Below are 115,343 nucleotides of genomic sequence, written 5' to 3'. Positions count from 1 at the left end.
CTTCGACAGCCTCTTCACCAACCATGCTGGTGAGCTCACCCGAGCGGGGATCGATCCCGCTCCCACCTATGCGCGCCTAGCCGGCCATCCGTTGTGGTGGGCGTGCCGGGAATACGAGAAGGGCAATCCCCACGCGACCGCCGTGGACGAGTGCGTGGCGTTTGCGACCGAAACGTACCCCGGCGTCGGATCACTGCGGCCGTACCGGGCGCTCCGCAGGCGACAGAGATTGGGTGCCGCGTTCTGCCACCGCACCCAGATATTCGTGGGAACGGCCATCGTCCGGCGGCTGCTGAACAGGTACTGGTGGTTCCGATGGAAGAGATTCGGCGGTTGAGACATGGAGGTTGGGACATGACGAATTCATCGGCATCCGCATCGGCACTCGGATCGGCACTGACGCGCAGGACGCGCCATATCGGATCACGCGTCGCCAGGGCTGTCGGCATCCTTCGTCAGGATGGTCCTCGTGGCCTCGCCCAGCGACTCGCGCGCATCGCCTATAACCGGCTGGGCGCCGCGAGCCTCGAGGAGCTGCTGCTCGACGGCGACGTCGTCGATTCGACCGAGCTGAGCCTGACATTCCCGGATCGCCGTCCATCGCCGGCGGAGCCACTCACCATCGGGTGGGTGATGTCGCCGCCGAGCGCGGGCTCAGGCGGTCACACGACTTTGCTCCGGATGGTCCGCGCCCTGGAGGAGGCGGGTCACCGGTGTGTTCTGTTCCTCTACGACCGCCACGGCGGCGACATTCGGGCACACGAGCGCGTGATCCGCGAGTGGTGGCCCGACCTTGATGCCGAGGTCCGCGATGCCACCCGGGGGATCGACGGGGTAGATGCCTGCGTTGCCTCGTCGTGGAACACGGCTCACGTTTTGGCTCGCCGTGGCTCCCCCATGCGGCGGCTCTACTTTATTCAGGATTACGAGCCGTACTTCTACGCGCGCGGCGCGATGTATGTGTTGGCCGAGGACTCCTACCGCTTCGGGTTCCGGTGCATCGCCCTGGGCGAGATGGTGGCCGAGCTGCTGCGTAGCGAGGTCGGCGTTGTGCCGGACGTCGTCGAGTTCGGCTGCGACACCACGGTCTACCGCCAGCTTCCCGGCCGTGAACGCACCGGAGTCGTGTTCTTCGCCCGTCCAGATGTCCCGCGACGCGGCTACTGGCTGGCACGCCTCGCCCTGCACCGATTCCACGAGCTCCACCCCGAGGTCCCGATCCACTTCTACGGTTCGACGGTACGCGGGCTCCCGTTCCCGGCGACGCAGCACGGACGGCTGAGCCCGGTCCAGCTCAACGAGCTGTACAACTCCTGCATCGCCGGGCTCGCCCTCTCGTTCACGAACATCTCCCTGGTGCCGGAAGAGATGCTCGCGGCGGGCACGATTCCCGTCATGAATGACTCAGCGCACTCACGGGTCGTGCTGCAGAACGAACACGCCGTGTGGGCGGGCGCGACTCCCGACGCGCTCGCGGCAGCGCTCAGCGAGACGGTGGTTCGTGCCGGCGTCGCGGAACGTGCGCACGCGGCATCCGAATCGGTGCGCGGCGTCGGCTGGGCCGGAGCGCAGGCGCAGATCGTGCGGATCATCGAGGACGAGGTGTACGCGACCGAAACGTCGGTGCGCGAGAGCAGCGTGCGCAGTGACTAAGCAACCACAGCCGGTACCCGTGCAGGATCCTCCGTCCATCGGACGACAGGCGGCGGCGGGAGTGATGTGGCTCACCATCCAAAAGTGGGCGGTTCGGATCACCGGGTTCGTCACGATCGCGGTTCTCACCCGATTCCTCAGCCCGGAGGATTTCGGCACCGTGGCCGCCGCATCCACCGTGCTCCCGTTCTTCTACCTGCTCGCCGATCTCGGGTTTGCCGCGTACATCGTGCAAGCGGACAAACCAGATCGCCGGATGCTCAGCACCGGGTTCTGGTTCTCACTGGTCGCCGGCATCCTGCTGACCGTTGTCCTCGTGCTGAGCGCTCCGCTCGTTGGACTGGTGTTCCGTTCCGACCAGATCGTTCCGGTGATGCAAGTGCTCGCGCTCGCCGTGGTGTTCACGGCGACGGCATCCGTTCCGATGGCGTTGCTGCGCCGGGAGATGCGGTTCCGGGTAATCGCGGTGCAAGCGAGCATCGCTGCCGTTGCCGCCCAGGTAGTAGCCATCGCGATGACCGTCACCGGTTTCGGCGTCTGGGCGCTGGTCGGTCAGACACTGACCGCGCTCCTATTGACCGCCGTGCTCGCCTGGGTCGCCGCCAGATGGCGCCCATCATTCGTCTTCTCGGGCAGCGAGTTCGTCATGATGGCCCGCTTCGGCAGTAAGGTGCTCGCCGTCGAGTTCGTCGCCATGGTCCGAGCGTGGGCGGAGGCTGCCATCATCTCGGGCACGCTCGGCTTGGCCGCGCTCGGCTACCTCAATATCGCGCAACGGCTGGTGCAAATCGTGCAGGACCTCACCGGCGCTGCCCTCGTGCCGGTCTCCACCGTCGCATTCGCCAAAATCCGCGATTCCGCCGATCGCCTGCGCAGCGCCTATGTCCGCGCCCTTCGGATGACGTACGCGGCGCTGTCGCCGGTGCTGGTCGTAGTTGCCGTGGCCGCGCCACTGATCATCCCGATCATCTTCGGTGACGGCTGGGAGCAGAGCGCGCAGGTCGCCCAGGTTCTGGCGCTCGCCGGACTGATGGTGGTGAGCGCGGCCCTCGACCACGGCCTGTTCTACGGACTCGGCAAGCCCGGCCAGTGGCTCGTCTACGCGGTCATCATCGACCTGTGCACGGTCGCCGCCACCGCGATCACCGTGCAGTGGGGGTTGCACGCCGTCGCCTACGGCTTCCTCGTCGTCGCAATCTTCGCCACGGCCGGTCGGTGGTTCCTGGTCGCGAAACTGCTGCGAGCATCCCCGAGGACACTGGCCGGGCCGTTCGGCTTCCTCGCCGCCGCGGTCCTGGCCAGCGGTGGAGCCGGCTGGCTGGCACTGGTCCTGTCGCCCGGTCTGCCGCCCATCCTGAGGATTGCACTCATGGGCATCGCCGTGCTCGTGGTGCATCTCGCCGTAGTGCGCCTGCTTGCCCGGCAGGTCCTCGACGAACTGACCGGCTACCTGCCGCGATTCCGCCGGGCGACCCGGCACCGCATCCCGTCACCGTCGAAGGAGCGCTCATGAGCCGCAAGAAGACCTCCCCGCACGTGCTGATCATCGTGCAGAACCTGCCGGTTCCGCTTGACCGCCGGGTCTGGTTGGAGTGCCAGGCCCTGATCGCGCGCGGCTACCGCGTGAGCGTGATCTGCCCGAAGGGGCCAGGTGACCCCGCTCGCCAGCACATTGACGGGGTAGATATCTACAAGTACCCGCCGGCGCCGGAGGCGAAGGGGCTGCTCGGCTTCGTCTGGGAGTTCGCGTATAGCTGGATCCGCACCGCGCTGCTGTCGCTGACGGTGCGGCGCAACCGGCGGTTCGACATCATCCAGGCGTGCAACCCGCCAGACACGTACTGGCTGCTCGCGCTGCTGTGGCGGGCGTCTGGAGTGAAGTTCGTCTTCGACCACCATGACCTCAACCCTGAACTGTTCATCTCCCGGTTCGGTGAACCGCGCGGCGGGTTGAAGGCGCTGGAGTACCGCGGCCTGCTCTGGCTGGAACGGCGCACCTTCCGCGCCGCGCACCGGGTCATCTCGACGAATGAGTCGTACAAGGCCGTCGCGCTGCGGCGCGGACGGCGCAGCCCCGACGAGGTGACGGTGGTGCGCAGCGGACCCGACACCCGGCGGATGCGCCCGATCTACCCCGACAACCCGCGCCCGGCCGACAGCATCAACCTGGTCTACCTCGGGATCATGGGCCCCCAGGACGGGGTCGACCAGGTGCTGCTGGTCGTCGACGAACTCGTGCACCGCCGCGGGCGCGACAACGTGACCGCGACCCTGCTCGGCTTCGGCGACTGCTTCGAGGACCTCACCCGGCAAGCCACCGCCCTCGGTCTCGACGAGCACGTGACCTTCACTGGCCGGGTAGACAAAGTGGCCATTGCCGAGCACCTCAGCCGAGCCGATATCGGCCTGTGCCCCGACCTGAAGACACCGCTCAACGACGTGTCGACGATGAACAAGACGATGGAGTACATGGCGTACGGACTGCCCGCCGTGTCGTTCGATCTGGTCGAGACCCGCGTCTCGGGAGGAGACACCCTGCTGTACGTGCCCTCCGGCGACATCGCGGCGTTCGCCGATGCCGTGGAAACGCTGATTGACGACCCGGCGCTTCGCGCAGAGCTCGGGCGGAAGGCGCGCACCCGGGTGGCCACCCTGATGGACTGGCGCCCACAGGCCGAGGCGTACATCTCGGTGTTCGACGAGCTGTCCGGGTACTCGACGCCGGGACATCCGGTTCCCCCGACCGCTGCCGACACGGCCGACACGGACCCAGAAGGTCGACGCTATGTCGACCTCGACGACACTGACGAGTTCGATCGCTATCTCACCGAGCGCAGCGCCGGAGCCGAGCGGAGCACACGATGACCCCGACCAGGACGAACTTCCATCACCTGCTCAGTCAGGCGGCCACTGAGACTCCGGATGCCCCGGCGCTCAGCTACCGCAATTCGACGCTCAGCTACGCCGAGACCTGGCGGATGGTGTGCGCCGCCACGGCGCAGCTGCTCAGCGTGGGGCTTGAGCGCGGCGACCGGGTCGCGATCTATCTCGAGAAACGGTTCGAGACCGTCGCGTCGTTCTTCGCTGTCTCCGCAGCAGGCGGCGTCTTCGTGCCGATCAACCACGTGCTCAAGGCGACCCAGGTCGGTCACATCCTGGGCGACAGCGGCGCCACGGTGCTGATCACCTCGGCCGACCGGCTCGCTCAGCTGTCCCTGGTGCTGCCGGACACCGTGGTCGCGCACGTCATCGTCGTCGGCGACCCGGTGCCGGATCCCGCCGCATCGTGGCGGGTGCACCGCTGGCCGGACGGCGAAGCGACCGCTGGCGACATCGCCCAGTCGCTCGCCATCGACCTGGACCCCGCCGCGATCCTGTACACCTCCGGCAGCACCGGCAAACCGAAGGGTGTCGTGCTCAGCCACCGCAACCTGATCGTCGGCGCCGAGAGCGTGAGCACGTACCTGCAGAACAGCAGCCATGACGTCATCCTGAGCGTGCTGCCACTCAGCTTCGACGCCGGCCTCAGTCAGGTGACCACGGCCTTCTCGGTCGGTGCCCACTGCGTGCTGATGAACTACCTGCTGCCGCGGGAGGTGCCGAAGCTGTGCGAGCAGTATGGCGTCACCGGCCTCACCTGCGTGCCACCGCTCTGGCTACAACTGGCCGACCTGGACTGGCCGGAGGCCACCGCGCGTCGGCTGCGTTACTGGGCCAATACGGGGGGACGGATGCCGCGGACCACCCTCGATCGACTGCGCAGTGTTTTCGGCGAGGCCGACCCGTACCTGATGTACGGGCTCACCGAGGCGTTCCGCTCCACCTACCTCGATCCGTCCGAGGTCGATCGGCGTCCGGACTCGATCGGCAAGGCCATCCCGAACGCGGAGGTCCTGGTGCTGCGCCCGGACGGCACGGCGTGCGAGCCCGGTGAGTCGGGTGAGCTGGTGCACCGTGGCGCGCTCGTCGCACTCGGCTACTGGAACGACCCGATCCGCACCGCCGAACGGTACCGGCTGGTGCGCCATCCCGACCAGGAGTGGCGGTCGCCGGAGAGAGCCGTCTGGTCGGGCGACACGGTGGTGGCCGACGACGAGGGCTTCCTGTACTTCGTGGGCCGCACGGACGAGATGATCAAGACATCCGGATACCGGGTGAGCCCGAGCGAGATCGAGGAAGCCGCCTCCAGCACCGGCCTCGTGCGGGACGCCGTCGCCATCGGCGTCGATGACGCGGCGCTCGGCCAACGGATCGTGCTGATCGTCACGCCGACCGCCGCCGAACTCGACACCGCGCTCACCGCCGCGCTGACGAGCGCGCTCACCGCGGCGCTCAAGCAAATCCTGCCGCTGTACCAGGTCCCCTCACACATCCACGTGCGCGACGAACTGCACCGGTCGCCGAACGGCAAGTACGACCGCACCCGTCTGATGGCCGAGGTCACCGGATGAAGCCGCACGAGCACATCGCCGGATTCGGCACGACCGATGGCGAACTCCAGATCGGCGGCATGTCGCTGACGAGGCTCGCCGTCCGGGTCGGGTCGACGCCGTTCTTCGCGTACGATCGCGGTCTGCTGGATGCGCGGGTGGACCGGCTGCGCGCGGCGCTGCCGAGCAGAGTGGAACTCAGTTTCGCGATGAAGGCGAACCCGATGCCCGCCGTTGTGCAGCACCTGGCGGCCCGGGTAGACCGGATCGACGTCGCGTCGGGTCTGGAAATGCAGACCGCGCTCGACACCACGATGCCCGCTGGCAAGGTCAGTTTTGCGGGCCCGGGCAAGTCGCCGGCGGAGATCCGGCAGGCAGTGGCCGCCGGGATCATCGTCGAGGTCGAGTCCACCACCGAATTCGGCCGGGTGATCAGCGCCGGCAATGAACTCGGGCTCACCCCGAACGTCGCGGTCCGCGTGAATCCCGACTTCGCGGTGAAGGGATCCGGCATGCGGATGGGCGGCGGACCGCAGCAGTTCGGTATCGACGCGGAACTGGTGCCCGACGTGCTGCGCGACTACGCCACCGCCGGCGCGAACGTGCTCGGCTTCCACGTGTTCGCCGGCTCCCAAAACCTGAACGCGTCGGTCATCGCCGAGGCGCAACGGCGCACCGTTGATTTGGTGAGCGCGCTCGCCGAACACCTGCCCACCCCGGTGCGCTATCTCAACCTGGGCGGAGGGTTCGGCATCCCGTATGTCGACAAGGACCAGCCGCTGGACCTGGACGAGGTTGCCGCCACCCTGCACGAGCTGGTGGACGGGCCGATCGCGCGGCGGATGCCTGAGGCCAGCCCGGTGATCGAACTCGGCCGGTACCTCGTCGGGGAGTGCGGTGTCTACGTCACTCGAGTGCTCGACCGTAAGGTCTCGCGCGGCAAGACGTTTCTGGTGGTCGACGGGGGAATGCATCACCAGCTTGCCGCCTCCGGCAACTTCGGCCAGGCCATCCGCCGCAACTATCCGGTCGTGGTCGGCAACCGCGCCGCGCTCGCTTCCGGCGAGAGGGCCACCGTCGTGGGATGTCTGTGCACCCCGCTCGACCTGCTCGCGGATGACGTGGAGCTGCCCCCTGCGGAGATCGACGACCTCATCGTGATCTTCCAGGCCGGGGCGTACGGCCTGACCGCGAGCCCCACCGCATTCCTCGGGCATCCGCCGCCGGCGGAGGTGCTCGTATGACCAGCACTCGTGTGAACGGTCCTCATCTCAGCAGTCCTCGTCCCATCAGTTCTCATCGAAACCAGGAGCCAGCATGACCGACACCCTGAACGCCGTCCGCACTGTTCTGATTGACACCCTCGAGCTGCACCAACGCCCGGAAGACCTGCAGGAGGACACTGCCCTGTTCGGCTCCCTGCCCGAACTCGACTCGTTCGGTGTCGTGCACCTCGTGGCATCCCTTGAGCAGCACTTCGATATCACGGTCGACGACGACGAGTTCGGTGCCGAGATCTTTGAGACGGTGGGCACGCTCGCCGGATTCGTCGATGCCAAGCTCGCCGCAGCCTGACCGGAGCGGCCCGCAGGGCGCCCTGCCGGGTTTCATCGCGACGGGCCGCGACGCCACACCGCTCGACGGGATCCTGGGAACTCACGACAGCGTCACCGCCATTGTGTGCGGCCCGGCGATACTGCATTCGTGGCAGCTGGCCTCGCTCACCCCGTCGACTCCGACCCTCGCGCTCTCGCGCGTCACCAGGACCGATCGTGGAGCCGTGTCGACCGCAACGATCGCCGACGGCATGCGTGATGATCCTGCGGCGCTGACGCGCCTGCTTCCGCCGTTCGCCGCGGTACGTGGCGACGAACACGGGGTGAGGATGGTTGCCGACTCTATGGGGTTCCGGCAGCTCTATCACAGCGTCCCGGATCACGCAGACGCTGCGGTGCTCTCGACATCAGCCCTGTTTGCCGGCTGGGCCCGGTCTGCCGAACTCGACCCGGCCGCGGTCGCGGTGCAGTCGTTGCTCGGCTGGCAACTTGGCCAGCGCACGCTGTTTCGCGGCGTCGACAAGCTCGCCCCCGGGGCGATCGCCACCCTCGACGCGGACGGAGTGCACGTGAGCGCCACAGAACGCGCCCCCGAGGCCGCGATCTCGCTCGACGAGGCTGTGTCCCTGGCCGCCGCGCTGCTGCGCACTTCACTTGAGGCGGTACTCGACGACCACCCTGATGCCGTGCTGCAGCTCACCGGCGGACAGGATTCCCGCATCCTCCTCAGCGCCATCCCAGTCACTCGTCGGCGCGGGCTGCGGGCGATGACGCTGGGTGCAGCCGGAAGCGGGGATGTCACCGTCGCCGCGCGGCTCGCCGAGCGATACGGGTTGCGGCACGACGTCCACGGCCTCCGGGCTCTCGACGGGCTGAGCGCCGTAGACGCGTGGGAGCTGTCGTGCGAGGCGGCAATGCGGCTGGACGGCATGGCTGATCCCATCGCGCTTGCCGCGCTCACCGTCGCCGAGGGTAGCTTCGACCAGGGTGTGCGAATTTCGGGGCTCGGCGGTGAGGTCGCGCGCGGGTTCTACTACGTCGGAGCGGTGCACGATCGGCCGTTCACACGTAAGGATGCGGAGCAACTCGCTGCCTGGCGCATGTTCGTCAATGAAGCCGTCGAACCGGGCATGCTCGACCCGGAATTCTCGCCATGGGCCCGCGCGACAGCCAACGACGAGGTGGCCTCCGCCCTGTTCGCAGCAGGGAACGAGTGGTACCAGGCCACGGATGACCTGTACCTGCGGCACCGAATGCAGCGTTGGGCGGGGGTCACCGACACGGCCGTGGGGTCGAAACGGGTCGTCATCAACCCGATGCTTGCCCCGGAATTCCTCAGCATCGCCGCGCGGCTGGCGCCGGAGGACAAGGCACACTCACGCTTCCTCGCCCGGCTGCAGATGGAGCTCGACCCCGAGCTAGGTCGGATTCCCCTCGAGGGCCGCCCGGCCCCGATCGCGGCCGCCTACCCGAACCCGTGGTACTCGATGATCGGCACCATGACAACCGGCCGCCGCCTGGCGGGCAAGGTGCTTCAACGAGTTCGACGAGGCAATCGGCCTCCGGCCGGGGGGTCAGTTCTCGCCGGAAAGGTCGTCGAGCACTGGCGGGAGCATTCCGACGTGGTGTCGTCGGCACCGCTCGCGGCGTTTATCCGAGCCGACTGGATCGATGGCGTGATAGACGGACGGATCGAGCCGAGACCCAGTTCGGTGGCCTTCATGACAAACCTGATCGTGGCGAGCGGGGCGTTGGTTCCGCGCGACGATCGAGCGGAACGGCTATAACGCAATCCCCGCGTGGTCCCTTGACGTGCTGGAATACGTCAGTTGTAATTGCTGTGTGCCTCGAACGGGGGGCAGAGTTTTCGCACTGCGGTCAGTCGCCCGGTATCACCCGGCCGGGCGGAAAATCTTTGAGTTCCAGGACGAGACAGGATATTCATGCGCCCCGCCCGACTTCACCCGCGCCCGACAAATCTTCGCCGCGTTGCGGCCATATTCGCTGTTGTTCTTGCCATGAGCGTCGCGACCGGTTCCTGGACGCTGAGTCCTGCCATCGCGGCAACCGACGGCACGATCCTCGGTAGCTCCGCGCCGCTTCGCCTTGTGCAGCACGCGGATGCCAGCGGGGTCGAGGTCGGCACGCGTTTCAGCGTTCGCGTGAACGGCACCGCCACCGCAATGCGCTTCTGGAAGCCCAGCGACGCGGTCGGAGCCCACACTGGAACGCTGTGGACCGCGCAGGGTAAGCGGCTCGCCACCGCGACATTCCCGGGCAAGACCGGGTTCGGTTGGCAGACCGCTCGATTTGACCGGACAATCGACCTGAAAGCCGACCAGACGTATGTCGTCTCATACTTTGCCCCGAAGGGTCGGTATGCGGCCACGCACAACTACACCAGCAAATCGCTCTCGTCCGATCTGACGATCAGGGCGGGAGCGGGCGTGTTCGCGTACTCGTCGACGACCCGGTTCCCAACCGATACCTACCGCAACAGCGTGTACTGGGTGGATGTGGCATTCACGGCCAACTCCACACCGCGCCCCGGTGACCCGCCGACCACGCCACCTGCACCCACACCGACCCCGTCACCGACGGCGACGCTCACACCGACGCCGCCACCTGCGACGAAGCCCGCTCCGACGCCGCCACCCGTGACCACGCCGACTCCAGCGCCGCCGGTGACGCCCGCTCCGACGCCGCCACCCACGTCCGCTCCCGCACCCCCTGCGCCCAACCCCGCCGTGGGATTCCCCTCGGCGACCACGACAGGAGTGCCCGCAGGGACAGCGCTCACCACCTACACCGGGCCATGCCGGATCACGACGCCGGGCACCGTGATCGACGCCAAGGTGGTGTCCTGCGGGCCGCTGCGGATCGACGCACAGGGAGTCGTGATCACGCGCTCGCAGATCAACGGCTTCGTCTACACCGACGACAGCGGCACCGGATCCTTCGCCATCAGCGATAGCCAGGTTGACGTGGGGGCCCGGATGGGCACCGGCATCGGCGACGCCCACTTCACGGCCACCCGCGTGCACGTGACCGGCGGCAATCGATCCGTGAATTGCTTCCTCGACTGCACCGTCGCCGACTCCTACGTGCACGGCCAATTCCGCGACGACACCGGGCGCGCACATGAATCGGGAATCCGGATGGGATCGAACTCGGTGATCCGCGGCAACACGATCTCCTGCGATGCCCCCGATGTGGAACCGGAGGCCGGATGCTCGGCAGCCCTGACCGGTTACGGTGATTTCGCCGCTGTGCGGAACAACACCATCGACGGCAACCTGTTCATCGCCGGATCCGGCGGCTACTGCGCCTATGGCGGTTCGTCGTCGGGAAAGCCGTTCTCCAGCGGGACCAGGGACATCCGGTTCACCAACAACGTCTGGCAGCGCGGCCAATCCGGCAAGTGCGGCTTCTGGGGGCCGATCACCTCGTTCGACTCCAACGCGCCAGGCAACCTGTGGAGCAACAACCGCTGGGAGGACGGAACCCCCATCCGAGCCGCGAACTGACGAACTGCCAGTGAACTACCACTGCAGCAGGGTCAGCTCGCTGTACAGATAGTCCACGCTCGCGGCAGGCAGATCCCGACTGCGAAACATCTTCGCGCGGGGTGTGCGAAGGTCAACGCCGAGCGAGGGGACGAAACCGAGCACGCGATGCTCGGCCAAGGTCGCAAGCATCCCCTGCTTGACCAGCAGGTGCGAGCCCACCTCGCGCCATGCTGAGCGGAGCACGTCACGGCTGCCCCCGACGTAGAGCGGGGAGGCGAAAACCGGAAGCCGCTTGCGCCGGTCCTTCCGCACGATGAGGTACCCATATTGGTCTCCTGTCATCGCCACAACGTGGCGAGCGGCGGGGGCATCTCGGTGGTCGCGGTACACGCCGGCGTCTCGCCCGGTCAGGGTTCTCGCGATGATCGTGGGGTCATCCGACACGGTGATCCCGCGTCGGGAGATGCCCGGCAGGTTCAGCGTCACGCGGGTGGCGGTGTCGAGCGCGGCGAAACCGAGTCGCCGGTTCAGGGCCACGACGTTCCCGCTCGGCGACAGGTCGGTGAACTCGAACCCGCGCTGCGCGAGCATCGCGCGGATCAGCCGGACGCTGTGGGCTCGGTGCCCCTCGAGTACGCAGAACGCCGCGAGGTTGCAGAACCTGCGCTGCTCACCGTCGATGTCGCGTTCGGAGTAGACCGCGACGTACGCTCCCACGATTGCCCCGCCCGCGATGAGCTGGAACCCGTGGTTCGGTGCATCGACATCCCACGGAGGAGCGAGGAGCGCACCCCACGCCTTGAGTGAGACCCGCGGGTTCAAGTGATCATGCAGGAACACCGCGACCGCATCGGCATCCTCGTCGGTGATTGGTCGAACGTCGATTCTCTCGCGCTCCATGAGCCGAATAGTACGGCACGACCGGTCGCGTGACCGCTATCCTTCGACCAAGGAACTCCCGCTCACGGTCGTGTTCGACGTGCCGCCGAAAGGAACCCCCATGCCGAGCGTCGTGATTGCAGCGCACAACGAGGAGCACGTGATCGGGCCGAGCCTCGACGCGGTGCTCGACCATCAGCTGTCGGAGCGGATCGAGGTTGTCGTCAGCGCCAATGGGTGTGCTGACAGAACGGTGGCCGCAGCGACGCGACCGGGCGTCACCGTGATCGATCGCCCGGAACCGGGCAAGGCAGGAGCCCTCAATGCGGGCGACGCGGTGGCGACCGGCTTCCCGAGGATCTACCTCGACGCCGACATCCGGGTTCCTTCCGGCGGCCTAGCGGCCTTGCTCGGCCGCTTCGGGGAGACACCGGCGCCCCTCGCGGTTGTGCCTCGCCGTCGGCTGAACACGGCGGGACGGCCCTGGCCGGTGCGAGCCTACTTCTCGGTCAACGAGCGGCTGCCGGCGTTCCGGAACGGATTGTTCGGACGGGGCATGATCGCCCTGTCCGAGCAGGGCCGCGCCCGGTTCGACGCGTTCCCGGCGATGATCGCTGACGACCTGTTCCTCGACTCTCTGTTCTCGGACGCCGAGAAGGCGGAGGCGAGCAGCGTCGAGGTCGTGGTGGAAGCGCCGTTCACGACACGTGACCTGGTGCGTCGACTGGTGCGCGTGCGTCGCGGAAACGCTGAGATGCGGGCGGCGGCGGCCGCGGGGCGGGTCGCTGTGCAAGTTCGGTCGGCCGCCCGCTGGGCCTGGCTGCGCGACGTCGTGCTGCCGAACCCGCGCTTGGTGCCGGCCGCTGTTCCCTACGTGGCGATCACGGTGATCGCGGCCCTTCTCGCGCGACGCAAGGCTGGCGACGGGTGGGGTCGCGATGAGAGCACCCGTGGGGGACACCCCTCGGCGACGAACGGAGTATCGGCGTGATCATCAACCTCTGTTTCCACGGCATTGGAACCATCGTCACCGAGCGGGAGCCGGGGGAGTCCCGGTACTGGGTGACCGAGCGGTCCTTCCTCGACATCCTCGATGAAGTGCGAGGCAACCCGCAGGTCAGGCTCAGCTTCGACGACGGCAACCGGTCAGACGTTGCCATTGCGCTCCCGGCTCTGCACGAACGCGAGTTGCGCGCCTCGTTCTTCGCGCTCGCCGGGCGCTTGGATGACGCGGCGAGTCTTTCGCCGTCTGATCTCCAGGAGCTGCGTCGTGCCGGGATGGCGATCGGCAGCCACGGCTGGGACCATGTGCCGTGGCGCGGGTTGAGCGACGATGAGGCACGCCGGGAGCTGGTGGATGCCCGCGCCGCTCTCGCCGACGCCAGCGGCGGAGCGATCGAGGATGCCGCCTTCCCGCTCGGGCGCTACGACCGTCGGCTGCTCGGCCGGCTCAAGCGAGTCGGCTATCGAACGGTGTACACCAGTGACCGGTTCCCCGCGAGCCCCTCGGCGTGGCTGCAGGCGCGCTATAGCGTGACCGCGAGCGACACCGTGGGATCAATCCGAGCCGTGATCACGCGTCGTCCCGGCGCACGGGATGTCCGCAACGTCGTGGCGAGCGCGGTCAAACGGATGCGGTGAGCGGGCGCCTGCTCATCGGGGTAGCAGCGCGGTGCTGGCGCCGAGCTGCGGGGGCCGCAGCGGGGGCCGCAGCAGGGCGCGCAACGTGGTCCACGACTTGCGGCTACCCAGCAGCGCCCGCCGAAGTTCGACGAGTACGATCATGCCGAAGTACAACCACACCCACCGCTCGCCGGCGCGACGTCGGTAGATGCGCACCCGGTTCAACATCTGCATCGTGTGCGTGGTGGCGTTCTCGCCCGAGCCTCCGCCGACATGCATCGCCCCGGCTCGGGGCGTGTACACGGTGGCCCAGCCGGCATCCCGAGCCCTGAGGCTGAAGTCGGTCTCCTCCGAGTACAGGAAGTAGGACTCGTCGAGGCCGTGAAGGGCGTCGAAACACGGACGGTCGACGAGCAGGATTGCGCCGACCGCCCAGTCGACCTCGTGCTCGGTGTCGTACTCGCCGGGAATCTCGATCCGTTCGGTGAACACCGGGAGCCCGGTGAAGCTCAGCCCGCCAACTCGGCCGAGCGTCGGTCCGCGTCGGAGTGTCGGGGAGAGCCTGCCATCCTCCTCGCGCACGCGCGGCGCAACGATTCCCGCGCCTGGCCGTCGTCGGAGTACTTCGAGCATCCGTGGCACCGCGTCCGGATCCAGCGTGGCGTCGGGGTTGAGAATGAGAATCGCCGCGGCATCCGGGGAGGCGAGCACCGCTCGATTGATCCCGGCAGCGTAGCCCTCGTTCGTCGAGCGCACGACGTGGCAGTCCGACCTCGTCGACAGCAGCTGAACCGTGTCATCGGTCGAGCCGTTATCGACGACGACGACCGAGTACGCGAGGTCGCCGAACGCGTCGGGCAGGCTGTCGAGCAGCGCGGCGATGTGGCCTGCGCTGTTGTACGTGACCACGACCGCGGCAACCTCAAGGGGCACGGAACCCATGTTATGACCCACCTAACCCGGCGGACGCCCCCCGTTCGGGGGCGGAGGCCGTTGCCAGCGCGCTTCCGCAGAGCCCAGCGAGCATGAAGAGCATGCCGCCCGCGAGGGGGAACGAGAGCCCGTCGAAGAACGCGAACAACACCGCGACATTGAACATCGATGCGGCGAGCGCGTGACCCAGCATCCGCACTTCGGATTCACGGGAGCGCTTCGCTCGCAGAGCGCTCCAGATTGCCGCACCGAAGAATCCGAAGAACGCGACGAAGCCGAGTACGCCCACCTCAACCGCGAGCAGCACCCACTCGTTGTCGAAGATGTAGTACCTGGGCAGGAAGATCCCGAACCCGGAACCGATCAACGGCGAGGTCGACATGAACTCGGGAACGCGTTCGAGCCCGTTCGTCCGGGACTGGGTGCTCGGGTCACTCGCCGCCCCGGCGAACAGCCTGACGGTCGTTGCCAGCAGGCCGGGCACCGCGGTGAGTACTGCGACGCCCAGTACGGTGCCCATCCCGACGACCGCTGCCCGGTAGCCACGCGGGAGCGCCGGGATCATCGTGATGACGGCGACGGCGAAGCCGATGATCGCGGACCGTGAAACCCCCACCATCGACGAAATCGAGATGAGGACGACGGGGAGCCACCACCAGAGCCCCCCGCGGGATTGTCGCGTTCCGAATCCGCGTGAAATCGCGGCAGCGATGACGAGCGGGAGGGCGGCGTTCAACGCGGTGGCGTACTCGAGGGGGTGGATCGCCGTACCCGAGGCACGGATCACCCCAGCGCGCTCCTGGATGCCTCCCGCCATGCTCAAGCCCGGAATGGTGCCGAAGAAGTCGACCAGCGCCTGCCCGGTGAGGAACTGCAGCAGGCCGAGTGTGGCCAGCAATCCCGCGCCGATCCCAATCCGGCGTACCATGCTCGCGAGTTCGGATGGCGTCCGGATGCCGTCGACAGCGACGAGCAGCACGCCGGCCCAGGACAGCAATCGCACGAGGGCAGTGAACGCCGGGCTCACCTGATCGGAGGGCTGGCCGCGCAGCATGGCGGCGGCGAAACTCAGCAGCACGATCACGACGAATGCCGAGAAGGCGAACCGTACCGGCTGTGCGATCGGTCGCAAGTCGAACGCTCGCGTCTGCAGGCGGGAGATCGTCCACCAGCCGAGCAGCACCAGCCCCCACATCAGCGACGGGCTACCGAGCGAGCCGAGCGCGGTGACGACGACGCCTGAGGGAATCGCGAGCAGCAGCACGAGATACACCGTGAGCATCGTCACCGCGTCGGTGCCGCGGCGCGTCTTGGTGCCGCGATGGGCGGCTACGGCTCGTGACAAGGAACGCTCGGCCGTCACGTCGGCTCACCGCGCATTGTTGAGCTGTTCCGCTGCCGCCTGCTCGTCCTCGTAGCGTGACTGGTCAAACAGCGCGGGCGGCGGCTGGGAGGCCACTGGCGGTCTGGGCCTCCGCGGATGATGTCGTGCAGCGGACGTGGGATCGGTGGCCTTCGGCGCATCAGCTGTCGGTACACCAGCAGTTGGTGCAACAGCAGTTGGTGCAACAGGCGTCAATTCATCACGATTGGTCGCGACATCCGCCGGTGCGATATCCGTGGGCGTAACATCGGTCGGTTCATCACGCGGCGGCGTGGCGTGCCGCCTTCGGTGCGTGCTCAACCCGTCGACGAGCCCGGCGAGAAGCAGCGTGAGCACGACGCCGCCGAGTCCGGCGCCTGCAGTGGCGAGCATACGAGTGCGCTGTTGAGGCACGCTCTGTGTGTCCACGGTGAGAGGCAGCACCGTGACGCGATTCTCGACCGCGATGCTCTCCACCTTCTGCAGCTGTTCGAGCGTCGTCTCGGTGCGTTCGACCAGCAGCCCGAGCACTTCCTCCGCGGCCGCGTCGCTGCCCGCGGTCACCACGATGAGGATGACGGGGCCCGCGGTCGTGATGTCGCGCGTGATCTCGATCTCGACGCCGGGGTGTTCCTCGACCACTTCGTTGAGCACATTCTCCGAGCCGATCGCGCGCACGAGAACGTCGGCCGCGGGCACCAACCCGCCGAGGAACAGGTAAGGGTTTGCCCCCTCCGGGAGGCTGTCGGCACCGGGAAGGAGAAGCTGGGTCGCGGACCGTTCGTATCCTGGCGAAATCACGTACCACGCACCTGCCGCGGCCGCCGCGGCGAGGAGGATGCCGGGAAAGACGATGTACCACCGCCGCAAGAGCCCGCGGAGCGTATCGGAGAACTTCACGATGGGGATCCTTCCTGCACGCGCCCCGGCGTCCGTGCTGCCGCTCGGCTGAGACGAAGTCGTCGTTGTGCGACCAGGCGGTCGACGGTGACCGAACACCAGGTGCCAACGATCAGCGCCGCGGCGAACATCGCGGCGCCGGCTGCCGCCTGGCTGGTTCGCGAGGCCGAGACGTACTCGATCTTCATGGTCAGGGGGACGACGGATGCCGAGATCCGGTCACCGGGTGGCGCCGCGACCGCGGCCTGCAGGGCATCCGAGAGGTGCAGCACCCGGTCGACGAGTTCCAACTGCGTCGACTCGACCGAGTCGAACGAGCGTCCGACGACCTGGATCTTGACCTCGGCGGTCATGAAGGCCGACACCCATTGGTTGCCTGAATTCGCCAGTTGGACGAGCACGCCCTCCCGAATGCCGGCGCCGTAGTACGGAGCCTCCTCCGAATACCGCGCGGGGGGCCGACCATTGTTGATCTCCTGGACGACCGCTCCGGCGAACGCAATGACGCTGAAGTCATTCGTCCCATTCGCCGGCGACAAGCTCGTGGTCGCCGGGCGCATGAATGACACGACGGTCGTCGTGGTGTAAATGCCCCCGTCGCGCGCGAGCATGACCGTGACGAGAGCGGCACAGCCCACAAGGCTGACCGCGATGTACCACCGCCGGAGCAGGGCAGAGAGGACCTCGCGAATGATCATGCGCAGCCGCTCCGAACGAGGGTGTACGCAGGCACGCTGCCGGCAGCAGGCTTGTCCATGACGTCCTTCCTCGGGTGAGAAGGGCCCTTCGTGAGAAGAGAATGCGCCGCCACTCGGGCCGGGCGGCGCCATGACGGCCAGACTAGTGGCGTGGTCCCATTCTGGCTATAGCCAAGTGGCGCGGGGCCAGCGACGCAGCATCACCCCCCGACCTTGTGAACAACGGCCGGTGACCACGCATGTTCGATGAACACGGCGGGCGCGGCGGAGCCGTCAACGGCAACAGCCCACACGTCGCTGTCACCGATGGAGTCAGTGCGCGCCAGCCCGAACAGGAGTGTCGCGTCATCGAGCCACTCGACCTGGTCGTCGACGTTCTGGTCGATCGGAAGGGTCGTCTCCTGTCCGGTCGACAGCTCATAGACCGCTATGGTCCAGCGCACCTGCCCATCCGAGCCAACGTTCTTCTTGTAGGCCAGTCGGCTGCCATCCGGCGACAGAGACGGGCATTCGGCCCCGTCCCGAATCGCAGTCAGGGTACGCCGATCAAGGTCGCCCTCCACCAGCCAGGTGCGGCCGGCAGAAGCGGCCGTGGCGTAGAAGGTTCGGCCATCGTCCGTGAAGGTCACCCCCCAGATGTTCCTGTCAGCGGCGAGCACCGGCTGGCCGTCGACGAGGAGTTCGAACTCCTCCAGGTTCCCGAGACTGTTGCCGGCGACATCCGTCACCACCGTCTCGGTTGAGAACCCAACTGTCGCGTACGAATGCCCGGTGACAAACGCGGTAGTGGCGACGAGTTCTGAGTCGCCCGAGAGGCGCGTGCGGCTGGGAATGCCCGCAAGCGGCCAGGCCTGCTCGAGCCGGTTCTCGGCGTCATAGAGCTGCGCCTCGTAGGTTGTCAGCACTCCGCGCAGCACCCGCAGGCAGGCGGTGATGACGGATGTCGCGTCCACGCGGTCGCAGACCAGAGGGCTGATCGCGCGCTCGCCGCCGGGATTCTCGAGGGGGACGGATGCCACGTGGCCGTAGCCCTCGCCCGATGCCGTGTTGCGAAAGACGATGCGCGGCCCGGTGACCGTTGCCTCGGCGGCGACTTCCACCGCGCTCGGAGCGGAGCGCGCCTGCTCGGTGAGTTGCCACTGGGTGACCCCATAGAACGTCGCGGCCGCCAGCACCACGACGCTGACGCCGGCGAGCCAGGCGATCCGCTGCCGCTGGTTCACTCGGCGACCGACCGCGGCCGACGCGGTGTGGCGAGCAGCAGCGCCGCGGCAGGAATCACGAGGGCAAGCGCAACGGCGATCCCGGTGATCGCCGATTCGCGGCCCCAGACCACCCAGAGCAGCCCGAACCCGGTGGATGCGACCAGCCGAGACATCGCCACCACCGTCTGCGCCGACGCGATGCCGGTCGCCCTGGCCGCGGCGGGCGTGAACTGCGAGGCCAGCGCGGCGAGAATTCCATCGGTGGCCGCGTAGAACGCGCCGAGCAGCAGCAGGCAGAGCACCGTGATAGCGACCCCGTTGACCGGGATCGCCGCGACGACGTATGCGCCGAGAAGGGCGAGGTGGCCGATGACGAAGAGGCGCGCCCGGCCGATGCGGTCGGCCAGTCGGCCGAGCGGGACCGCCAGCGCGAGAAAGGCGACGTTGGTGCCGACGTAGAGCAGCGGGAAGAACTCCGCGGCGAACGCGCCGCGGCTCTGCAGCAGCAGGTAGATGAACCCGTCGCCGACGGTGAGTAGGCCGAGCAGACCCGCCGCGATCAGCAGACGGCGAAGCCGCGGGTCTCGCAGTTGTGCCCAGCGGAAACGCGGGCGAAGTTCGGCAGCGGTCTCGGCATGGGCTGCGCCCTCGGCAGAGGCCACAGCTCCGCCCGCCGCCACCTGGGCTGCGGCCGCTCGGCGGCTGCCCGGCACCATCAACCCCAACACGGCAAGACCGAGCACCGCGAACGCCAGCGACACCACGAACACGGTGCTGTACCCGTCGGGAATGAGCAGCAGGATGACGAAGGCGAGGAGCGGACCGAGCGCGGCGCCGACCGTGTCAAGCATGCGGTGCACCCCGAACGAGCGGCCCAGGTCGTCCGGTGCGGATGCGGCGCTGATCATCGCATCCCGAGGCGCGGTGCGCACGCCCTTACCGATCCGGTCGGCCGTGATCACCGCGGTCAGTGCGCCGAACCCGGTGGCGATCAGCAGACCGACCCTGGCGATAGCGGACAGCCCGTAGCCGAAGAACGCTACCCATTTCGGTTGATCGCCGCGGTCCGACACCCAGCCGGCGCCGATTCGCACCACCGCGCTGACCCCCTGATACAGGCCGTCGAGGAAGCCATACGCCACCATCGACAGACCGATCACGCCGGTGATGTAGAGCGGCAGGATCGCCGAGACCGATTCAGATGAGACATCCGTCAGCATGCTGACAATGCCCAGGGTGATCACCACCGACGAGACGCGGGCGCCGGTGCGGCGCGTTTTCGGCGCCGGGGAAGTGTCGCGCAGTGAGATGTACATCGATCAGCCCGCCGTGAAGGTGCCGAATACGGTGTACGCGCTGCCGGTATCGAGCTGGTAGACGGACACGGTGACCGCGTTCTCTCCCCGGGTGAACACCCACGCCGTCGTGCCGGACACGGCATCGGCCGGCCGACTGGCGAAACCGAGCGGACCGTACACGGACTGGTAGTGGTCAAGCACGGCGGCGGCGGCGGTTCCGGATGTCGCGGTGAGCCCCACCTGCAGCCGGGTTCCCTCCGACGCAAGCGAGCTGCTGACCACCCGCGAATCGGGTGCGAGGGGCACGACCTGGCTGGGGAACCCGGTGGTCAGCTCGCCTTCGGCCGATGCTGTCGCGGGCAACGGCGCCACGAAGAGGGGGGCCGGCGCTGGGCCCACCGGCGGGGTGGGGTCGGCCGGGGTGGTGCCTGGGGCGCCGCTGCCCGGCGCGCTGCCGGGTGCGCCGTCGCTGCCGCTGCCCGGTGCGCCGTCCGCGTTCGTGCCGCCTGGTTCCTCGCCGTCATCCGGCCCCGGAGTGGCCGTCGGCGGCGCGTCGCTCCGGGCTTCGGTACCGCTGGTGGCGGTCGGCGTGGGGCTGGGGCTCGCGATCAGGGCGGAGTCGGTCGGCTGACGCCCGGTGAGTGCCACCGCTCCAACCACGATGAGGCCGAGCGCGACCAAGACGGCGATGACCGTAATCGTGACCTGGCGCCGGTTCATCGTTCACTCCTCGGTCAGAACGCCGTCGAGTTCGCGGTAGCGCTCGCCGGTGACGGGGCAGCGGTACGCGGCATCCGCTTCTTCAACCAGTGCAATGCCCGCCGGTCCCACCCAGCCGACCCGCCGGGCCGGGACCCCGGCGACGATGGCGAACGCCGGCACGTCGCGGGTCACGACGGAGCCGGCCGCCACGAGCGCCCAGCGTCCGATGGTGACCGGGGCGATGCACACGGCGCGGGCGCCGATGGCCGCTCCATGCTGCACGAGAACGCCGACGGACGACCAGTCATCGGCGGACTTCAGCGACCCGTCGGGGTTGATCGCCCGCGGGTAGACGTCGTTGGTGAACACGACGGAGGGGCCGACGAACACTCCGTCCTCAAGCACCGCCGGTTCGTAGATCAGCGCGTAGTTCTGAACCTTGCAGTTCTCGCCGAGGGAGACACCCGGGCCGACGTACGCGCCGCGGCCGAGACTCGATCCGGCGCCGATGCGCGCGTGTTCCCGCACCTGCGCCAGATGCCACACCTTCACGCCCTCGCCCAGCATGGCGCGGTCGTCGACATCGGCGGTGTCGGCGACGAACGGACTGACGAGATTCGGGTTCCCGGTCATGGTAATTCCACAGACTAGGGAGTCCCGGTCCCGTGGCGCTACCCCGAGGTTGCGCTCAGCCGGCGTTTTTCGCGGCGGCTTTCATCGCCCGCTTGTGTTCTCGCACCTGCTTCAGCGAGTCGCCATCGACGATGTCGGCCACCGAGCGGAACGATCCGTCTTCGCCGTAGGGGGCGGATGTCGCGCGCCAGCCCTCTGCGTCGAGCCCGAAGCGCTTGCCGAGCAGTGCGAGGAAGATCTTCGCCTTCTGCTCGCCGAAGCCCGGCAGTGCCTGCAAGCGGCGCAGGATCTCGGCGCCGTCCGGGTCGCCGGAGGTCCAGATCGCGGCGGCATCCCCGGCCCAGTCGTTCGCGACCACCCCGGCGAGGGTTTGGATGCGGGCCGCCATCGAGCCCGGGAAGCGGTGCACGGCAGGCGGGGTGCGGCACACCTCGACAAAGGCGTCGGGGTCGTATGCCGCAATGGCTGCCGGGTCGAGCGTGCCCAGCCGATCCCGCAGCTTCGCGGGCCCGGCGAACGCGGTCTCCATGGGGATCTGCTGATCAAGCAACATCCCCAGCAGCAGCGCGAACGGGTCGGAGCTAAGCAGGGCGTCTGCGGCGTCATCGCCGGTGAGGTGCAGCGTCATCCGCCTATCCTCGCACTCGGATGGAGGCGGTGGCAGCCCGGGATTGCGCCTCGTCGAGCGCCGTTACCGCCGCACCGTCGCGGTCTGGCCGGATGTCGCGGCCACGGGCGTCAGCGATTGGTACGAGCCGGTGACCCGCACCGAGAGCGTCCTGCCGACATCCGCCGTCCGCGGCACGTAGATTCGGGCGGTCGCGCCCGCGATCGTCTGCCCGGCGCTCAGCCACTGGTACGTGAACGTGGTGCCACTCGGTGTCCAGGTGCCGGCGTTGGCGGTGAGGGTGCGCCCGACCCTGGCTTGCCCGCTGATCGTCGGCGTACCGGCGGTGATGGTCGTCGTGCCGGGCGGCGGCGGCGTGCTGGTGCCGGGGGCGCCGACGCTGTCGTACAGGGCGTAATCATCGGTGGTCAGCTGCCCGTTCTGGAACAGGTTCAGGCCGAAGCTGATCCCGGTGGCACCCGCCGGGATGACCGGGGTCTGCCACACCGCTTGCGCGTATGTGGAACTCGCGGCGAACCACGGGCTGGATGTCCAGTACGTCCAAGTGCCGATTCCGCTGCGCAGGTAGACGGCGAACTGGGTGACGGTGGATGAGGTGTACCAGCCCCGCAGCGAGTATGTGTGGCCAGGGGTGACGGTGGGGGCGCACTCGCCGAGGTCGATGATCGGCATCAGGCGGGCGTCACCGTCGGTGTAAGCCGTCATGGTCAGGCGCTCGGCGCTGTTGCCGCTGCGGCCAGGGCTGACCCGGGTGAAACTGGGGGTGTTCAGGCCGTAGCCGTAGTTCTGCCAGCACTGCGGCATCCCGGTGGTGCCCTGCGTCTCGAGGCTGGGGTTGATGATGCCGTTGACGCCCGGCCCCGCCGCCGGAGTGGTCAGGCTGTCCACGTTCACCGCGGGCTTCACCGCGCCGCCGATCACCTGGCCCACGGTGCGCACGATGGTGTTCTCGGTCTCGGAACGCGGGTCCAGCCACGCCACGAACTGCGACAGCAGGGTCGGCGAGATCGCGAGCGTGTCGGTGGGGCAGGAGCACACGCCGTGGAGGGTCAGCTGCAGCCAGCCGCCGGGGCCGCGTTCCTCAGCGTTCACCACCGCGTTCTGCAGGTCCTGCAGCGTCCACGTCGAATTGAATTGGTCTGGCGCCCTGGTGTAGTACGGGTTGGCAGGGGGAACCGCCTCCGAGAAGCCGCAGCCGGAGCATCCGAAGCGTGTCTCGATGTCGCCAAGCCCTCTGGCGCTGTTGTAGCCGCAGTCGCGTGCCGTGGCTTCGGCGGTGGCGTTCACGCTCGCGAACGGGTACGCGAAGCTGGTCACCGCGAATCCCCAGCCGAGCAGCGTCGACCGGTCGATGCACACCTGGCGCTTGGCCTCCGCCGGCGACGCGGCCGTGAGGTCGGCGTGGGTGACGGTGTGCCCGCCGATCTCATGGCCGGCTGCTGCCATCGCGGTGAGCTGGGTGCGGGTCAGGTAACCGGGCGCTCCCACGTAGCCGGAGACCGTGAAGAAGGTGGCATCCATGTCACGGGCGCTGAGGATGTCCGCCGCGCTGGCCTGCCCCGCGGTGGAGTCGTCAAAGGTCAGGCTGACGATCGTCTGCGGATCGGTGATCGCCGCGTTCGCGGGGGCCGCGGCCTGCACCGCGGATACCGCGAGCAGGAACCCACCGAGGATCGCGACTGCACGCCGCAGAGACGGGCGGCGTGTGGAGGATTCAGCGCTGGTCACTGACGTGGTGCTCGATGACATGGTGCTCGCCTGTCGTTGGGAGCCGACCGTGCGAGTCGGTGGCGCGGAGGCCATGCTCGGGAGGGGTGTTTCGGGTGCCCTGGGGGTTAGCGAAGGGGGCCGGCTGGGATGTTCGGGTTGTCGGGTTGTCGGGTTGTTCGGGTTGTTCGGGTCGGTCGGGTTGTTCGCATTGTCGGGTTTGTCGAGCGGATGTCGCCGCCTGTGTGCTCCCGCTGATGGGAACTCTCGGCAATTGTGAGCCGCGAACGGTGCCAGCGGCAGGGGCGGCCCAGAACGATGTGGCTTTGCGCAGCGGGATGTGGCTACCCGCAGCCGCTACCAGTTGACGCCGCTGGTGGTCACGATCCGCAGCCACGGCCCCTCCGGGACGTCTTCGAACTCGACGAACTGCCAGTTCACCCGATCGCTCTCGCCGTTCAGATCCTTGAACCGCAGGCAGCCGTTCAGGGCGGGCGACACATCCATGCCAGCGTTGTTGTATCGCTGGTTAGCGGGCCGGGCGTCGTCGGTCCCGAACACGTACTGGGCGTCGTGGTACTCGCCGGGTCCGGCATCCTGAATCTGGCCGTAGCAGGTGCGCCCGTTGGCGCGGATGCGCACCCAGCGGTTCTTCATCAGGCTGAAGTCGCGGTCCTCGATCCGGTCGCGGTATGGCGCGTCGCCGGCCCACGGGATCACACTGCCGCGCATGGCGAAGCCTTCCGGGTCGTTCACGTCGTCGTATGGAAGGTCGAGGTAGAACGGGTTCTCCTGCGGGATGATGTGGTGCGGAAAGTAGCCGTTGTCTGCGGTGCGCGGTTCGGTCTCGCAGACGCCACCGGTGATGACGCCGTCGCAGCCGCCGTAGTTCGCGTACCAGCCACCGTCATAGGTGGAGATCACCTGGCTGCCGTCATCGGCGTTCGGGTCGAAGACCTCACCCACCCAGAACGTGGTCGCCACGATGTTCGTGTGCCAGGGATACTGCCGCGGAGAGTTCATCATGATCACCACCAGGGTCACGATCACGCCGATCAGCAGCACCGCGGCCCCGGCGATCAGCAGGGCGGATGCCAGCGGCACGCGGCTGTGGCCGATGACGACGGGTGCGTCGTCATCGGCCACAGCCTGGTCCGGGGATCGGATCATTTACCGTTTCCTTGGAGGGCGGATCCGCACGGTCACGGAGTCGCCTGGGCGAGGTTGTTGTACTCCGCAGAGCCGGCAAGGGCAGCAGCGAGGACAAGATCGCCGAAGTCGCGAACGAAGGGTGACCAGTTCGGGATCGCTCCCGCCTCAGGTGGCCGGCTCAGCAGCGTTTGGTAGAGCGCTGTGATCCTGACGCCGAGGGTCTCCGGTGCTTGGTAGAACCCGAAGGCAAGCTGATCGCGGCCCATGCCGGCCTGGAGGGCGGTAACCCAGCCCTGCAGTCCTGCTGCGTCCGGCGCCCTCAGCAGCAGCTTCTGATACAGGTCGCTGACCCACGTCCCAAAGTTGTTCTGACCGACGGTTCCGAAGTACTCCGGGGAAGCGTAGAACCCTGCCGCGATCTGAGCCACCGGCATTCCCGCCTTGGCCGCTTGAACCCATCCCGCCAGTCCTGCGGGATCCGGTTCGCGCCCCAGGGTGTCCCGGTAGAACTTCGTCACGACTGTGCTGATCCACTCATCCGAGCGCGACAACTCCGTCGAGACGGAGTAGTGCGTTTGCGGCCCGGCCGCCAGCACGATCGACCAACGGTCGACCTCTGCCGCCGTGGCTGCCCGGCCGAGGAAGTCCCGATAGAGCTTCTGCACGAACGGTCCGGCCCCGGTCGCCGGGGGTGGCGGCGTTCCGGTCACCGGCGGCGCACCCACCGTGTCGTACAGAGCGTAGTCGTCGGTCGTGAGCGTGCCGGTCGAGATCAGGTTCATGCCGAAGCTGATTCCGGTCGATCCCGCGGGAATCGCGGGGGAGGTCCACTCGGCCTGGGTATACGCCGTAGCCGCGACAAGGAGCGGACTGGACGTCCAGTACTGCCACGTGCCGATGCCACTGCGGAGGTAGACGGCGAACTGCGTCGGCGCCGTGGAGGTGTACCAGGCGCGCAGCGAATACGTCTTGCCGGGCGTTACCGTCGGAGCACACTCACCGAGGTCGAGCACGGGCATGAGCCGCGCGTCACCGTCCGTGTAGGCCGACATCGTCATCCGCTCAGCGACGTTGCCAGTTCGACCGGGATTCACCGCAGCGAACGCGGGTGTGTTGGTGCCGAAGCCATACGACTGCCAGCACTGCGGTGCTCCGCCGGCGCCCGCGGTCTCCAGACTGGGGTTGAGTAGACCGTTCACGCCGGGTCCCGGAGCAGGAGGGGTGATCCCCGCAACGCTGACGGCCGGCTTCACCGCTCCGCCGACGACCTCACCGACGGTTCGCACGTGTGTGTTCTCCGTCGTTGCCCGCTCGGCGAGCCAGTCGGTGAACTGCCCGAAGACCGTTGACGATATCGCCAAGGCATCGCACGCGTTGTCGCACAGGTGGTGGAACGTCAGAACGATCCAGCCGGTTGCCGTGGTGCGACGTTCTTCGGCATTGATCACGGTGGTCTGCAGGTCCTGCAGAGTCCAGGTCGAGTCCTGCTGATCCGGTGCCTTGAGCACGAAGGGATCGCCAGGCGGGATCTCTTCCGCGAAACCGCAGCCGGCGCATCCGAACCGCGTCTCCACGTCGCCGAGTCCTCGAGCGTTGTTGTAGCCACAGTCAGACACGATCGCCCTGGCCGCGTCATTCACCGACGCGAACGGATACGCGAAACTGCGCACCTGGAAGCCCCAGTCGAGCAGCGTCGCGCGGTCGTTGCAGACCTGCCGCCTCGCCTCGGTTGCCGATGACGTGGTGAGGTCGGCGTGAGTCACCGTGTGACCGCCGATCTCATGCCCGTTCGCCTGCATGGCCGTCAACTGTGCCCGGGTGAGGTAGTTGGGCGCGTCGACGAATCCGGACACCGTGTAGAAGGTGCCCTTCATCCCGTGCGAGTCGAGGATGTTGACCGCCGCCTGCTGGTCGGCGTTGGAGTCATCGAAGGTGATGCTGATGGTAGTTTCCGGGTCGGTCGGTAGTGCGTTCGCCGACACCGCCTGGATCCCGGTGATTGCCATGGCGAGTCCGGCGATCACCGCCACTCGGCGCAGCACCGGGCTGCGATGTTCACGGGTTGGAGTATTCATTTCGGGGCTTCTCCTCATCGGGTTGGGAGTTAGTCGACTGTGACGGACTTGGCGAGGTTGCGTGGCTTGTCGACATCGAACCCGAGGTCGGCGGCCAAGTTGAGGGCGAGCAATTGCAGGGGAACCACGGCTTCGAGCGGGCCGCAGGGACTGTGTTTGGAGAGCGGCACTTCGATGCGGCTGCCGGGCTGACCGATGGTCAGGATGCGGCCGCCTCGTGCGCTCACCTCGGCGATATTGCCGACCAGGCGAGGGTCGGCGTCATCCACCACCACGACGGGGGTGCCGTCTTCAACCAGGGCGAGCGGGCCGTGCTTCAGCTCGCCGGCTGGGTATGCCTCGGCCCAGCGGTAGGTGAGCTCCTTCAGCTTGAGCGCGCCCTCCGCGGCGTATGGCACGGCGGCGCCGCGTCCGAGGAAGATGAAGCCGTTCGCGTTCCGCACGTCCTCGATCACTCCGGGGAGCGCCAGTCGCGCGGAGTCTGCCGCGGCGGCGAGCCGTTCCGGGGTCTGCGCGAGATCATCCACCAGCGCGCGGGCTGTGGTCTGCGACATCCGACCGGAGGCGACCAAGGCCGAGATGACGAGGCCCGCGCCCATCAGCACCTGACAGACGAAGGTCTTGGTTGCGGCCACCCCGACTTCGGGGCCGGCAGGACACACGAGCACCGAGCCCACCTTGCGGGCGAGCGTGGAATGGGCGTTGTTCACCAGGGCGAGCACCGGGGTGCCTATCGGGCTCTCGTCGATTGCGCGCAGCACGTCGGCGGTTTCTCCCGATTGGCTGATCGCGAGCGTCAGCGTGCCGGGCTCGATAACCGAGCCGGCCGCCTCGCTGGCAACCACCACGCTGTGCGCGAGGCCCCCCAGCCTGCTGAGCCCCGCTCCGATCACCTGACCCGCGTTCAGCGAGGTGCCGCACGCGACGACCCTCAGGCGATCGAAACGGGGTAGTCCAAGTCCGCGCCATAGGGCGCCGTTGGCGATGAGGCTGCCGATGTCATTCAGCACCCGGGCGGCGGCTTCCGGCTGCTCGTCGATCTCGCTGGCCATGTGGTCGCCGGCGTCGAGTCGTCGCCCTGAGGCCTGGGTGGGGGACGCGATTGGGTCGGGCGCATCCACGGCCACCCCGTCCCGCAGCCAGACCAGCTCGTCGCTGACCTCGACCACGTCACCGTCGTCGAGGATGTGGAACTCGTCCACCCAGTCGGCGATCGCCGAGACGTCGCTGGCGAGAAACATTCCGCGGTCGGAGTGCGCGACCAGCAGCGGGGACCGGTGCGCCGCGGCCACCATCCGCCGCGTCTCGCCGTCCAGTACCACGATTGCCCATGAACCGGTCAGCTGCTGCACGGTACGGTTCACCGCCTCCAGCAGGTCACCGGTTGTCGCGAGGGCGTCTTCGACGAGGTGGCAGATCACCTCACTGTCGACATCCGACTGGAACACGTGGCCGAGCTGCTGCAACTCAGCGCGCAGGTGCGGGGCATTGTCGATGATGCCGTTGTGCACCACACTCAGCCGGCGCAGGCAATCCTGATGCGGGTGCGCATTCGCGACGCGCACCCCGCCATGAGTAGCCCAGCGCGTGTGCCCGATTCCAATGCCGCCCAAGCTCGGGCCACCCCAGGCCTTCGCCAGGTCATGCAATGCATTCACGCGCTGGGTGGTGCGGAAAACGGCAGTGGAGCCATCGGCGGCCGACACCGCGAGTCCCGCGGAGTCGTACCCGCGATACTCGAGCATGGTCAGGCCTGCCACCAGGTAGTCGGCCGCTCCCGCCGTCGTGCGGCAGGCCATGATCCCGCACATCATGCCACCGCAGCATCGGATGTCGCGGCGAGCGGCATCGGTTCGTTGCCGTTCCCGTCGGCGTTGGCGCCGGCAACCTGACGAATGATCTCGTCGAGGGGCGTGCTCGGCTCGAAGCCGACGAGCTCGCGGGCGAGCGCATTGTTCGGAACCCGCCGGCGCATGTCTTCGTAGCCGTCGGCGTACGCCTCCGAGTACGGCACCAGCCGCACCTCGCTGTCGCTGCCCAACACCTGGATGATGCGGTTCGCGAGGGTGAGGATGGAGACCTCTTCCGCTCCTCCGAGGTTGACCGCCCGCCCGTACGCGGCCGGGGTCTCGGCGAGCCGCACCATCGCAGGCACCACGTCGCCCACATAGGAGAAGCATCGGGTCTGCAGCCCGTCGCCGAACACGGTGAGCGGTTCGCCGCGTTGCGCCTGGCCGACCAGATTCGGCACCACCATGCCGTACCGCCCGGTCTGCCGTGGCCCGACCGTGTTGAACAGTCGCACGATGGCGACATCCAATCCGTACTCGGTCCCGTAGGCGTGCGCGAACGCCTCATCGATGCCTTTGGCGGCCGCGTAGGTCCAGCGCGACAGCAGGGGGGACCCCAGAATGCGGTCGGCGTCCTCGCTCAGCCCGTCTGCGGTGTTCTTGCCGTAGATCTCGCTGGTGGACGCGAGCAGCAGTGTCGCGCCCTCGGCAACGCAGGCGTCGAGCACGTTCTCGGTGCCGTGGATGTTGGTGCGCAGGCTGGTCAGCGGCTCCTCGACGATGAGTTTGACCCCGACCGCGGCTGCCAGGTGGAACACCCGGTCGGCACCGGCCACGGTAGTCGACACCAATGCCTGATCGAGCACCGACCCGTGGACCATGGCGAGCCTCGGGTTGGTCGCGACCGTGACGAGGTTCTGCTGGCGCCCGGTTGACAGGTCGTCGAGGACAACGACCTCGTCGCCGCGGTCCAGCAGGTATTCGGTGAGATGGCTGCCGATGAAGCCGGCTCCGCCGGTGATTACGCTCTTCACGATGCTCCTCAAGTCGCGTGTCGGCTACAGCAGCACGCGCTGAGGCAGGTCGGATCGGCGGTAGGTGGTGTCGAGCACGACATCGTCTGGGCCAAGCCACGACCAGTCGGTTCCGGCATGGTCGGTGTGCAGCACCACCAGGTCCGGGTGGAACAGTCCAGGCTCGCTCGTTCCGAGAATCTCCGTGCCGTCCTTCAACCGCAGCGACTTGAAGAACGGGTCGTAGTAGCCGATCTCCGTTCCGTGGGCGGCGAGCATGCTCAGAATTTCGAGCGCCGGCGACTCACGCAGGTCGGCAACGTCGGGCTTGTACGAGACGCCGACCACCAGCACGCGAGCGCCGTCGAGGGGCTTTCCTCGATCGGCGAGGGTCTCCAGAATGCGCTCGACGACGCGTCGCGGGCGTCGAGCGATCTCGGACATCGCTTGCTCGATCACGGGCACCTGGATGTGCTCCTTGCGCAACTGCCAAAGCAGGTAGTGGGGGTCACACGGGATGCAGTGTCCGCCGACGCCGGCGCCGGGATAGAACGGCATGAACCCGTACGGCTTGGTTGCGGCCGCCCCGATCACATCCATGACGGGGATGCCGAGGGCCAGGCATGCCTCAGCGAACTCGTTCGCGAGCGCGATGTTGACCGCCCGGAATGTGTTCTCCAGCAGCTTGGTCATCTCAGCGGCTTCAAGAGAACTGACCCCGTGCATCGTGCGTGCGTATCGGCCGAGCAGCGCCTCGGCGGCAGCCAGGCAGCCTTCAGTGGCGCCACCCACCACGCGCGGAACGTCCTCGTGCGCGAACCGATCGTTTCCGGGGTCGATGCGTTCCGGGCTGAAGGCGACGTTGATGTCCCGACCGACGACCAGGCCGCCCTCCTCGAGCGGGGTCACCAGAAGATCGCGCGTGCAGCCGGAGTATGTGGTGGATGTCAGGATGAGCAGCTGGCCCGGAACCGCCGCATTCACGACCATCGCGCAGGCGCTTCGCAGAATGCTCAGGTCGGGTGTCTGGTACGGGTCGATCGGCGTGGGCACGCAGACGATCACGGCCGCGGCGGTGCTCAGTTGGAGGGAGTCGCCGCTGATGGTGAAGTCGTCCGCCTGCAGCGCCTGGGCGAGGCGCTCCTGGTCGGAGCGCAGCAGGTCGGCCTCGCCGTTTCGAATCGTGGCTAGCCGGAGTTCCGAAACATCGATTCCCAGCACGCTCGCGCCGGCCGCGTGCAAGGAGAGCGCTGTCGGCAAGCCGACATAGCCGAGACCCACGATTGCCACGTCGTAGTCGAACTGGTGGTCGCGTGCGACCAGATTGGGCCGGAACTCGAGGTCAGGTTGATCGGTCGTTCGCGCCTCGTGCCGCGGGGTAGCCACGACTGAGGGCGTCGCAATGTTCGTGGACATGCTGGATCCTCTGGGTGCGGGTCATCAGTCCTCGATCGTCATCACCGCTGGGCGCATCCTCGGAGAATTTGTCCAAGGCGTGAACGGTACGAACCGTGACGAACCGCTTCGGGTTGAGTTCGGGTATTCGGGGTTAGAGGGTGGAGCGAACGGCAGTCCGGCGAGGGTTGCGCTGGACTCTTCGCCAGTGTGAAGGCCAACAGGGGAGCTGGGGCAGGCTCTGGGCTGAGAATGTGGTTTCCCGCACAATTACCGCAGCGGGCTGCGGTTAACCACCGGGGCCTTGTGTGGCGCGGGTGTCGAGCGCACTGTCAAAGGGTCGGCACTGCGGCTTACCCCCGTGTGTCTGGTGCTCCACTACCCGATAACCCGATCCGCTGGAGTGCACCCGGATGCTCACCTTCATCATCGTTCTTGTGCTCGTACTCGGCGTGAATACGGTGCTATGGACCGTTGTCGGCGGATTGCGCGTTGCACGCAGCAAGATAGTGGGGCGTCCGCCGCGAGCACCGGGCAGGATACGCACCGAGAACGTGTCGGTGCTGATCGCCGCGCACAACGAAGAACAGGTACTCGACGGCACAATCCGGTCGGCCCAGGAGCTGGTGCCGCCGGGCAATGTCTATGTCGTATCGGATGCCTCGACCGATCACACCGCGCAGATCGCTCGCGAGCGAGGTGCGAACGTGCTCGAGTTGGCGATCAACCGAGGCAAGGCCGGTGCGCTGGCCGCCGCGATCTCCCACTTCGACCTGACCGAGCGCAGCGATGTGGTCATGGTGCTGGATGCCGACACCCGACTGTCCGCCGACTACATGACGACGGGGCTGCCGCTGTTCGACGACCCAGACGTCGTCGCCGTCGCGGGTCGCGCCACCACGGTCGTTGATCCGCTGCCGGCAACGCGGTTCGGCCGGTTCCTGATCGCCTACCGGGAACGCTTCTACGTTGCCGTGCAATTCCTGCTCAAGTACGGGCAGGCGGCGCGGCGCGTGAACGTCGTCTCGATCGTTCCCGGCTTCGCCAGCATGTACCGGGCACACGCCCTCAAATCCATCGAGATCAGCGCGCCGGGGCTGGCGATCGAAGATTTCAACATGACGTTCGAAGTGCACGCCAAGAAGCTGGGTCGGATCGAGTTCCACCCCGGGGCTGCGATCGCTCACACCCAGGACCCGGATACCTTCCACGACTACCGCAGGCAGTACCGCCGCTGGGCGCTCGGGTTCTGGCAGACGGTTCGCCGTCACGGCTTCCGGTTGGGTCGCTTCGGCGGAGCGCTCGCGTTGTTCGTGGCTGAACTCATCACCAGCAGCGTCATGCTGCTGCTGGCGCTCCCGATCATCCTCGTGTCCACCGGGGCGTGGGTGTGGGTCATGGTGACCGCCGAAACGACCGGCCCGGCCTGGCTGATCTCGCAGTATGTCCCTGCCTGGGCGGTGCTCCTGGGGGTGTTCATCCCGGACTATCTGCTCACCATTCTCGCGGCGAGCGTGACCCGGCGTCCGAAGTACCTGCTGTTGGGTTTCGGATTCCTCGGCATTCGGGTAGTCGACGCAGCGATCTGCCTGTGTGCGTTGCCCGCGGCCTTCAGAGCGACATCCACCGGCATGTGGAAGAGCCCGGCACGACGCACCACACACACCGCTCCGCAGCGGAGCTGAGCAAGCACCAATGCAGCCGGCCCGTCAGCGTTGGATGCCGCCTTCGTCCGTCGCTTCCAGATGGAACGGTGACGTGTCGCTCCAGTCGGGCACGCCGCGCGCTGGCCCGCCGTCGCCGTTGGACAGCATGGCGGTCAGGTGGGCTCGCGACCTGGCGCCGAGCTTGTGATAGACGCGGGTGAGTCGAACCTCAACCGTGCGCAGCGAGACGAACAGCCGCGCCGCAATCTCCTTGTTGTGCAGGCCCTGACGCACCATGTCGACGACGAGCCGCTCGTCGGGAGCGAGCGCCTGCAGCAGCGGATGTTCTGCGGTCTGGCCTGCTGCCTCGGCGCGCAAACCGTCCGTGCGTCGCAGCCACGGTTTCGCGCCGAGCTGCGCGAAGACCATCTGGGCGGCGAGATACTGTTCCCTGCTCTCCTGGGCTCGACCGAGCGCGGCCAAACGGTCGGCATAGCTCAGCAGGGTGCGCCCCAACTCGAACGGCGAGTCCCCCGGATGCCAGAGGCGTACCGCCTGCTGAAACGACTTGATCGACGCGTCGCCGGGGGTGACCAACGCGTTCGCCCGCGCGATCGCGAGCATCGTCCACCGGGTGCGGTACGGCATCGACCTGGCGTGAAAGTCGCGAAACTCGGTGACGGCTTCATCCAGCCGGCCCGCAAGCACGCAGGCTTCGATCAGGTCGGCGTCGCACCGCAGCAGGTTGGGGTTCGCCCACTCGTGACCGGTCGCGCCGACACTGCGCAGGATGGCGATGGCATCCTCATACCGACCCTGGGTGATCGCGAAGCTGCCCTGCAGTGTGGCGAGCCTGGCCGCGAGCGCGGGGTTCGCGCCGCTGGCGAAGCTCTTGCGGCATTCCGCCGCGGCGGCTTCTGCCGCCTCCGGATTGCCGAGGGCCTGCCAATACCAGACCATGAGCAGCTTGTGCCGGGCGCGGTGCACCTGCGTTTCGGGCTGGGCGTCCTGCAGCTCGGCGATGATCGACACGGCCTCGAACTGATTGCCCGCAAGTACCTCGTTTTCGGCGTGGAAGTAGCGAGCCGTCTCCAGCCAGATCGGGGCCGGAGCCGGTTCGAGCCCCAGCACGGTGCGGAAGATTCGCCGCGCGGCGGTGTGCAGGTCGAGCAGGGTCAGGCATCGGCCGAGCACGAGGAGTTTCATCGGCGGAATCTGCGCGAAGCCCGAGTGTGAGACGTGCCGGAACATGGTGTCGGTCGGCTCGCGGTTGCCCTCGACGGCCGCCAGCAGCATCGCCGCGAGGGTGTACATCTCGTTGGTATCGGCGGATGCCTCGGGCAGCAGCACCGCGGCGCGCTCCAGTGACTCCCGTGCCGCGTCCACCTCCCAGCGCTCGGCGTGGTGCAACGCGATGACCGAGAGCATCTGGGCCGCGTCATCCGCAGACCGGGAGTCGTCGATGTTCACCCAGTCGTCGGCATCAGCGGTGCGCAGCTCATGGCTCGACATGAACTCGATCCGGGTGCGCAGGGTCGCGAGCCTGGACGCGATCCCGTCATTGCCGGCCACCCGCTGCGCGAGGCGCGCGTACCGGTCCGCGTAGGCCAGCTCGCCCTGCAGGAACATCGCGTATGAGAGGTCGTACAGGGCGCTTGCCGCGTGGGCGGGATCCCGCCCGATCGCAAGCCCGCGTTCCGCGAGTTCCACCGCCTGCCAGACTCGTCCGATCTCGGTGAACTGGGTCGCGGCCTCGAGCAGCTCGGTCGCGGGCGGCGGCGTCGCGGCCACCCAACTGGCGTGCCAGGACGCTAGGCCCGGCTCATACTCTCGTTCTTCCTGGGCCGCCGCGGTGTGGAGGTCGAGGCGCGTGGCGGCGTCGAGCGACCAGTACAGCTCGGAGCGGAGGAGCGGATCGCTCAACTGCACGTATCGGCCGTCCGAGACGGCGATGCCAGAGGAGAGCAGCTCATCGAGCGCGGTGACGTCGGGCGACTCCTGGATCGACGCCCGGCTGCTGAGCGACGCGCTGGCCAGGCGCTCCATCAGCCGGCGACGATCCGGGGAGCGCTCGGCGGCATCGGCCAAAACGGCGGCGGCACCGTGCGGCGCCGCACGGAACGGAAGCGACAGCGGGGCCATGCCGGCCAGCTGTTCTGCGGTGAGGGCGCGGGCTGCCCCGGTGAGCGCGCGGGGGTTGCCACCCACCGCCGAGACCAGCAGCCGGCGAACCGCCTCGGTGGAGCGCCCGGTCGTGACCTCGGACACGAGAGCGAGGGATTCCGCGAAGGACAGCGGCGCGATCTTCACCCGCGGGAGTGCGGCCAGTGGCCCGTCGCTCGGTGCAGACGAGGCGGTGGCGGCCAGGCGCAGTCCGGTGCCGCCGAGCCGCGCCGCGGTCATGCCGAGAACGGTCTGGCTGGCCGTATCCATCCGGTCGATGTCGTCGATCAGGAGCAGGCTAGCGGGGTGGGAAAGCGACCTCACGAATGACAGCAGCTCGGCGGCGCGGCTGGTGAGCGCACCGTGCTGCTCGGGCGCGGCGAGGAGCGTACTCGATCGCCCCGCGGCTGCGGGGTCATGGAACGACGCGAGCACGGCGGAGAGCCCGGACAGCGGAAGGTCCACTTCGGCCGGGTTGACCCGCACCCGATAGGTCGGCAAGCCTGCGGCATCCTCTACCGCCTTGAGTAGGCGGGTCTTACCGGATCCGGGCGCGCCGACAATCAACAGCGAGGCCTCATGCGCCGTGGTGGCGAACGAATGCACGGCGCTCAGTTCCCGAACCCGGATGGTGGACTGTTCGGGCGGGAGTGTGCCACGCGGCAGGTCGCCGGCGTGCTCATCGAACGGACCGAGGCGCGACGTCATTCCGGCCGTCCCCCCGGCCATGGGGCAGCTCTGGTTCGGGACATTGCACGTCGCGTTTTCGGGTAGGCGAGCGTTTCGGGTGCGGCGACCGATCAGGGAAGCGCTACGGCGACTCTTCTCGGCGACCGCTGACCCTCAAACGGGGGTCACTCAACACGGTAAGCGCGACACGAGCCAATGGCCACCCCCCTTTTGGGGTCATCGCATCCGTATCCGATACGGCTCAGTGGCCGCACACCGACGGGAAAAAGAAAAACCCCCGACGAGGCGGGGGTTTTACGTGGTGGCTCCGACCGGCATCGATCCGGTGACCTTTCGATTTTCAGTCGAACGCTCTACCAACTGAGCTACAGAGCCAGAAGCGACACAGGTCGCTTCTGTGGAAAAGAGCCCCTCGAGAGGGGCTCTTCGCCATGGCGACCCTGACCGGACTTGAACCGGCGACCTCCGCCGTGACAGGGCGGCGCGCTAACCAACTGCGCTACAGGGCCTAGCTATTTAGTTCTAAACAAATTTTTCGTTCTGATCAAACTCATTGTAATGGTTTGGTGACCCCAACGGGATTCGAACCCGTGCTGCCGCCGTGAAAGGGCGGTGTCCTAGGCCACTAAACGATGGGGCCTCGAAGTTCAGAACCTCTTAGCTTTACCGAGGGACAAGCATACGGAACCATTTGGAAAATGCAAAACCGAGACACGAGGGCCCCAGAAATCGCGAATGAACCGGGGCTAGCGGCATCAGGCGATTAGGTTCAAGTCAGTGTTGAAACTTTGGTGTTCGTTGTTACTGTTGACAGCGTTACTGATGTGACTGGCGTTATAAACGGTCGGAGCGCACGCTCGCGGCAAACGGATTCGGGGATTCATGAGCAGCATGCGCACCACCGGGGGGACACGCGGCCTGCGGAGCCTGCGTCGGAGCCGGATGATCGCGCTCGCCATCACGCTCGGTGTCCTGACCACCGGCACCATTAGCCTCGGCGCGACGCAGCCGGCCTACGCGGTTGACTACCCGAGCTGGGAAGACGTCAAGAACGCCCGCGCCAATACCGCCGAGAAAGAAGCGCAGATCACGCGCATCCAGACTCTGCTGGCGCAATTGCAGGCGGATGTCGCGGGCAAAGACGCCGCAGCGCAGGAGGCAGGCCGCCTGTACGGCGAGGCCGACGAGGCGTTCCAGGAGGCCGCGTTCCGCGCCAGTGAACTTCAAGCGCAGGCGGATGCCGCCCACGTCACCGCCGAATCGTCGCGTCAGCAGGCCGGCCAGATGGCCGCGCAACTGGCCAGGCAGGGCGGCGACCTGAGTGCCACTCTGTTCGTCAACGCCGGTGAGGCCGATCAGCTGCTTTCCAAGCTGGGCTACGCCAGCAAGCTGACCGAGCAGTCCGAGGGTCTCTACACGAAGGCGCTGCAGGAGCAGAACACGGCACAGTCGCTCACCGACCAGGCGGACGTGGCCACCGCGATCCGGGAAGAGCTCAAGGCCGAAGCCGAAGCCGCGCAGATCGCCGCCCAGGCTGCGTTCGATGCCGCCCAGGTGGCGCTCGCCGAGCAACAGGAGCACCAGGCCGAGCTTGAAGCGCAGCTCGCCGTCCTGCAGAGCGCGGAGGAAGTCACCGAGGCGCAGTACGCCGAGGGCGAGCGGGTGCGCGAGGAAGCCCGCAAGGAGAAAGAGCGGTTGGAGCGCGAGGCCGCGGCGGCCCGTGCTGCAGCAGCTGCGGCTGCCCACAGCGGGTCGGGCGGCTCCGGCGGCTCGAGCAGCTCAGGAGGATGGATTTCCTCCGGTTCCGTCAGCTCACAGGGCTGGGCATGGCCGGCCGCCGGCGAACTCCGGAGCGGCTTTGGCGGCAGAATCCACCCGGTGCACGGCGACTGGCGGTTCCACTGGGGTCAGGATGTCGCAGCCGGTGGCGGAACTCCGATCTACGCGGCATCCGCTGGTCGGGTCACGTACGCCGGCTACAACGGCGGCTTCGGCTACTTCGTCAAGATCCAGCACGCCAACGGCATGGCCACCAGCTACGCCCACCAGAGCCAGATCCTGGTGAGCTACGGCGAAGAGGTCGCCGCGGGCCAGGTGATCGGACGCGTCGGTACGACCGGAACGTCCACCGGCAACCACCTGCACTTCGAGGTGTACGAGCACGGTCGGGCCATCGACCCGCTGCTGTACCTGCGCGGCAGGGGAGTCTCCGTTGGCTAACCACTCTCCGGATCGCTAGGCGGCGGGGATCGTGTCTCGTCGTCGCGCACTGGGAGCCGTTGCCCTCTTCGTCGCGGGGACCCTCGGGCTCACCCTCGGCACTACCGGCACGGCCTATGCCGAACCGGACTTCCCGAGCTGGGAAGAGGTCGAGGCGGCACTGTCCACCGAGGCGACCGCCCGGCAGAAGGTCGCCGAGATCGAGGCGCTGCTCGCTGACCTCGGATCCGAGTCTGCCGAGCTCGGCAAGACCGCGCTGCAGCGCGGAGAGGCATTCAATGCCGCGAAGCAGGCGCTGACCGAAGCGGCCGCGGAAGCGGATCGGCTGCAGGGCCAGGCGGATGTCGCGGCCAGCCGAGCCACCGAGTCAGGCCGAGGCGTGGGCCAGCTGGTCGCGCAGATGTCGCGCACCGGCGGAGGCGATGTCACGCTCGCGCTGCTCGCCGGCGGGGCGGGCGGTGACGACCTGTTGCGCCGACTCGGCACGATGACCAAGCTCGGGCAGCAGTCCGTGAGCGTGTACAACACGGCAATCGCCGAACGGAACGCCGCGGAGTCGCTGCAGCAGCAGGCGGATGCCGCGCGCGCCGCACACGATGAGCTCACGGCATCCGCGCAGGCCGTCTTCGACGAGGCACAGGCGGTGGCCGATTCGTCTGTCGCGCTGGTATCGGAGCAGACCACGGTCCGCGACCAGCTCTATGCACAACTCGCGCGGTTGCGCGGGTCAAGCGTGGAGACCGAGCGGGCGTACTACGAGGGACTCGAGTGGGAACGTCGGCAGAGCGCGGGCTCGCCACCCGCGGTGCCGCCGGTGATCCAGCAGCCGGCTCCCGCTCCTGCTCCGGCGCCCGTGCCAGCGCCTGCTCCGGCTCCCGCACCGGTTCCCTCTCCTGCGCCCGAACCGTCCCCGAGTGACCCGCAACCGGCTCCCGCTCCCGCTCCCGCTCCGGCCCCCGCCCCCGCTCCGGCGCCACAACCCCCGGCCGTGCCGCAGCCCCAGCCGGGCGTCGTGCAGACCGCGATCAACTTCGCCAAGGCGCAACTCGGTGAGCCGTACCTCTACGGCGGAGCCGGCCCGAACTCCTGGGACTGCTCGGGGCTCACCAAGGCTGCTTACGCCTCGGCGGGGCTCAACATCGGCGGCCACGGCGCGACCTACCAGTACAACACCATGGCGGCGCGTGGCCTGCTGATCCCGTACAACCAGATGCAGCCGGGCGACCTGCTGTTCTACTCAAACGGCGGATCGACCGGCGCGACGAAGTATCACGTGACTATTTACCTCGGCGACGGCAAGATGATCGAGGCGCCGAGGCCCGGCACCACGGTGCGCATCGCCTCGCTGCGGTATGGCGACCTGGTGCCATACATCGGCCGACCAACCGGCTAACACCGGCCTCGTTCCGGTAGCCCCGTCGACCGCGTCGCCCGGGCGGCCGACTAGTTAACGACCGATGGCCGGGTCACCTTCCGGCGAACCCGACCATCGTCTGAACCTGCGTGCCTTAGTGGCCTTCGGCCGCGAGCTTCTCGATGCCGTCGCGTACGATCTGGTCGGCCTCCGCGGCGTCGCCCCAGCCCTCGGTCTTGACCCACTTGCCGGGCTCGAGGTCCTTGTAGTGCTCGAAGAAGTGCTCGATCTCCTTGCGGGTGTACTCAGGAATGTCGCCGACATCCTGAATGTGGTCCCAGCGGGGGTCGCCGGCGGGCACCGCGATGACCTTGGCGTCTGAGCCGCCGTCATCCGTCATGTTGAAGACGCCGACGGGGCGTACCGAGACGCCGACGCCGGGGAACAGCGGGTGCTGGAGCAGCACCAGCACGTCGACGGGGTCGCCGTCGAGGCCGAGGGTGTTCTCGAAATAGCCGTAGTCGGTGGGGTAGACGAACCCGGTGTAGAGCACGCGGTCGAGGTACACCCGGCCGGTCTCGTGGTCGACCTCGTACTTGTTGTGGCTCCCTCGCGGGATCTCGATGACGGCGTCGTAGGCGGCCATATGCACATGCTCCTTGGCTGGTGGATTGCTGCAATAACCTCGTGGATTGCTGCAATAACGTTATCGGATGCACCCCGTGCCCCCTGAGCCCGCCGAACGACGCCCCCGGCTGACCCCGGCAATGGCCGACGTGCGCCGGGCGGTGCGCCACAGCCTCGCCGAGCGCCTGTCCTCTGAGCCGGGCGTGCGGCCGCAGGACGGCGCCGCCGGTGCGCCCCGGGTGCTGGTCGCGCTCAGCGGGGGAGCCGACTCTCTGGCGCTCGCGGCGGCGACCGCGTTCGAGGCCCGCCGCGCCGGAATCCGCGCCGGCGCGGTGATCGTGGACCACGCATTGCAGGAGCGGTCAGCGGATGTCGCAGCCCAGGCCGCCCGGCAGGCAACCGAGTTGGGCCTTGACCCGGTGATTGTCACCCGGGTGTTCGTGGATGGCCAGGGCGGCCCCGAGGCTGCCGCCCGCGACGCGCGCTACCGAGCGATCGGCGAGGCGGCCGCGCGCAGCGGTGCGATGGCCGTGCTGCTCGGCCACACCCTCGACGACCAGGCCGAAACCGTGCTGCTCGGGCTCGCCAGAGGCAGCGGGGCGGCGAGCCTGCAGGGAATGGCGGCATCCGCGACCCACCCCATCCAAGCCGCGACCCTCCCCACCCTTCCCATCCCGGCTGAGGTCTGGCAATCGGTCGTTCCGGATGCCGCGGAAGGACCAAACGCCAGACTTCACCCGAGCGGCGCCACCCCGCAGCCCACCGAAGTCCACCTGCTGCGGCCGCTGCTCGGTATCCGCCGCGCCACCACCCGGCAGTTCTGCGCCGACTCGAGCCTGACCCCCTGGGACGACCCGCACAACGATGACCCCACCTACACCAGGGTGCGAGTGCGCACCCGGGTGCTTCCGCTGCTCGAAGCCGAGCTCGGCCCCGGCGTTGCCGAGGCCCTCGCCCGCACCGCCGACCAGTTGCGTGAAGACAACGAGGCGCTTGACCGGTTCGCCGACGAGGTGGCCGAAGAGCTCGCCGAGATCGCCGAGGGCGGCATCTCCCTGCCGGCCGGCGCACTCGCCGCGAACCCCCCGGCGCTCCGCCACCGGCTGATCCGGCTGGCGGTGCTGAGCGAGTTCCACGTGTCGCTCAGTCGGCAGCACACGCTCGAGATCGCTCGCCTGGTCACCGACTGGCACGGGCAGGGTCCCCTTGACCTGCCCGGCATTAGAGTGGAACGCGCAGACGGCCTGATCGTCTTCACGGCCGCAGGCCCAGCCCTCGACCACGGATAGGACTCATGGAACTCACGGACGTCGCGGGCGATCTCAGCACGGTGCTCATCTCCGAAGAACAGATCCAGGCGAAGATCGCCGAACTGTCGCGCCAGATCGAGGCAGACTACGAGGGCCGCCGGCCGCTGCTCGTCGGGGTGCTGAAGGGCGCCGTCATGGTCATGGCCGACCTGGCGCGGGAACTCAAGCTGCACATCGACATGGACTGGATGGCGGTCTCCTCATACGGGGCAGGCACCCAGTCAAGCGGTGTGGTGCGCATCCTGAAGGACCTCGACTCCGACCTCACCGGCCGTGACGTGCTCATCGTCGAAGACATCATCGACTCCGGGCTCACCCTGTCGTGGCTGCGCGCCAACCTCGAAACCCGGGGCGCGGCATCCGTCGAAATCTGCGCGCTGCTGCGCAAACCGGATGCCGCCAAGGTGCAGGTCGACGTGAAATACATCGGCTTCGAGATCCCCAACGAGTTCGTGGTCGGCTACGGCCTCGATTACGCCGAGAAGTACCGCAACCTGCGGGGGATTGGCGTGCTCGCCCCACACGTGTATTCGTAGGAAACGGCGCGCCGTTCCCCTCACGGCGAACATCCAGACCTCGCACAGCGACTGGGCGGTAGCCTTGCACAATCATGGATTTTAAGCGCATTTTCCGCGGGCCCTTCGTCTACGTTCTGGTAGGCGCAATCGCTGTGTGGATCGGGTTTAGCCTTATCGGTGGCACCGGTTTTCGTGAGGTGACCACGCAGCAGGGGCTGGAGCTGCTGGACGGCAGCACCGTGGAGAAGGCCGTCATCGTCGACGGTGAACAGCGCGTCGACCTGACCCTGTCGAAGGCAGACGGCGACAACGGCAAGCAGGTGCAGTTCTACTACGTGGCGCCGCGTGGTGGCGAGGTGATTGAGGCGGTCAACGGGGCATCCGGTGCGTCCTTCGACGACGAGGTGCCGCAGACCAACTGGCTGCTCAGCCTGATGGGCATCCTGCTGCCGTTCCTGATCATCGGCGTGATCTTCTGGTTCCTGCTTTCCAGCATGCAGGGCGGCGGAAACAAGGTCATGCAGTTCGGCAAGTCGCGCGCGAAGCTCGTGTCAAAAGAGAGCCCGACGGTCACATTTGCGGATGTCGCGGGCTCGGACGAGGCGATCGAAGAGCTCAGCGAGATCAAGGACTTCCTCAAGGAACCCGCCAAGTTCCAGGCGGTAGGCGCCCGCATCCCCAAGGGCGTGCTGCTGTACGGCCCTCCCGGAACAGGTAAGACCCTGCTCGCCCGCGCCGTCGCGGGAGAGGCCGGCGTACCGTTCTATTCCATCTCCGGCTCCGACTTCGTCGAGATGTTCGTCGGCGTCGGCGCCAGCCGCGTGCGCGACCTGTTCACCCAGGCCAAGGAGAACGCGCCAGCCATCATCTTCGTCGACGAGATCGACGCCGTCGGCCGTCACCGCGGCGCCGGCATCGGCGGCGGCAACGACGAGCGCGAGCAGACCCTTAACCAGCTGCTGGTCGAGATGGACGGCTTCGACCCCAAGACCAACGTCATCCTGATCGCCGCCACCAACCGGCCAGACGTGCTCGACCCCGCGCTGCTGCGCCCCGGCAGGTTCGACCGGCAGATCGGCGTCGACGCGCCAGACCTGAACGGCCGCGCGCAGATCCTCGACGTGCACGCCAAGGGCAAGCCGATGGCGGATGACGTCGACCTGCGGGTGCTCGCCCGCAAGACGCCCGGCTTCACCGGTGCCGACCTCGCCAACGTGCTGAACGAGGCTGCGCTGCTCACCGCGCGCAGCAACGCCCAGTTGATCGACAACCGCGCCCTCGACGAGGCCGTCGACCGGGTAATGGCCGGCCCGCAGCGCCGCACCCGCGTGATGAACGACAAAGAGAAGCTGATCACCGCGTACCACGAGGGTGGTCACGCGCTCGCCGCGACGGCGATGCGGTACACCGACCCTGTAACCAAGATCACCATCCTGCCGCGCGGCCGTGCCCTCGGTTACACCATGGTGCTTCCGCTGGAAGACAAGTACTCGGTCACCCGCAATGAACTGCTCGACCAGCTCGCCTACGCGATGGGCGGCCGGGTCGCCGAGGAGATCGTCTTCCACGACCCCACCACCGGCGCCTCGAACGACATCGAGAAGGCCACCTCGATCGCCCGCAAGATGGTGACCGAATACGGCATGAGCGCCAAGGTTGGCTCGATCAAGCTCGGCCACGGCGCCGGCGAGCCGTTCCTCGGCCGCGACATGCAGCAGCCGCGGGACTACTCCGAGACCATCGCCGAGACCGTGGACGCCGAGATGCGCGTGCTGATCGATCAGGCGCACGACGAGGCCTGGCAGGTGCTCAACGACAACCGCGACATCCTGGACCGGCTCGCCACGGAGCTGATCGAGAAGGAGACCCTCGACCACAACCAGCTGGCCGAGATCTTCAAGGACGTGCGCAAGCTGCCCGAGCGGCCTCAGTGGCTCTCCAGCGACAAGCGCCCGGTCTCCGACCTGCCCCCGATCAAGATCGCCGCGCAGGCGCCGATCGACGGGGACGCGGTCGACGGCGGCGTCGACTCCGAGCCCGCCAAGCCGAAGCGTGCCCCTCGGCCCCGCAAGTCGCCCGGCATCGCGACCGCGTAGCGATCGTGGGCAATTCCGCTTCGATCGACATCGCGCGAATTGAGGCGGCCGTCCGGGAACTGCTGGCCGCGATCGGGGAAGACCCCGCTCGCGCCGGACTGTCCGAGACGCCGCAGCGTTTCGCGCAGGCGTACGCCGAGTTCTTCGCCGGCCTCGCCGTCGACCCGCAGGTGCACCTAACCGAGACCGTCGGCGTCGACGCCGACACCAGCGAGCTGGTGCTCGTGCGCGACATCCAGTTCCGCTCGATCTGTGAGCACCACCTGCTCCCGTTCATCGGGGTGGCCCACCTGGCCTACCTGCCCGGCGACCGCATCGTCGGACTCGGCAGGCTGCCCCGCGTGGTCGACACGCTGAGCTCCCGGCCACAACTGCAGGAGCGGCTGACCGAGGAGATCGCCGACGCCCTGCAGACCGGTCTCGCCCCGCGCGGTGTGCTGGTCGTCCTCGACGCCGTGCACAGCTGCGTCTCGGCCCGCGGCACCCGCCAAACCGGAAGCTCGACCGTGACCATGGCGAGCCGCGGCGAGCTGCGCGAGCCGGCCGCCCGCGCCGAGATCATGGCGCTGATCGGGGCAGCCGGTGAGTGAGAAGCGGCACCGCCCGGCGCGGCCCCGGCCGCATCGCACGCTGATCATGGGCATCGTCAACGTCACACCGAACTCGTTCAGCGACGGCGGCCAGTTCTTCGACACGGATGCCGCGATCACCCACGCCCTGGAACTGGCGGAGCAGGGCGCCGACATCATCGACGTCGGAGGCGAATCCACCCGGCCCGGCGCCGACCGGGTGCCGGTTCGCGACGAGCTCGCCCGGGTGATGCCGGTGGTCACCGAGCTCGTGCACCACGGCATCCGGGTCAGCGTCGACACCATGAACTCCGAGACCGCGGCCGAAACGGTCGCGGCCGGGGCCGAGTTCGTCAACGACGTCTCGGGCGGCCTCGCCGATCCCGACATGTACCGGGTGATGGCCGCCAACAAGGCCACCTACATCGCCATGCACTGGCGCGGGCTGCTCGGTCAGGGTGACTCCACCGCGCGCGACACGCTCGCCCAGTACGCCGACGTCGTCACCGAGGTGCGCGCCGAACTGAGCCAGCGGCTGGCCGAGATGATCGTCTGGGGCATAGACCCGCAGCGGGTGATCCTGGATCCGGGGCTCGGCTTCTCGAAGAAGACCGAGCACAACTGGCAGCTGCTCGGCCGCTACGACGAGATCGCGTCGCTCGGGCGGCCGATCCTGATCGGCGCCAGCCGCAAGCGGTTCCTCACCGACATCGGCGGCGACAAGGACAACGCCACCGCCGTGATCAGCGCCCTCTCTGCGCGGGCCGGCGCCTGGGGGGTGCGGGTGCACAACGTGACCGCCACCCGCAACGCCCTCGAGGTGGCGAACGCCTGGGCGGCGGGAGCCGAACGATGAGCGCGGCTGGGCCCGACCGCATCACGCTCACCGGGCTGGTCGCCCGGGCCCACCACGGCGTGTACGACTTCGAGCGCCGCGACGGCCAGGACTTCATCATCGACGTGATGGTGGAACTCGACCTGCGCGCCGCCGCGGCATCCGACGACCTGGACCGCACCGTGCACTACGGCGAGCTCGCAGACGCGGTGGTCGCGGCGGTGCAGCGCGACCCTGTCGACCTGATCGAGACCGTGGCGGAACGGGTGGCCGAGGTCGCCCTCGCGAAGCCCGCCGTGCTCTCGACTACCGTCACGGTGCACAAACCGCAGGCGCCGATCAGCGTCCCGTTCACCGACGTCTCGGTCACGATCACCCGGACGCGCGCATGAGCGCCGACGCGCGCAAGAGCCCGGACGCTCGCCAGACCACCAGCGCCGTGATCGCGGTCGGCGCCAACCTCGGCGACCGGCAGGCCACGGTGCTGGCCGCCGTGCGCGACATCGCCGAACTTGACGGGGTGCAGCTCACCGCGACATCCGCGTTCATCGAAACCGCCGCGCTAAAACTGGACGGCATCGACGAGGCGGCGCCCGCCTATCTGAATGGCGTGGTGATCGTCCGCACCGAGCTATCGCCGGAAGCCCTGCTCGACCGGCTGCGGGAGATCGAACAGCGACACGGCCGGGTGCGTACGGAACGATGGGGCGATCGCACCCTCGACCTCGATATCGTGAGCTTTGGCGACGTGCAGCAGCAGACGGAGTACCTGACGCTGCCGCACCCGAGGGCGCATGAACGCGAGTTCGTGCTTGCGCCATGGCTGGAGATTGATCCGGATGCCGCCATCCCCGGTCTCGGGCCGGTACGGCAACTGCTGGAGGGGCTGAGGGGGACCGAGTGAAGCGCACCACGCTGGGATCGCTGGTCCTGCTCGCCGTGATCGGGTTGGTCGGCGGCTGGTTCCTCGACGCCGCGCTGGCCTCGGCCGGACGCCCTATCGTGGTTCCGCCGTTCACCCTGCCGGTGGCGCTCACCGCCATCGGGGTGATCGTGCTGCTGCTCGCCCGGCCGGTGTACAAGGCCGTGCGCACCGGGGAGTACGCCCGCGTCGACCCGTTCTACGCCACCCGGGTGGTGGTGCTCGCCAAGGCGTCGAGCCTGACCGGAGCATTGCTGGCCGGAGGCGGCGCCGGGATTCTGCTCTACCTGCTCAGCCGCAGCGTGGTGCCGGGGGTAGGCTCGATCCTGATGGCGGCCGCCACGATTGTGGGGGCGGCCATTTTGCTCGCCGCCGGCCTGATCGCCGAGCGGATGTGCACGATCCCACCCGACGATGAGGGGCCGACCAAGGGGCCTGTCACGACAACGATCTAGAAGGACTCCGTGAGCCACGCCGACGCCGCCAACCTCGAGTTCGTCGACCAGTCCTGGCGGCGAGTGTCACCGAAGTACATCATCGTGGATGTCGTCGGCTACATCGTGTTCGGCGTCATCGCCGTCGCGGCCGTGTCACTGCCGGCATACTTCACCGAGATCGCGCTGCTCTGGGCCATCCCGGCGTCCCTCGCGATCATCTTCCTGATCACCATCGTGCTCACCCCGCGCCGGGTGCGCGCGATCGGTTACCAGTTGCGGCAGGACGACCTGCTCTACCGTCGCGGCATCATGTTCCAGCGGTTCGTCGCCGTGCCATACGGGCGGATGCAGCTGGTCGACATCAATCGGGGACCGCTGATGCGCGCCCTCGACCTGGCCGAACTGAAGTTCGTCACCGCCGCGGCAGCCACCGGCGTGACCCTGCCGGGGCTGCCCCTGGCCGACGCGGAAGCGCTGCGCGACCAGCTGGTGTCGCTGGCCGAGAGCCGCAGGGCCGGACTATGAGCGAGAACCGGGTCGACCCGACACCGGTGCCCGCGTCCCCGATCATTCCCTCCACCGGACTTGCCGAGGGCGACTGGCACCGGCTGCACCCGGCAACGCCGCTGCTGAAGGGCGGGATCGCGCTGATCGCGATCCTCGGCATCGTGCTGGCGAACCTGCGCGAACGCCTGATCGACCTGTTCATCGGCGCCGGCAGTCCGGAGGGCGACCCGATCGACTGGCTGCTCGCGGAGGGCTACCTGCCGCTCGCGTTGCTGGCCGTGGCCGTGGTGCTGGCGCTGCTCGTCGTCGGGTTCTATTTGAGCTGGCGGATGAGCAGCTACCGCATCACCGAAGAGGTCGTCGAGGTGCGCAGCGGCATCATCTTCCGCACCAACCGCAAGGCGCGACTCGACCGGATTCAGGGCATCAACATCGTGCGCCCGTTCTTCGCCCGGCTGTTCGGCGCTGCCAAGCTCGAGGTGAACCAGGCCGGGCAAGACGCCAACGTGCAGCTGGCCTACCTGCGCAGCGCCCAGGCCGACGCCCTGCGCCGCGACATCCTGCTGCTCGCCTCCGGCACCCACCGGGCCGAGGCTGCCGCCGCGCCCGCGGCGACCGGCGGGCTCATCGACCAGCGGGTGCACGAACTGCTCGCCCCCGAGCTCGACCCGAACGCGGCACCCCCGGAGTCGGTGGTGAAGCTCAGCGTCGGGCGCCTCGCCGGATCGCTTGCGCTCAGCGAGCCCGCGATGTGGCTGGCCGTGCTGATCATCGGCTCCGTCGTCGGCGCCGTCTGGTCTGGCGTGTTCTTCTCGGCATTCGGTATCGTGCCGGCCGTCATCGGTATCGGCAGCTTCCTGATCTCGCGGTTCACCAAGTCGCTGCGTTACTCGATCGCGGGAACCCCCGACGGGGTGCGCGTGGGCTTCGGGCTGCTCACCACGAGCAACGAAACCCTGCCGCCCGGGCGCATCCACTCGGTGCAGGTGAGCCAGTCGCTGCTCTGGCGCGGCCTCGGCTGGTGGCAGATCAAGGTGAACCGGGCGTCGCGCTCCTCCACATCCGGCGCCGCCGGCCAGGAGAACACCACCATCCTGCCGGTGGGCAGCGTCGACGACGTGGCCAAGGTGCTGGAACTGCTGCTGCCCGATATTGAGCAGCGCGAGCTGATCATCACCGGACTCAGCTCGAAGGGCGGCGACGACGGCTTCGTGAACTCGCCGAAGCGGGCCGCCGTGCTGCGCTGGTTCAGTTGGCGCCGCAACGGCTTCGCCCTGGTGCCGGGCGCCGTGCTGCTGCGCAAGGGCGCCATCTGGCGCGAGATGGTCATCGTGCCGCAGCCCCGCATTCAGAGCGTGGCATTGCGGCAGGGGCCGCTGCTGCGCTGGCTGGGGCTTGCCGCCGTGCAGTTGCACACCGTGGCAGGGCCGATCACCCCGACGCTTGGCGCGATCGACAAGGCCACCGGCATCCGCTTATTCGCTGAGACGGCGGATGCCGCCGTCGCCTCGGCCCTGCGTGACACCACGCACCGCTGGCGGGCCGGCGAGGCGACCGCATGACCGAACGTGCCGCCCGACTCGGCGTCGGCATCATCGGCGCCGGACACGTCGGGCCGATCCTCGGTGCCGCCCTGGCCGGCGCCGGGCACGCCCTGACCGGGATCTCCGCGGTCTCCGCCGCCAGCCGGGAACGGGCCGAGGCGATCCTGCCGAACGTGCCCATCCTCACCGTGCCCGAGGTGATCGAACGCAGCGAGCTGGTGATCCTCGCGGTGCCCGACTCCGAACTGGAGGGCCTGGTGAGCGGACTCGCCGCCACCGGAGCCTGGGTGCCGGGGCAGATCGTGATGCACACGGCGCCCGGCTATGGGGTCGGCGTGCTCGCGCCCGCCATCGCGGCCGGTGTCATCCCGCTCGCCGTGCACCCGGCAATGGCGTTCACCGGCACCAGCATCGACCTGTCGCGGCTACACGAGGCCTGGTGCGCAGTCACCGCCCCGGCGCCGGTGCAGCCGATCGGGCAGGCGCTCGTCGTGGAGATGGGCGCGGAACCGGTGCTCGTCGCCGAGGCGGACCGCCCGGCCTATGCCGAGGCCATCGAGACCGCCACCAGTTTCTCGGCCGCGATCGTCGGGCAGGCGATCGGCATCCTGACCGAGATTGGCGTCGAATCACCGGGCGCCGTGCTCGGCCCGCTGGTGCGCAGCGCCGTCGACAACGCGCTCGGCGCGGCAACCATCCGACATCCAGAGGACGAACTGTGACCCGTGTCATCCAGGCCATCGAGCCGCTGCGGGCCGAGCTCGTCGGGCGCACCGTCGCCTTCGTGCCCACCATGGGCGCGCTGCACGAGGGGCACCTCGCGCTGGTCGACCGCGCGCTCGAACTGGCCGACACCGTGGTGGTGTCAATCTTCGTGAACCCGTTGCAGTTCGGCCCCACCGAGGACCTCGCGAAATACCCACGCACCCTGGACGCGGATGTCGCCGCGCTCGAGGCACGCGGGGTGCACTATGTGTTCGCCCCCACCGCGACCGAGATGTACCCGAACGGGGATGTGCAGACCCGCGTCACCGCGGGCGAGGTCGGCGACCTGTTCGACGGGGCGACCCGGCCGGGACACTTCGACGGCATGCTCACCGTGGTCAGCAAGCTACTGCACATCGTGCAGCCGAGGTTCGTGCTGTTCGGTCAGAAGGACGCCCAACAGGTGTTCCTGGTCTCGCGCATGGCGGCCGACCTCAACCTGCCGGTGCAGATCGAGGTGGTCGACACGGTTCGCGCCGAGGACGGCCTGGCGCTCTCCAGTCGCAACCGGTTCCTCTCCGAGCCGGAGCGCGAGGCCGCGTTGACGCTGTCCCGCGCGCTCGCTGCGGCCGCGGCATCCGGTACCGCGGGTCGCGATGCCGCGCTCGGCGCCGCCCACGCTGTGATCAACGCGGCCCCGGATGTCGCGCTGGACTATGTCGCGCTGGTGAACCCCGCCACGTTCCTGCCGGTGGACCCTGCGCACACCGGCCCGGCGATGGCGATCATCGCAGCCAGGGTCGGCTCCACCCGCCTCATCGACAACACGCGGCTGGTGCTCGCGGGCTGAGCCGTTGTGCCGGTGTCGTCACGGCCACGCATGCTGAGCAGGCTGCGCGCCGCTCGCGGTGTCGTACCCCACCCCTATCCTGATGGCAGATCGTGCCAGACAATGAAGGGTGGGCATCACGTCCGAACCACAGGTCTGGGTGCTGATCGGCGTGTTCGCCGCAGCGATCATTGGCGTGCTCGGGGTCGTGACGACGTCATTCAACAACACGCTGCGGGCGTCGTTGCGTCAGGTGAACGCCTCGATCGATGGGCTCCGCGGTGTCATGGGCGCGCGGTTCGATGAGATGGATGCGAAGTTCGAAGGCTTGCGCGCCGATGTCAACGGCATGTTCGCCGCGATCGACATCAAGGTCGACTCGATCGACAAACGACTCGACAACCTCGACCGCGACGTGCAGACCTTGACGAAGCGGGCGTTCGGAACCGACGTCTAGAGCTCGCCATGACTGGGCAGCTCGTCGTCCGCCTCGGCAACGGCTTACGGATCCCCTACCTGGAACAAGGTGACCGCGGGAGGGCTCCACCGGTGCTCCTGCTGCACGCCTGGGGCGACTCGCCCGAGTTCTGGCGGCCGCTGCTCGACCGTCTTCCGCCCGCCGTCCATGTGCTGGTTCCCGCTGGTCGCGGCCACGGAGGCGCCGACGCGCCCGCACACGGGTACACCGTCGCCGACTTTGCCGAGGATGTCGTCCTCTTCCTCGACGCGATCGAAGCCGTCGACCCGGTTCGCGACGTGAAGGCGGTAGGGGCCGCGCCGGCGCTCGGCCCCTTACGCGCGGTCCTCGTCGGGCATTCCAGCGCCGGCCTTGTCACACGCGCGGTGGCGGCAGCGCATCTGGAGCGCGTCGCCGGGCTGGTGCTGATCGGCTCGCCGTACTCTCTGCACGGACGGCGGCCGGCGTTCCTCGATGCGCTCGAGCAGCTGCAGGATCCGATCTCGCCTGACGCGCTCGCGCCGATCCTCGACGAGTTTCCCGCACCGCCGTCACTGCCGGCAGCGGTCCGCGACGCGGTAGCCCGCGATGCGCGGGCCACCCCCGCCCGCGTGTGGAAGCAGACGTTTGCCGGTTTGACGTCCGCGCCACCGCCCGCGCCGCCGCGACATCCGCCGCCGACGTTGGTGCTGCACGGAGCGGATGACGCGTTCCTCGACCCGAGGGACGCGGAAGCGCTGCGTCGTGACCTCAGCGGCGAGCTCGTGATTGTCGACGGTGCGGGGCATATCGTGCTCTGGGATGACCCGGATCGCGTTGCCCACGAGCTGTTGCGGTTCCTCGGCCGGATCCGCCCAGCCACGACCAACTACCATTGACAGGTTGGCACACGGCACCACAGGAGCGCAGATGAGCGAGACCGAGCAGGCAGAACTGACCGAGGCAGAGGTTTCGGAACAGAAGGCCGTGCGGCTCGCCAAGCGCGAGCGGCTGATCACCGAGGGTGACGCATACCCCGTCGGCGTGCCGATCACGACCACGATCCCGCAGGTCCGCGCCGAATACGGCGAGCTGGAAGCGGATGCCACGACCGGCGTCACGGTCGGGCTCGCCGGCCGCGTCGTGCACTCCCGCAACACCGGCAAGCTCTGCTTCGCCGCACTGCAGGCCGGCGACGGCTCGCGGATTCAGGCGATGGTGAGCTTCGGCGAGGTCGGCCAGGAGTCGCTCGACCGCTGGAAGGAACTCGTCGACCTCGGTGACCATGTGTTCATCTCCGGCGAGGTGATCTCCAGTCGCCGCGGTGAGCTGTCGATCATGGTCAAGGAGTGGCAGATCGCGGCAAAGGCGATCCTGCCGCTGCCGAACCTGCACACCGAGCTCAGCGAAGAGACCCGGGTGCGTCAGCGCTACCTCGACCTGATCTCCCGCGAGCAGGCCCGCGCCACCGTCAAGGCCCGGGCGCTCGCCGTGTCCTCGCTGCGCAAGACCTTCACCGACCACGAGTATCTCGAGATCGAGACGCCGATGCTGCAGACGCAGCACGGCGGCGCCGCGGCTCGCCCGTTCACCACACACTCCAACGCGTTCGACACCGAGCTGTTCCTGCGCATCGCACCCGAGCTGTTCCTGAAGCGCGCCGTCGTCGGCGGGCTCGACCGGGTGTTCGAGATCAACCGCAACTTCCGCAACGAGGGCGCCGACTCCACCCACAGCCCGGAATTCGCCATGCTCGAGGCATACCAGGCCTACGGCGATTACAACCAGATGGCCGACCTCACCCAGGAGATGATCCAGAACGCGGCGTTCGCCATCGCCGGATCCCACGTGGTCACCTGGGCCGACGGCACCGAGTACGACCTCGGCGGCCAGTGGGACCGGTTGTCCATGTACGAATCGTTGTCCGCGGCATCCGGTGTCGAGGTCACTCCCGAGACTCCGATCGAAAAGCTGCGGGAGATGGCGGATGCCGTCGACATCGAGGTGCCACACCCGATCGCCGGCAAGTACGTCGAAGAGCTCTGGGAGCACTACGTGAAGGGCGACCTGGTTCGTCCCACCTTCGTGATGGACTTCCCCGTGGACACCAGCCCACTGGTGCGCGCCCACCGCAGCAAGCCCGGCGTGGTGGAGAAGTGGGACCTGTACGTGCGCGGCTTCGAGTTGGCTACCGCATACTCCGAGCTGGTCGACCCGGTGATCCAGCGTGAGCGGTTCGTGGAGCAGGCGAAGCTCGCCAGCCAGGGCGACCTCGAGGCGATGCGCCTCGACGAGGAGTTCCTGCGCGCGCTCGAGTACGGCATGCCCCCGTCGGGCGGAATGGGCATGGGCATCGACCGCCTGATGATGGCCCTGACCGGTCTCGGCATCCGCGAGACGATCCTCTTCCCGCTGGTCAAGTGACGACCCCCGGTCGTCGTCGGCCGCCGCTGCCGCGCATCGCCCTGTGGTGCGTGGTCGGGCTGGTGGGCGCATACACACTGATCAGCGGGGTCATCGGCATCCTGGCCAAGGGCTGACTCAGCCAGACAAGGTACCCTGCCGGTATGGATTCTTTCTGGGCCGCCGCTATCTGGAGCCTCACCCCGACGATCATTGTCGGGCTGGTTTTCTGGTTCGTGATGCGGTCCGTGATCCGCGCCGACGGCGTTGAGCGCAAGGTGTACTCGCAGATCGAGGCCGAAGAGCGCGCCAAGCTTGACGCGGAGCGCGCCGCCTCCTAACCGCCGCTTCTCAACCGCGCGGGCGTTCGCGTTTGAGCCACCGCGCGCTGGCTCAAACCCGACAAACTGGATCAAAACCGCGAGACATGACGGATGCCGGTGGCAGACTTGCCCCGTGCTGCTCGACGAGCTCGTGACCACTGCCGATGCGGTCGCCTCGACGCGATCGCGGCTGGCGAAGGTCGACGCCCTCGCGGCGCTGCTCGGCCGCCTCGATCCCGACGAGATCGCGATCGCCGTGGGCTACCTCGTCGGCAAGCCGCGACAGGGTCGGGTGGGCATCGGCTGGCGCGGACTCAGCGCCGCCATGGGCGACCCGACGGATGCTCCGAGCATCACCATCCCCGAGGTCGACGCCGCGCTCGACCGGCTGGCAGCGGTAACAGGCGCCGGGTCATCGGGGGAGCGCGCCCGGGAGCTGCGCGAACTGACCGCGCGGGCCACTGTGCGCGAGCAGCGGTTCCTCGGCGGAGTGCTCCTCGGCGAGATGCGCACCGGCGCGCTCGAGGGCGTGCTCACTGACGCGATCGCGCGGGCGGCCGACCGTCCGAGCGACGTCGTGCGCCGGGCGGCGATGCTCTCGGGTGACCTCGGCGAGACGGCGCGCATCGCCCTGACCGGCAGCGAGGCGGACCTCGATTCGGTGGGACTCGTGGTCGGACGCCCGGTGCTCCCGATGCTCGCGGCGACCGCGCCGAGCGTGTCGGCGGCGCTCGAAACGACGGGCGAGGCATCCGTCGAATACAAGCTCGACGGTGCCCGCATCCAGGTGCATCGACTCGGCGACGACGTGCGAGTGTTCACGCGCAATCTCGCCGACGTCACCCACCGGCTGCCCGAGGTTGTGGAGGTTGTGCGACGGCTGCCGGTGCGCGATGTGATCCTCGACGGCGAAACGCTCTCGCTCGACGAGGATGGCGCCCCGCGCCCATTCCAGGAGACGATGTCGCGATTCGGTGCGGATGCCGCGCGCGAGACACTGCTGCATCCGTGGTTCTTCGACGTGCTGCACATCGACGGGCGCGACCTGCTCGATGAGCCCCTCTCGATGCGGCTCGCCGAGCTTGAGCGCATCGCCGGTGCGCATCGCATCCCCGGCGAGGTCACGGCCGACGCCGAGGTCGCCGAGCGGGTGGCGCGTGACGCCCTCGCGGCCGGCCAGGAGGGCGTCGTCGTCAAAGCGATCGGCTCGCCCTATGCGGCGGGCCGACGAGGGTCGAGCTGGATCAAGGTGAAGCCCGTGCACACCTATGACCTCGTGGTGCTCGCGTGCGAGTGGGGATCGGGGCGGCGCGAGGGGTGGCTTTCCAACTTGCACCTCGGCGCGCTCGACCCCGCGGGGGAGTTCGGCGAACCGGGCGATTTCGTCATGGTGGGCAAGACGTTCAAGGGCCTGACCGACGAGGTGCTGCGCTGGCAGACCGAGTACTTCCCCCAGATCGAGGTGCGGCGCACCGCGAACACGGTCTGGGTCGCGCCCACCACGGTGGTCGAGATCGCCATCGACGGCGTGCAGCGGTCGAGCCGTTACCCGGGCGGCATCGCGCTGCGGTTCGCCCGCGTCAAGCACTACCGCGACGACAAGCGTCCCGAAGACGCCGACACCATCCAGACGCTGCGGGCGCTGCTCACCTCCGGGTGACGCGGTCGCCGCGCGGCGTCCTGTCCGCGCAGCTAGCCGCGCGGCTTCAGCCTCACTGTCGGCAGCACCGGCGCGGCAAGCGGAGCCCCGCCGGAGTAGCCGTGCACGCGGCCGAAGCGACCGTCATCCGTCGCCCCCTCGATCACTTCGGACTGCCACTGCGCCCGGTAGGCCACGATCTCCTCATGGGAGCGGCCGACGAAGTTCCACCACATCACGATCTGCTCGCCGAGCGGCTCGCCGCCGATCAGCAGCACGCGTGCGCCGGTGTCCCCGGCGGTGATCACCAGACGGTCGGCGCCCGGTGCCCGGTAGCCGATCGAGTGCCGCGGCACCGGCTCCCCATCCAGGGTGACTTGACCGGCATCCACCAGCACGCCGTGCTCGAAACCGGGGTCGACCGGGATGCTCACCGCGGCATTCGCCGGCAGATCGAGCTGCGCGCCCACGATCGGGGTGAACGCGGTCGCGGTAGAGGTATGCCCCAGCAGGCTGCCGAGAAAGACCCGCACCTGGGCGCCCTCGTGCTCGAACACCGGCGGAACGTAGCGCTCGAAGAAGGGGGCGTGATGCCGGTGCGCGTCGGGCAGTGCGGTCCACAGCTGGGCGCCGTGCAGGATGTCGCCGACGCGGCCGCTCGCGGCGCCGTCCGCCCCCGCCGGTACCGACACCTCGGAGTGTTGGATGCCCTGGCCAGCCGTCATCAGGTTGAGTTCCCCTGGCCGCACGATCGCGTGCGCGCCGGTGGAGTCGTTGTGCTCAATCTCGCCTGCGAACAGCCAACTCACCGTCTGCAAGCCCGTGTGCGGATGCGGCGGAACGTTCATGCCGCGGGTGCCGATGGCATCCGGGCCGTAGTGATCGACAAAGCACCAGGCCCCGATCAGCGACCGTCCGCGCTGCGGCAGTGTGCGTCGCACCGTCATCGCGCGTGGCCCGCCGAGCGGCACGTCACGCGGTTCGAGCACCTGGATCGCGGCGCCGCCGGTGGGGTCAGCTACGCAGATCTGCTCCTGCGGGTCGGTCTCAAGATTGGTCACTTTCGGATCCTACGCCGAGCTCATCAAGCGTGGACGGCTCCTCGGTCGGTGCGGGCGACGGCTCGGGCGTGGGCGACTCCTCTTGCGGGTTGCCGTTCCCGTTCCCGTTCCCATTCCCGTTCCCGTTCCCGTTCCCGTTGGTCGGCGACGGCGACGGCGACGGCGCAGGAGCGGGCGGGGGCGCCGGAGCGGGCGCCCGTGTCGGCTGCGGGGCCGGGGGCGCTTCTTCCTCGGGTGCCTCGGTAGGCGCGGGCGTCTCATCGGTCGGCTCGGGAGTGGGAGTGGGCGTGGGCGTCGGAGTCACCGACTGCGTGGGCGACGGCACCGGCTTCGGTGCGACGGCCGGCTCCGGGTTCAGCAGCGGGACGAGCAGCAGCACGATCGCGATCGCGAGCGCGACGGCCACCCCGCCGAGGATCCAGAGCAGCGGCGGGCGCTTCTTGGCCTCAGGCTCCGGCTCGGGAAGGGCTGTGGGCGTGAGTCCGCCGAACGGTGCTGCCCCGCCCGCGATGGGGACGTGGGGCGCGAGGGCTCCGGCGGCCCCGACCGGCGCCGGAAGTGGCTCGCCGAACAGCTGAGTGGCGTCGTCGTTGGCTACGGGACCGGATGCCGCAGCGCCGAGCCCGGGAATGAGCTGGGTGGGCTGATCCTGATCCGCGCCAGCGTCGGCACCGGATGCTGCGCCGGCTGCGGAGCCAGGTCCGGATGCCGCTCCGGCATCGCCCTGCGTGGGGATCGGTTTGGTCGGCTCGTCATTCGAGCCGGGCAGGGTGGGGTCCTGCGCCATAGGGGGTGCTCCCATCGGTCGGAAGCCACAACCCTAAACGGCCGCGCTGTCACGATCCTGAACAGCTGTCACGCCACCTTCTCGCTGCCAGCCCGACGCGACGGGCTCACTCGCCCGTCGTCACCAGCAGGTCGCCCACCTCGCAGTCGAGCGCCGCGCAGATCGCGCGCAGCGTCGAGAACCGGATGGCCTTGGCCCGGTCGTTCTTCAGCACGGAGAGGTTCACGATGCTCAGCCCCACGAGCTCGCTGAGCCGGGTGAGGGTCATCCCGCGCTCTTCGAGCAGCTGGTCGAGGCGGCAGTGGATGCCGGTTTCCTCGTCGGGGTCGGCACCCATCCGACCGGCGCCCATCAGACCAGCCCGTCGGTGTCGCGCTGCAGCTTCTCGCCGACGGAGAACGCGAGCGCCACCAGCGCCAGCGCAACGCCGACCAGCGGCGCGGTGAAGTCGAGGTTCGCCATCAGCGGGAACTCGGGGCGGTTCAGGGCATCCGCGACCTCCATCGTCGCGAAGCCGAGCAGACCGGTGCTGAGCATTCCGCCGATGATGAGGGCGCCGGATGTCGCAATCACGGTTCGCCGGATTACCGGCATGAAGGGGCGGCCGCGCAGCAGTCCGATGCAGAGGACGATGACCGCGGCGCTCACGGCGACATACATGGTCGTGCTGAAGCCGTGGCTTACCGCGAGCAGCGCCCGCGGAGCGGCATCGAGCCCGGCGACCGCGACATCCGCCATTCGATATATGCCCTCGATCAGGGTTGCCGTGCCCGACTTCGGCTCCACGGCGATCTCGGCGGCGACGGGCTGTGGCAGGGTGACGACATCCGCGGTGCTGGCATGGATGACGCCGAAGACGCCGATCGCCAGCATGGCCACTCCGAGCAGGGCAGCCACGATCATGACGCCGACGAGTGCCACCGCGTCTGCGGCCCCGATCGCTCCGGACCTCTGTAGTCGGCTGGTGCTGCTTCCCATGACGCTCCTCGATGCTGAACTGACGATAAACATTAACGACAATCGTTAAGTTATCGATTTTCGTTAACGTCCGCAAGCCCTCAACCGACCGAATTTCACAGGCTGTTCGCATCCCATCACGCCTAGGGCGAACAGGGGCATCTTTCGCCCCCACGCCTCGTTACCCTCGATATATAGCGGCACTGTCCCTGCCCAGTGCCTCAAGGAGTTCACATGTTTGAGAGATTTACCGACAGAGCCCGTCGCGTCGTTGTGTTGGCCCAAGAAGAGGCCAAGATGCTCAACCACAACTACATCGGCACCGAGCACATCCTGCTCGGCCTGATCCACGAAGGTGAAGGCGTCGCGGCAAAGGCTCTCGAGTCGCTGGGCATTTCGCTTGACGCCGTCCGTGACCAGGTGCAGGACATCATCGGTCAGGGCCAGCAGCAGCCCACCGGGCACATCCCCTTCACGCCGCGCGCGAAGAAGGTGCTCGAACTGTCGCTCCGTGAGGCGCTGCAGCTGGGTCACAACTACATCGGGACCGAGCACATCCTGCTCGGCCTCATCCGCGAGGGCGAAGGCGTGGCAGCTCAGGTGCTCGTCAAGCTCGGCGCCGACCTGAACAAGGTGCGCCAGCAGGTCATCCAGCTGCTCTCGGGATACCAGGGCAAGGAAGCCGTTGCCGCTGGGGTCGACAACACGTCTGCCGACTCGAAGGGGTCGCAGATTCTCGATCAGTTCGGTCGCAACCTCACCCAGGCCGCGCGCGAAGGCAAGCTCGACCCGGTGATCGGTCGCGAGAAGGAGATGGAGCGGGTCATGCAGATCCTCTCCCGCCGCTCGAAGAACAACCCGGTTCTGATCGGCGAGCCCGGCGTCGGCAAGACCGCCGTCGTCGAGGGCCTCGCCCAGGCCATCGTCAAGGGCGATGTGCCCGAGACGCTGAAAGACAAGCAGCTGTACTCGCTCGACCTCGGCTCGCTCATCGCCGGTAGCCGCTACCGCGGTGACTTCGAGGAGCGCCTGAAGAAGGTCACGAAGGAGATCCGCACCCGCGGCGACATCATCGTGTTCATCGACGAGATCCACACCCTGGTGGGTGCCGGCGCAGCCGAGGGCGCGATCGACGCGGCCTCGATCCTGAAGCCGCTGCTCGCCCGCGGTGAGCTGCAGACCGTCGGTGCGACCACGCTCGATGAGTACCGCAAGCACTTTGAGAAGGATGCCGCGTTGGAGCGTCGCTTCCAGCCGGTGCAGGTGCAGGAGCCCTCGCTGCCGCACGCGATCAACATCCTCAAGGGGCTGCGCGACAAGTACGAGGCGTTCCACAAGGTGTCGATCACGGATGGTGCGCTGGTCTCCGCCGTGAACCTCGCCGACCGCTACGTGCAGGACCGCTTCCTGCCCGACAAGGCCATCGACCTGATCGACGAGGCCGGCGCCCGCCTGCGCCTGTCGATCCTGTCGGCCCCGCCGGAGCTGCGCGAGTTCGACGAGAAGATCGCTCTGGTGCGCAAGCAGAAGGAAGACGCGATCGAGGACCAGGACTTCGAGAAGGCCGCCTCGCTGCGCGACGAAGAGAAGAAGCTGCTCGGTGAGCGGCTGCGTCTCGAGAAGCAGTGGCGGAGCGGGGATGTCGCGGCCAGCGGCACCGTGGATGAGGGAGTCATCGCCGAAGTATTGGCGCAGGCCACCGGCATCCCGGTATTCAAGCTGACCGAGGAAGAGTCCAGCCGCCTGATCTTCATGGAGAAGGCCCTGCACCAGCGGGTCATCGGCCAGGAAGAGGCCATCTCGGTGCTCGCCAAGACCATCCGTCGCACCCGCGCCGGACTCAAGGACCCGAAGCGCCCCTCCGGTTCGTTCATCTTCGCCGGCCCCACCGGTGTCGGAAAGACCGAGCTGGCCAAGGCGCTCGCCGAGTTCCTGTTCGACGATGAGGACGCGCTGATCTCGCTCGACATGAGCGAGTACGGCGAGAAGCACACCGTCTCGCGCCTGTTTGGTGCCCCTCCTGGGTTCGTCGGATTCGAAGAGGGCGGCCAGCTGACCGAGAAGGTGCGGCGCAAGCCGTTCAGCGTGGTGCTGTTCGACGAGATCGAGAAGGCGCACCCCGACATCTTCAACTCCCTGCTTCAGATCCTTGAAGAGGGCCGGATGACGGATGGCCAGGGTCGCGTCGTCGACTTCAAGAACACCGTGATCATCATGACGACCAACCTCGGCACGAAGGACATCACGGGCGGCCCGGTCGGCTTCACGATGGAGGGCAACACCGAGAACTCGTACCGCGCGATGCGGGCGAAGGTTGTGGAGGAGCTGAAGAAGCACTTCAAGCCGGAGTTCCTGAACCGCGTGGACGAGACCATCGTGTTCCCACAGCTGAACCAGGACGAACTGCTGCAGATCGTCGACCTGTTCATCAAGCGGCTGCGCGAGCGCCTGATGGACCGCGACATGACGATCGAGCTGACCGAAGCGGCTAAGAAGCAGCTGATCACGCTCGGCTTCGACCCGGCACTCGGTGCCCGTCCGCTGCGCCGCGCGGTGCAGCACGAGATCGAGGACCGGCTGTCGGAGCGGATCCTGCACGGCGACCTGAACGCGGGCGACCACGTGCACGTCGACTACGCGAACGACGATTTCGTGTTCACCACCACGGTGCAGGAAGGGCGCGAGGCGCCGCTGCCTCCGATCGAGGCGGCAACACCGGGAGTCGCGAGCTAGCGAACTTCCGCTAAAACCAAGGGGGCGACGGGAAACCGTCGCCCCCTTCTTTTGTGCTTCCCCAGAAATTGCCTCGACGTTCTCCCGCTATTCACCAAACGCACCCTTCCGGGGGACACGCCCTCCCTAGATTGAGCACGTCTCAACACGCTGAGGGAGAATCATGGCGCCATCCGGCCGACGCGGACTCAAGGTCTTCGTCTCGTCCACTATCGGACTGGGGCTCGTTGTAGCCCCGCTCGTCGCGCTGCCGGCGCAGGCGAGCGTGGATGGCGCCGGGGTGGTGATCAACGAGGCATACCTGTCCGGCGGAAGCGCCGGAGCGGCGTTCAAGAACAAGTTCATCGAGCTGTACAACCCGACGGATGCCGCGGTCGACCTGAGCGGCTGGTCTCTCCAGTACCGCTCGGCGACGGGCACCGGATCAGCGACCGGCGTCGCCAAGCTCACCGGCGAGATCGCACCGAACGACCACTTCCTCGTGCAGGCGAACAGCAACGGCGTGAACGGCGCCGAGCTTCCCGCCGCAGACCTGGTCTCGACGCTGACCCCGAGCGGCACCACTGGAACCATCGCGCTCGTCAAGAGCACGACCGCCGTCACGCTGCCGACCGGATCGGTCACCGCCAACTCAGTGGTCGTCGACCTGCTCGGGTACGGCACCTCGAACACCTTCGAAACGCAGGCCGCCACCGCGCCGAGCGGCAACACCGACGTCAAGTCGCTCAACCGCACCGAGTTCGCTGACACCGACGGCAACCGTGCCGACTTCAGCCTGAGCGCGACGATCACCCCCACCGCCTCCGGCACGTCCGAGCCGGACCCTGACCCCACTCCGACCCCGGAGCCCACCACGCCGCCCGAGCCGACTCCCAACGAGCCGGTCAGCATCGCCGCGATCCAGGGCACCGGAACCGCCAGCCCGCTCGTCGGCAAGACCGTCACCACCAGCGGCGTCGTCACCGCGGCGTACCCGACCGGTGGCCTGAACGGCTACTACATCCAGACCGCCGGAACCGGCGGAGCGGATGACGCAACGCCCGGGGCATCCGATGGCATCTTCGTCCACTCCGCCGCCACCGTCGCGTCCGTCGCCGTCGGCGACCACGTCACGGTCACCGGTGTCGTGTCCGAGTACTTCGGCCTGACCCAGATCACCGTCAGCGCAGGCAACGCCACCAAGCGCACCGAAGCCGGGACCGCACCGGTGCCCGCGGCCGTCGCCTGGCCGGCCGCCGAAGCCGAGCGCGAGGCGCTCGAGGGCATGCTGCTGCAGCCGCAGGGCGCGTTCACCGTCAGCGACACCTACAGCACCAACCAGTACGGAGAGGTCGGCCTCGCCGCCGGAGACTCCGCGCTGGTCACGCCGACCGCGGCCGGCCGTCCCGGCTCCGCCGAGTACACGGCCACCATCGCCGACAACGCCGCCCGCGGCGTGCTGCTCGATGACGGCGCATCCACCAACTTCATGACCGCGGCGAACAAGAACATCCCGCTGCCGTACGTGTCGCTCACCGAGCCGGTCCGGGTCGGCGCCGCCGCCACGTTCGACTCGCCAGTCGTGCTCTCCTACGGCTTCGACCTGTGGCGCTTCCAGCCGGTTACCGCGCTGACCGGCGACAACGCCGCCACCGTGCAGCCGGTCTCCTTCGAGAACACCCGCACCGCGGCTCCCGAGGCCGTCGGCGGCGACGTCACCCTCGCCACCTTTAACGTGCTCAACTACTTCACCACCACCGGTGACAGCCTCACCGGCTGCACCTCATACAGGGACCGCGCCGGCGAGCCAGTAACCGTCAACAGCGGTTGCGACGCCCGTAGAGCATGGGATGCCGCGGACCTCGAGCGTCAGCAGGCGAAGATCGTCGAGGCGATCAACGCCCTCGACGCCGACGTGGTCTCGCTCGAGGAGATCGAGAACTCCGCCGCTTTCGGCAAGGACCGCGACACCGCGCTCGCCACCCTGGTTGACGCGCTGAACGCCGACCTCAACAGTGCTGATCTCAACACTGCCGAGTGGTCGTTCGTCAAGTCGCCCGCAGCCGTCCCCGTCAGCGAAGACGTGATCCGCACCGCCTACATCTACAAGGACGCAACGGTCGCGCCGGTGGGCGAGTCCGTCATCCTGCACGACGAGGTCAACTTCGACAACGCCCGCGAGCCGCTCGCGCAGCTGTTCGCCCCGGCGAACGGCGGCGACGAGTTCATCGTGATCGCCAACCACTTCAAGTCCAAGGGCTCCGGATCCGGCGCCAACGCCGACCAGGGCGACGGCCAGGGCGCGTCCAACCCCGACCGCATCGGTCAGGCCGAGGCCTTGGTGGCCTTCGCCGACGGCCTGAAGGCCGAGAAGAACACGGACCGCGTGTTCCTGGTCGGAGACTTCAACTCTTACCTGATGGAAGACCCGATCCAGGTGTTCACCCAGGCCGGCTACGTCGACCAGGGCAGCAAGACCGGCGAGTACACCTACTCGTTCGACGGCATGGTCGGCTCGCTCGACCACGTCTTCGCGTCGGCTGAGGCCGATGCATCCGTCACCGGCGTGGATGTCTGGAACATCAACTCCGGCGAGTCAATCGCGCTCGAGTACAGCCGTCACAACTACAACGTGACGAACTTCTACGAGCCGAACGCCTACCGGTCCTCCGACCACGACCCGGTGGTCGTGGGCATCGCGACCGCGGACGCGCCGGTTGACATCAACCTGCTGAACCTCAATGACTTCCACGGTCGCATCGACGGCAACACGGTGAAGGTCGCGGGAACCATCGAACTGCTGCGCGCGGCAGGCGGCAAGGACAACACGCTACTGCTCTCCGCGGGTGACAACATCGGGGCCTCGCTGTTCGCGTCGGCCTCGCAGCTCGATCAGCCGACCATCGACGTGCTGAACGCCCTCGAGCTCGACGCCTCGGCGGTGGGCAACCACGAGTTCGACCAGGGACTCGCCGACCTCACCGGTCGCGTCGACAACGCGGCCGACTGGACCCACCTCGGCGCCAACGTGTACGTGAAGGGCACCACGGATCCCGCTCTCGAGGAGTACGTCATCCTCGAGGTCGACGGTGTCTCGGTCGGCGTCATCGGCGCTGTCACCAAGGAGACCGGCAGCCTGGTGTCGCCCGGCGGCATCGCGAGAATCGAATTCGGTGACCCGGTCGCGGCCGTGAACCGCGTCGCCGCGCAGCTCACCGACGGTGACGCCAGCAACGGTGAAGCCGACGTCATCGTCGCCGAGTACCACGAGGGTGCCGGCACCGGCGCCACGCTGGACGAGGCGGTTGCGGCCGGCGGCGCCTTCGCCGAGATCGTGAAAGACACCGCGGCATCCGTCGACGCCATCTTCACTGGCCACACCCACCGGCAGTACGTGTGGGATGGTCCGATTCCCGGCGTTGACGGAGCCACCCGCCCGATCGTGCAGACCGGCAGCTACGGCGAGAACATCGGCCAGATCCAGCTGACGTATGACGCGGACACCGACTCGGTCGTGTCGTACCAGGCCGGCAACGTGGCTCGCACCACGACGGCGGATGGCGACCTGGTCGCCGCATACCCGCGGGTCTCCGAGGTCAAGACCATCGTCGACGCCGCACTGGCCGCCGCCACCATCAAGGGCAACGAGCCGGTCGGGTCGGTCACCGCCGACATCAGCCGCGCATTCACCGCCACCGGGGGCGAAGACCGCGGTGCCGAGTCAACCCTCGGCAACCTGATCGCCGACGCGCTGCTCGAGTCGCTGTCTGACCAGACCCTGGGCGGCGCCGAGATCGGCGTGGTCAACCCTGGCGGCATCCGGGCCGACCTGCTGAAGGGCGACGACGGCGTGATCACGTTCGCCGAGGCCAACGCGGTGCTGCCGTTCCTCAACAACCTGTGGACCACCACCCTCACCGGTGAGCAGGTCAAGGTGATGCTCGAGCAGCAGTGGCAGCGCACCGCGGACGGTGCCGTGCCGAGCCGCGCGTTCCTGAACCTGGGCCTGTCGAAGAACGTCAGCTACACCTACGACGCCACCCACGCCGAGGGTGACCGCATCACCAGCATCACGGTGAACGGTGAGCCGATCGACCCGGCGCGCGACTACCGCATCGGATCGTTCAGCTTCCTGCTCCAGGGCGGCGACAACTTCCACGTCTTCGCCCAGGGCACGAACACTCGCGACTCGGGACTCGTGGACCGCGACGCCTGGATCGACTACGTCACGTCAGCCTCCCCGCTGGCACCGGCATTCGACCGCCGCGGCGTGCAGGTCACCGGTGTTCCGGAGACCGCGGTCAAGGCCGGCGACACCGTCACCCTGAACCTGTCGAAGCTCGACCTCACCTCGAAGGGCAGCCCGGCGAACACCGAGCTCGCCGTGGCGTGGGAGGGCAGCAAGATCAGCTTCGCGCCGGTACCGGTGACCGCCGGGTCGGCGACCGTCACCATCACGGTGCCGAAGGACGCGACGGCGGCCAGCGTGCTCGTGCTGACGGCCAACCAGTCGCAGACCGAGGTGCGCGTCGACCTCGAGGTGAGCGAGAAGGCGAAGAAGGACAAGAAGGACAAGAAGCCGAAGAAGGACAAGAAGAAAAAGGTGAAGAGCTAGCCCGCGACGTCAGGCTGACGCAAGCTAGCACTGTCCGAGACGGGGCGGCGGAGACATCCGCCGCCCCGTCTGGCGTCTCCGTCTTGCGCCCCGGTCCTATGATCGATGGGTGACCTTCTCCGTGCGCCCCGCCCGCACGAGCGATGTGCCCGCGATTCAACGGTTGATCGAGCCGCTCGTGCGGGAGCGCATCCTGCTTGGCAAGGAGCGGGTGGTCTTCTACGAAGCGGTGCAGGAATTCCGGGTCGCCGAAGACGCCGACGGCACCCTGATCGGCTGCGGCGCGCTGCACGTGATGTGGGAGGACCTGGGCGAGGTACGCACCCTCGCGGTGGGGTCCGAGTGGCTCGGCCACGGTGTCGGCCACGCGCTGCTCGACACGCTCGAGCAGAACGCGCGAGAGCTCGGCCTGTCCCGACTGTTCTGCCTGACTTTCGAGGTCGACTTTTTCGCCGGACACGGGTTCCAGGCGATGCCCGCCGAGATCGTCGACGCCGACATCTACGCTGAGATCGCGCGATCCACCGATGAGGGCGTTGCCGAGTTCCTCGATCTGGCACGAGTTAAGCCCAACACGCTCGGCAATACCCGGATGCTCAAGCGCCTCTAGTTAGCCTTGCGGTATGTCCACGTTCCGGAACCCAGTCGGACCGCAGCCGAGCAAGGTGTACTGGCGGCGGCGACTGATGGTGCTGCTGGGCCTCGCGGCGGTCATCGTGATTGTGGTGCTGATCATCGTCCGTCCCGGCGGTGGCGAGAACGCCGGCGCCGATGACACCAAGAAGAGCGCCGCTGAGACGACGCCGGATGCCGCGGACGCCGCAGCTGCCGGACCGGTCGAATGCAATCCCAGCGTGCTCGGGCTTGCCGCGGTATCGGACAAGGGCGAGTATCAGGCGGGCGAGACACCGATGATCTCGATGACTCTGACCAACAACGGTGCCGCAGCCTGCACGATGAACGCCGGAACCAACGTGATGGAGCTGGTGGTCACGAGCGGGCCGGAGCAGTTCTGGTCGTCCAAGGACTGCCAGACGGATGCCGCGCCAGCACCGATCACGATCGAACCGGGCGCCTCGCTGTCAACAATCCCGATCGCCTGGGACCGCACCCGTTCCACCCCAGAGACCTGCGACGCGCCTGACCGGCCCGCGGTGACCGCCGGGGGTGCCAGCTACCACCTGACGGTGAAGCTCGGCGAGATCGAGTCCGCGAAGACGAAGCAGTTCCTGCTCTACTAGCCGCTTCGCGCTGCTCGCGCCTGTTCGCTGGTTGAGGAGCGCCCGACGAAGTCGGCCGCGTCTCGAAACCCGGCGCGCAAGACCTCGCCGTCCGAGCAGCACCAGCCCCGCGGCATCCGGATCCGCCTTTAGGCTGGAAGCATGTCTCGCAAGTCCTCCCGCAAGCCGAACCCGACCGAGCAGCTGCCGAAAACTCGCATGCTCGCCGAAGCGCTCGCGAAGGAGGACACCGCCGGCGTCGCGCTCGCCCTGCGCAACGACACCGTCGTGGTACCGCTGCTGCCGGTGGATGGGCCGCCTCAGGTGCGCGTGTTCCGCCGCGGCGACAGCGACAAGTACATGCTGCTGCTGTTCTCCTCGCCCGAGACCTACGTGAAAATGCTGCCGCAGGAGGACGACCACAAGGTGCTCGGCTACGACGCGGCGACCCTCGCGGACTTCCTCGAGCAGAACATCGGCGTGCTCGAGGCGGTCTGGTTCGACGTCGCCGGGCCGCACGCGATGCAGGCCGAGCCGGCCGAGGTGCTGGCAGCCCTCAAGCTGCCGAAGCCCGAGTAGCTCCCTTCTAGAACTGCGGAACCGCCACCCGCTCATCCGTCACGGTGGCGAACGCCAGCCGCAGCGCCTCCCGCACGTGAATCGCCTCCGCGTCGATCAACGTTGTGAACCCGAGCCGTTCCGCCTCGTTGGCGCGCTGCACGGGCGAGGTCACGCTGCGGATCTCCCCGGCCAGGCTGATCTCGCCGACCGCCGCAATGTTCACAGCCAGCGCCTTGTCGGTGTACGCGCTGGCGATGGCGATCGCGATGGCCAGGTCGGCGCCCGGTTCGGTGAGGCGGATGCCGCCGACCGTTGACACATAGACGTCGAACTCCGACAGCTTCAGCGCCGCGCGGCGCTCCAGTACCGCGAGCAGCATGGCAACCCGCGAGGCATCCACCCCATTGACGACGCGACGCGGCTGCGGTGCGCTGGACTTGACGATCAGCGCCTGCACCTCAACCGGCAGCGCGCGGCGGCCCTCCAGCGAGATGGTCACGCAGGTGCCGCTGACCGGCATCGTGGTGCGCGAGAGGAACAGCCCGCTCGGGTCGGTGACCTCCTCGATGCCCTCGCCGGTCATCTCGAAACAGCCGACCTCGTCGGTGGGGCCGAACCGGTTCTTCAGCGCGCGCACGAACCGCAGGTTGGTCTGCCGGTCGCCCTCGAAGTGGCAGACCACGTCGACCAGGTGCTCGAGCAGGCGCGGGCCGGCGATGCTGCCGTCCTTGGTGACGTGGCCGACCAGCAGTGTCGGCAGGTTGCGTTCCTTCGCGACCTTGACCAGCGTCGCGGCCACCTCGCGCACCTGCGCCGGCTGCCCGGCCAGCCCGTCGTTGAGGGAGGACGACACGGTTTGCACCGAGTCGACGATCAGGAGCTCGGGGGCGACGGCATCGATCTGGCCGAGGATCGTCGCCAGATCGGTTTCGGATGCCAGGTACAGGTAGGGCGTCACGGCGCCGGTGCGCTCGGCGCGCAGCCGCACCTGGCTGACGGATTCCTCGGCGCTGACGTAGAGCACCTTGCGGCCGATCATGGCGGCTCGTTTCGCGACTTCGAGGAGCAGAGTGGACTTGCCGACCCCCGGCTCGCCGCTCAGCAGGATCGCGGCACCCGGAACGATGCCGCCGCCGAGTACGCGGTCGAACTCTTCAATCCCGGTCTGCCAATGCGAGACGTCGTGGTCGAACGAGATCTCGGTGATCGGCTTGGCGGCGCGCGAGTCGCTGACGCGGTTCGCGGCGATCCGTGCGGGGGCTTCGGCGCTGTCGACCACCGACCCCCACTGCTGGCATTCGCCGCAGCGGCCGACCCATTTCACGCTCGTCCAGCCGCACTCGGTACAACGGAAGCTGGAGGAGGGGCGGGTCATGTGGGCAAGCCTAGTTGCGGCATCCGACACCGCCGTCCTGGCCCTGCGGTGGTGGAAAGCTTCGAGGCTCGCGGGGAGGTGGGCTACGCAGGGCTGATCAACTGGATGAGGTTGCCGCAAGTGTCGTCGAGGATTGCGGTGATCATCGGACCCATCGGCGTCGGCGGCTGCACGAACGTCACGCCCTTCGCCTCGAGCTCGCGATGGGTAGCGCGAACGTCGTCGACGGCGAAGGAGGTGGCGGGGATGCCGTCCTCAACGAGCGCCCGCTGGAATATTGCGGCGGCGGGGTGGTCATCGGGCTCGAGGAGCAGTTCGACGCCGTCGGGCTCGCCCGGGCCGACCACGGTCAGCCATCGGAAGTCTCCCTCGGGCACGTCTGTCTTCGCGACGAAGCCGAGCTTGGCGGTGTAGAACTCGAGCGCCTTCTGCTGGTCGTTGACGATGACACTCGTCACGGCGATCCGGATCGGCATGACGGGATTCCTTACTCGTGAGAGGCCAGAGCTCGGTGATTGAGCCGAGCGCTCTCTGTAAGCTTGCGCTTCCCTGTCCAGGCGTCAATGGCCGTTGTGTATCCCGTTGGTTGAGCGACACCCGTTGGTCGAGCGACACCGTTGGTCGAGCCTATCGGGACCTCGGGTTTCGAGGCACTCCGAACGTGTACTAAACTCGTCGGCGGTACCGTGTCCGAGCGGCCGAAGGTGCAACTCTCGAAAAGTTGTGTGGGTTTACGCCCACCGTGGGTTCAAATCCCACCGGTACCGCCATCCACGATCTAGGCCCTTACTTCCCAGCAAACACGGGGGCAGTAGGGGCCTAAGTCATTTACTGCCGAGGGCAGTGGCAACACTCAGTGCGAGTCGCGCGTCACCGAGCGCGGTTGCCACGCTATCCAGATCGTCCTCGAACAGATCCGCGTACCGTGTCCAAGGTCATTGCGGCTGAAGCGTGGCCGAGCATCCGTTGGACTGCTTCACGTGCGCTCCGGCACTAATTGCCAAGGACGCGGCTGTGTGCCGTAGGTCGTGAGGGGTGACGCCGGGGAACGGCTGGTCTTCCTCCTGGCATCTTTCGACTGCCGATCGGAACGGGCCTCGTCGTGAGTCGGGAATGCGTACATGACTCCGTCTCCCGCGCCGCGTACGTCGACCGCAAAATCGCCCAAGGCAAACGCCACAACCACGCCCTCATCGCCCTCGCCCGACGCGGCTGCGTCCTCTTCGCCATGCTCCGAGACAGCGCCATCTACGGCCCGAACGCTCACTGGCCGCTTGACAAGATAGATAGGGGCAGCCCCGCAAGTTCCGGATGGTGGGCTCCGAGTTCACATCACGCTGCCGGCGTTGATGTGTAACACCTGCCCGGTCACATATCGCCCAGTTGGGCCGCACAGATAGTCGACTCCGCCCGCGATGTCGGCGGGGCTTAGTAGAACACCCATCAAGTTGGCAACTTGAGAGACACCCACCGCGCTCTCAGCGCCGGTTCGACCGCCGTAGACCTCTGCGGCCATCGGAGTATCGGTGAGCCCGGGGGCGATCACGTTGGCGGTGACGCCGCGACCGCCAGTCTCCATGGCGACGGCCTTGGTCAGAGCGATGACGCCGGCCTTCGATGTCGCGTAGGCTGCCCGGTTCGCCAGCACACGCACCGCGCCGCCCGAGCTGAGCGTCACGATTCGTCCCCACTCTCGCTCGAGCATTGACGGGAGGCATGCCCGAATTGCATGGAAGGTTCCCGTGAGGTTCACCCCGAGCACCCGGTCCCACAGCTCCTCGGGGTGGCCGGTGACGGCGTGCGAGGCGTTGATACCGGCGCTGCACACCAGCACATTCGCGGCTCCGGTTTGCGCTGCGAGTTCGGCTACCGCGTGGTCCACCGACGTCGCGTCGGAGATATCGCACCAGGCCCACAGGGATCCATCGCCAGGCTCATCACGATCGAGCACGCCCACGGTTGCCCCGCGCTTGCGCAGCAGGTCAACCGTGGCGCGACCGATGCCTGATGAACCACCAGTCACCCAAGCCACCCGTTGATCGAGTGTTTGCTCCATCTCACGCGTTCCAGTGGCGGGCGTACTCTTCGGGTTCTACCGGTTCAGCGAAGCTCGTCTTGCCAAGGGAAGCAGACGTATAGGTCACAAAGCATTCGGGCGCGGCACCATGCCAGTGTTCTTCGCCTGGAGGGGTGAAAACGACATCGCCGGCCTGCACGATGTGCGCCTTGCCGTCGCGGGTCACGATTGCGCCCCTGCCCGAGGTGACGGTGAAGAGCTGTCCGTTCTCGTGCGAGTGCCAGAATGTGTGCGCGCCAGGCTTGAACATGGCTCCGTTGACGGAAATGCCCTCGTCGGTGAGGACATTGTCGATGAGGACGTCACCTGTGGTCGCACAAACGGTGGTGCCGAGCTCTGCGGGCAGGCTGTTTCGCCCGCGTTCATAACTGGTCATCGGAGTGTCCTTTCGTAGGAGAAGTGGACTATGGCCACTTTCCCGCCCACCGTAGGACACATCCCGAACTGTTTCAATAGATAGTAGAAAATATATCTGCCCAACTCTGCGACTGGTTATTTCGGTAGACGGACCGTAAACACTGCTATAAAGTATATTTTAGTTTGCACCCACGTAAAGCCCGATGGCGGCAATGATGCCGCCCAAGAAAGGTGGAACCAATGAAGGTTCGGAATCGTGTCGTATTCGGTGGCGTCTCCCTGGCGCTCGCCGCAACACTGGTCGGCTGTGCGGTGGCCGCTGCCCCGGCCGTGGCGGAAGCCGAAGAAGGCGAGCTCACGGAGATTCGCCTAGTGAGCACGCTCTCGTTCAACAACGCGCTGAGCGCGATCGTGGTGGACGGTGACTTCCCGGAGGAGTTCGGGCTCGACTTCGTCAGCGTCGACATCGCCGATGCCGGTAGCTCGAACCAGATGGCGGCCCTGCTGTCGGGCGAGGCCGATGTCGCGACGATGGGCCTCAATACCGTCGTCGATGCAATCGCCGGTGGAGCCGCCATGCAGATCATCGGCGGCAACGCTGTCTACCAGGGCGGCATCGTGGCCTCGAACGCAGCGATCGAGAAGTACGATGTCGACACGAAGAAAAAGCCTCTTGAGCAGCTGGCGCAGCTCAAGGGCGCCACCATCGGCGCCGGGCCTTCCGGCTCGGCAGGAAACAACACTCTGCGCGCCATCCTGATCAGCGCCGGGCTGGATCCCGATGCCGACGTCAACTTGGTTCCGCTCGCAGATACCGGCGGATCGGTGGCTCCTGCTCTGGAGAACGGAACCTACGACGCCACCTTCGCGCCGCTCGGAGCGGGCGAAGTGGCGGTCGAAAGGGGCAACGCACAGGTTATCGTCTCGGTGCCCAATGGGGACGCCCCGGTCCTCGACGGAGTTCTGCCGACGGTCACGGTAGCCTCGACGAAGTTCATCGAGGAACAGCCGGAACTCGTGCAGGCGATTCGTGACAGTTTCCGTGCATCGATCGAACTGATCTACACCGACCCCGACGCGGCAGGGAAGATCCTCAAGTCCGCGATCTTCGAGGAGATGGACCAGACCCTCTTCGACACCTCGTGGGAAGCGGCCCAGCCCGGCTACCCCCGCGGCGGCCGGTTTACAGAAGACAACTGGGACGCGTTCGTCCGGGTCTTCGACTCATCCTCTGAAAACGACTACGCGAGCATGAAGTTCGACGACGTGGTCAACGCCATCGCCCGCACCTAGCTCGAGACACGGTGGGGTGCCGGCCTCGTACAGAACAGTGTCGGTACCTCACCCGCTTCCACCGCGTAGAACCACGCACGACGAAGCGCGTTAGATTAGCCCCGCCTGGTGCGACGACGCACCGCCATCGCACCAGGCGGTTTACCCATAACGAGGAGTGAAACGATGACCGATCCACGTGTATCCGATGCGATGCCGACCGCGCAGACGAGGTCGCAGGGTCCCCAGCGGATCTTCGAAGTGCACGACTTCGCCATCGGCTTCGGTGAAGGCGAAGACATCCTGCGCGACGTGAACATGCACGTGACCGCCGGCGAATTCGTGGTTCTGCTCGGACCGAGCGGTTGTGGCAAGACCACCCTCATGAACGTCGCGGCTGGTCTCTTGAAACCGCGTCAAGGTGAAGCCGAATTCAACGGGGGGCCCATCAAGGGAGTGAACCGTGACGTCGGCTACATGACGCAGGACGACACGCTGCTGCCATGGCTGTCGGTGCGCGCCAACGTCGGCCTCCCGCTGAAGATGCGTTCGGTGTCCCCGGCCGAGATCAAGGAGCGCGTCGACCGCTACCTCTCGATCCTCGACCTCCAGCACGCCGCGGATCTCTGGCCGAGCCAGCTCAGCGGCGGCATGCGCCGCCGCGCGCTGCTAGCACGGAGCGTCATCTACGAGCCCAAGCTCCTGCTCATGGACGAACCGTTCGCAGCACTCGACGCGCAGATGCGCCACCAGATGCATATTGAAGTTCGAAGTGCTGTGAAGCGCCTCAACCAGACCGTGATGTTCGTCACGCACGACATCGCCGAGGCGGCGAAACTCGCCGACCGTGTCCTGATCTTCGCCGGTGGACGTCCCGGCGGCCTCGACGGGGAATACACCGCACCGTACGGCGACGACCGAGACCTCGATCACCTGCGCTTCACAGACGAGTTCGCGCAGTTCGAACGCCAGCTCGACGCCGGCCTGGCCCGGGCCCGCCACGAAAACGCCATCGCAGAGCCCGCCGGGCACTGAGCCGACGAGCGGAAGGAAGAGACATGACAACGAGTGCCATTTCAATCAGTTCGCCAGCGGGCAGCGAAGCGAAGAAGAGACTCTCTAAGGAGCGCCAAGCGAAACGGTCACGCCGCTGGAGAGTGTTCGGGACCCAGGCCGTTGTGCTGATCGTGTTCCTGATCTGCTGGCAGCTGGCTTCCGGCACGCTCATCCACGAGTTGATGATCAGCAAACCCTCGAACGTGTTCCCGTTGTTCTGGAAGTGGGTGACCGACGGCACGATCTTCACCGCGGCCGGTGTGACCTTCACCAACGCCTTCCTCGGTCTCATCATCGGTGGGGCCGCGGGAATCACCGTCGGTGTCTTCCTCGGCCAATCATCCTGGCTGGCCGACATCTTCGAACCGTTCATCACCGCCATCTACACGATGCCGAAACACGCGCTCATCCCGCTGTTCATCATGTGGGTGGGCATCGGCTCGCAGCTCAGCGTGCTGACATCAGCCGTGATCGTCTTCTTCCTGATCTTCTTCAACACCTTCTTCGGCATCCGGGAAGTGAAAGCTTCGTTGATCAGTGCCGTACGCATCATGGGTGGCTCGGCTTTCGACGTGCTGTGGCGGGTGCGGCTGCCATCCGCGCTGGTGTGGGTCGTCGCAGCGCTGAAGCTCGCGGTTCCGCAGGCCATCGTCGGTGTCGTCGTCGCAGAGATGCTCGCAGGAAACAGCGGACTCGGGTTCCTCGTGTCCAAGAACGCGCACAGCTTCAACGCCGCGGGCACCTACGCGGCCCTGTTGGCCCTGCTTGTCGCCGGGTTCCTCGTTGACCGCCTGATGACGTTCCTAACGAAGAAACCGCTGGAGTGGAAGAACTCCGGGAGTGCAATGTAGGCAGGCGTCCAGCCCCCGGTCGTCGTTCTTCACGACCGGGGCTTTTCGTCTGTCACCACCGTTTCACGAAGAGACTGAGAGGACGATCGATGCCCGAGCAATCCACTCCCGAGGGTTTCGGCCCGCTCGCCGGTGTGCGGGTGGTCGAACTGGCCGGCCTCGGACCTGGACCGCACGCCGGGATGATGCTGGCCGACCTGGGTGCCGATGTGGTGCGGGTCGAGCGGCCCGGTGCCGCGACGGAGCGGGGGGCGCCGCGTTCCCCCGACCTCGTGTTGCGCGGCCGCCGCGTCATCGGCATTGACCTTCGCTCGCCTGAGGGACGAGAACACCTGCTGACGCTTGTCTCCCACGCCGACGTGTTCATCGAAGGCAACCTGCCCGGCACCGCTGAACGTCTCGGTATCGGACCGGACGACTGCCTCGAACGAAACCCCCGGCTCATCTACGGGAGGGTGACGGGGTGGGGGCAGGAAGGGCCGATGGCCCACGACCCCGGCCATGACCTGAACTTCCTCGCCGCCACTGGTGTCCTGTGGTCGATCGGCCACCGCGATGAGACCCCCCCACCCCCGCTCAATCTGTTGGGGGCATCCGCCGGCGGTTCCATGTTCCTCGTCACCGGCATCCTGGCTGCGCTGTTCGAGCGGGAGACCTCGGGGATCGGGCAGGTAATCGACAGTGCAATAGTCGACGGACTGAGCGCGCTGTCGCAGCGTGTCCACGCCATGCGGCATTCGGGGGATTGGGTGGACGACCGGGAGTCCAACGCCTCCGACGGGGGGCGCCCGTGGTACCGGACCTACCGTTGCGCCGACGGAGAATTCGTCGCCGTGGCTGCGATCGAGCGTAAGTACTACGACGTGCTGGTCACCGTCCTGGGGCTTGACCCCATGGAGATCCCTCCGCGTCGGGATGCCTCAGCCTGGCCGGAACTGCAGCGCGTGCTTACCGACGCTTTTGCCACTGCGCCTCGGGATGAGTGGGCGGAGCGTTTCCGCGAGCACCCTGCATGCGTCACGCCTGTGCTGAGCTGGGCCGAGGCGCAGCGGAGCGAGCACCTTGTCGCTCGTGGAACGTTCGCGGCCCTGGACGGAATGGTTCAGGCCGCGCCTGCGCCGCGTTTCTCCCGAACGCGGACCCGCACCCCTGGCGCAGAGACACACGGGCACCGCACGGATGCGGTGAGCGAAGAGTGGGCTAAGTTCGATCGCCGAAGCGGCTGATAGGGCGCTCACCGCGGGGAGCGGTCCTCCGACGTGTGGCCGATCCCAGGTCGGACGCAAAGATATCATTGCCGACCGCTGACACTTACTATAGAGTATATTCTAGACGGGGCCGATCTTGTTTCGTCGCATTCACAGGCTGCACAGCTGCAGCGCAAGAAGGGTGGAACCAATGAAGGTTCGCAATCGTGTTGTCCTGACCGGGGTCGCAGTGGCGCTGGCCTCCAGCCTCACAGGTTGCGCCGGGGGCGGCGGTCCCGTCATCCCGGAGGCCGCAGAAGGAGAACTGACGACGGTGCGTCTGGTGAGCACCATGTCCTGGAACAGCGCCCTGGCAGGGATGGCGGTGAGTGGTGACTTCCCTGAGGAGTTCGGGCTGGACTTCGAGACGGTCACTGTCGCCGACGCCGGAAGTTCCAATCAGGTTGCAGCCTTGCTGGCCGGGAGCGCCGACGTTGGCAGCTTCGGAATCAACACGGCGATCGATGCGATCATGAGCGGAGCGGCCCTCCAGATCATCGGTGGCGCGTCATACATTCAGCAGACGATCGTCGCGTCGAATGAGGCGATTGAGAAGTACGGCATCAACTTCGACGATTCCCCGATCGAGCGCGTCGGCAAGCTGAACGGCGCAACGATCGCCGCGGGCCCCGAAGGGTCTTCGGGCAACAACAGTCTCCGTGCCATCCTGGCCGATGCGGGCCTCGACCCGAACGTGGACGTGAACATCGTTCCGCTGGCAGACACCTCCGGGGCCGTTGCTGCCGGGCTGGAAAACGGGGTCTACGATGCGACCTTCGGCCCGATGGGTTCCGGTGAGGCCGCAGCGCTCCGCGGAAAGGCAGAGACGATTCTTTCGGTCCCGGCCGGTGAGGCAGAAGTCCTGGAGGGGAACATCAACTCGGTGTTCGTCGCGCCCACGAAGCTGATTGAGGAACAACCTGAACTCGTCCAGCGCATTCGTGACTCGTTCCGCGCCGCCGCCAACCTCGTTGAGGACGACCCGGACCTCGCCCGATCCCTCATCCGCGAGAACATCTACCCCGATATGGACGAGGGCGTTTTCGACGCGTCGTGGGAGATGACTCGGGTCGGTTACCCAACGGATGCCGCGTACGGCGAGGACAACTGGAACAGTTTCGTCCGCATCTATGCTCCACTTTCGGAGAACGACTACGCGAGCCTGAAGTTCGAGGACGTCGTCAACGCCGTCGCAACAAAATAGCATCGACGGGGATATCGATCGTCGCCTGACGGCGTGACATCGACATCCCGCCGGTTCAAGGACCTGGACCGCCAGGTCAGTCCACACGACGTGACCGATCCCGAGACGGGTCGGTCACGTCGTGTGTGAGGGTTCGCCGATTTCGCTCGGGCCGCCATTGGCGTCATTCCTCCGACCGCAGTTGCTGGGGGCGGCAGACGATCGCTGCGATGAGCATGAACAGGCCGACGGAGGCGAAAGCGATGTAGACCGTGGTGGCATCCGCGACTGCGCCGGAGAACACTGCCCCGAGCGGCCGCGATCCGACGAAGCCGATAAGCCACAGCGCCATGATGCGGCCCCGGAGCAGCGGAGGCAACCGCATCTGCATGATGGTGCTCAGGCCGGTCTGGGCGACAATGAAGCCAAAGCCTGTGGCACCGAATGCGATCGTGACCCACAGCTCGGACAGCGGGAAAGCGCAGACGCCGAGCGAGGCGGCCATTATCAGCATGCCGACGAACGACGCACGGTCCTGGCGTAATTTGAGCGCGAAGACCGAACTCATCAAGACGCCGATACCGGCTCCGATGCCCATCGCGGTGACGAGTGCGCCCACAGTGTGGCTGTTGCCTCCGAATTCGGACGCCAGCGCGGGGGCCAACGTGACGATCGGCTCAGAGCCGAGCCCCACCGCGGTGACGCCAATCAGGGTGAGCAGCACAGGCCGGTCACGTCGCACGTACGAGAGGGCCTCCCTCATCGAGTGCTTATCGCCCTTCCTGCGGCCCTCGACCGCCGGGAAGTGGATGGTTGCGATGAGCACGATGAACACCACGCTGAGCAGGCCACCGATCAGGAAGGCCATTCCGTACCCGAGCCAGGCGATGCCAAGTGCCCCGACCACAGGTCCGGCGATGCGGCCGATTGTCATCGGCGCCGTATTCAGCGCCATTGCTGCCGGCAACTCCTTGTGGGTAACCAGCAGGGGTGCGGCCGTCTGCATGGCGGGCCCGCCAACGACGAGGCCGATCCCGAACAGCAACGATGTGACCAGGATAGCGGCGGCGTCGGCAGCGGCGTCACCGCCGCTAAAGAAGAAATACCACGCCGCAAGGCCGATCGAACCGCTCGACAGCAACGCCCGCCCGATGATCATCTGGGATTTGACACTGCCGTTGTCTGTCGATCTGCCGGCAGCGGGCCCGAAGATGATCTGAGGCACGAACTGAACCGCGCTGACGAAGCCGACGACGAGCGCGGACCCCGTGGTCTCCCACGCCGCGATCGCCGCAACCACACTGTGCAGCCAAGTGCCGATCGATGTCGAGAGGCGTGCAGCGAAGAACGCCCCGAAGTCTCGACTGAGCAGTAGGCCCCATGCGTTGCGGGTTGCTCCTTCTTCGGGTTCCTCTTGAGTCATGGTTACCGCCCGGTTCGAGGTCATCGCTCGCGACTGATGGGCGGGTTGAGGCGCGACCGGCAGCGAGGAAGAAGCGTGCATCGCCGCAACGCTTTGGAGATATAATATACTAGATCCAGATTTGGCGTGGATTTGAGGGGTGCAGCGGGAGCGCCGCGCAACGCGCATCAAGCCCCACGTGGCGGGAATCTCGCTGGGCGGCTACCTGTCGGTCGGATAGGTTCGAGTGGAACACGACCGTCAGTGTCGCAGGCTCGGCAATCTTTCGGGGGCGTTGCCGGTGTGCCGATTCGTCTTCGTTGATCGGTCGTCAGTGAGGCGTCCTGGCCGTTGTTGAGAGTAACTCGTGATGCGTTCGCCGGTTCGCGAAATCGGAGCAGCGCCGGAGGCTGCCTTCGAGTCATTTGGGTTGTCATGTCAGCAGGACTCCGCCCCGACAATCGGGCGAACCTTGTGATTGGATAGAATATATTGTAGAGTCGTTGCAGTACCAAGCCAGTAGTCCAAAGAGGGGATGCCGTCGTGAAGGTAGCACGGGGACGAAGCGGAAGCCCGTCGGGCAGGGACCTTGGAAAAGTGAGTGGTGAGCCGGTGTCCGCGCACATGATGCTCGACCAGATACTCGACGCGGGCAACGTTCGGATTGCCAGCGCCGTCTTTCAGCCCGGGTCCCGGACGTGGTGGCACACCCACAGTGAAGGGCAGATCTTCCTGATCGAACACGGTCGCGGAGCTGTCGGATCTCGGGACGACCTGCAGATCCTGCAGGCCGGCGACGTCGTGTACACACCGGCCGGTGAAGAGCACTGGCATGGGGCCGCCCCTGACTCGATGTTCGTCTACACCGTGATTTCCCTGGGAAGCACCGACTTCATGGACGAGGAAGTCGACCAGGTGGCGTACGCCGCAGCATGGCAGTGATCGCAGAACGATAACGAGAAGGCAGTGCCATGACGGTGGCGACAGCGCAGTCCGGGCGCGTAATGACGATCACGCTGTCGCGTGCTGAGAAGCGGAATGCCATCTCTCGTGAGATGGCCGGAGCGATTCGGGCCGCAATTCTCGAGGCCGAATCGGATGCGGGATGCGGTTGCGTTCTCATCACCTCGGATTCGGTGAACTTCAGCGCCGGGGCGGACCTGGCGACCGCGCGGCGAGACAGGCAGCGGGGCGTGCTCGAACGGCACACGTCCCCGCAGCCGGTTTTCGACCTGATCGCGGCGATCGCGCGCTCGAAGACGCCTGTCATCTCAACCGTCACCGGGCACTGTCTCGGTGGGGGAGTCGGAATCGCGGCTGCTTCGGCACTCGTGGTTGCCGATCAGACCGCACAGTTTGGCCTGCCGGAGGCAGAACTTGGCATATTCCCTGCGGCGCTTGCTCCGTATGTCGCTGCTCGCATCGGGGTGCAGCGCACGTTCACGTGGGGGCTGCTCGGAGGCGTAATCGAAGCGGATCGCGCGTACGACTGGGGCCTCGCTGACCTGGTCGTGGATGCCGATGCGGCCGACACCGCGCGCCGCGTGGCCGAACGTCTGGCCGAACCCGAGAACGCTCGACTCACCGCGGCTGCGATGGAGTGGCGGGAACACAACCGCGACCAATCCCAGTTCCAGTCGACCGAGACCGTCGGCCGGCTGCTGTCCATGGTTTATGGAGACACACACGACGCCAAGGTCGACAACCCGCACAAGTGGAGATAGACCGCTCGATCAACGTAGTTCGAGCCAACGCCAGCCTCCGCTGGTTACTCGAGGGCCGAAGGATTTCGGTCTAACGAAGGAGATGCACAATGAACACAAGTGAGACGACCGCGTACCCCCAGCTCCTGAACGGGGTCAAGGTGCTCGATCTCAGCCACCTCTACGCCGGGCTGCTCGCAGCCAGTCTCCTCGGGGATCTCGGGGCAGATGTCACAGTGGTCGAACATCCGACTCGCAGCATGATCCGGACGATGTTGCCGAAGCGCGACGACGAGTCGATGTGGTGGAAGGTGACCGGGCGCGGCAAGCGGGCTGCCAGCCTCGACCTGAGTACGCCCGAGGGGCGTGAGCTCTGCCTGCAGCTTGCCCGGGAGGCCGATGTGGTCATCGAGAACTTCCGCCCGGGCACGCTTGAGCGCTGGGGGCTCGGGCCGAAGGATTTCGAAGCGGCGGGCGCGTCGTTCGTGATGTTGAGGGTGAGTGGATTCGGGCAGACCGGCCCGATGCACCGCCAGCCCGGCTTCGGTACGGCGGGCGAGGCCATGAGCGGCTTCGCCAACCTCACGGGTGAACCGGACAAGCCGCCGACATTCTCGTCGACGACACTCGCTGACGGAGTTGCGGCCGTGTTCGGCGCATTCGGCCTCATGGCCGCGTTGGCGAGCCGTGCCCGTGGTACCGAAGGCCCAGCGGTCGAAGTCGTCGATGTTGCCCTCTTCGAGGGCCTCTTCCGCATCATCCCGACGCAGGTGTCAGGATATGACCAGACCGGCTATGTGCCGCACCGCCCGGGCAACTCACTCGTCCCGCACGGCTCCCTGCGCAACCTTTACTCATCCTCAGACGGCAAGTACTTCATCGTCGCCGCCATTGGCGCTGTCACGGTGAGCCGCATCCTGGAGACCATCGGCTCGCTCGATCTCCTGGAGACGGTGAAGCAGGGAATCCTCACGAGCAAGTCTGAAGGGGTCATGGCGTTCCTAAACGAGTGTGACGCGAGGATCGCACAATGGGCGAAGGCGCGCCCTTATGCGGAGGCGGCAGCGCTGCTCGCCGAGGGCGATGTGGTCTTCCAGCCGATCTTCACCGTAGAAGACATCGTGAACGACGAGCAGTACGCGGCACGAGAAGATCTGATCCGCGTTCCGGACGACGACTTCGGGGACATCCTGATGCAAGGTGTCATTCCGAAGTTCCCCTCCCGAGAGCACCGCGTCGAGCACTCCGGGCGCGCGCGTGGCCGTGACAACGACGCGGTTTTCGGCGCGCTGGGAGTCACTGCGGAGAAGCTGCAGGATCTTAAAAACCGCGGGGTGGTCTGATCGTGGTTCGCACACAGGATCAGTTGCTCGAAGAGCTGCTGCTGAACCGCCACAGCTGCCGCGCCTATCTGCCGACGACGGTGCCCGGAGATCTGATCGAGCGGATGCTCTCCATCGCCCAGCGGGCGCCGTCGTGGTGCAATACGCAGCCGTGGCAGGTGCACATCACCAGAGGAGACGGCACCGCGAGATTCCTCGAAGCGCTTCGTGCCCACCTCGAGGAGACCGGCAGTTACTCCCGACCCGACTATGCGATGCCGGCCGAATACACGGGGGTGTACCGGGACCGTCGCCGGGCGAGCGGCTGGCAGCTCTACGATGCCGTCGGCGTGGCAAAAGGCGATCGTGAAGCCAGTGCGCGCCAGTCGGCGAAAAACTTCGAACTCTTCGGCGCACCCCACATCGCGATCATCACTACCGCCAAGGAGCAGGCCGTCTATGGCGCCGTGGACTCGGGCATCTATATCGGCGCGCTCTTGCTTGCTGCCCAATCGCTCGGCATTGCCGCGATTCCCCAGGCGGCATTCGCCCGACTGGCGCCCTTCCTCAGGGAGTACTTCGCGATCGATGACTCGCGCAATGTGCTGTTGGCGGTGTCTTTCGGCTACGCCGATACCGACCACCCGGCAAATTCCTATCGCACCGAGCGCGCCGATCTCTCTGAGGTCGTCCGATTTCACTGAACCCGTCGATGAGACTCACGCGACGTGAGGGGCCTCATCGACGTGCCTGGCTCTCGAAAGAGCACTGCCCGCACTCGCTGCACCGGTTACGGCACGAGCGAGGGGCCCGAGCTGGTGGGGTGCACCGTGCTCAGGCCCCTCGATGCCGGGAGCCGCGTGTCAGCCGAGTCTCTGCCTGCCCTGGGCGATCACGTTCGCACGCTCCACCTTCCCGGCGTGGTTCAGTGGGAACGGCGCGGTTTGAACGACCCAGTGAGCCGGGATCGCAAATGAGGCAAGCACACCCTGCAACTGCTGGCGGATTGTCTCGGGAGCCGGCTCGGTCGGCGCGACGATGAACGCGGCCACATCTTCGCCGAGGTCGGCATGCGGCACGGAGAACACGACGGCGTCGTCGATCTCAGGCAGGCGCAACAGCGCACGCTCCACGGCGGCCGGCGCGATATTCTCACCGCCACGAATGATCATGTCCTTCGATCGGCCGGTAATCCACAGGTAGCCATCGTCATCGACCCGCCCGAGATCGCCCGTGTGCAGCCAGCCGTCGGCCGTGATCGGGTTCTCGTCCTCACCGATGTATGAGGTCATCTGCGTGGGGCTGCGCAGGAGGATCTCACCATCGATGCCGTCTGCCGCAGGGGCGATGCGAACCTCGACGCAGGGCAGTGCCCGCCCGGTCGAACCAGGCCGCGAAACAGTGTCCTTGCCTGAAGCGGCGAATCCCTGGCCCCCGTTCTCGGTCAGTCCGAAACCCGTCGCGATGCGGGGCTGGACGCCGGGCAACCCGGTGCGAATGCGTTCCAGAAGCTCGGGGTGCGCCGCAGCGCCGCCGACGGTCAGCGAGCGGAGCGTTGTCAGGTCGCGCGTGTGCGCGTCGGGGTGGTCGATCACGCGGCTGAGCATCGTCGGCACGGCGCTCCAGCGGCGGATCTTCCAGTCCTCGATGAGGCGCAGCGCGTCCGCGGGATCGAACTTGCCAGCGGGCATCACGAGGGTGTCACCCACGCACACCGAACGCAGCAGCGTCTGCACTCCGCCGACGTGGAACATGGGACCCGTGTGCAGCGCAGCCTCGCCCGCGGTGTCCTCGATCTGGTCGGGGAACCGTCGGGTGATGTGCATGAGCATCTGCAGCCCTGACAGGAGCGACCGGTGCGACAGCAGGGCGGCCTTCGGCCTGCCAGACGTGCCCGAGGTGAAGATCACGACGGCATCGTCGTTCTCGTCTCCCAGCGGAGGCAATGCCACGTCCGGAGCTTCGGACGGATCGACAGACCACGGCGCGAGCGCGTAGTCGCCCCCGATGCGGTCGACGAGACGCTCCTCGGCAAGAATCAGCCGGGGAGCGATGCGATCGAACGTCTCGGCGAGCTCGACGCCGGTCCACCACGCGTTCGCGAGCACGGCGACGCCACCGACCGAGACTGTGGCCCAGAAATTGATGATCCATTCCGGACTATTCCACCCCAGAATGACCACGCGATCCCCGCGTTGCACACCGCGGTGCACGAGATCGCGAGCGCGGACGTTTACCTCGTCCTGAAGATCAGTGAAGGAGAACACGCGCTCTCCCTGCACGATGTGCGGGCGGTCGCCCCACCTGTTCGCGAATTCAAGGATCGAGCCGAGCGAGCGCGGCCGTTTCGCATACATGCGGAACGAGCGGTCACCGACGGCAACCGTTTCGATCTCGGTCCCCCAGGTCGTCGTACTCACGCGCTCGCGTCCTCTCGCACGGGGAGCTTCACCACGGCCGATCCAGGCATCACGTTCTTGTCGCGCTGGTTCATGGCCCAGGTTTCGACCTTCACGACGTGGTCGCCGTCCTCGTCGATGTACTTCTCGACTACGGTGCCACCGAGGCGAACGACGTCGGAGAGGTAGACGTGTGCGCGGTACTGGCCGTGCACCTTCTTCAGGAAGCCCGCGTCGCCCATCCAGTCGGTGAGCTGCTGGACACCCCAGGAGGTGCGCTGGATTCCTACGTCATAGGCGATCTGTGCGCCCTGCAGGCCGGCGGCGTAGTCGTTGTAGTGCACGGAGTACACGGGCTCGAGAGCGTGGGTGTTCGGGTCACGGAACGCCCACTTCGGGTGCTTCGCGTACCGTCGCAGTGCAACACCGTGTGCGGCGATGCGGGGAATCGGAGCGGCCCCGGATGCGACGAAAGCAATGAAGTCGGTCAGACCGATGGGGCCTTTGGTGATGACGTCGAGTTCTTCGCCAACGGCCACGTCCTCCCAGTAGCGAGGGGTGGCTCCGCGCGGGGTTTCGGCGAGGATGTCCTGCTCGATCTGTTCGATCTCCTCAGCCTTCCAAGGGTGTGGCAATTCGATCTTGCGGGTCTCACGTTTTGCCTGCATCTCGCTGCGCTCGAAGCGCATGCGTGAGCAGATGAAGGTGGCGACGAGTTCGCCGTCCTGGTTGCGGTACTCCTGACGCAGGTAATCCTTGATCCGGCGCCCGGCGAAGTTGCTTGCCTCGATGGGCCCGTCGAATCCGTCGAAGACGATGCGTGCCGTGATCTTGTCGCCCAGCCGGATCCTCTTGTGAAACTCGAGATTCGTCTCGGCGTGGAAGCCACCGAGCCCGCGCCAGCCGACCTGCACGGAGCCGAGGCAGGCGAAGATGAATGTCGGCGGAGCGATGATGCCGCCGTGCACAGAACCAGCCGCATACTCCTCATCTGTCCACAAGGGGTTTCCGTCGCCGATGCCTTCACAGAAGCGCAGGATCGCGTGCCGGTCGGCGTATTCGTTGTTGACCGACCCTTCGGTGCGTAGTTCGGTTCCAATGAGGGCCCGCATCTCGGCAAGCATGTCATCCGTGAATCGCGCCGTTGCGAGTTCCTGCTCGAACTTAGCCGGTACTGTCTCAGTCAGTGTCATAGCTTCCTCCACAAATGATTGTTAGAGTAGAGAATATATTCTATTTTACTTTTCGGCAACCGAATCGGGCACTTTATCCTGAATCGAGTTGAACGAAGGAGAGGGACGCATGGCTCTCGTTACGATTGACGGATCAGACGGGCCCGTGGAGGCCTGGCTCGCCCGGCCCGATGGAGGCACCGGGATTTCGCACGGCGTGCTGATGTATATGGACGCCATCGGACTGCGTCCGCGAATTTTCGACATGGCGGATCGCATCGCCTCGTGGGGCTACGCCGTCCTCGTGCCGAACGTGTTCTACCGTTCCGGGACGGTGGAGCAGACGTCGCCGCACACCGATCTCCGTGCTCCGGGGGAGCGGGAGGTGTATTTCCGTGGGGCTGTACCCCGGATGGATGCGCTCACGAGCGACCTGTCACGGAAGGACACGACCCGCTACCTCGAGGTACTCCGGGAACTGACCGGATCGGACGACCTTGCCGTCGTCGGCTATTGCATGGGGGTGCGGCTTGCCCTGCGAGCGGCGGGGGATCATCCCGACCTCGTAGGCGCTGTCGCCGGTTTTCACGGTGGAGCGCTGGTGACCGGGGCGGATGACAGCCCTCATCTGAGTCTAGCGACGGCCCGCGCCGGCATCCTGCTCCGTCACGCGGATCAGGACCGCTCGATGCCGGCCCAGGCGATGGCGACGATCGTCGAGTCCTGCCAGCTGGCTGGTCTCGACTTGTCGCAGGACGTGTACACCGGTGCGCCGCACGGATATTCGATGGCGGACACCTCGATGTACGACGAGGGTGCCGCCGAGCGGCACTTCCGCGACCTGCGCGCCCACCTGGAGCACACACGTCGGCCGGCTCTGCGCGGCGACGCTTCTTCTCGCGTCGATCCGAGAGGATGAGTGCCGTGTCTGAGCCAATTGAGCCGCACGATGGGAGCGATGAATCGGAGTTCCTACTGCTCTCCGAGGTCGCTGCCGAACTGGGGAAACCTCTGGATGCCGTGCCATCGGCCAGGAGAATCAGCATCGACTGTGCTTCCGGGCCCGTCAGCGCGATCGCATGGGGAGACGCGAATCCCGAGGTGGTCTTTCTTCACGGAGGCAGTCAGAATGCCCACACCTGGGATCTCGTTGCCGCGGAGTTCGGGCAGAGCGCACTCGCCGTCGATCTGCCCGGGCACGGGCGCTCGAGCTGGCGCGTCGACCATGACTACTCAGCGTCGACGAATGTCGACGCGATCGCCTGCGTGATCGACCGGGTCGCTCCAGATGCCCGATTGATCGTCGGGATGTCACTCGGCGGACTCACGCTCATCGCCTTGGCTGCACGCCGGCCCGATCTCGTGCGGCGGGCCATGCTCGTGGACATTCTTCCCGAGCTCCCGTCGACAAGCTCGCACCGGGACCGCGACCGTTTGGTCGCGCTGAGAGCGCAAGGCACAAGGCGCTACAAGACGCGCGACGAGATGATCGATCAGGCGGTGAGCGTTGCCCTGCGACGGTCACGCGCCTCGCTGACACGTGGAGTGATCCACAATTCCGTCCAGGACCCCGACGGCTGGTGGCGCTGGCGCTTCGATGCGAACCGGAGTTCGGCGGAGAAGGCGGACGGCGGGAACGAGCTGTTGTGGGATGCCGTCGCTGCGCTCCCGCGCGGCTCCCTGCTCCTCCGCGGCGCGCTCAGCACGTTCGTCCAGTCCGAAGCGCTCGAGCGGCTTCAGGACGCCGGGCCGCAGGTGCGCGTCGAAGTGGTGGCTGAAGCTGGCCACGCCATCCAGAGTGACCAGCCAAAGGAACTCGTGGGGCATATTCGACGGCTGCTCGAAGCGGCATCGGCGGAATCGCCTCCGAATGAGCGTTACAGCGGCGCAAAGTAGACTGTATATTTCTAGACGGCGCTCGAACAGTGCGTCCGCGGAGAGGAATATCGCCATGGCTGCTAAGCAGGAGCGCGGCACGGAGCGTCCCGAAACACTCGTGGTTTACGCGACGCGTCGGATCAAGATGGACCTGGCAAGCGGGGCGATCGCGCAGGGCGCCCGGCTTTCGCCGACCACCCTGGCCGAAATGTATGGCCTTTCGCATATTCCCGTGCGGGAGGCGCTGTCCTCGTTGAGCGCAACCGGGTTCGTCGTGCACAAGGGAGGACGCGGTTACTTCGCGCGTGAACTGAGCTCGGACGATCTTGACGACATCTACCAGTTGCGGCAACTTCTCGAGAGCGAGGCGTATCGTCGTGGAGTTCCACGTCTCACCGACGAAGACGTCGCCGAGATGATCGAACTTGTCGATCAGATGGACGAGAAGCTCGATGAAGAGTCGCGGCAGGAATATCTTGAGCTGAACCGCACGTTCCACTTCGTCGCGTTCGCGAGATGCGGCTCTCGACGGCTCATCCGCTTCCTCAACTACCTCTGGGATTCGGCGCAGCCATACGCTGTCGTTGGCACAGTGACGAGCGCCGAAGGCAATGTTGAACACCGGAAGATGCTCGACTCCTTCGCCGCCCGCGATGCCGAGGCCGTGATCGACCTGATGCAACACCACCGTGACATCCGCAGGAAAAACGTCGCAGGCTGGGAGCGATCTCAGCACGCAGAGGACTGACGGCTCCCGTCTGGGGGTGCAGTCAGTCCTCGGGATTGACATCTTCGTAGAATAGAATATATTCTATGTTGCGTGACCTCTGGTGTGCGGTCAACAGAGAACTTAAGCAAAGGCGCTTGTGTCCCGGTGGCGATGGAGTACGTCGTCACCGATCTCGGCGCCCCCTTGGGATTCATGACGAGAGAGGTTCTTCATGCCGGTATTCGAGGTTCCGACGAGCAGCCGAGCCGCGGTCATCACCGAGTTCGGAACGGACCTGGAGGTTCGCGAACTTCCGGTACCGGAGCTGGAGCCGGGCGCGATCCTCGTGAAAATCGAGGCAGGAACGGTGTGCGGCAGCGATGTCCACGTCTGGGATGGCTCACTGCACGCGGGGGGTATCCGGCCGATCATTTTGCCTGTGGTACCAGGCCACGAAATGGCCGGCGTCGTCGTTGCGATGAACGGCGATGACATCGGTTTCTCCGGCGGCGGCGCCGTTGCACTGGGCGACAGAATCGTCTTCACTCAGGGGCGTTGCGGCACGTGTTACCACTGCACGGTCGCCGAACAGCCCAATCTCTGCCCAAACCGTAAGAACTACGGCACGAACTGCGAAGACTTCCCCTATCTGGTCGGCGGCTTCGCCGAGTATTGCTACGTCTACCCCACGTCGCGCAAGGTCAAGGTTCCCGACGACGTCTCGCCCGAGTGGGCATCGGCGGGAAGTTGCGCACTCCGCACCATAATCCACGCCTATGAACGGCTGGGTCGTATCGAGCCGTGGCAGACCGTCGTGATTCAGGGAGCCGGGCCGCTCGGCCTTTTCGCGACTGCTTTGGCCAAGCGCTCCGGCGCCGAGCGCATCATCGTGGTTGGTGCACCCGAGTCCCGATTGCAGCTGGCGAAAGACTGGGGCGCCACCGACGTGGTGTCGGTCATCGACCTGCCGGAACCCGAAGCTCGCGTGCAGGCGATTCGCGAGCTCACGGGTGGTCAGGGGGCGGAGATCGTCATGGAGTGGTCAGGAGCTCGAAGCGCGTTCGGCGAGGGCATTGACATGGTGCGCCGCGGCGGCCGGTTTCTGGTCGGCGGTCAGGTCGGCCCGCACCAGTCCGAATTCCAGCCCTCGAAGATCATGAAGAACGAGCTGTCCGTCATCGGCTCGATGTCGGCGTCGGATTCGCACTACTGGAAGGCCATGCAGTTCCTCAGCAAGCGCCAGGACGAGTTCGACTTCGATCGCATCCTCAGCAACAGATTCGGGCTCGGCGGGGTCTCCGACGCGATCCGAGGGATGCAGAATCTCACCGAGATCAAACCTGTCATCGACCCGACGATCTGGGCCTGACAACCACAGCTACTTTCGCTGTGGGCTGACAGTGCGCAGGGCCAGAAGTTTCCACCGAACATACGAATGGAAGGACATCCACACATGATCCGACACAACGATATCTACATCGATGGCGAGTGGGTCGAGGCCAGCGGCGACGAGTTTCGTCAGGTCGTCAACCCGGCGACCGAGGAAGTGTTCGCGGAAGTGCGCCGCGGTACCGCGGAGGACGTCGATCGGGCGGTCCTCGCCGCCACCACGGCATTCGAGGGATGGTCGCAGTCGAGCATCGAGGAACGCGCCCGCGTGCTGCGCGCTATGGCGGATGCCATGGAGCGCGACGGCGACGAAGTGGCGTCATGCATCGTCGAGGAGATCGGCCAACCCATTTCGTGGGCGCAGCGCGCCTCTGTTGCGACGACCGTCAAGGATCTGCGGAATTTCGCGGACGCCCTGTCAGATGTGGTTTGGGAAGAGAAGATCGGCGAGGCGACGGTTCGCCGCATCCCGGCGGGGGTCGTCGGTGCGATCGGTGCCTGGAACGGACCGATCCGCTCGGTCACCCTCAAGGTCGGAGCCGCGATCGCAGCAGGCTGCACCGTGGTCCTGAAGCCGAGTGAAGTCGCCCCGCTTGCGCCGCGATTGCTGGCCCGTTTCGCCGAGCACGCCGGGCTGCCGAGGGGAGTGCTAAACATTGTGAGCGGCTCAGGCTCGGTCGTGGGGGAGGCCATGGTCGCCCACCCCGGAGTTGACATGGTATCGATCACCGGCTCGGTGGGTGCTGGAATGCGGGTCATGGAGGTGGCTGCCCGCTCGGTGAAGCGCGTCGCACTCGAACTCGGTGGTAAATCGGCCAATATCATCCTTGCCGGCGCAGACCTGGCCGAGGCGATCGAGAGCGGGATCGAAGACGCGTTCAGAAATTCGGGCCAGGCGTGTGGAGCCCTCACCAGAATCCTGGTGCCTCGCGATCAGCTGCAGCGTGCCGAAGAGCTCGCCGCCGCGAAAGCTCAGTCGTTCGTGATTGGCGACCCGACCGACGCGAACACGCAGCTCGGCCCGCTCGCGAACAACGATCAGTACGAGAGCGTGCGTGGCCACATTTCCCGCGCACTCGACGACGGTGTGAAGCTCGTTGTCGGCGGCCTCGAACGGCCGGCCGGGCTTGACCGTGGATACTATGTGCGACCTACGGTGTTCTCGGGCACCAACGACGACAGAATCGCCCGTGAGGAAGTGTTCGGACCGGTCGTCGTGATCATTCCGTTCGACAGCGAAGAGGACGCAATCCGCATCGCCAATGACACGGACTTCGGTCTGGCCGGCGGAGTCTGGGCACCCGATCGCGATCATGCGCGTCGCGTCGCCTCGCGCATCCGCACCGGCCGCGTGCGTATCAACGGAACGCCCATCGACATGCGGGCTCCGCACGGTGGCCTCAAACTCTCCGGCGTTGGCCGCGAGATGGGGCACCACGGCATTGAGGACTACCTCGAACTGCAGGCGCAGCACGGCTGACCGGTTACAGGCGGCATACGCGACAGGAACGGAGAACAGCCAGTGGATTCTGTATCAGTGCGTCATGTGACGCCCGCCTACCGCACGTACGCGGGTAACAGTTCTCTCGCAGCGCTGACGAAAGAGCTCGAGCGTACGAAGAGCCAGCGGGTCGTACTGATCTGCGGCGCTTCGATGGAGCGGCAAACGGGGGCGATGGCCCTTGTGGAGGGAGCGATCGGCGCCCGCCTGGCCGGCCGATTCGCCGGCGCTCGCGAGCACAGCCCGATCCTGTCGGTCGTCGCCGCCGCACGCCTTCTCGACGAGTGTAAGGCAGATGCGGTCGTCGCACTGGGTGGCGGATCGGCCGTCGTCACAGCGCGTGCCGCCGTGATCGTCAGTGCAGAAAGGAAGCCCATCAGGGAACTGAGCACTCGGCGGGACGGCGGATCGTTGATCAGCCCGCGCCTTTCTGCACCGAAGATCGCCCAGTGGATCGTGCCGTCAACTCCGACGACCGCGTTCGCCAAAGCGGGAGCCGCCGTGCGCGATCCTGAGACCGGCGAACGATTCGCCCTGTTCGACCCGAAGGCGCGTGCTGCCGGGGTGTTCATGCATCCGCTGGTCGCGTCCACGGCGCCGGGCCGACTCGTTCTCGGTTCGGCGCTCAACGCGCTGGCGATATCGATCGACGGCTTGCAATCGGGCGTCGACGATCCATTGGCCGAGGCAAAATTGCGGCATGCCCTTCACATGCTGCGCGAGTGGCTCCCGCGTATCACAGACGATGTCGACGGCGCGGTCGGGGTGCGTTTGATGCTCGCGGCTCTCCTCGCGGGTCAAGCGAGCGACGTAGTGGGGACCGGGCTGGCGCAGCCCATCTCGCACGCCCTCGGACCCCGCTCGAGAGTGGGCAACGGCGTGATCGAGGCGATGATGCTGCCACACACGATGCGTTTCAACCTCGGGCACACGGACAGGGGCCTTCGCGCCGTCTCCGAAGTACTCGATCCGTCCGGGGCCCGCGATCCCGAATCGGGGATCGCGGCCGTCGAGGGGATGCTTTTCGAGAGCGGCGTGTCCCGACGTCTCCGTGACGCGGGTGTGGAGCACGAAGCGCTCGACCAGGTAATCAGTCACGTGCTCGACGACTGGTCGGCGACGACCGTACCTCGCGTCGCTGACCGAAACGAATTGAGCGCACTGCTTACCGCAGCGTGGTGAGTAGCCCAACGTGAGCAACAGATTGAGAGAATGGCTATGACGGAAAACGTTCGTGTCAGGGCTGACGGGCGCGTCGGCATCGTCGAGGTGACTCGCGGGCCGCACAACTTCTTCGACGAGGGTGGTCTGCGAGACATTGCCCGGGCGCTTGTGGACTTCGATGCACAGGACGGGGTGCGCTCGGTCGTGCTGTGTGCAGAGGGTACGAACTTCTGTGCAGGAGCTGACCTGCGCGGCATCGACAGGCACGGGCTGCGGCGCGTGTACCGCGCGGCAACGGCGATGTTCACGACGCGCAAGCCGATCGTCGCCGCTGTGCAGGGGGCTGCAGTGGGAGGCGGTCTGGGGCTGGCGCTCGCCGCAGACTTTCGCGTCGTTGCCCCGAACGCGCGCCTCACCGCCAATTTTGCGCGGATCGGGTTCCACCACGGCTTCGGGTTGTCGGTGACACTTCCAGCTGTGGTAGGGCAGCAGAAGGCGTTGGACTTGTTGTATACGGGACGCAACGTCGGTGCAGACGAGGCGCTGCAGATCGGCCTGGCCGACCGGATGTCTGAGGACCCCCTGGCAGCGGCGATCGACTTCGCCGCCGAGGTCGCCCTCTCGGCCCCGCTCTCGCTCGAGGCCATTCGGTCGACCATGCGACGCGACATCGCCTCGCGCGTGGTTGCGGCGCTCGACGAGGAAGCAATCGCGCAGACCATGCTGCTCGACAGCGCTGACTTGCAGGAGGGTATCGCGGCATCCATCGCAAAGCGCCCGCCGGTGTTCACCGGCGCTTGAATCAGGCGCGCCTATGGCTTGTCCTCTCTGATGGCCGTTATCGCACTGCGACTCTGCCAAGTGGTGTTTCCTGATGCCCTGGGTCCAGATGGCGCACTGTCACGACGTTTCAAGTTCGGAAAATCCGGACATCGGTCGGCGAGAGGGCGCCCCGGATGCTGTCCAGGATCGCTTCGGCGGGCGCGCTCGGATCATAAACGGCCACGACCACGCGAGCTGCCTGCTGCCCAGCCGGTGACACTCGCGAACGAAAGGCCTGTGCAAGCTCCCCGAGCTGGCGCTGCAGGATCGCAGCCACCTCGATCGACTCGTCCTCGAACCAGCCTCGAAGAGCGTCGTTGTGCACGGCCACAGCGGCGGCCGCATACGCGCTCGCAACCCAACTCTGATCGCCGTCGTCCTGGAGCCGTGACTTCAGGTGGTCCCGAAAGATCCGTTCGTACCGATGCGACATGACAAGTTCCCGTTCGCGAAGCGATGGGTTGCTGCGCAGCAGCGCGTGGCGCTTGAGCGTGGACTCGGGTCGCGCCATGTGGTATTTGAGAACCACCAAGCACGCCGCGTTCACCGCCGCGAATGGATCAGCCGTGTCATCTGCCAGCGAATTTGCGAGGCGCTCAAGCAGATAGGTGTGGTCGGCGAACACAATGTCTTCTTTGGTCTTGAATCGACGGAAGAACGTGCTCCGGCTCACCTCAAGCGCATCAGCGAGTTCGCCGACACTGGTCGCGTCATAGCCCCGCTCGGCCAACAGTTCAATGGCTACCGCCGCGATGTCGGGCGCCGATAGCGCTGCAGGTGATTCATTACGGGCCATGAGCAAAATCTACGCGGATGCTGCGGCCCGGCTCGTCACCGCGCGTTAGTTTTTTTGAAACGGAGTCTCTTGACTTGCGACTGAGTGTCATGCCAAGCTCGGTCAAAATGAAAGGCTCGCTCCCGATGACAACGTCGTTACAGGTTTCAGTCGACTACCCAGTCCTGCCTGAACGCAGCGCCCGGTGGGCGGTTGTGAACCTGGGAAACCCGTACAGCTCGGAACCAGTGACCTGGGACCTAGGGCGTTTACACGCGTTGCAGCGAGCGTTCGACGACATCGACGCGTTGGGCGCCGAAACTGCCATCGAAGCCGTAATCCTCCGGGGGAGCGCACATTCGTTCGGAGCCGGTGCAGACCTCACGCAGTTGGCATCCGCGGGAAACGTCACCGAGGCCGAGCGAATCGGAAGCGAAGGCTGGCGAGCCTTTCGACGGCTCGCCGAGCTCCCGGTGCCTACCGTCGCCCTGATCACCGGTTACGCGCTAGGCGGCGCTCTCGAACTCGCGCTCTTCGCTGACTACCGCCTCGCTCGCAGCGATACCCGCGCGATCGGCCTGCCCGAAGTTCGGCTTGGCCTCATGCCGGGGTGGGGCGGCATTGACAGGCTAACCCGCCTTGCCGGCCCGCGAGTGGCATACGACATCGCGGTGCGCGACTCCCGCCGGGGGTCGACGCTCACGGCCGCGGACGCCGCTCGCCTCGGCGTTATAGATGACGTATTGCTGGCGGAGGACTGGGACAAGTCGTGGCCCAAACGAGTAGCCCGGTTGATCGAGTCGCGCGACTCGGCACGACCTGAAAGTGCCGTCTCGGGCGATCGCAGGGAATTTACGGCACAAATGCACGCGGTACGCGCCGACTTCGCACGCTCGCGTCCGACCGTCAGTGCCGGGCCGGCCCAGACCGTCGAGCGCATCGCTGCCGTACTGGACGAAAACCTCGACGAGGCCGAACGAGCAACGGCGACCGCCTTCGCTGAACTGCTCCTCAGCGATGCCGGCCAGGCCAGCCTGCACGCGTATGGTCTTTCTCGCTCGCGCTCCCGTCTGCCAGCCGATGTGACGGCGGCCGCGACTCGCAGCGAAGCTCGGCCTGTTCGAAGCGCAGCCGTCATCGGCGCCGGCTTGATGGCAAGTCAGCTCGCTACTCTGCTGGTTCGGTTTGGCCGGATCCCGGTAGTCCTGACCGACCTCGACGACGAACGCGCTGCTCGCGGGCGGCAGCTTGTCCTCGACCAGCTCGATGCGGCGGTCTCATCAGGCGAGCTCGATCGGGCGGATGCAGATCAGCTCGGAGCCCTTGTTTCGTCGAGCGGAAACCTCGACGCGATCGCCGGAGCCGATTTCGTCATCGAGGCAGTCTTCGAAGATATGCGGGTCAAGCAAGAAACCCTTGCCGCAGCAGAGAAGTACGTAGCCGTCGACGCGATCATGGCAACGAACACCAGCTCGCTGTCGATCTCCGACATGGCGGATGCTCTGCAGCACCCCGAGCGCTTCATCGGCTTCCACATCTTCAACCCGGTCGAAACCGTTCCGCTCGTCGAAATCATTCGTGGGCGGCAAAGCGACGGCGTCACCGTGGCGACGGTTTTGGCCCTTGCCGACACGGTCAAGCGCAAAGCGGTCGTATCGGCCGACACTCCCGGCTTCGTCGTCAACCGGGTGTTAGCGCGCCTGTACGACGAAGTGCTGAGGGCTATCGACGACGGTGCGGACCCTCTGGTGGTGGACCACGCAATTGACTTCCTCGGACTGCCGATGAGTCCGCTGCGGCTCCTCGATTTCGTGGGGCCGGGCATTCAGCTCCACGTGAACGAGACGATGCAGCGAGCGTATCCGGAACGGTTCGCCTCACCCGTATGGCTGGCGAAGGTGGTCGCAGACGGCCAACGCGCGGTGCTAAAGCGTGACAAGACCCTGACCGCGCAGGCTGCTCGGCTCCTGCCCGCACGCAAGAGTGGGCAAGACAGTGCCGCCTTCGCCGTGGAGATTGCAGGAGTCATTCTCGATGCGCTTGCCGACGAGATCGGCCTGATGCTGGCAGAACGTGTCGTCGAGCGGGCTGACGACATCGATAAAGCACTGATCCTGGGCGCAAACTTCCCGTGGGCGCTCGGCGGGATCACTCCTTACCTCGACAGTCGTGGGGTTTCCGAACGGACTAACGGTAGAGCATTTCGCGAGAGCAAGTACGCGGGCGCATCCCTCAACAGCACCGCAGAAGCAGGAGAGCGATTAGCGCAACGCGCAACGCTGCTCGGCACCCCTAGCTTCCCCTGAACCGGTAGACCTCACCACATAGCCAATAATTCCGACCACGACTGGAGCGATTTGATGACTGACCTCTACGCACTATCCGACGAGCACCGCGCGATCCGCGAGGCGGTCCGTGCCATCGCGGATGCCAAGATCGCGCCCTACGCGGCCGAGGTGGACGAGCTTTCGCGGTACCCCCAGGAGGCCGCGGACGCCCTCTTCGCGGCGGACCTGCACGCGCCGCACGTTCCGGAGGAGTACGGCGGCGCTGGAGCCGATGCGCTGGCGACCGTCATCGTGGTCGAGGAGGTCGCGCGCGCGTGCGCGTCGAGCTCCCTCATCCCCGCCGTCAACAAGCTTGGTTCGCTCCCAGTCCAGCTCGGCGGCGACGAGCAGCTGAAGGCCCGGTACCTCGGCAAGCTGGCCCGCGGCGAGGGCGGATTCTCCTACTGCCTGTCGGAGCCGGATGCGGGAAGCGACGCGGCCAACCAGAAAACGAGCGCCGTGCGCGACGGCGATGACTGGATCCTCAACGGTGTCAAGCGCTGGATCACCAATGCCGGTGTCTCCGAGTACTACACCGTGCTCGCGAGGACCGACCCCAACAAGGGCAGTAAGGGAATCAGCGCCTTCGTCGTGGAGAAATCCGACGAGGGAGTCTCGTTCGGCGCTCCGGAGAAGAAGCTGGGAATCAAGGGCTCACCGACCCGCGAGGTCTACTTCGACGACGTGCGGATCCCCGGAGACCGGATCATCGGCGAGGAAGGGAACGGATTCGCGATCGCAATGCAGACTCTGGATCACACGCGCGTCACGATCGCTGCCCAGGCGGTCGGCATCGCACAGGGAGCGCTCGATTACGCGCTCGGCTATGTCAAGGAGCGCAAGCAGTTCGGTAAGGCGATCGCCCAATTTCAGGGCGTCGAGTTCATGCTTGCCGACATGGGCATGCAGATCGAAGCAGCGCGACAGCTGACCTATGCCGCCGCCAGTCGATCCGAGCGCGGCTCCGACGACCTCACGTTCTTCGGAGCGGCCGCTAAAGCCTTCGCCTCCGACGTCGCGATGAAAGTGACCGTGGATGCCGTCCAACTCCTCGGCGGCTACGGATTCACCCGAGACTTCCCGGTGGAGCGGATGATGCGTGATGCCAAGATCACCCAGATCTACGAGGGCACCAACCAGGTCCAGCGCATTGTGATGGCCCGTCAGCTGCTCGCCGGCGTCCAGAGCATCTAACCGTGACGAACGCCACCACCACTCGTGAGAGAGGAAGCATGAGCACTCAGAACCCCTCCGCGGTCATCATCAGCGGTGCCCGCACCCCGTTTGCAAAAATCAACGGATCACTCGCTTCGATCACCGCTCCTGAACTGGGCGCGCATGCCATCAAGGCGGCGCTCGAGGCGGGTGGAATACCCGTGGAGGCGGTCGATGCCGTGATCATGGGGCAAGTCATTCAAGCCGGCAGCGGCCAGGGGCCCGCCCGCCAGGCGAGCATCGGCGCCGGGATCGGGTGGGATGTGCCCACGGTGACGATCAACAAACTCTGCCTCTCTGGCCTCACCGCTCTCATTGATCCCGCCCGCCTGATCCGTGCCGGGGACGCGCGGGTCGTCGTTGCGGGCGGCCAGGAGTCGATGACGAACGCGCCGCACCTGCTGCTCGGCTCCCGCAAGGCCAACCCGTACGGCAGCCAGCAACTCGAAGACTCCATTAACTATGACGGTCTGGTGGACCCGTTCGAGAAATTGATCATGGGCGAAGCGACCGATGACGGGAACGCCACCCGCAAGATCAGCCGTGAAGCACAGGACGCCTTCGCTGCAACATCCCACCAGCGCGCCGCCAGCTCGCGCGACGCCGGGGTGTTCGCCGAACAGATCGCTCTAATGGCTACGCGGTCGGAGCGATCACCAAGCGCCACGTTGAGGCATGGCTCACGAAGCTCGGTGAGAGCCGCTCGCATACGACGGTGGCACGCGCGCGCGATTTGCTCGCCGGCATCTTCGATGATGCAATCGAGGACAACCGCGTCACGAAGAACCCGGCACGGGGCATCATCATCAAGAAAAAGCCGATCCCTGATGAAGTGTTCCTTACGCACATGCAGGTCGAGGCGCTGGCGGTTTCTTCGCGCTACCCCGACCTGATTCGGTTCCTCGCCTACACAGGCCTGAGGTGGGGCGAGGCAACAGCGCTGCGGGTGCGGAACATCGACGTCGCACGGCGGAGGGTGAACATCCGTGAAGCCGTCGCGGAGGTCAACGGCAAGCACATCCTCGGCGGTGTGAAATCTCACGAGCGGCGCACGGTCGCCTTCCCGGATTTTCTCGACGCCGACGTCGCTGCCGCGTGTACAGGCAAGACGCACGACGCGCGCCTGTGGGACGCCGACGGCGGCAGCTTCCTCCGACCAGGTCAGGCGCAGAACGGCTGGTTCGCCGCAGCTGTGAAGCGCTGCATGGCTGCTGATTCTGACTTCCGTCGTGTCACGCCTCATGACCTGAGGCACACCGCGGCTTCCCTAGCGATCAGCGCTGGCGCGAACGTCAAGGTAGTGCAACGGATGCTCGGTCACAAGTCGGCCAAGGTTACCCTCGACACCTACGCGGCGCTGTTCCCCAACGACCTGGACAACGTGACTCAGGCGCTTAGTCGCCAGCGCTCAGAGCAGTTCTGAACCAGCGCCGGGCTGCGACTTGGTCGCAAGTCGCAGCGATCGTGGCTTGTCGCACACGCCGCTAGCTCATCTCATCTCCCGTGGTGCGGAAGCCCTCATGGCTCACTGTGGTGAAGAGCACTCCAAAGTCCCCACTCGTGAACGAACACGTGCCGAAGCAGGGTCAGACCTCTTTTGGTCGCCACCCGCCCGCGTACTTCTCTGCGAGTTGGACCAGCGGCACGTCCCCGTCTGATTGCCTGAGCAGGACGATTGCGGAGTTGAGGGCTTCCTCACCGCCAACCACGCGAAGAAGACTGTCCCACACGAGCCGTTCCTCTTCCCGGACAGTTCTGGAATCGATCGACTGGGACCGGGCCACAGATCGAGCGGACTGAATAAGGGCTCGAATTTCGACGGGATCAGAGAAGCTCGGCGGAACGTAGGCGTCGCCTTCGTGTTCTGCGACCAGATGGTACACATGGAGCAGGGCCCATTCGTCTTGCGGGACGGGAGAGTGCTCTCGAAGCACCCGCGCGATTAGGTTCGACTCCAACTCGGTGGCTGCCTCTTCCGAAACCAGCCCACTCCTTGCGTCGCGAATTAGCATTTCCTGCGAGGAGAATGATGCAACTCGAGGCAGGATCTCGCGGACGGCACGCTCCCTCGCTGCATCGTCGTCGAGTCGTTGGAGTAGCCGGAGAACGACCCGGGCAACGAGGCTGTCCGGTCTTATGCTGTCGAACACGCCCCGTCCACGTCGTTCCGGAATTTTGCTGATTCGATTGAGGAGTGCCACTGACGCGGGAACAACAGCCTCGGCGGGGTATTCGTCCTTGAACATCCCCAGCGCCGAAATGACGTCCTCGAGTTTTTCGGGTTGTAGCGAGTCGAGATAGGCGCCGAGTCCATCGGCGTCGGCGAACAGGGCGTACGCTCGCTCAGCGTGACGGAAGGCGTCCAACTCGTCGGGAGCCGTTCGACTGAAATACAGGTCGAGGTACGCAATGTGAGCCACCCGGTGCTCGCGTTTCCAAGTGTCGAGGAAGTCTGAACCGTAGCTAGTGTTTTCGGTGTAGAAGAGGGCCGCGGGAAAGACCCGACGGACGAGATGCCGGATTAGGTCGGCATCCTCACCGGCAACGTCGAGGAGTCTCTCCATGTCGGCCTTGCCGCGTCCCGTTTCCGTGCGTGCGAAGGGGGCATGCGTCTCCGTGAGTGTCGTGCGGCACGCGTGCAGCTGTTGGAACAGCTCCGGGCGGAACACACGGATGGCTTCAAGTGCCAGTAGGTCGACCGTCTCCACCTCGCCGCCAAGCGCCCGGATCGTCGGTCGCGCGGATAAGGCGAGCCTCGTTGCGTCCCGCAAACTTTTCATCAGCGGCTCGACAATTTCAAAGTAGACGTCGGCCCACGCGCTTTGATTGAAGCGGAAATCTTCGACGTCCTCCAGAACCGCGCTCAGCCGTTCAAAGACCTGCGAGCGAAGAATTTCGCGAGGGATCGCGGGCACGTCAAAACTGAGCTGCACGATTTTCTCGAGGTACGACCGTCCCGGCACCCCATCTTCGGTCAACGCCTGCTCGACACGTAGCCGATCGAACGCGAGCACGTAGACAACATTGGGAAAGCTCGCCGTGAGCCGCACGAGCCTAAACATGTCGCGAATCTCAGCGGTCGTCAGTCGGTCAATGTCGTCGATCACGACGACAATGGGGTGGGTGAGCTGCTCCAGTGCAGAGGTAACGATGTCGCGAAAAGTCCGGCTGCCCTTCTTTCGGTTGTTCCACCATGCCGCCGCGGTCTTTGTCGCATTGAACGCGCGGTCAAACCAGCCCCCGAACCATGGAATCACGGCGAGAGGACTGAGCACATCGCCGTATTTATCAAGGCCCTCGGCGATCGCACCAAACTTCGTCGTGTCTTTGAGGCGCAACTCCGCGGCGATCTCGCGGAAGAAGACGTCCGTAAGCTGCTGAGTACCTGAGAACATCCAGGGGTTGAACTCAATGACCGGCAGTTCCGGCTCTTCGGCGAACTGCTCCCTCATCAGATTCACGAAGGAGCTCTTCCCATGGCCCCAAGCGCCGAGCACACCAATGACGATGCCCTGCGATGCGTCAATCTGACGAATTGAGCGAGCGAAATCGTGTGCAACGAGCGCACGGCCGAGGACGTCCTCGTTCGAGGACTTGATCGGGTTGTCAACGGGCGGAGTCTTCGAATCGGTCAAGTGCGTTCCCCCAAGGTCGCGAGACGGGCATTGAGACACTAGCGCGACGATCCACCTGCAGCTCCTCTGACCGGAGTTTGACTAGGACGCCGGAATCATCAAAGTCTGGTCCGATGATTGCGAGGTGTGGTGGCCAGACGATCAATTGGGCGGTATCGACGCGGGGCGAAGCTTCACCCGGTATGGCCCCCGTGGTGCATTTTGGTGCAGGACAGGCTGTGATCTGACGTGAAGAGGCGTGAGTAAGTGTGCGCTACTTCCCAGTCCTGACGGGGGTATGACGAATCCACACGAGCACCATGCGCCGGCCAAGATGGGTTCAAATCCCACCGGTACCGCCATGGCCATGCCATGCCAGAGTTAGACCCCCTACTTCCCCGAAGGCGTACGTAGTCGGTCCCATCGCCTAGCAGCGGGGCGTCCCTATCCGTCCCTTCGCGCGCTTGGGCAAGCAGGTGGAGGAGGAACTCTGGGACGGGGACAGAGCGCGCCTTGTGCGTTTTGGGACGCCCACGATGATTTGCTGCGTGTTGTCTCCAGCGCTGCGCGCCTGCCCTCAACAGCCGGGGTGGACCTGTTGCTTCGGCACAGCGGCGGGGTGCAGAGGGGGGAAAACGCCCGCATGTGCGAGACCCGAACGCGGTCCCACCCCGATGACGTCGCAGATCATGCGGCCGGCCGCGGTGGCGGCCTCCGCGTCGATCCCCGTCGTGACCCCGGCGGACTCGAGCGCCCATACGAGGTCTTCGGTCGCAACGTTACCGGCGGCGCCGGGCGCGAAGGGACATCCGCCCAGGCCGCCCACGCTGGAATCGAGCGCCTCCACTCCTGTGTCGAGTGCGGCAAAGGCGTTGGCGATCGCGGTGTGACGCGTTTCGTGGAAGTGTGCACGCAGCCGACGTGCGGCTCGCACCTCCTTCAGCGCGAACAACTGTCGTACCTGCGACGGCACGCCGCAACCGATCGTGTCCGCGATGGCGAGCTCGTCGATTTCGGCGCGTTGCTGGACGGCCGCCGCCATGGCGCCGACGTTCTCCGGATCGACTCGCCCCGTGAAGGGACAGCCGAACGCGACAGCGATCGTCACGCTCAGCGCGATGCCCGCGTCCGCTGTGGCGGCACCGATCAGCTCGAGCTCGGAGAGCAGGTGTTCACGCGTGGTGTTCTGGTTGGCCATCGCGAACGCCTCCGTCGTGGGGATGGCGAAATTGACCTCATCGACGCCGGCATCGATCGCTCGTCGCGCACCGCGTTCGTTCAGGGCGAGACCGATGTAGCGCACGGCCGGGTTCCGCTCCACCCGCGCCATGACGTCTTCTGCATCGGCCATCGCCGGAACCAGACGCGGGTGCACGAAGGATGCCACCTCGATGCGCGTGGCTCCGGCTGCGACGAGTCGGGCGATCAGGTCGACTTTCGCGCTCGTTGGCGCGATTCTCGGCTCGTTCTGCAACCCGTCGCGCGGGCCCACCTCGACGATTGAGACTGCTGTCATGGGCTCGTGCTTTCTTGTGATCCTTCCATTGGCTCCTGCGGTCGGCGGTGCATGAGGGCGGCTCGTGTCGCTATGCACACCACCTCACCATGCTGATTGAAGCCGCGGTGCTCGAATGTCACGATCCCCGCACTCGGCCGAGATTGTGAGGCGCGGGCATCGGTGACCGTAGTGACGACGTTGATCGTGTCGCCAGGAAAGACCGGTTTGGGAAACAGGACCTCTTTGAACCCGAGGTTGGCAACCGTGGTCCCGAGCGTGAGTTCGTACACCGACAGCCCGACCACGAGGGCCACCGTGAACATGCTGTTGACGAGTGGCCTGCCGAATTCGGTGCCCGCCGCAAAGTGGGCGTCCAGGTGCAGCGGTTGGGGGTTCATCGTGGCGGTCGTGAAGAGCACATTGTCGGTTTCGGTGACTGTGCGGGTCACTCCATGCTCGACGAGCGTTCCGACGCTCAGTTCTTCGAACCAGCGGCCGGTCGGGGGCGCGGTCATTGTAACTCCTTAGATCGTATCTTCGTGGTTGTCAGTAAGAACGCGGAAGACCGAGCTCGCGCTGTGCAATGTAGTTCAGCACCATCTCTTGAGAAACGGGCGCGATCTTCATCAGTCGTGATTCCACCCAGTATCGGTCGACGTTGTACTCCTTCGCATAGCCGAATCCGCCGTGCGTCTGCATCGCTCGATCGGCAGCGTAGTGCGCTGCATCCGCCGCGAGGAATTTCGCGGTGTTTGCCTGGGCTCCGCAGTCGAGGCCTTGGTCGTATCGCCATGCGGCCTCGCGCACGACGAGGGTCGCTGCGTTCAGGCGCATGTGGGCCTCGGCGAGAGGGAATGAAATGCCCTGGTTTTGACCGATCGGCCGGCCGAAGACGATTCGTTCCCGCGCGTATGCCGAGGCCGTCTCGATCGCGACGCGACCAATTCCGATGGCCTCGGAGGCGATGAGGATCCGCTCCGGGTTCAGGCCGTGCAGAAGGTACTTGAACCCCTGGCCCTCTTCACCGACCCTGTCGGACACGGCGACCTTGAGTCCGTCGTACCGGACCTCACAGGATGCCACGGCGTTTCGACCGAGCTTCGGGATCGGCCGGATGTCGACCTCGTCTCGCTGAAGATCGGCGAAGAGAAGGGTCAGTCCGTCCGTCGGCTTGACGCACTCTTCAAGAGGTGTGGTGCGAACGAGGAGCAGCACCTTCTCGCAGTCCTGCGCCTTGGTCGTCCAGACCTTCTGCCCATGCACAACATAGTGGTCGCCTTCCAGGTGCGCGCGCGTTGTGATCGACGTCGTGTCGGTGCCGGAGTCCGGCTCGGTCACCCCGAAGGCGACGTGGAGTTCTCCGCGGGCCACACGGGGCAGATAGGCCCGCTTCATCTCCTCGGACCCGAACTGCACAACAGGATTCATGCCGAACACGGAGAGGTGCATGGAGCTCGCACCGTTCATCGCGGCACCGGATGCCGCCACCTCCTCCAGCACGACCGACGCTTCGGCGATGCCCGCGTCCCCTCCGCCATACTCTTCCGGGATCGCGATCCCTACCCAGCCGGCATCCGCCATGGCGTTGTAGAACTCCCAGGGGAAGCGGTGTTCGGCGTCACAGGCGCGCCAGTAGGCGCTGTCGAATTTCGCGCAGACCTGCCTGACTGCCCGGCGGATCTCCTGATGGTCTTCGTTGGGAGTGAAATCCATGTCTATCTCTTTCTCTGGAGGGCGGGGGTGAGGAGAGCATGTGAAGGCCTGCGCCGGTTGGCGGGCACCCCGTTCCCGGCGGGCAACGACATGCAGATGACGCTGCTGCTAGGTCGGCCAAAGCGTTCGAACGCAAGGCGCTGACATCGGTAACCGTCAGCGAGTGGGCGAATCGACATTCACGTCCTCCTTGTCATGAGCGTCATAAGCCAGCATACTACTCCGTAGGTTGTTTTCATCGAAATGAGGAGTTGCATCGTGAAATACGGAGTAATGGCACCGCAGATGGGATGGAACGCCAGCGCAGCAGCGTGCCGCGATGTGGCGCAAGCAGCGGAGGATCTCGGGTACGACTCGGTCTGGACTGCGGACCATGTCGCAATGCCGGCCACCTATGAGTCTGAGTATCCCTTCAATGAAGTTGGGAAATTCCCTGTCCCTGGGGCGAGGCCGTTCTACGAGGTGTTCACCACCCTGGGGTATCTCTCGGCCGTGACTCAGCGTGTGCAGCTTGGCATCTCCGTGTGCATCGTTCCGTACCGGCATCCGTCTCTGCTGGCGAAATCCATTGCGACTGTGGATCAGCTCTCGGAGGGACGATTCATATTTGGCGCTGGCGTGGGATGGCTCGCCGAGGAGTTCGACGCACTGGGAATGAGTTATCGCACGCGTGGCAAGGACACAGACGAGGCGTTGCGGCTACTCGAACTCGCCCTCGGCGAGGAGCAGCCGGTGACGTTCAAGGGCGAGCGCTATGAGATCGAAGACATCTACTTCGCGCCGGGAACATGGCAGGGGCGGCACGTTCCGATCTGGGTCGGCGGGGTGAAACCTCCGGCTCTGCGTCGGACCGGGAATGCGGGTGACGGCTGGTTCCCGCACATGTTCGGTGCATCACCGGAGATGATGAGGGCTTCGATGGACACCATCGCCTCGCACGCCGAGGCTGCGGGCCGCCCAACACCGTCAACGACGGCCCTGTTCATCCCGCTCGAGCTCGTCGAGCGGACCATCGATCCGGACGTCCCTGCCTGGGAGAAGCGTTTGCTCTCGGTATCCCCCGATGACCTGACTCAGGTGCTGCGCCAGTATGAGGCGCTGGGCGTCGACAACGTCCTGTTCACTATGGGCGGGACAACGGATAGCAAGCTCGAGAGTATGCAGCGAATCGCGGCTGAAGTATTTCCCGCCATGGCCGGGCTAGCAGTGCGGCGCTGAACGCATGCTGACGCCATACCGAGAGGGCATCCTCGATGCGTGCGAGGTGCTCGATGTGAAGGAGCGAAAACGCTGGACGTTGGAGCACCTCCGTGGACAACTTGTTTCGGTGGGCAAGCGAAGCGATTTTCACCGTGCCCGCTTCGAGAGCGCCGGTTTCGATCCTGCTTCGATGAACTCGCTCGACGACCTCCGGGCGCTCCCTCTCATGGGCAAAGCGGAGCACCAGGCGAGCCTGGAGGATGCACCGCCCCTGGGAACCAACCTCGCGGTGCCGACAGAGGATGTCGTCCGAGTGCACTTCTCCTCAGGAACGACCGGCCCTCCGACTCCCGTCGCGTGGACCGCGCTGGACCTGGAGCGGTGGGCCGACCTCTACGCACGCGGGGCCTATGCCTTCGGTGTGCGGCACACGGACATCTATCACTCGCTGGTCGGCTTTGCATGGTTTGTCGGGGGCCTTGGGACCCATGCCGGTTTTGAGCGCGTCGGTGCCATGAGCATTCCCGGTGGCAACGCCGACTCACTGCGCCAGCTTGAGACAATCAAGCGGTTCGGTGCCACGTTCACCGTGGTGACACCGTCGTTCGCGGTCCACCTGGCGCGTGTCGCCCAAGAGAACGGCATGCAGACGAGGGACCTGCCCATCACTGGCATGGTGATTGTCGGGGAGCCGGGCGGCAGTATTCCCGCGACACGGAAACTCATCGAAGACATGTGGGATGCGAAGGTCTATGACGCCTACGGCAGCCTGGAATTCCAACCCATTGCCTGGGAGTGCACCGCGCGCAACGGCCTTCACCTCTTTGAGGACTACGCCTACGCGGAAGTCGTGGATGCCGCGACCCTGGAACCACTACCAGACGGGGAGCCCGGGCTTCTCGTTCTCACCCATCTCGACAAGCAAGCTCATCCTTTCGTTCGCTGGTCCACCGGTGACGTCGTCGCGATGGAGCGTTCCGTCTGCGAGTGTGGTCGCACCACGTCCAGACTTGTCGGCGGTGTGCGCGGTCGGGTCGACGACATGCTTGTCGTGCGTGGAATCAATGTGTTCCCCAGCGCAGTCGAAGAGATCGTTCGCGCACACCCAAGATGCACGGGCGAGTACGTGATAATCGTCGACGATTCGGTTCGGGATGCTGAAACCGGTCACTTGAACGCGATAGGCGTCCAGGTCGAGATCGCTCCTGGTGACCAGGATGACGCCAGTTCTGCTGCTGAGGTCGGCGAGGAGTTGGCTGACCAGCTGAAGCAGCGGCTGAGCATACGTGCGCTCATCGATCCGGTCGCAGCCGGCAGCCTCCCGGCGACGAGCCACAAGTCTCAACGCCTGATTCGTCGTTGAAGTCCCATGCGGAGAGTTGCTCCGTGCCAACATACTCAGTAGTATGGCCTTCAGGTCAAAGGAGATCGAACTTGTCCGTAATTTGGAATCCATCACTCGACGCAGATGCGCAGCGCTGGCAAGAGATCGCCCGTGAGGCGAGCGCTACACACTTTGCTCCGCTGGCAACCGAGCTGGACTCCACCGCTCGCTACCCGTGGGAGAGCGTGAAGGTGCTCACTGATACCGGGCTTGCCGGCATGTTCGTTCCCGAGGAATACGGCGGGGGCGGCGCCAGTCTGACCGCCCTGTGTGCAACGTTGGAAGAAGTGGCCTATGGCTGCGCCGCGACGTGTGGGATTCTCGCCGTCTACCTGCTCGGCACAATGCCCTTCCGGCTGGCGGGCACGCCCGAGCAGAAGGAGCGCTACTTGCGTCCTCTCGCCACCGAGGGCAAGGGCATCAGCTTTGGCCTTACCGAGCGCGGTGCCGGCTCGGATGCGGGGGCGATCACGACGACCGCCCTTCCGGAGGGCGAGGGCTTCCGCATTCGCGGAGAAAAGTGGTTCATCGGCAACGGAGGCGCCTCCGAGACATTCATCATCTTTGCCAAGACGGATCCTGAAGCGGGAAGTCGCGGAATCACCGCGTTCGTGGTGGATGCCAAAGCTGAGGGCGTCGTCGTCGACACCTATCTCGACAAGATGGGCATCCGGGGCACGCAGACGACGAACATCAAGCTCGACACCTGGGTTCCGAGCGACGCCATGCTCGGGGAACGCGGGCGCGGCCTCTCACTCGCACTGGCGACGCTCGCGGTGGGGCGCATTACGCTGGCCGGTCAGGCGCTCGGCATCTCACGCGCGGCATACGACGCGTCCGCCCAACGCGCAGTAGAGCGGTTCACCTTCGGGCGACCCATCATCGACAACCAGGGAATTTCGTTCAAGTTGGCCGACATGGTGACCGACATCACTACCGGTCGCGTCCTCATGTACGAGGCCGCGCGCGCATGGGACGCTGGGGAAGACACCGCCATGCTGGGCCAGGTCGCCAAGCTGCACACGAGCGAGGCTTCCAATCGTGTGGTCGATGCGGCGGTGCAGATCTTCGGTGGTGACGGCTTCGTGCGACCCACGCTCGTCGAGCGTCTCTACCGCGATCAGCGAGCCACCGAAATCTACGAGGGTACCTCCGAAGTGATTCGCATGGTCATCGGTCGAGAGATCAAGCGCGAGTGGAGCACATCATGACGACCTGGGTTGTAGACGGACTTCGCTCCCCGCACGGCAAGTACGGCGGCACGCTGCGCGATGTGCCGATGACAGATCTCGCGGTGCAGACCACGCAACTCCTGCTCCAACGTGTGGGAATCGATCCTGCCGTGATTGACGAGGTCGTACTGTCCTGTCGGCACCAAGCAGGCAACGGCCCCAACCCTGCGCGCACGATCGCGGTGAAGAGCGGGTTGGCGGAGTCGACTCCCGCGCACACCGTTAACATGGCGTGTGCCTCGGGACTGAAGGCTGTGTGGGCGGCCCAGCAGGCCATCGCTGCCGGGGATGCCGACATCGTGCTGGTGTCGGCGGCTGACTCGATGAGCTCCATGCCGTATTACGGCTCTTACAAGCTGCGCTGGGAAGGCGCGAAGCCCCGAGATATCACGCTCAAGGATGGTTGGCGAGACGGCGAGGACCCGTTGAGCGGACTGTCAATGGGACTCACGGCAGAGAACGTTGCTGCAAAGTACGGCATCAGCCGCGCCGCGCAGGACGAGTGGGCGGCCCGTAGTCATCAGCGTGCCGAAGAAGCATGGGCGGCCGGGAGCTTCGGTGATGAAGTCGTCACTATCGACACTGCCTCGGGCGCCTTTAGCCGGGATGAGACAGTGCGACCGGGCACCACCGTCGAAAAGCTCTCTCGTCTGGCGGCGGCGTTCCGCGAAGACGGCACGGTAACCGCCGGCAATGCCAGCCAGATGGGGGATGCCGCAGCGAGCATTCTCCTGGCGAGCACAGACGCGGTCAAGCGTTTCGGCTTGCGACCACGAGCTGCACTGCGATCGGTCGCCGCCGTCGGAGTGGATCCGAAGCAAATGGGCGTGGGCCCTGTCGAGGCGATCCCCAAGGCGCTCGCGCGCGCCGGAATCTCGCTCTCCGACGTGGACCTGTTCGAGATCAACGAAGCATTCGCTGCGCAGATCGTGCAGAACGTGCGAGCGCTCGGCCTCGATGAAGAACGTGTCAACCGCAATGGTGGCGGAATCGCGCTGGGCCACCCCACCGGCGAGACCGGGGGCCGCCTCATCGCTACGCTGTTGCGTCAACTGGAGGAAACTGACTCCCGGTACGCAGTAGCAAGCATGTGCGTGGGTGGCGGCCAGGGCGCGGCCGCTGTGCTGGAACGGGTGCCGCGGTGACGCCCGAGAAGCGACCCCTGGATGGTCTCCGCGTTGCGGTAATCGGGCTGGGCGTCATGGGGCGTGGGATCGCCCGGGTATTCGCCGCGGCTGGAGCCGATGTGGTGGGCACGGATGCCACCCACGAACTCGTGGCGGCCAACTCGGAGCACTTGGCGCGCGAGGTGGCGCAGGACGGCGACCTCCTGGTGCCGCGAACCGTGCAGGGACTCAAGGAGTGCGTCAGCGGCGCCGATGTCGTCGTCGAGGTCGTCTCGGAGCGCCCGGAGATCAAGTCGCGTCTGTTGACCGAGCTCGCTGAGCTTCTTGAGCCCGGGACCATGCTCGTGACGAATACCTCCTCGCTCAGTGTCAGCGATCTGGGGCGCCAGTATGGCCGGCCCGCGCAGGTTGTCGGCATGCACTTCTTCAATCCCCCAACCAAGATGCGCCTGATCGAGGTCGTCCGCGGTGCGGAGACATCCGACGAGATCACCGAGCGTGCGCTGCGACTGTGTGAGGCTCTCGGCAAAGACGGCGTACTTTGTGACGATTCGCCGGGATTCATCGTGAACCGCTGTTGTCGGCCGCTCTACTACGAGAGCCAGATCCTATTCAGCCAAGGGGTCGATCCCGCAGTTGTCGACGCGCTCGCACGACGCGTGCTCGGGCACCGGATGGGCCCGTTGGAGACGATCGACGTCGCCGGCCTGCACACTCATTTGGTCGCATCCGAGTCCGCGCTGCGTGAGTTTGGCGACCCTCGCTACCGCCCGATCCCCGTCGTCCGTCGCCTGGTGCGCGCGGGATTCCTTGGCCGCAGTACGGGCCGTGGCTTCTACGACTACGCCAGTGAGACTCCCGGTGCGGGGCGCGCCCGCGTCAGCATCACCCCACAGGCGACACCTGCGGAGTTGGTCGTCGTCGGCCCTGATGCTGAACAGATCAGAGGAGTCGCCATTGATTCTCCGCATGCAGACCACGTCATCGTCTACCGGACGTCGTCGGCTACAGTCGAAGACCTGCGTGCGATCGAGTCGCTTCGTGCCAAAGGCCCGGTTGTCGTGGACTCCTCAGACGGCGGGTGGATCGAGTTGCTTCCCTCCGGCGTGGGATGGATACACGTGCACGACCGCGCCGGTGAAGTCACGGTAGAAGTTGTCGACGACGACGTCGCAGGTATCGCGCCGACGCCGGAGATGGACGGTGTAGTCGCCGCGCTCGGAGCAGTGGCGGTGCATGTGCCGGCCGTACCGGGCTTGATCGTCGACCGGCTCGGTCACGCCCTCGTCAACGAGGCGTGCGCTCTCGTTGCAGAGGGAATTGCTGAGGCAAGAGGGGTGGACGCAGCGTTGGTCCTGGGAATGAACCACGCGAGGGGTCCATTCGCTTACATGGAGGAGATGGGACCGGAGCGCATCTTGCACGGCCTGCGCCGACTTCAGCACATCACGGGGGATGATCGCTACCGGCCGTCCCCCCATTTGATTCGGCTGGCCTCCGCCATCCGACGCAAGAACGCTCAGGCGTGAGGAACTGTTGTTTTCTGTTGTGAAATTACATTCAAAGGAGTATGTCAATGCATAAAGCAAAGAAGCGAATTGCGGTGGCATTGGTTGCCGCGTTCTCGATTACGACGCTGGCGGCCTGTGGCGCGTCCGGCGGTGATTCCGCTGCTGGTTCGGGCGACGACACCATCAAGATCGGCGTGCTCACTGCGCTGAGCGGACCGTCGGCGATCTACGGCGACGCGATCACCCAGGGTGCCCGGCTGGCGGCAGAAGAGATCAACGCGGAGGGTGGCGTCGAGGGATTCCGCTTCGAGCTCATCGAAGAAGACCACGCCAACAACCCGGACAGCGCTGTCACGGCAGCCCAGAAGATGCTGACGGTCGACCGGGCCCACGCCCTCTTGAGCTCGTTCACCGCCCCCACCCTCGCGGTGCGACCCATGGCGTGCGAGCGTGAGATCCCTGTTCTCAACGGTGGTGCGATCGGTGCTGACCTCATCGGGCAAGAGTGCCTGTACAACACCGTTGCCAACACCGCGACGATGTACCCCCTCCTGATGGACTACGCCGTTGACGAGCTGGATGCCTCCAAGGTCGCCGTCATCGCCTGGAACGACGAAGCCGGTGGTGCCGTCAATACGGAGGCCACGTCAAGTTGCAAGAGGCTCGGCTGTGAGGTCGTCGCCCAGGAGAGTCACGACGTCGGCGCGACGGACCTGAGTGTGCAGCTGGCACGGATCAAGTCGGCGAAGCCCGACATGCTCGTTGTCGGCTCATGGGGGGACGACCTGGGCTACATCATCAGTGGTGCCCACAAGATCGGTCTGGACATTCCCATCGTTGGCAGCGACTACACGCCCAATGTCCTGACGATCACAGGCCCTGAGGCGATCAAGTCGTACAGCGCGATTCTGGACCGATTCGACCCGAGCGTCGGTGGCCCGCACACGGGGGAGTTCGTCGAGGCGTACAAGGCGAAGTTCGATGAGGAGCCCACGCAGTTCGCAGCCAACTACTACGAGCACGTGAAGTATGTCTATGCGGACGCCGTGCGGCGGGCCGTGAAGGATGGGAAGAATCCCACAGAATCAGGTGTGCTGCTTGCCAGTATCGAAGCGCTCGTAGCCGACTCACACGAGTTCAAGAGCCTCTACGGAGAGTCCATGATCATCAGGGATGACGGCACGGTGGCCAAGCCTGTCTCCATCTACCGCGTCGAGGATGGCGTGCTCGCGCCGATCGCGGAATTTGCTGGGTCGAAGTAGTGACCCACCCGACGAAGGGTTGAGATGAATTTCGACGCGGGTCCACAGCTGCTGGTCAACGGCCTGATTGACGGGAGCCTCTACGCGCTTGCAGCGATCAGCTTCGGCCTGATCTTCTCCACGACAAAGATGTTCCACTTCGCACACGCCATCTCGTTCGTGGTTGGCGCCTACGCGGCAGTGGTTCTCGCCGGACCGTTGCCGCTGGCGCTTGCGACAGTGGTGGGGATGATCGTCGCAGGACTCTTCGGAGTATTGGTCGAAATCTCGATCTACCGCAATCTGCGCCGGCGTCACGCCGGAGTGCTGCAGATCTTCCTCGCAGCCCTGGGAGTTCTCGCGGTGGGTGAGGCCTTGATCTGGATCGGCTGGGGGCCTGGTGCCCAGCGGATCCAAGGGGTTCCGACGGAGCAGTTCTCCTGGGGTCCGGTGGGATTCACCATGGTCGATGTCATCGTCATCGCGGTGTCGTGGGTCGCGGTGTTGCTCGTGCTCTACGTGCTGCACAGCACTCGTGTCGGAATTATGGTGCGAGGAGTAGCCGCCAATCCACGGCTGTCCTCCGTGGTGGGGGTGGACCCGCAGCACATCTTCATCGGCGTCTTCTTTGTCGGGTCCGCCCTCGCCGGCCTCTCCGGCGTCCTGTTCGCGGTCGGCGATGTCGCGACCCCGACGATGGGGCTGAACCTGGTGCTCGCGGCGGCGATCGGCGTCTTCATCGGCGGGATCGGCAGCATCCCGGGTGCTGCGCTCGGTGGGCTCACGCTCGGTCTCGCCGAGAGTATCGGTGGCCTCTTCCTACCCGGCTACCTCAACTCGATCGTGGCCTTCGGGTTGCTTTTCGCGGTATTGATCTTCAAACCCAGCGGCTTCTTCGGGCGTCGACTCACACTCTCGGGAAGAGGAGTTTGACATGGACTTCTGGATACACGTTGCCAACACGGCGCTGATTCTCATCATCGTCGCCTTCGGAACGAACCTGCTAGTCGGTTATGCGGGCCTGATGACGCTTGCCGCCGGCGCGCAGTTCGGTGTCGGGGCATACACGGCCGCTCTGCTTTCTGTCCACACCGATCTCCCGCCGCTGCTGTGTGTCCTGGCAGCAATGGTGGTGACGTCGGTAGCGTCTGCCGTCTCGGCGCTGCCCGCACTCCGCATCAGGGGTGAGTATCTCATCCTGCTCACGCTGGCACTCCAGATGATGGTTCACGGAATGCTGACCTCATGGCGCGGCCTGACCGGGGGCACGACGGGCCTGACGGGGATCGATCGACCCGTCGTCAACGGAGAACGACTGCTGGACCCGACGGACTTCTTTCCCTATATTCTCGTGGCGGGCATCATTGCGATGCTGATCGCGGCCCGTATCGGCGGGTCCCCGTTTGGGCGCAACCTCCGCGCTATGCGCGACAATGAAAGCGCTGTCATCGCGCTGGGTCGCAACATCGTCGGGATGAAGTTCAAGGTATTCGCGATATCGGGGGCCTTCGCCGGTCTCGCCGGAGGAATCTACGCTCCATACTCGGCCTTCGTGAATCCGGCGACATTCACGCTCGATCAGTCGATCTTCATCCTCGCGTTCATCGTGCTGGGAGGCTCCGGCAGCGTCGTCGGTGTCGTGGTCGGCGCGGTGCTGCTGGTGGGGATTCCTGAGGTGCTCAGGTTCTTCGACTTCGGAACCGATTACGCGGAGCAGATCCGTCAGCTGCTGTACGGCGTAATGCTCATCCTCTTCATGCTCCTGCGCCCGGAGGGGCTCGTGCGTGAGGGTGGTATTCGACGCCTGCTCCGCCGGATCAGGCCAAAGCCTCCTTACGAGTTGGAACCCGCTGACGAGACCGTCGCGGCGGACCTTCCGGCGGACGACGCACTCGTGGAAAAGGACCGTATCCTCTTGCAGGGTCGCGGCCTGAGCAAGACCTTCGGTGGTGTCTTGGCCGCCAAGGAGCTGGACATCGAACTGCGCAGTGGCCGTGTCACGGCGCTCGTAGGGCCGAACGGTGCGGGCAAGACGACAGTGTTCAACCTGCTCACCGGTTTTATCACCCCAGACACGGGTGAGGTGACACTGCTCGGCAAGGACGTCACGTCGCTAGCTCCCGTCAAGCGGGTGCAGAGGGGACTGGCTCGTACGTTCCAGGATGTGCGGCTCTTCCCGAAGCTGACGGTCTTGGACAATGTGCGCTCGGCCGTACCTCATCAGTCCGGCGAAGGTGTCTTCGCGCTGTTGTTCAGGCCCCTGTCGGTACGGCGGGACGAGAAGAAGACGACGGCGGAAGCGCTGCGGTGCCTCGAGTTCGTGGGGATGACCGATCGAGCCGACATAACGGTGGAGAGCCTCTCTTACGGTGACCAGAAGCTCGTCAGCATCGCGCGTCTTGTCGCCACAGGCGCTGACGTGCTGCTCCTGGATGAACCAGCCTCTGGCGTCGATCGGGCATGGGTCGAGCGAATCCTCGAACTCATCATGAAGCTCGCGGAGCAGGGCAAAGCAGTGTGCCTCGTGGAGCACAATCTTGACGTGATCCGTGCTGTAGCCGACCACGCCTACTTCATGGAGCTCGGGCAGATCGTCGCAGAAGGAAGTCCGGAAGAGCTCATGGCTGACCCCCGATTGGCAGAGATCTACTTCGGCCGGGGAACGAAAGAGGAGAGTATGACATGAGCGACACGCACCTGGAAGTTCGCGACCTTCGGTCGTCATACCGGCGCAACGAGGCGATCCACGGTATCTCGTTGGACGTGCGCGGAGGTGAGGTTGTTGCCCTCCTGGGTCACAATGGCGCGGGCAAGTCGACAACGCTGCACTGTATCGCAGGGCTTCAGCCAGTCAGCCATGGCAGCATCCGCCTCGACGGCGACGACATTACCCACCATGGCGCGGCTGCGAGCGTCAAGATCGGGATCGGTCTTGTCCTCGAGCAAGCCTTCGTGTTCGGGGATCTCACGGTCCGGGAAAACCTGGAGCTTGCCGGAGTGCGGGTTGGCAAGGAAGACCTGGAGAGGACCCGAGCCCAGATGCTTGAGCGGTACCCGGTTCTGAGCGACCGCGGTGCACAGCGTGCTGAGGCGTTGAGTGGCGGCGAGCAGCGGATGCTGAGCATGGCCATGGCCCTGCTGTCTTCGCCGCGTCTGCTGATCCTCGATGAGCCGAGCCTGGGTGTTGCGCCGTTCCTCGTGGAGCGGATGATGGACGATATACGCGAAATCGCCACGACGACCGGGGTGGCCGTGCTGCTTGTCGAGCAGAATGTCACACAGGCGCTTCGGGTCGCTGACCGCGCTTATGTGATGCGCGCAGGCGCGATCATCGAGGAGCAGGAAGCCGCCAGCCTCGCGAAGCGCGAGCGGCTTTGGGAGCTGTTCTGATCGGAGCCGTGGGCGGCGACGTGGTCAGGCCCTGAGCCCATTCACCGCAAACGTCGCCAGCTCCTCGGCGATCTGCAGTACGTCGGAGGGTGCGTTCTTGCTGCGCTGGAACCACATGCCAACCCAGTTGATCGTTCCCAGGAACGCCCGCACCGCGATTTCTACATCAAGGTCGCGCAGTTCGCCTGACGCGGCGGCGAGCTGGATGAGGTCTCGGAAGTGAGACTCGTACTGGGCACGTGTTCGGCGGATTGACCGCACCGTCTCGCGCTGTTTCTCTGTCTGAGCCAAGTCGAGCATCGCGGTGCTGATCATCGTCACCCGTGCGAACGCGAGGTTCTCCATCATCAGGCGTGCGTGTGCCCGAGCCATTTTCTCGAGACGAACGAGGTAGTGGTCATCGTTCTTGGCGAGGACTTCGATCTCGCCGATCATCAACCCGAGCATCTCGATATGGATGTCGAGCAGGATGTCGACCTTGCTGCGGTAGTAGTGGTACACGCGGCCTTTTGTCGCTCCGAGACGGTCTGCGATCTCGTCGATCGACGCGCGATCGTAGCCGAGCTCCATGAAGGCGTCGGCCGCTGCTCGGAGAATCTCCGCGCGTCCGCCGGCCCCGCTTCCGGGTCGCGCCGGCGACCTGTCGGTCGTTTTCAAGCTGACCCCTTTCGTTTCTCTTTCGGAGACCCCGCAACAATACCGGTGCTGCGCAGATTCCATCCTACGCAGTAGGATGTGCCCATGATAGAGGAACATCCGACCCCTTCTCCGGTGCTCGTGGCGGACGACGGTGGCGTGCGGACGCTTCGGCTGGACCGGCCCGAAACCCGAAACGCATTGAATACCGCCATGGTGCTCGCCCTGGCTGAGGCCTTGGAGGAGGCACAGCGTGACGACACCGTAAGGTGCGTCATCCTGACCGGCGGCCCCCGCTGGTTCGCTTCAGGTGCCGATCTTCGCGAACTGCTGGAGACGCCTCCCACGGCATTGCTCCATGGAGACAAGGATGCAGCATGGAAGCGGATCTTTGCGTGTGAAAAGCCAATAGTGGCCGCGGTTGCCGGCCCGGCGCTGGGCGGCGGATGCGAGCTTGCGTTTGCCTCTGACTTCGTCGTGGCGGCAGACAACGCGGTCTTCGGGCAGCCGGAAATTCGCCTCGGCATCCTTCCGGGAGCCGGTGGCACGCAACGATGGGCGCGCACCGTTGGCCGATTTCGGGCCGCGCAAGTCGTTCTCGGCGCGGAACAGTTCTCGGCCTGGGAAGCGTACCGCGGTGGGTTCGTTGCCGAGGTTGTGCCGGGAGAACGGCTTGCTGCGGCAGCGGCTGCGCTGGCAGGGCGCATCGCCGCATCCGCGCCCCACGCCGCGCGAGCCGCTAAGGCTGCGCTCCGTGCCGCCGAATCGATGGC

The 115,343-nt window shown here is 66.2% G+C and carries 100 protein-coding genes, 4 tRNA genes and 3 pseudogenes (2 of these 107 cut by a window edge); 68 read left to right on the top strand and 39 right to left on the bottom strand.

What is annotated here, in order from left to right; translation table 11 throughout:
- The 9 genes from HCT51_RS16605 to HCT51_RS16565 form a co-directional block, all read left to right on the top strand.
- A protein-coding gene (locus tag HCT51_RS16605; RefSeq protein ID WP_166874796.1) for a glycosyltransferase family 2 protein crosses the window boundary here: on the top strand, positions 1–337 show its 3' end. It extends 761 nt beyond the left edge of the window; the window shows 337 of its 1,098 coding nt (coding positions 762–1,098); its start codon lies beyond the left edge, outside the window; the stop codon is at positions 335–337.
- A 17-nt stretch (positions 338–354) separates the two neighbouring features.
- Positions 355–1,653, top strand: a complete 1,299-nt coding sequence (locus HCT51_RS16600) for a rhamnosyltransferase WsaF family glycosyltransferase (protein WP_224760551.1) — start codon at positions 355–357, stop codon at positions 1,651–1,653.
- On the top strand, positions 1,646–3,166 hold the full coding sequence (locus HCT51_RS16595; RefSeq protein ID WP_224760550.1) for a lipopolysaccharide biosynthesis protein: 1,521 nt from the start codon (positions 1,646–1,648) through the stop codon (positions 3,164–3,166). Before HCT51_RS16600 ends, HCT51_RS16595 begins: the two co-directional genes overlap by 8 nt.
- A complete protein-coding gene (locus tag HCT51_RS16590; RefSeq protein ID WP_166874799.1) occupies positions 3,163–4,518 on the top strand; it encodes a glycosyltransferase family 4 protein in 1,356 nt (451 codons plus the stop codon). The genes HCT51_RS16595 and HCT51_RS16590 overlap by 4 nt, the downstream gene beginning before the upstream one ends.
- Positions 4,515–6,104, top strand: coding sequence for an acyl-CoA ligase (AMP-forming), exosortase A system-associated (locus HCT51_RS16585; RefSeq protein ID WP_166874802.1), 1,590 nt, complete (start codon positions 4,515–4,517; stop codon positions 6,102–6,104). Before HCT51_RS16590 ends, HCT51_RS16585 begins: the two co-directional genes overlap by 4 nt.
- On the top strand, positions 6,101–7,327 hold the full coding sequence (locus HCT51_RS16580) for a pyridoxal-dependent decarboxylase, exosortase A system-associated (RefSeq protein ID WP_166874805.1): 1,227 nt from the start codon (positions 6,101–6,103) through the stop codon (positions 7,325–7,327). Before HCT51_RS16585 ends, HCT51_RS16580 begins: the two co-directional genes overlap by 4 nt.
- Before the next feature lie 73 nt (positions 7,328–7,400).
- A complete protein-coding gene (locus tag HCT51_RS16575; RefSeq protein ID WP_166874808.1) occupies positions 7,401–7,658 on the top strand; it encodes an acyl carrier protein in 258 nt (85 codons plus the stop codon).
- The gene (locus tag HCT51_RS16570; protein WP_166874812.1) at positions 7,636–9,426 is read left to right on the top strand and encodes an adenine nucleotide alpha hydrolase family protein; all 1,791 of its coding nucleotides are present in this window, start codon (positions 7,636–7,638) and stop codon (positions 9,424–9,426) included. Before HCT51_RS16575 ends, HCT51_RS16570 begins: the two co-directional genes overlap by 23 nt.
- 231 nt (positions 9,427–9,657) lie before the next feature.
- Positions 9,658–11,166, top strand: coding sequence for a DUF4082 domain-containing protein (locus HCT51_RS16565; protein ID WP_166874816.1), 1,509 nt, complete (start codon positions 9,658–9,660; stop codon positions 11,164–11,166).
- Between the two features lie 15 nt (positions 11,167–11,181).
- Here HCT51_RS16565 and HCT51_RS16560 read toward each other — a convergent pair whose 3' ends face one another.
- The gene (locus HCT51_RS16560) at positions 11,182–12,048 is read right to left on the bottom strand and encodes a S1 RNA-binding domain-containing protein (protein WP_208322595.1); all 867 of its coding nucleotides are present in this window, start codon (positions 12,046–12,048) and stop codon (positions 11,182–11,184) included.
- Between HCT51_RS16560 and HCT51_RS16555 the strand changes: the two genes are divergently transcribed.
- Positions 12,047–13,018: a glycosyltransferase family 2 protein gene (locus HCT51_RS16555; protein WP_224760549.1), complete on the top strand. Its 972-nt coding sequence runs from the start codon at positions 12,047–12,049 to the stop codon at positions 13,016–13,018. The two genes, HCT51_RS16560 and HCT51_RS16555, sit on opposite strands and share 2 nt — an antisense overlap.
- Entirely contained in the window at positions 13,015–13,668 is a 654-nt protein-coding gene (locus HCT51_RS16550) for a polysaccharide deacetylase family protein (RefSeq protein WP_224760548.1), read from the top strand. Before HCT51_RS16555 ends, HCT51_RS16550 begins: the two co-directional genes overlap by 4 nt.
- 12 nt (positions 13,669–13,680) lie before the next feature.
- Here the strand turns inward: HCT51_RS16550 and HCT51_RS16545 are convergent, their stop codons facing one another.
- The 15 genes from HCT51_RS16545 to HCT51_RS16475 form a co-directional block, all read right to left on the bottom strand.
- Positions 13,681–14,583, bottom strand: coding sequence for a glycosyltransferase family 2 protein (locus HCT51_RS16545; RefSeq protein WP_166874820.1), 903 nt, complete (start codon positions 14,581–14,583; stop codon positions 13,681–13,683).
- A gap of 10 nt (positions 14,584–14,593) precedes the next feature.
- Positions 14,594–15,928: an O-antigen ligase family protein gene (locus tag HCT51_RS16540; protein ID WP_166874823.1), complete on the bottom strand. Its 1,335-nt coding sequence runs from the start codon at positions 15,926–15,928 to the stop codon at positions 14,594–14,596.
- A 24-nt stretch (positions 15,929–15,952) separates the two neighbouring features.
- On the bottom strand, positions 15,953–16,846 hold the full coding sequence (locus tag HCT51_RS16535) for a hypothetical protein (protein ID WP_166874825.1): 894 nt from the start codon (positions 16,844–16,846) through the stop codon (positions 15,953–15,955).
- Positions 16,843–17,544 carry a hypothetical protein gene (locus HCT51_RS16530; protein WP_166874828.1) on the bottom strand — a complete coding sequence of 234 codons (702 nt, stop codon included), beginning with the start codon at positions 17,542–17,544 and terminating at the stop codon, positions 16,843–16,845. Before HCT51_RS16530 ends, HCT51_RS16535 begins: the two co-directional genes overlap by 4 nt.
- A 200-nt stretch (positions 17,545–17,744) precedes the next feature.
- Positions 17,745–18,767 (bottom strand): TolB family protein, encoded by a 1,023-nt coding sequence (locus HCT51_RS16525; RefSeq protein WP_166874831.1) that lies wholly within the window; start codon positions 18,765–18,767, stop codon positions 17,745–17,747.
- The gene (locus HCT51_RS16520; protein ID WP_166874833.1) at positions 18,764–20,065 is read right to left on the bottom strand and encodes an MFS transporter; all 1,302 of its coding nucleotides are present in this window, start codon (positions 20,063–20,065) and stop codon (positions 18,764–18,766) included. Before HCT51_RS16520 ends, HCT51_RS16525 begins: the two co-directional genes overlap by 4 nt.
- Positions 20,066–20,068: 3 nt before the next feature.
- Entirely contained in the window at positions 20,069–20,767 is a 699-nt protein-coding gene (locus HCT51_RS16515; RefSeq protein WP_166874836.1) for a hypothetical protein, read from the bottom strand.
- A 3-nt stretch (positions 20,768–20,770) separates the two neighbouring features.
- Entirely contained in the window at positions 20,771–21,382 is a 612-nt protein-coding gene (locus tag HCT51_RS16510; protein WP_166874839.1) for an acyltransferase, read from the bottom strand.
- A gap of 55 nt (positions 21,383–21,437) precedes the next feature.
- Positions 21,438–22,010 carry an HhH-GPD-type base excision DNA repair protein gene (locus HCT51_RS16505; protein ID WP_166874842.1) on the bottom strand — a complete coding sequence of 191 codons (573 nt, stop codon included), beginning with the start codon at positions 22,008–22,010 and terminating at the stop codon, positions 21,438–21,440.
- A gap of 63 nt (positions 22,011–22,073) precedes the next feature.
- Positions 22,074–23,759, bottom strand: coding sequence for a polysaccharide deacetylase family protein (locus HCT51_RS16500; RefSeq protein ID WP_166874844.1), 1,686 nt, complete (start codon positions 23,757–23,759; stop codon positions 22,074–22,076).
- Positions 23,760–24,074: 315 nt separating this feature from the next.
- A complete protein-coding gene (locus tag HCT51_RS16495) occupies positions 24,075–24,887 on the bottom strand; it encodes a hypothetical protein (protein WP_166874847.1) in 813 nt (270 codons plus the stop codon).
- Positions 24,888–24,919: 32 nt separating this feature from the next.
- On the bottom strand, positions 24,920–26,944 hold the full coding sequence (locus HCT51_RS16490) for a DUF4214 domain-containing protein (protein WP_166874850.1): 2,025 nt from the start codon (positions 26,942–26,944) through the stop codon (positions 24,920–24,922).
- A gap of 29 nt (positions 26,945–26,973) precedes the next feature.
- Entirely contained in the window at positions 26,974–28,743 is a 1,770-nt protein-coding gene (gene glmS, locus HCT51_RS16485) for a glutamine--fructose-6-phosphate transaminase (isomerizing) (protein WP_224760547.1), read from the bottom strand.
- Between the two features lie 11 nt (positions 28,744–28,754).
- Positions 28,755–29,768 (bottom strand): NAD-dependent epimerase/dehydratase family protein, encoded by a 1,014-nt coding sequence (locus HCT51_RS16480; RefSeq protein ID WP_166874853.1) that lies wholly within the window; start codon positions 29,766–29,768, stop codon positions 28,755–28,757.
- Between the two features lie 24 nt (positions 29,769–29,792).
- Positions 29,793–31,163: a nucleotide sugar dehydrogenase gene (locus HCT51_RS16475; protein ID WP_166874856.1), complete on the bottom strand. Its 1,371-nt coding sequence runs from the start codon at positions 31,161–31,163 to the stop codon at positions 29,793–29,795.
- Between the two features lie 392 nt (positions 31,164–31,555).
- Between HCT51_RS16475 and HCT51_RS16470 the strand changes: the two genes are divergently transcribed.
- Positions 31,556–32,827, top strand: a complete 1,272-nt coding sequence (locus HCT51_RS16470) for a glycosyltransferase family 2 protein (RefSeq protein ID WP_166874859.1) — start codon at positions 31,556–31,558, stop codon at positions 32,825–32,827.
- A 24-nt stretch (positions 32,828–32,851) separates the two neighbouring features.
- Here the strand turns inward: HCT51_RS16470 and HCT51_RS16465 are convergent, their stop codons facing one another.
- The 4 genes from HCT51_RS16465 to HCT51_RS16450 all read right to left on the bottom strand — a co-directional run bounded on the left by HCT51_RS16465 (position 32,852) and on the right by HCT51_RS16450 (position 36,281).
- Positions 32,852–35,659 carry a LuxR family transcriptional regulator gene (locus HCT51_RS16465; protein ID WP_166874862.1) on the bottom strand — a complete coding sequence of 936 codons (2,808 nt, stop codon included), beginning with the start codon at positions 35,657–35,659 and terminating at the stop codon, positions 32,852–32,854.
- Positions 35,660–35,940: 281 nt separating this feature from the next.
- A tRNA-Phe gene (locus tag HCT51_RS16460) sits at positions 35,941–36,016 on the bottom strand.
- A gap of 57 nt (positions 36,017–36,073) precedes the next feature.
- A tRNA-Asp gene (locus HCT51_RS16455) sits at positions 36,074–36,150 on the bottom strand.
- 55 nt (positions 36,151–36,205) lie between these two features.
- Positions 36,206–36,281 (bottom strand) — tRNA-Glu (locus tag HCT51_RS16450).
- Between the two features lie 242 nt (positions 36,282–36,523).
- On the opposite strand from HCT51_RS16450, the gene HCT51_RS16445 reads away from it, so the two are divergent.
- Together HCT51_RS16445 and HCT51_RS16440 are read left to right on the top strand one after the other, a co-directional pair.
- Entirely contained in the window at positions 36,524–37,861 is a 1,338-nt protein-coding gene (locus HCT51_RS16445) for a peptidoglycan DD-metalloendopeptidase family protein (RefSeq protein WP_166874865.1), read from the top strand.
- A gap of 31 nt (positions 37,862–37,892) precedes the next feature.
- Positions 37,893–39,254 carry a C40 family peptidase gene (locus HCT51_RS16440; protein ID WP_166874868.1) on the top strand — a complete coding sequence of 454 codons (1,362 nt, stop codon included), beginning with the start codon at positions 37,893–37,895 and terminating at the stop codon, positions 39,252–39,254.
- Positions 39,255–39,369: 115 nt separating this feature from the next.
- Here the strand turns inward: HCT51_RS16440 and ppa are convergent, their stop codons facing one another.
- Positions 39,370–39,861 (bottom strand): inorganic diphosphatase, encoded by a 492-nt coding sequence (ppa, locus tag HCT51_RS16435; RefSeq protein ID WP_166874871.1) that lies wholly within the window; start codon positions 39,859–39,861, stop codon positions 39,370–39,372.
- Between the two features lie 67 nt (positions 39,862–39,928).
- Here ppa and HCT51_RS16430 point away from each other — a divergent pair, with 67 nt between their 5' ends.
- The 17 genes from HCT51_RS16430 to HCT51_RS16350 all read left to right on the top strand — a co-directional run bounded on the left by HCT51_RS16430 (position 39,929) and on the right by HCT51_RS16350 (position 54,936).
- Positions 39,929–41,131: a tRNA lysidine(34) synthetase gene (locus HCT51_RS16430; protein WP_166874874.1), complete on the top strand. Its 1,203-nt coding sequence runs from the start codon at positions 39,929–39,931 to the stop codon at positions 41,129–41,131.
- A gap of 5 nt (positions 41,132–41,136) precedes the next feature.
- Entirely contained in the window at positions 41,137–41,688 is a 552-nt protein-coding gene (hpt, locus tag HCT51_RS16425) for a hypoxanthine phosphoribosyltransferase (protein WP_166874877.1), read from the top strand.
- A gap of 74 nt (positions 41,689–41,762) precedes the next feature.
- Positions 41,763–43,766, top strand: a complete 2,004-nt coding sequence (gene ftsH / locus HCT51_RS16420; RefSeq protein ID WP_166874880.1) for an ATP-dependent zinc metalloprotease FtsH — start codon at positions 41,763–41,765, stop codon at positions 43,764–43,766.
- 5 nt (positions 43,767–43,771) lie between these two features.
- Positions 43,772–44,356, top strand: a complete 585-nt coding sequence (folE, locus tag HCT51_RS16415; RefSeq protein WP_166874883.1) for a GTP cyclohydrolase I FolE — start codon at positions 43,772–43,774, stop codon at positions 44,354–44,356.
- Complete coding sequence (gene folP, locus HCT51_RS16410; protein ID WP_224760546.1) at positions 44,349–45,191, top strand: dihydropteroate synthase; 843 nt, start codon at positions 44,349–44,351, stop codon at positions 45,189–45,191. The genes folE and folP overlap by 8 nt, the downstream gene beginning before the upstream one ends.
- The gene (gene folB / locus HCT51_RS16405; protein WP_166874886.1) at positions 45,188–45,562 is read left to right on the top strand and encodes a dihydroneopterin aldolase; all 375 of its coding nucleotides are present in this window, start codon (positions 45,188–45,190) and stop codon (positions 45,560–45,562) included. Before folP ends, folB begins: the two co-directional genes overlap by 4 nt.
- Entirely contained in the window at positions 45,559–46,074 is a 516-nt protein-coding gene (gene folK, locus HCT51_RS16400; RefSeq protein WP_166874890.1) for a 2-amino-4-hydroxy-6-hydroxymethyldihydropteridine diphosphokinase, read from the top strand. Before folB ends, folK begins: the two co-directional genes overlap by 4 nt.
- Complete coding sequence (locus tag HCT51_RS16395; RefSeq protein WP_166874894.1) at positions 46,071–46,547, top strand: DUF3180 domain-containing protein; 477 nt, start codon at positions 46,071–46,073, stop codon at positions 46,545–46,547. The genes folK and HCT51_RS16395 overlap by 4 nt, the downstream gene beginning before the upstream one ends.
- A 9-nt stretch (positions 46,548–46,556) precedes the next feature.
- On the top strand, positions 46,557–47,054 hold the full coding sequence (locus tag HCT51_RS16390) for a PH domain-containing protein (protein WP_166874897.1): 498 nt from the start codon (positions 46,557–46,559) through the stop codon (positions 47,052–47,054).
- Positions 47,051–48,598, top strand: a complete 1,548-nt coding sequence (locus HCT51_RS16385; protein WP_166874900.1) for a PH domain-containing protein — start codon at positions 47,051–47,053, stop codon at positions 48,596–48,598. The genes HCT51_RS16390 and HCT51_RS16385 overlap by 4 nt, the downstream gene beginning before the upstream one ends.
- The gene (locus tag HCT51_RS16380; protein WP_166874903.1) at positions 48,595–49,302 is read left to right on the top strand and encodes a Rossmann-like and DUF2520 domain-containing protein; all 708 of its coding nucleotides are present in this window, start codon (positions 48,595–48,597) and stop codon (positions 49,300–49,302) included. Before HCT51_RS16385 ends, HCT51_RS16380 begins: the two co-directional genes overlap by 4 nt.
- Positions 49,299–50,135, top strand: coding sequence for a pantoate--beta-alanine ligase (gene panC, locus HCT51_RS16375; RefSeq protein ID WP_166874906.1), 837 nt, complete (start codon positions 49,299–49,301; stop codon positions 50,133–50,135). Before HCT51_RS16380 ends, panC begins: the two co-directional genes overlap by 4 nt.
- A 109-nt stretch (positions 50,136–50,244) precedes the next feature.
- Positions 50,245–50,571 (top strand): hypothetical protein, encoded by a 327-nt coding sequence (locus tag HCT51_RS16370; RefSeq protein ID WP_166874909.1) that lies wholly within the window; start codon positions 50,245–50,247, stop codon positions 50,569–50,571.
- Between the two features lie 8 nt (positions 50,572–50,579).
- On the top strand, positions 50,580–51,449 hold the full coding sequence (locus tag HCT51_RS16365; RefSeq protein ID WP_166874912.1) for an alpha/beta fold hydrolase: 870 nt from the start codon (positions 50,580–50,582) through the stop codon (positions 51,447–51,449).
- A 31-nt stretch (positions 51,450–51,480) separates the two neighbouring features.
- Positions 51,481–52,974 (top strand): lysine--tRNA ligase, encoded by a 1,494-nt coding sequence (gene lysS / locus HCT51_RS16360; RefSeq protein ID WP_166874915.1) that lies wholly within the window; start codon positions 51,481–51,483, stop codon positions 52,972–52,974.
- Between the two features lie 143 nt (positions 52,975–53,117).
- On the top strand, positions 53,118–53,294 hold the full coding sequence (locus tag HCT51_RS16355) for a hypothetical protein (RefSeq protein WP_166874919.1): 177 nt from the start codon (positions 53,118–53,120) through the stop codon (positions 53,292–53,294).
- Positions 53,295–53,409: 115 nt separating this feature from the next.
- Complete coding sequence (locus HCT51_RS16350; protein ID WP_166874922.1) at positions 53,410–54,936, top strand: ATP-dependent DNA ligase; 1,527 nt, start codon at positions 53,410–53,412, stop codon at positions 54,934–54,936.
- Positions 54,937–54,968: 32 nt separating this feature from the next.
- Here the strand turns inward: HCT51_RS16350 and HCT51_RS16345 are convergent, their stop codons facing one another.
- The 4 genes from HCT51_RS16345 to HCT51_RS16330 form a co-directional block, all read right to left on the bottom strand.
- Positions 54,969–55,976, bottom strand: a complete 1,008-nt coding sequence (locus HCT51_RS16345; protein ID WP_166874926.1) for a pirin family protein — start codon at positions 55,974–55,976, stop codon at positions 54,969–54,971.
- On the bottom strand, positions 55,963–56,763 hold the full coding sequence (locus HCT51_RS16340; RefSeq protein WP_166874929.1) for a hypothetical protein: 801 nt from the start codon (positions 56,761–56,763) through the stop codon (positions 55,963–55,965). The genes HCT51_RS16345 and HCT51_RS16340 overlap by 14 nt, the downstream gene beginning before the upstream one ends.
- Positions 56,764–56,869: 106 nt before the next feature.
- Positions 56,870–57,100 (bottom strand): helix-turn-helix domain-containing protein, encoded by a 231-nt coding sequence (locus HCT51_RS16335; protein WP_166875783.1) that lies wholly within the window; start codon positions 57,098–57,100, stop codon positions 56,870–56,872.
- A gap of 14 nt (positions 57,101–57,114) precedes the next feature.
- Entirely contained in the window at positions 57,115–57,741 is a 627-nt protein-coding gene (locus HCT51_RS16330; RefSeq protein WP_166874932.1) for a hypothetical protein, read from the bottom strand.
- 213 nt (positions 57,742–57,954) lie between these two features.
- Between HCT51_RS16330 and HCT51_RS16325 the strand changes: the two genes are divergently transcribed.
- The 5 genes from HCT51_RS16325 to HCT51_RS16305 all read left to right on the top strand — a co-directional run bounded on the left by HCT51_RS16325 (position 57,955) and on the right by HCT51_RS16305 (position 66,846).
- On the top strand, positions 57,955–60,453 hold the full coding sequence (locus tag HCT51_RS16325; protein WP_166874935.1) for an ATP-dependent Clp protease ATP-binding subunit: 2,499 nt from the start codon (positions 57,955–57,957) through the stop codon (positions 60,451–60,453).
- A gap of 163 nt (positions 60,454–60,616) precedes the next feature.
- Complete coding sequence (locus tag HCT51_RS16320) at positions 60,617–65,047, top strand: ExeM/NucH family extracellular endonuclease (protein WP_166874938.1); 4,431 nt, start codon at positions 60,617–60,619, stop codon at positions 65,045–65,047.
- Positions 65,048–65,156: 109 nt separating this feature from the next.
- Positions 65,157–65,657 carry an amino-acid N-acetyltransferase gene (locus HCT51_RS16315; protein WP_166874941.1) on the top strand — a complete coding sequence of 167 codons (501 nt, stop codon included), beginning with the start codon at positions 65,157–65,159 and terminating at the stop codon, positions 65,655–65,657.
- Positions 65,658–65,670: 13 nt separating this feature from the next.
- Positions 65,671–66,288: a hypothetical protein gene (locus tag HCT51_RS16310; protein ID WP_166874944.1), complete on the top strand. Its 618-nt coding sequence runs from the start codon at positions 65,671–65,673 to the stop codon at positions 66,286–66,288.
- 141 nt (positions 66,289–66,429) lie between these two features.
- On the top strand, positions 66,430–66,846 hold the full coding sequence (locus HCT51_RS16305; RefSeq protein ID WP_224760545.1) for an SseB family protein: 417 nt from the start codon (positions 66,430–66,432) through the stop codon (positions 66,844–66,846).
- Between the two features lie 7 nt (positions 66,847–66,853).
- Here the strand turns inward: HCT51_RS16305 and radA are convergent, their stop codons facing one another.
- Complete coding sequence (gene radA, locus HCT51_RS16300; protein ID WP_166874947.1) at positions 66,854–68,203, bottom strand: DNA repair protein RadA; 1,350 nt, start codon at positions 68,201–68,203, stop codon at positions 66,854–66,856.
- Between the two features lie 83 nt (positions 68,204–68,286).
- Positions 68,287–68,679: a VOC family protein gene (locus tag HCT51_RS16295; RefSeq protein ID WP_166874950.1), complete on the bottom strand. Its 393-nt coding sequence runs from the start codon at positions 68,677–68,679 to the stop codon at positions 68,287–68,289.
- A 204-nt stretch (positions 68,680–68,883) separates the two neighbouring features.
- On the opposite strand from HCT51_RS16295, the gene HCT51_RS16290 reads away from it, so the two are divergent.
- Positions 68,884–68,973, top strand: a tRNA-Ser gene (locus HCT51_RS16290).
- Positions 68,974–69,027: 54 nt separating this feature from the next.
- On the opposite strand, the pseudogene HCT51_RS18810 reads toward HCT51_RS16290, so the two are convergent.
- A pseudogene (locus HCT51_RS18810) lies at positions 69,028–69,252 on the bottom strand (tyrosine-type recombinase/integrase); the annotation flags it as partial.
- Positions 69,253–69,326: 74 nt separating this feature from the next.
- Here HCT51_RS18810 and HCT51_RS18805 point away from each other — a divergent pair.
- Positions 69,327–69,560, top strand: a pseudogene (locus tag HCT51_RS18805) (hypothetical protein); the annotation flags it as partial.
- Here HCT51_RS18805 and HCT51_RS16280 read toward each other — a convergent pair.
- On the bottom strand, positions 69,531–70,235 hold the full coding sequence (locus tag HCT51_RS16280) for an SDR family NAD(P)-dependent oxidoreductase (protein WP_166874953.1): 705 nt from the start codon (positions 70,233–70,235) through the stop codon (positions 69,531–69,533). The pseudogene HCT51_RS18805 and the gene HCT51_RS16280 overlap by 30 nt on opposite strands.
- A gap of 25 nt (positions 70,236–70,260) precedes the next feature.
- The gene (locus tag HCT51_RS16275) at positions 70,261–70,656 is read right to left on the bottom strand and encodes a cupin domain-containing protein (RefSeq protein WP_166874956.1); all 396 of its coding nucleotides are present in this window, start codon (positions 70,654–70,656) and stop codon (positions 70,261–70,263) included.
- A gap of 221 nt (positions 70,657–70,877) precedes the next feature.
- Here HCT51_RS16275 and HCT51_RS16270 point away from each other — a divergent pair, with 221 nt between their 5' ends.
- From HCT51_RS16270 to HCT51_RS16250, 5 genes are all read left to right on the top strand, one after another.
- Positions 70,878–71,930 carry an ABC transporter substrate-binding protein gene (locus tag HCT51_RS16270; RefSeq protein ID WP_166874959.1) on the top strand — a complete coding sequence of 351 codons (1,053 nt, stop codon included), beginning with the start codon at positions 70,878–70,880 and terminating at the stop codon, positions 71,928–71,930.
- 108 nt (positions 71,931–72,038) lie between these two features.
- Positions 72,039–72,944 carry an ABC transporter ATP-binding protein gene (locus HCT51_RS16265; protein WP_224760544.1) on the top strand — a complete coding sequence of 302 codons (906 nt, stop codon included), beginning with the start codon at positions 72,039–72,041 and terminating at the stop codon, positions 72,942–72,944.
- A 122-nt stretch (positions 72,945–73,066) separates the two neighbouring features.
- Positions 73,067–73,816: an ABC transporter permease gene (locus HCT51_RS16260; protein ID WP_224760543.1), complete on the top strand. Its 750-nt coding sequence runs from the start codon at positions 73,067–73,069 to the stop codon at positions 73,814–73,816.
- An 89-nt stretch (positions 73,817–73,905) separates the two neighbouring features.
- Positions 73,906–75,042, top strand: coding sequence for a CaiB/BaiF CoA transferase family protein (locus tag HCT51_RS16255; protein ID WP_166874966.1), 1,137 nt, complete (start codon positions 73,906–73,908; stop codon positions 75,040–75,042).
- A 172-nt stretch (positions 75,043–75,214) separates the two neighbouring features.
- Entirely contained in the window at positions 75,215–76,267 is a 1,053-nt protein-coding gene (locus HCT51_RS16250; RefSeq protein WP_166874970.1) for an ABC transporter substrate-binding protein, read from the top strand.
- 163 nt (positions 76,268–76,430) lie between these two features.
- Here HCT51_RS16250 and HCT51_RS16245 read toward each other — a convergent pair whose 3' ends face one another.
- Positions 76,431–77,837, bottom strand: a complete 1,407-nt coding sequence (locus HCT51_RS16245) for an MFS transporter (protein WP_191413661.1) — start codon at positions 77,835–77,837, stop codon at positions 76,431–76,433.
- 423 nt (positions 77,838–78,260) lie between these two features.
- Between HCT51_RS16245 and HCT51_RS16240 the strand changes: the two genes are divergently transcribed.
- From HCT51_RS16240 to HCT51_RS16225, 4 genes are all read left to right on the top strand, one after another.
- On the top strand, positions 78,261–78,590 hold the full coding sequence (locus tag HCT51_RS16240) for a cupin domain-containing protein (protein ID WP_166874976.1): 330 nt from the start codon (positions 78,261–78,263) through the stop codon (positions 78,588–78,590).
- A 29-nt stretch (positions 78,591–78,619) separates the two neighbouring features.
- Positions 78,620–79,372, top strand: a complete 753-nt coding sequence (locus HCT51_RS16235; protein ID WP_166874979.1) for an enoyl-CoA hydratase/isomerase family protein — start codon at positions 78,620–78,622, stop codon at positions 79,370–79,372.
- 89 nt (positions 79,373–79,461) lie between these two features.
- Positions 79,462–80,694 carry a CaiB/BaiF CoA transferase family protein gene (locus HCT51_RS16230; RefSeq protein WP_224760542.1) on the top strand — a complete coding sequence of 411 codons (1,233 nt, stop codon included), beginning with the start codon at positions 79,462–79,464 and terminating at the stop codon, positions 80,692–80,694.
- 2 nt (positions 80,695–80,696) lie between these two features.
- Entirely contained in the window at positions 80,697–81,377 is a 681-nt protein-coding gene (locus HCT51_RS16225) for a nitroreductase (protein ID WP_224760541.1), read from the top strand.
- Positions 81,378–81,536: 159 nt separating this feature from the next.
- Here the strand turns inward: HCT51_RS16225 and HCT51_RS16220 are convergent, their stop codons facing one another.
- Positions 81,537–83,093, bottom strand: a complete 1,557-nt coding sequence (locus HCT51_RS16220) for a class I adenylate-forming enzyme family protein (protein WP_224760540.1) — start codon at positions 83,091–83,093, stop codon at positions 81,537–81,539.
- Entirely contained in the window at positions 83,090–84,265 is a 1,176-nt protein-coding gene (locus HCT51_RS16215; protein WP_166874985.1) for an FAS1-like dehydratase domain-containing protein, read from the bottom strand. The genes HCT51_RS16220 and HCT51_RS16215 overlap by 4 nt, the downstream gene beginning before the upstream one ends.
- A 109-nt stretch (positions 84,266–84,374) precedes the next feature.
- Here HCT51_RS16215 and HCT51_RS16210 point away from each other — a divergent pair, with 109 nt between their 5' ends.
- The 7 genes from HCT51_RS16210 to HCT51_RS16180 all read left to right on the top strand — a co-directional run bounded on the left by HCT51_RS16210 (position 84,375) and on the right by HCT51_RS16180 (position 91,686).
- Positions 84,375–85,163 (top strand): dienelactone hydrolase family protein, encoded by a 789-nt coding sequence (locus HCT51_RS16210; protein ID WP_166874989.1) that lies wholly within the window; start codon positions 84,375–84,377, stop codon positions 85,161–85,163.
- On the top strand, positions 85,160–86,140 hold the full coding sequence (locus HCT51_RS16205; protein ID WP_166874992.1) for an alpha/beta fold hydrolase: 981 nt from the start codon (positions 85,160–85,162) through the stop codon (positions 86,138–86,140). Before HCT51_RS16210 ends, HCT51_RS16205 begins: the two co-directional genes overlap by 4 nt.
- A complete protein-coding gene (locus HCT51_RS16200) occupies positions 86,115–86,870 on the top strand; it encodes a GntR family transcriptional regulator (RefSeq protein WP_166874996.1) in 756 nt (251 codons plus the stop codon). Before HCT51_RS16205 ends, HCT51_RS16200 begins: the two co-directional genes overlap by 26 nt.
- A 193-nt stretch (positions 86,871–87,063) precedes the next feature.
- A complete protein-coding gene (locus tag HCT51_RS16195; protein WP_166874999.1) occupies positions 87,064–88,200 on the top strand; it encodes a zinc-binding dehydrogenase in 1,137 nt (378 codons plus the stop codon).
- An 84-nt stretch (positions 88,201–88,284) separates the two neighbouring features.
- The gene (locus HCT51_RS16190; RefSeq protein WP_166875003.1) at positions 88,285–89,700 is read left to right on the top strand and encodes an aldehyde dehydrogenase family protein; all 1,416 of its coding nucleotides are present in this window, start codon (positions 88,285–88,287) and stop codon (positions 89,698–89,700) included.
- Positions 89,701–89,742: 42 nt separating this feature from the next.
- Positions 89,743–90,903 (top strand): iron-containing alcohol dehydrogenase family protein, encoded by a 1,161-nt coding sequence (locus tag HCT51_RS16185; protein WP_166875006.1) that lies wholly within the window; start codon positions 89,743–89,745, stop codon positions 90,901–90,903.
- 36 nt (positions 90,904–90,939) lie between these two features.
- Entirely contained in the window at positions 90,940–91,686 is a 747-nt protein-coding gene (locus tag HCT51_RS16180; protein WP_166875009.1) for an enoyl-CoA hydratase/isomerase family protein, read from the top strand.
- Between the two features lie 109 nt (positions 91,687–91,795).
- On the opposite strand, the gene HCT51_RS16175 is transcribed toward HCT51_RS16180, so the two are convergent.
- Positions 91,796–92,503 (bottom strand): TetR/AcrR family transcriptional regulator, encoded by a 708-nt coding sequence (locus tag HCT51_RS16175; RefSeq protein ID WP_166875012.1) that lies wholly within the window; start codon positions 92,501–92,503, stop codon positions 91,796–91,798.
- Between the two features lie 125 nt (positions 92,504–92,628).
- Between HCT51_RS16175 and HCT51_RS16170 the strand changes: the two genes are divergently transcribed.
- The 4 genes and pseudogenes from HCT51_RS16170 to HCT51_RS16155 all read left to right on the top strand — a co-directional run bounded on the left by HCT51_RS16170 (position 92,629) and on the right by HCT51_RS16155 (position 97,447).
- Positions 92,629–94,788: a 3-hydroxyacyl-CoA dehydrogenase NAD-binding domain-containing protein gene (locus HCT51_RS16170; RefSeq protein WP_166875016.1), complete on the top strand. Its 2,160-nt coding sequence runs from the start codon at positions 92,629–92,631 to the stop codon at positions 94,786–94,788.
- Between the two features lie 54 nt (positions 94,789–94,842).
- Positions 94,843–96,003 carry an acyl-CoA dehydrogenase family protein gene (locus HCT51_RS16165; RefSeq protein ID WP_166875020.1) on the top strand — a complete coding sequence of 387 codons (1,161 nt, stop codon included), beginning with the start codon at positions 94,843–94,845 and terminating at the stop codon, positions 96,001–96,003.
- Positions 96,004–96,041: 38 nt separating this feature from the next.
- A pseudogene (locus HCT51_RS16160) lies at positions 96,042–96,611 on the top strand (thiolase family protein); the annotation flags it as partial.
- A 128-nt stretch (positions 96,612–96,739) separates the two neighbouring features.
- The gene (locus HCT51_RS16155; protein WP_224760539.1) at positions 96,740–97,447 is read left to right on the top strand and encodes a tyrosine-type recombinase/integrase; all 708 of its coding nucleotides are present in this window, start codon (positions 96,740–96,742) and stop codon (positions 97,445–97,447) included.
- A 163-nt stretch (positions 97,448–97,610) separates the two neighbouring features.
- On the opposite strand, the gene HCT51_RS16150 is transcribed toward HCT51_RS16155, so the two are convergent.
- The 4 genes from HCT51_RS16150 to HCT51_RS16135 form a co-directional block, all read right to left on the bottom strand.
- Entirely contained in the window at positions 97,611–99,659 is a 2,049-nt protein-coding gene (locus tag HCT51_RS16150; RefSeq protein ID WP_166875026.1) for a KAP family P-loop NTPase fold protein, read from the bottom strand.
- Between the two features lie 556 nt (positions 99,660–100,215).
- Positions 100,216–101,154: a hydroxymethylglutaryl-CoA lyase gene (locus tag HCT51_RS16145; RefSeq protein WP_166875029.1), complete on the bottom strand. Its 939-nt coding sequence runs from the start codon at positions 101,152–101,154 to the stop codon at positions 100,216–100,218.
- Positions 101,151–101,651: a MaoC family dehydratase gene (locus HCT51_RS16140; protein WP_166875032.1), complete on the bottom strand. Its 501-nt coding sequence runs from the start codon at positions 101,649–101,651 to the stop codon at positions 101,151–101,153. The genes HCT51_RS16145 and HCT51_RS16140 overlap by 4 nt, the downstream gene beginning before the upstream one ends.
- A 31-nt stretch (positions 101,652–101,682) precedes the next feature.
- A complete protein-coding gene (locus HCT51_RS16135; protein WP_166875036.1) occupies positions 101,683–102,849 on the bottom strand; it encodes an acyl-CoA dehydrogenase family protein in 1,167 nt (388 codons plus the stop codon).
- Between the two features lie 258 nt (positions 102,850–103,107).
- Here HCT51_RS16135 and HCT51_RS16130 point away from each other — a divergent pair, with 258 nt between their 5' ends.
- From HCT51_RS16130 to HCT51_RS16090, 9 genes are read left to right on the top strand one after another with little or no spacing between them, the layout of a single operon-like run.
- Entirely contained in the window at positions 103,108–104,067 is a 960-nt protein-coding gene (locus HCT51_RS16130) for a TIGR03619 family F420-dependent LLM class oxidoreductase (RefSeq protein ID WP_166875039.1), read from the top strand.
- A gap of 4 nt (positions 104,068–104,071) precedes the next feature.
- The gene (locus HCT51_RS16125) at positions 104,072–105,412 is read left to right on the top strand and encodes a phenylacetate--CoA ligase family protein (RefSeq protein ID WP_166875042.1); all 1,341 of its coding nucleotides are present in this window, start codon (positions 104,072–104,074) and stop codon (positions 105,410–105,412) included.
- 23 nt (positions 105,413–105,435) lie between these two features.
- Positions 105,436–106,644, top strand: coding sequence for an acyl-CoA dehydrogenase family protein (locus HCT51_RS16120; RefSeq protein ID WP_224760538.1), 1,209 nt, complete (start codon positions 105,436–105,438; stop codon positions 106,642–106,644).
- Positions 106,641–107,810: a thiolase family protein gene (locus HCT51_RS16115; RefSeq protein ID WP_166875046.1), complete on the top strand. Its 1,170-nt coding sequence runs from the start codon at positions 106,641–106,643 to the stop codon at positions 107,808–107,810. Before HCT51_RS16120 ends, HCT51_RS16115 begins: the two co-directional genes overlap by 4 nt.
- Positions 107,807–109,321, top strand: a complete 1,515-nt coding sequence (locus HCT51_RS16110) for a 3-hydroxyacyl-CoA dehydrogenase (RefSeq protein WP_166875049.1) — start codon at positions 107,807–107,809, stop codon at positions 109,319–109,321. Before HCT51_RS16115 ends, HCT51_RS16110 begins: the two co-directional genes overlap by 4 nt.
- A 47-nt stretch (positions 109,322–109,368) precedes the next feature.
- Complete coding sequence (locus tag HCT51_RS16105; RefSeq protein WP_166875052.1) at positions 109,369–110,565, top strand: ABC transporter substrate-binding protein; 1,197 nt, start codon at positions 109,369–109,371, stop codon at positions 110,563–110,565.
- Positions 110,566–110,589: 24 nt separating this feature from the next.
- Complete coding sequence (locus tag HCT51_RS16100) at positions 110,590–111,477, top strand: branched-chain amino acid ABC transporter permease (protein ID WP_166875055.1); 888 nt, start codon at positions 110,590–110,592, stop codon at positions 111,475–111,477.
- A 1-nt stretch (position 111,478) separates the two neighbouring features.
- Entirely contained in the window at positions 111,479–113,230 is a 1,752-nt protein-coding gene (locus HCT51_RS16095; protein ID WP_166875058.1) for a branched-chain amino acid ABC transporter ATP-binding protein/permease, read from the top strand.
- Positions 113,227–113,934 (top strand): ABC transporter ATP-binding protein, encoded by a 708-nt coding sequence (locus HCT51_RS16090; RefSeq protein ID WP_166875060.1) that lies wholly within the window; start codon positions 113,227–113,229, stop codon positions 113,932–113,934. The genes HCT51_RS16095 and HCT51_RS16090 overlap by 4 nt, the downstream gene beginning before the upstream one ends.
- Positions 113,935–113,958: 24 nt before the next feature.
- On the opposite strand, the gene HCT51_RS16085 is transcribed toward HCT51_RS16090, so the two are convergent.
- On the bottom strand, positions 113,959–114,654 hold the full coding sequence (locus HCT51_RS16085) for a TetR/AcrR family transcriptional regulator (RefSeq protein WP_191413658.1): 696 nt from the start codon (positions 114,652–114,654) through the stop codon (positions 113,959–113,961).
- Positions 114,655–114,675: 21 nt separating this feature from the next.
- Here HCT51_RS16085 and HCT51_RS16080 point away from each other — a divergent pair, with 21 nt between their 5' ends.
- Positions 114,676–115,343, top strand: partial view of an enoyl-CoA hydratase-related protein gene (locus HCT51_RS16080; RefSeq protein WP_166875067.1) — the 5' portion only. It continues 121 nt past the right edge of the window; only the first 668 of its 789 coding nucleotides appear in the window; it begins with the start codon at positions 114,676–114,678; its stop codon lies beyond the right edge, outside the window.

The organism is Salinibacterium sp. ZJ450 (genome assembly GCF_011751885.2).
Lineage (GTDB): Bacteria > Actinomycetota > Actinomycetes > Actinomycetales > Microbacteriaceae > Ruicaihuangia.
This window is presented reverse-complemented; position numbering and strand designations above follow the sequence as displayed.

Excerpts from the sequence above, each read along its gene's own strand:
- HCT51_RS16600 (WP_224760551.1), top strand. The coding sequence starts at position 355 with ATGACGAATTCATCGGCATCCGCATCGGCACTCGGATCGGCACTGACG.
- HCT51_RS16590 (WP_166874799.1), top strand. The coding sequence starts at position 3,163 with ATGAGCCGCAAGAAGACCTCCCCGCACGTGCTGATCATCGTGCAGAAC.
- HCT51_RS16585 (WP_166874802.1), top strand. The coding sequence starts at position 4,515 with ATGACCCCGACCAGGACGAACTTCCATCACCTGCTCAGTCAGGCGGCC.
- HCT51_RS16580 (WP_166874805.1), top strand. The coding sequence starts at position 6,101 with ATGAAGCCGCACGAGCACATCGCCGGATTCGGCACGACCGATGGCGAA.
- HCT51_RS16575 (WP_166874808.1), top strand. The coding sequence starts at position 7,401 with ATGACCGACACCCTGAACGCCGTCCGCACTGTTCTGATTGACACCCTC.
- HCT51_RS16570 (WP_166874812.1), top strand. The coding sequence starts at position 7,636 with ATGCCAAGCTCGCCGCAGCCTGACCGGAGCGGCCCGCAGGGCGCCCTG.
- HCT51_RS16565 (WP_166874816.1), top strand. The coding sequence starts at position 9,658 with ATGAGCGTCGCGACCGGTTCCTGGACGCTGAGTCCTGCCATCGCGGCA.
- HCT51_RS16555 (WP_224760549.1), top strand. The coding sequence starts at position 12,047 with ATGAGCCGAATAGTACGGCACGACCGGTCGCGTGACCGCTATCCTTCG.
- HCT51_RS16560 (WP_208322595.1), bottom strand. The coding sequence starts at position 12,048 with ATGGAGCGCGAGAGAATCGACGTTCGACCAATCACCGACGAGGATGCC.
- HCT51_RS16530 (WP_166874828.1), bottom strand. The coding sequence starts at position 17,544 with ATGATCATTCGCGAGGTCCTCTCTGCCCTGCTCCGGCGGTGGTACATC.
- HCT51_RS16520 (WP_166874833.1), bottom strand. The coding sequence starts at position 20,065 with ATGTACATCTCACTGCGCGACACTTCCCCGGCGCCGAAAACGCGCCGC.
- HCT51_RS16515 (WP_166874836.1), bottom strand. The coding sequence starts at position 20,767 with ATGAACCGGCGCCAGGTCACGATTACGGTCATCGCCGTCTTGGTCGCG.
- HCT51_RS16510 (WP_166874839.1), bottom strand. The coding sequence starts at position 21,382 with ATGACCGGGAACCCGAATCTCGTCAGTCCGTTCGTCGCCGACACCGCC.
- HCT51_RS16505 (WP_166874842.1), bottom strand. The coding sequence starts at position 22,010 with ATGACGCTGCACCTCACCGGCGATGACGCCGCAGACGCCCTGCTTAGC.
- HCT51_RS16500 (WP_166874844.1), bottom strand. The coding sequence starts at position 23,759 with ATGTCATCGAGCACCACGTCAGTGACCAGCGCTGAATCCTCCACACGC.
- HCT51_RS16495 (WP_166874847.1), bottom strand. The coding sequence starts at position 24,887 with ATGATCCGATCCCCGGACCAGGCTGTGGCCGATGACGACGCACCCGTC.
- HCT51_RS16490 (WP_166874850.1), bottom strand. The coding sequence starts at position 26,944 with ATGAATACTCCAACCCGTGAACATCGCAGCCCGGTGCTGCGCCGAGTG.
- glmS (WP_224760547.1), bottom strand. The coding sequence starts at position 28,743 with ATGGCCTGCCGCACGACGGCGGGAGCGGCCGACTACCTGGTGGCAGGC.
- HCT51_RS16475 (WP_166874856.1), bottom strand. The coding sequence starts at position 31,163 with ATGTCCACGAACATTGCGACGCCCTCAGTCGTGGCTACCCCGCGGCAC.
- HCT51_RS16470 (WP_166874859.1), top strand. The coding sequence starts at position 31,556 with ATGCTCACCTTCATCATCGTTCTTGTGCTCGTACTCGGCGTGAATACG.
- HCT51_RS16465 (WP_166874862.1), bottom strand. The coding sequence starts at position 35,659 with ATGACGTCGCGCCTCGGTCCGTTCGATGAGCACGCCGGCGACCTGCCG.
- HCT51_RS16445 (WP_166874865.1), top strand. The coding sequence starts at position 36,524 with ATGAGCAGCATGCGCACCACCGGGGGGACACGCGGCCTGCGGAGCCTG.
- ppa (WP_166874871.1), bottom strand. The coding sequence starts at position 39,861 with ATGGCCGCCTACGACGCCGTCATCGAGATCCCGCGAGGGAGCCACAAC.
- HCT51_RS16430 (WP_166874874.1), top strand. The coding sequence starts at position 39,929 with ATGCACCCCGTGCCCCCTGAGCCCGCCGAACGACGCCCCCGGCTGACC.
- hpt (WP_166874877.1), top strand. The coding sequence starts at position 41,137 with ATGGAACTCACGGACGTCGCGGGCGATCTCAGCACGGTGCTCATCTCC.
- ftsH (WP_166874880.1), top strand. The coding sequence starts at position 41,763 with ATGGATTTTAAGCGCATTTTCCGCGGGCCCTTCGTCTACGTTCTGGTA.
- folB (WP_166874886.1), top strand. The coding sequence starts at position 45,188 with ATGAGCGCGGCTGGGCCCGACCGCATCACGCTCACCGGGCTGGTCGCC.
- folK (WP_166874890.1), top strand. The coding sequence starts at position 45,559 with ATGAGCGCCGACGCGCGCAAGAGCCCGGACGCTCGCCAGACCACCAGC.
- HCT51_RS16385 (WP_166874900.1), top strand. The coding sequence starts at position 47,051 with ATGAGCGAGAACCGGGTCGACCCGACACCGGTGCCCGCGTCCCCGATC.
- HCT51_RS16380 (WP_166874903.1), top strand. The coding sequence starts at position 48,595 with ATGACCGAACGTGCCGCCCGACTCGGCGTCGGCATCATCGGCGCCGGA.
- HCT51_RS16365 (WP_166874912.1), top strand. The coding sequence starts at position 50,580 with ATGACTGGGCAGCTCGTCGTCCGCCTCGGCAACGGCTTACGGATCCCC.
- lysS (WP_166874915.1), top strand. The coding sequence starts at position 51,481 with ATGAGCGAGACCGAGCAGGCAGAACTGACCGAGGCAGAGGTTTCGGAA.
- HCT51_RS16355 (WP_166874919.1), top strand. The coding sequence starts at position 53,118 with ATGGATTCTTTCTGGGCCGCCGCTATCTGGAGCCTCACCCCGACGATC.
- HCT51_RS16340 (WP_166874929.1), bottom strand. The coding sequence starts at position 56,763 with ATGGCGCAGGACCCCACCCTGCCCGGCTCGAATGACGAGCCGACCAAA.
- HCT51_RS16335 (WP_166875783.1), bottom strand. The coding sequence starts at position 57,100 with ATGGGTGCCGACCCCGACGAGGAAACCGGCATCCACTGCCGCCTCGAC.
- HCT51_RS16330 (WP_166874932.1), bottom strand. The coding sequence starts at position 57,741 with ATGGGAAGCAGCACCAGCCGACTACAGAGGTCCGGAGCGATCGGGGCC.
- HCT51_RS16325 (WP_166874935.1), top strand. The coding sequence starts at position 57,955 with ATGTTTGAGAGATTTACCGACAGAGCCCGTCGCGTCGTTGTGTTGGCC.
- HCT51_RS16320 (WP_166874938.1), top strand. The coding sequence starts at position 60,617 with ATGGCGCCATCCGGCCGACGCGGACTCAAGGTCTTCGTCTCGTCCACT.
- HCT51_RS16310 (WP_166874944.1), top strand. The coding sequence starts at position 65,671 with ATGTCCACGTTCCGGAACCCAGTCGGACCGCAGCCGAGCAAGGTGTAC.
- HCT51_RS16305 (WP_224760545.1), top strand. The coding sequence starts at position 66,430 with ATGTCTCGCAAGTCCTCCCGCAAGCCGAACCCGACCGAGCAGCTGCCG.
- radA (WP_166874947.1), bottom strand. The coding sequence starts at position 68,203 with ATGACCCGCCCCTCCTCCAGCTTCCGTTGTACCGAGTGCGGCTGGACG.
- HCT51_RS16295 (WP_166874950.1), bottom strand. The coding sequence starts at position 68,679 with ATGCCGATCCGGATCGCCGTGACGAGTGTCATCGTCAACGACCAGCAG.
- HCT51_RS16275 (WP_166874956.1), bottom strand. The coding sequence starts at position 70,656 with ATGACCAGTTATGAACGCGGGCGAAACAGCCTGCCCGCAGAGCTCGGC.
- HCT51_RS16270 (WP_166874959.1), top strand. The coding sequence starts at position 70,878 with ATGAAGGTTCGGAATCGTGTCGTATTCGGTGGCGTCTCCCTGGCGCTC.
- HCT51_RS16255 (WP_166874966.1), top strand. The coding sequence starts at position 73,906 with ATGCCCGAGCAATCCACTCCCGAGGGTTTCGGCCCGCTCGCCGGTGTG.
- HCT51_RS16250 (WP_166874970.1), top strand. The coding sequence starts at position 75,215 with ATGAAGGTTCGCAATCGTGTTGTCCTGACCGGGGTCGCAGTGGCGCTG.
- HCT51_RS16245 (WP_191413661.1), bottom strand. The coding sequence starts at position 77,837 with ATGCGCGTTGCGCGGCGCTCCCGCTGCACCCCTCAAATCCACGCCAAA.
- HCT51_RS16235 (WP_166874979.1), top strand. The coding sequence starts at position 78,620 with ATGACGGTGGCGACAGCGCAGTCCGGGCGCGTAATGACGATCACGCTG.
- HCT51_RS16230 (WP_224760542.1), top strand. The coding sequence starts at position 79,462 with ATGAACACAAGTGAGACGACCGCGTACCCCCAGCTCCTGAACGGGGTC.
- HCT51_RS16215 (WP_166874985.1), bottom strand. The coding sequence starts at position 84,265 with ATGACACTGACTGAGACAGTACCGGCTAAGTTCGAGCAGGAACTCGCA.
- HCT51_RS16210 (WP_166874989.1), top strand. The coding sequence starts at position 84,375 with ATGGCTCTCGTTACGATTGACGGATCAGACGGGCCCGTGGAGGCCTGG.
- HCT51_RS16205 (WP_166874992.1), top strand. The coding sequence starts at position 85,160 with ATGAGTGCCGTGTCTGAGCCAATTGAGCCGCACGATGGGAGCGATGAA.
- HCT51_RS16200 (WP_166874996.1), top strand. The coding sequence starts at position 86,115 with ATGAGCGTTACAGCGGCGCAAAGTAGACTGTATATTTCTAGACGGCGC.
- HCT51_RS16195 (WP_166874999.1), top strand. The coding sequence starts at position 87,064 with ATGCCGGTATTCGAGGTTCCGACGAGCAGCCGAGCCGCGGTCATCACC.
- HCT51_RS16190 (WP_166875003.1), top strand. The coding sequence starts at position 88,285 with ATGATCCGACACAACGATATCTACATCGATGGCGAGTGGGTCGAGGCC.
- HCT51_RS16180 (WP_166875009.1), top strand. The coding sequence starts at position 90,940 with ATGACGGAAAACGTTCGTGTCAGGGCTGACGGGCGCGTCGGCATCGTC.
- HCT51_RS16175 (WP_166875012.1), bottom strand. The coding sequence starts at position 92,503 with ATGGCCCGTAATGAATCACCTGCAGCGCTATCGGCGCCCGACATCGCG.
- HCT51_RS16170 (WP_166875016.1), top strand. The coding sequence starts at position 92,629 with ATGACAACGTCGTTACAGGTTTCAGTCGACTACCCAGTCCTGCCTGAA.
- HCT51_RS16165 (WP_166875020.1), top strand. The coding sequence starts at position 94,843 with ATGACTGACCTCTACGCACTATCCGACGAGCACCGCGCGATCCGCGAG.
- HCT51_RS16145 (WP_166875029.1), bottom strand. The coding sequence starts at position 101,154 with ATGACAGCAGTCTCAATCGTCGAGGTGGGCCCGCGCGACGGGTTGCAG.
- HCT51_RS16140 (WP_166875032.1), bottom strand. The coding sequence starts at position 101,651 with ATGACCGCGCCCCCGACCGGCCGCTGGTTCGAAGAACTGAGCGTCGGA.
- HCT51_RS16135 (WP_166875036.1), bottom strand. The coding sequence starts at position 102,849 with ATGGATTTCACTCCCAACGAAGACCATCAGGAGATCCGCCGGGCAGTC.
- HCT51_RS16125 (WP_166875042.1), top strand. The coding sequence starts at position 104,072 with ATGCTGACGCCATACCGAGAGGGCATCCTCGATGCGTGCGAGGTGCTC.
- HCT51_RS16115 (WP_166875046.1), top strand. The coding sequence starts at position 106,641 with ATGACGACCTGGGTTGTAGACGGACTTCGCTCCCCGCACGGCAAGTAC.
- HCT51_RS16105 (WP_166875052.1), top strand. The coding sequence starts at position 109,369 with ATGCATAAAGCAAAGAAGCGAATTGCGGTGGCATTGGTTGCCGCGTTC.
- HCT51_RS16100 (WP_166875055.1), top strand. The coding sequence starts at position 110,590 with ATGAATTTCGACGCGGGTCCACAGCTGCTGGTCAACGGCCTGATTGAC.
- HCT51_RS16095 (WP_166875058.1), top strand. The coding sequence starts at position 111,479 with ATGGACTTCTGGATACACGTTGCCAACACGGCGCTGATTCTCATCATC.
- HCT51_RS16090 (WP_166875060.1), top strand. The coding sequence starts at position 113,227 with ATGAGCGACACGCACCTGGAAGTTCGCGACCTTCGGTCGTCATACCGG.
- HCT51_RS16085 (WP_191413658.1), bottom strand. The coding sequence starts at position 114,654 with ATGGAATCTGCGCAGCACCGGTATTGTTGCGGGGTCTCCGAAAGAGAA.